Source organism: Streptomyces sp. NPDC020192, from assembly GCF_044388685.1.
GTDB lineage: Bacteria > Actinomycetota > Actinomycetes > Streptomycetales > Streptomycetaceae > Streptomyces.
This window is the reverse complement of the sequence record NZ_JBIRXG010000014.1, coordinates 1-115,343: the sequence shown is the minus strand read 5'-3', so window position 1 is coordinate 115,343 and position 115,343 is coordinate 1. Positions and strand designations below refer to the sequence as shown.

The 115,343-nt window shown below is 73.4% G+C and carries 82 protein-coding genes, 2 pseudogenes and 1 riboswitch (1 of these 85 running past the window's edge); of the genes and pseudogenes, 33 read left to right on the top strand and 51 right to left on the bottom strand.

The genetic code is table 11. The features are described from left to right. The 5 genes in view from ACH47Z_RS26275 to ACH47Z_RS26255 are tightly spaced (at most 44 nt apart) and all read left to right on the top strand, a layout consistent with a single transcriptional unit that may run on beyond the window. Positions 1-715, top strand: the 3' portion of a protein-coding gene (locus ACH47Z_RS26275) for a helix-turn-helix domain-containing protein (protein ID WP_399077706.1). It extends 578 nt beyond the left edge of the window; the window shows 715 of its 1,293 coding nt (coding positions 579-1,293); its start codon lies beyond the left edge, outside the window; its stop codon occupies positions 713-715. Between the two features lie 13 nt (positions 716-728). Further along, positions 729-1,487 (top strand): toll/interleukin-1 receptor domain-containing protein, encoded by a 759-nt coding sequence (locus ACH47Z_RS26270; protein WP_399077704.1) that lies wholly within the window; start codon positions 729-731, stop codon positions 1,485-1,487. Next, positions 1,484-3,502 carry a hypothetical protein gene (locus ACH47Z_RS26265; protein WP_399077702.1) on the top strand — a complete coding sequence of 673 codons (2,019 nt, stop codon included), beginning with the start codon at positions 1,484-1,486 and terminating at the stop codon, positions 3,500-3,502. Before ACH47Z_RS26270 ends, ACH47Z_RS26265 begins: the two co-directional genes overlap by 4 nt. Beyond that, positions 3,499-4,575: a hypothetical protein gene (locus tag ACH47Z_RS26260; RefSeq protein WP_399077700.1), complete on the top strand. Its 1,077-nt coding sequence runs from the start codon at positions 3,499-3,501 to the stop codon at positions 4,573-4,575. Before ACH47Z_RS26265 ends, ACH47Z_RS26260 begins: the two co-directional genes overlap by 4 nt. Before the next feature lie 44 nt (positions 4,576-4,619). Then, positions 4,620-5,063, top strand: coding sequence for a hypothetical protein (locus tag ACH47Z_RS26255; RefSeq protein WP_399077698.1), 444 nt, complete (start codon positions 4,620-4,622; stop codon positions 5,061-5,063). Between the two features lie 141 nt (positions 5,064-5,204). Here the strand turns inward: ACH47Z_RS26255 and ACH47Z_RS26250 are convergent, their stop codons facing one another. Continuing rightward, the gene (locus tag ACH47Z_RS26250; RefSeq protein WP_399077696.1) at positions 5,205-5,873 is read right to left on the bottom strand and encodes a tyrosine-type recombinase/integrase; all 669 of its coding nucleotides are present in this window, start codon (positions 5,871-5,873) and stop codon (positions 5,205-5,207) included. Positions 5,874-6,616: 743 nt separating this feature from the next. Between ACH47Z_RS26250 and ACH47Z_RS26245 the strand changes: the two genes are divergently transcribed. The 4 genes from ACH47Z_RS26245 (at position 6,617) to ACH47Z_RS26230 (ending at position 11,566) form a co-directional block, all read left to right on the top strand. Continuing rightward, positions 6,617-6,793 (top strand): hypothetical protein, encoded by a 177-nt coding sequence (locus ACH47Z_RS26245; protein WP_399077694.1) that lies wholly within the window; start codon positions 6,617-6,619, stop codon positions 6,791-6,793. A 12-nt stretch (positions 6,794-6,805) separates the two neighbouring features. Continuing rightward, the gene (locus tag ACH47Z_RS26240; RefSeq protein ID WP_399077955.1) at positions 6,806-7,213 is read left to right on the top strand and encodes a serine dehydratase beta chain; all 408 of its coding nucleotides are present in this window, start codon (positions 6,806-6,808) and stop codon (positions 7,211-7,213) included. A gap of 187 nt (positions 7,214-7,400) precedes the next feature. Further along, positions 7,401-10,184 carry a SpoIIE family protein phosphatase gene (locus tag ACH47Z_RS26235; protein ID WP_399077693.1) on the top strand — a complete coding sequence of 928 codons (2,784 nt, stop codon included), beginning with the start codon at positions 7,401-7,403 and terminating at the stop codon, positions 10,182-10,184. A gap of 242 nt (positions 10,185-10,426) precedes the next feature. Then, a complete protein-coding gene (locus ACH47Z_RS26230) occupies positions 10,427-11,566 on the top strand; it encodes an ABC transporter substrate-binding protein (protein ID WP_399077691.1) in 1,140 nt (379 codons plus the stop codon). Positions 11,567-11,672: 106 nt separating this feature from the next. Here ACH47Z_RS26230 and ACH47Z_RS26225 read toward each other — a convergent pair whose 3' ends face one another. From ACH47Z_RS26225 to ACH47Z_RS26195, 7 genes are all read right to left on the bottom strand, one after another. After that, a complete protein-coding gene (locus ACH47Z_RS26225) occupies positions 11,673-12,281 on the bottom strand; it encodes a 2'-5' RNA ligase family protein (RefSeq protein ID WP_399077689.1) in 609 nt (202 codons plus the stop codon). A gap of 72 nt (positions 12,282-12,353) precedes the next feature. Then, positions 12,354-14,423: a SpoIIE family protein phosphatase gene (locus ACH47Z_RS26220; protein ID WP_399077687.1), complete on the bottom strand. Its 2,070-nt coding sequence runs from the start codon at positions 14,421-14,423 to the stop codon at positions 12,354-12,356. Positions 14,424-14,483: 60 nt separating this feature from the next. Next, entirely contained in the window at positions 14,484-17,282 is a 2,799-nt protein-coding gene (locus tag ACH47Z_RS26215; protein WP_399077685.1) for a SpoIIE family protein phosphatase, read from the bottom strand. Positions 17,283-17,418: 136 nt separating this feature from the next. Beyond that, on the bottom strand, positions 17,419-18,666 hold the full coding sequence (locus ACH47Z_RS26210) for an MFS transporter (RefSeq protein WP_399077683.1): 1,248 nt from the start codon (positions 18,664-18,666) through the stop codon (positions 17,419-17,421). 11 nt (positions 18,667-18,677) lie between these two features. Continuing rightward, positions 18,678-19,571: a dihydrodipicolinate synthase family protein gene (locus ACH47Z_RS26205; protein WP_399077681.1), complete on the bottom strand. Its 894-nt coding sequence runs from the start codon at positions 19,569-19,571 to the stop codon at positions 18,678-18,680. A gap of 36 nt (positions 19,572-19,607) precedes the next feature. Beyond that, a complete protein-coding gene (locus tag ACH47Z_RS26200) occupies positions 19,608-20,927 on the bottom strand; it encodes an aminotransferase class I/II-fold pyridoxal phosphate-dependent enzyme (protein ID WP_399077679.1) in 1,320 nt (439 codons plus the stop codon). 73 nt (positions 20,928-21,000) lie between these two features. Then, positions 21,001-21,924 (bottom strand): amidase, encoded by a 924-nt coding sequence (locus ACH47Z_RS26195; protein ID WP_399077677.1) that lies wholly within the window; start codon positions 21,922-21,924, stop codon positions 21,001-21,003. Here ACH47Z_RS26195 and ACH47Z_RS26190 point away from each other — a divergent pair. Then, positions 21,924-22,007: pseudogene (locus tag ACH47Z_RS26190) on the top strand (acetoacetate decarboxylase); the annotation flags it as partial. The gene ACH47Z_RS26195 and the pseudogene ACH47Z_RS26190 sit on opposite strands and share 1 nt — an antisense overlap. Positions 22,008-22,289: 282 nt before the next feature. Further along, positions 22,290-23,372 (top strand): annotated as a pseudogene (locus tag ACH47Z_RS26185) (arabinofuranosidase catalytic domain-containing protein); the annotation flags it as partial. 152 nt (positions 23,373-23,524) lie between these two features. On the opposite strand, the gene ACH47Z_RS26180 reads toward ACH47Z_RS26185, so the two are convergent. Together ACH47Z_RS26180 and ACH47Z_RS26175 are read right to left on the bottom strand one after the other, a co-directional pair. Then, positions 23,525-24,664: an MFS transporter gene (locus tag ACH47Z_RS26180; protein WP_399077952.1), complete on the bottom strand. Its 1,140-nt coding sequence runs from the start codon at positions 24,662-24,664 to the stop codon at positions 23,525-23,527. Positions 24,665-24,702: 38 nt separating this feature from the next. Next, on the bottom strand, positions 24,703-25,305 hold the full coding sequence (locus ACH47Z_RS26175; RefSeq protein WP_399077675.1) for a Chromate resistance protein ChrB: 603 nt from the start codon (positions 25,303-25,305) through the stop codon (positions 24,703-24,705). Positions 25,306-25,447: 142 nt separating this feature from the next. Here ACH47Z_RS26175 and ACH47Z_RS26170 point away from each other — a divergent pair, with 142 nt between their 5' ends. Beyond that, entirely contained in the window at positions 25,448-26,398 is a 951-nt protein-coding gene (locus tag ACH47Z_RS26170; RefSeq protein WP_399077673.1) for a M56 family metallopeptidase, read from the top strand. Positions 26,399-26,424: 26 nt separating this feature from the next. On the opposite strand, the gene ACH47Z_RS26165 is transcribed toward ACH47Z_RS26170, so the two are convergent. From ACH47Z_RS26165 to ACH47Z_RS26145, 5 genes are all read right to left on the bottom strand, one after another. After that, positions 26,425-26,592, bottom strand: a complete 168-nt coding sequence (locus ACH47Z_RS26165; RefSeq protein ID WP_399077671.1) for a hypothetical protein — start codon at positions 26,590-26,592, stop codon at positions 26,425-26,427. 57 nt (positions 26,593-26,649) lie between these two features. Continuing rightward, the gene (locus ACH47Z_RS26160) at positions 26,650-27,840 is read right to left on the bottom strand and encodes a sensor histidine kinase (protein ID WP_399077669.1); all 1,191 of its coding nucleotides are present in this window, start codon (positions 27,838-27,840) and stop codon (positions 26,650-26,652) included. An 84-nt stretch (positions 27,841-27,924) separates the two neighbouring features. Next, positions 27,925-29,649 (bottom strand): cation acetate symporter, encoded by a 1,725-nt coding sequence (locus ACH47Z_RS26155; protein ID WP_399077666.1) that lies wholly within the window; start codon positions 29,647-29,649, stop codon positions 27,925-27,927. 1 nt (position 29,650) lies between these two features. Continuing rightward, positions 29,651-30,022 carry a hypothetical protein gene (locus ACH47Z_RS26150; RefSeq protein ID WP_399077664.1) on the bottom strand — a complete coding sequence of 124 codons (372 nt, stop codon included), beginning with the start codon at positions 30,020-30,022 and terminating at the stop codon, positions 29,651-29,653. Between the two features lie 110 nt (positions 30,023-30,132). Continuing rightward, positions 30,133-30,939, bottom strand: coding sequence for a LytR/AlgR family response regulator transcription factor (locus ACH47Z_RS26145; RefSeq protein ID WP_399077661.1), 807 nt, complete (start codon positions 30,937-30,939; stop codon positions 30,133-30,135). A gap of 43 nt (positions 30,940-30,982) precedes the next feature. Between ACH47Z_RS26145 and ACH47Z_RS26140 the strand changes: the two genes are divergently transcribed. Continuing rightward, on the top strand, positions 30,983-31,321 hold the full coding sequence (locus ACH47Z_RS26140) for a class I SAM-dependent methyltransferase (RefSeq protein ID WP_399077659.1): 339 nt from the start codon (positions 30,983-30,985) through the stop codon (positions 31,319-31,321). Positions 31,322-31,476: 155 nt separating this feature from the next. Here ACH47Z_RS26140 and ACH47Z_RS26135 read toward each other — a convergent pair whose 3' ends face one another. From ACH47Z_RS26135 to ACH47Z_RS26120, 4 genes are all read right to left on the bottom strand, one after another. Further along, on the bottom strand, positions 31,477-33,846 hold the full coding sequence (locus ACH47Z_RS26135; protein ID WP_399077657.1) for a glycoside hydrolase family 65 protein: 2,370 nt from the start codon (positions 33,844-33,846) through the stop codon (positions 31,477-31,479). Positions 33,847-34,039: 193 nt separating this feature from the next. Then, on the bottom strand, positions 34,040-36,244 hold the full coding sequence (locus ACH47Z_RS26130; RefSeq protein WP_399077654.1) for an RICIN domain-containing protein: 2,205 nt from the start codon (positions 36,242-36,244) through the stop codon (positions 34,040-34,042). A 26-nt stretch (positions 36,245-36,270) separates the two neighbouring features. Then, on the bottom strand, positions 36,271-37,629 hold the full coding sequence (locus ACH47Z_RS26125) for a lectin (RefSeq protein WP_399077651.1): 1,359 nt from the start codon (positions 37,627-37,629) through the stop codon (positions 36,271-36,273). Positions 37,630-37,810: 181 nt separating this feature from the next. Then, positions 37,811-39,682, bottom strand: coding sequence for an ABC transporter ATP-binding protein (locus ACH47Z_RS26120; RefSeq protein ID WP_399077949.1), 1,872 nt, complete (start codon positions 39,680-39,682; stop codon positions 37,811-37,813). 231 nt (positions 39,683-39,913) lie between these two features. Between ACH47Z_RS26120 and ACH47Z_RS26115 the strand changes: the two genes are divergently transcribed. Together ACH47Z_RS26115 and ACH47Z_RS26110 are read left to right on the top strand one after the other, a co-directional pair. Next, entirely contained in the window at positions 39,914-40,831 is a 918-nt protein-coding gene (locus tag ACH47Z_RS26115) for a YbhN family protein (protein WP_399077946.1), read from the top strand. A gap of 50 nt (positions 40,832-40,881) precedes the next feature. Then, positions 40,882-41,646: a crotonase/enoyl-CoA hydratase family protein gene (locus ACH47Z_RS26110; RefSeq protein WP_399077649.1), complete on the top strand. Its 765-nt coding sequence runs from the start codon at positions 40,882-40,884 to the stop codon at positions 41,644-41,646. Between the two features lie 15 nt (positions 41,647-41,661). On the opposite strand, the gene ACH47Z_RS26105 is transcribed toward ACH47Z_RS26110, so the two are convergent. From ACH47Z_RS26105 to ACH47Z_RS26095, 3 genes are read right to left on the bottom strand one after another with little or no spacing between them, the layout of a single operon-like run. Continuing rightward, positions 41,662-43,086 carry an NAD(P)/FAD-dependent oxidoreductase gene (locus ACH47Z_RS26105; RefSeq protein WP_399077943.1) on the bottom strand — a complete coding sequence of 475 codons (1,425 nt, stop codon included), beginning with the start codon at positions 43,084-43,086 and terminating at the stop codon, positions 41,662-41,664. 38 nt (positions 43,087-43,124) lie between these two features. Continuing rightward, positions 43,125-44,540: an FAD-dependent oxidoreductase gene (locus tag ACH47Z_RS26100; protein ID WP_399077646.1), complete on the bottom strand. Its 1,416-nt coding sequence runs from the start codon at positions 44,538-44,540 to the stop codon at positions 43,125-43,127. Next, positions 44,537-45,967, bottom strand: coding sequence for an FGGY family carbohydrate kinase (locus tag ACH47Z_RS26095; protein ID WP_399077644.1), 1,431 nt, complete (start codon positions 45,965-45,967; stop codon positions 44,537-44,539). The genes ACH47Z_RS26100 and ACH47Z_RS26095 overlap by 4 nt, the downstream gene beginning before the upstream one ends. Before the next feature lie 255 nt (positions 45,968-46,222). Between ACH47Z_RS26095 and ACH47Z_RS26090 the strand changes: the two genes are divergently transcribed. The 6 genes from ACH47Z_RS26090 to ACH47Z_RS26065 all read left to right on the top strand — a co-directional run bounded on the left by ACH47Z_RS26090 (position 46,223) and on the right by ACH47Z_RS26065 (position 55,109). Continuing rightward, positions 46,223-47,197: a hypothetical protein gene (locus ACH47Z_RS26090; protein ID WP_399077642.1), complete on the top strand. Its 975-nt coding sequence runs from the start codon at positions 46,223-46,225 to the stop codon at positions 47,195-47,197. A gap of 44 nt (positions 47,198-47,241) precedes the next feature. Next, complete coding sequence (locus tag ACH47Z_RS26085) at positions 47,242-48,780, top strand: amino acid permease (protein WP_399077640.1); 1,539 nt, start codon at positions 47,242-47,244, stop codon at positions 48,778-48,780. A gap of 183 nt (positions 48,781-48,963) precedes the next feature. Then, on the top strand, positions 48,964-50,049 hold the full coding sequence (locus ACH47Z_RS26080; RefSeq protein ID WP_399077638.1) for a mechanosensitive ion channel family protein: 1,086 nt from the start codon (positions 48,964-48,966) through the stop codon (positions 50,047-50,049). A gap of 149 nt (positions 50,050-50,198) precedes the next feature. Then, entirely contained in the window at positions 50,199-52,418 is a 2,220-nt protein-coding gene (locus ACH47Z_RS26075; protein WP_399077636.1) for an NADP-dependent isocitrate dehydrogenase, read from the top strand. A gap of 231 nt (positions 52,419-52,649) precedes the next feature. Further along, the gene (locus ACH47Z_RS26070) at positions 52,650-53,969 is read left to right on the top strand and encodes a bifunctional o-acetylhomoserine/o-acetylserine sulfhydrylase (RefSeq protein ID WP_399077634.1); all 1,320 of its coding nucleotides are present in this window, start codon (positions 52,650-52,652) and stop codon (positions 53,967-53,969) included. After that, positions 53,970-55,109, top strand: coding sequence for a homoserine O-acetyltransferase (locus ACH47Z_RS26065; RefSeq protein ID WP_399077632.1), 1,140 nt, complete (start codon positions 53,970-53,972; stop codon positions 55,107-55,109). Between the two features lie 7 nt (positions 55,110-55,116). On the opposite strand, the gene ACH47Z_RS26060 is transcribed toward ACH47Z_RS26065, so the two are convergent. Continuing rightward, positions 55,117-55,458 (bottom strand): DUF5713 family protein, encoded by a 342-nt coding sequence (locus ACH47Z_RS26060; RefSeq protein ID WP_399077630.1) that lies wholly within the window; start codon positions 55,456-55,458, stop codon positions 55,117-55,119. 80 nt (positions 55,459-55,538) lie between these two features. Here ACH47Z_RS26060 and ACH47Z_RS26055 point away from each other — a divergent pair, with 80 nt between their 5' ends. Together ACH47Z_RS26055 and ACH47Z_RS26050 are read left to right on the top strand one after the other, a co-directional pair. Then, positions 55,539-56,330 carry an N-formylglutamate amidohydrolase gene (locus ACH47Z_RS26055; RefSeq protein ID WP_399077628.1) on the top strand — a complete coding sequence of 264 codons (792 nt, stop codon included), beginning with the start codon at positions 55,539-55,541 and terminating at the stop codon, positions 56,328-56,330. Positions 56,331-56,389: 59 nt separating this feature from the next. Beyond that, the gene (locus ACH47Z_RS26050; protein WP_399077626.1) at positions 56,390-57,613 is read left to right on the top strand and encodes a cytochrome P450; all 1,224 of its coding nucleotides are present in this window, start codon (positions 56,390-56,392) and stop codon (positions 57,611-57,613) included. 6 nt (positions 57,614-57,619) lie between these two features. On the opposite strand, the gene ACH47Z_RS26045 is transcribed toward ACH47Z_RS26050, so the two are convergent. From ACH47Z_RS26045 to ACH47Z_RS26035, 3 genes are read right to left on the bottom strand one after another with little or no spacing between them, the layout of a single operon-like run. Next, complete coding sequence (locus tag ACH47Z_RS26045) at positions 57,620-58,132, bottom strand: hypothetical protein (RefSeq protein WP_399077624.1); 513 nt, start codon at positions 58,130-58,132, stop codon at positions 57,620-57,622. Next, positions 58,129-58,767, bottom strand: coding sequence for an RNA polymerase sigma factor (locus tag ACH47Z_RS26040; RefSeq protein WP_399077622.1), 639 nt, complete (start codon positions 58,765-58,767; stop codon positions 58,129-58,131). Before ACH47Z_RS26040 ends, ACH47Z_RS26045 begins: the two co-directional genes overlap by 4 nt. Next, positions 58,764-60,191: a S8/S53 family peptidase gene (locus tag ACH47Z_RS26035; protein ID WP_399077620.1), complete on the bottom strand. Its 1,428-nt coding sequence runs from the start codon at positions 60,189-60,191 to the stop codon at positions 58,764-58,766. The genes ACH47Z_RS26040 and ACH47Z_RS26035 overlap by 4 nt, the downstream gene beginning before the upstream one ends. A gap of 77 nt (positions 60,192-60,268) precedes the next feature. On the opposite strand from ACH47Z_RS26035, the gene ACH47Z_RS26030 reads away from it, so the two are divergent. Next, entirely contained in the window at positions 60,269-62,881 is a 2,613-nt protein-coding gene (locus tag ACH47Z_RS26030) for a CHAT domain-containing protein (RefSeq protein ID WP_399077618.1), read from the top strand. Positions 62,882-62,885: 4 nt separating this feature from the next. Here ACH47Z_RS26030 and ACH47Z_RS26025 read toward each other — a convergent pair whose 3' ends face one another. Beyond that, entirely contained in the window at positions 62,886-64,604 is a 1,719-nt protein-coding gene (locus ACH47Z_RS26025; RefSeq protein WP_399077616.1) for a LuxR C-terminal-related transcriptional regulator, read from the bottom strand. A gap of 94 nt (positions 64,605-64,698) precedes the next feature. Between ACH47Z_RS26025 and ACH47Z_RS26020 the strand changes: the two genes are divergently transcribed. Next, the gene (locus ACH47Z_RS26020) at positions 64,699-65,784 is read left to right on the top strand and encodes a M12 family metallopeptidase (protein ID WP_399077614.1); all 1,086 of its coding nucleotides are present in this window, start codon (positions 64,699-64,701) and stop codon (positions 65,782-65,784) included. Between the two features lie 220 nt (positions 65,785-66,004). Continuing rightward, positions 66,005-67,480 (top strand): MFS transporter, encoded by a 1,476-nt coding sequence (locus tag ACH47Z_RS26015; RefSeq protein WP_399077612.1) that lies wholly within the window; start codon positions 66,005-66,007, stop codon positions 67,478-67,480. Between the two features lie 73 nt (positions 67,481-67,553). On the opposite strand, the gene ACH47Z_RS26010 is transcribed toward ACH47Z_RS26015, so the two are convergent. From ACH47Z_RS26010 to ACH47Z_RS25955, 12 genes are all read right to left on the bottom strand, one after another. Continuing rightward, the gene (locus ACH47Z_RS26010) at positions 67,554-68,684 is read right to left on the bottom strand and encodes an LLM class flavin-dependent oxidoreductase (RefSeq protein WP_399077610.1); all 1,131 of its coding nucleotides are present in this window, start codon (positions 68,682-68,684) and stop codon (positions 67,554-67,556) included. 5 nt (positions 68,685-68,689) lie between these two features. Then, positions 68,690-69,760 carry an LLM class flavin-dependent oxidoreductase gene (locus tag ACH47Z_RS26005; protein WP_399077608.1) on the bottom strand — a complete coding sequence of 357 codons (1,071 nt, stop codon included), beginning with the start codon at positions 69,758-69,760 and terminating at the stop codon, positions 68,690-68,692. Beyond that, entirely contained in the window at positions 69,757-71,148 is a 1,392-nt protein-coding gene (locus tag ACH47Z_RS26000; RefSeq protein ID WP_399077606.1) for an NtaA/DmoA family FMN-dependent monooxygenase, read from the bottom strand. Before ACH47Z_RS26000 ends, ACH47Z_RS26005 begins: the two co-directional genes overlap by 4 nt. A 26-nt stretch (positions 71,149-71,174) precedes the next feature. Next, entirely contained in the window at positions 71,175-72,431 is a 1,257-nt protein-coding gene (locus tag ACH47Z_RS25995; RefSeq protein WP_399077604.1) for an LLM class flavin-dependent oxidoreductase, read from the bottom strand. 110 nt (positions 72,432-72,541) lie between these two features. Beyond that, positions 72,542-72,643 carry a putative leader peptide gene (locus tag ACH47Z_RS25990; protein ID WP_399077941.1) on the bottom strand — a complete coding sequence of 34 codons (102 nt, stop codon included), beginning with the start codon at positions 72,641-72,643 and terminating at the stop codon, positions 72,542-72,544. Positions 72,644-72,696: 53 nt separating this feature from the next. Beyond that, positions 72,697-73,446 carry a GNAT family N-acetyltransferase gene (locus ACH47Z_RS25985; RefSeq protein WP_399077602.1) on the bottom strand — a complete coding sequence of 250 codons (750 nt, stop codon included), beginning with the start codon at positions 73,444-73,446 and terminating at the stop codon, positions 72,697-72,699. A 53-nt stretch (positions 73,447-73,499) separates the two neighbouring features. After that, positions 73,500-74,519, bottom strand: coding sequence for a transporter substrate-binding domain-containing protein (locus ACH47Z_RS25980; RefSeq protein WP_399077600.1), 1,020 nt, complete (start codon positions 74,517-74,519; stop codon positions 73,500-73,502). A 45-nt stretch (positions 74,520-74,564) separates the two neighbouring features. Beyond that, positions 74,565-75,359, bottom strand: coding sequence for an amino acid ABC transporter ATP-binding protein (locus ACH47Z_RS25975; protein ID WP_399077598.1), 795 nt, complete (start codon positions 75,357-75,359; stop codon positions 74,565-74,567). Further along, a complete protein-coding gene (locus tag ACH47Z_RS25970; RefSeq protein ID WP_399077596.1) occupies positions 75,356-76,336 on the bottom strand; it encodes an amino acid ABC transporter permease in 981 nt (326 codons plus the stop codon). Before ACH47Z_RS25970 ends, ACH47Z_RS25975 begins: the two co-directional genes overlap by 4 nt. A 181-nt stretch (positions 76,337-76,517) precedes the next feature. After that, the gene (locus ACH47Z_RS25965) at positions 76,518-76,667 is read right to left on the bottom strand and encodes a hypothetical protein (protein ID WP_399077594.1); all 150 of its coding nucleotides are present in this window, start codon (positions 76,665-76,667) and stop codon (positions 76,518-76,520) included. A 33-nt stretch (positions 76,668-76,700) separates the two neighbouring features. Continuing rightward, positions 76,701-76,813: riboswitch (SAM riboswitch) on the bottom strand. A 79-nt stretch (positions 76,814-76,892) separates the two neighbouring features. After that, the gene (locus ACH47Z_RS25960; RefSeq protein ID WP_399077592.1) at positions 76,893-77,780 is read right to left on the bottom strand and encodes a glutathione S-transferase C-terminal domain-containing protein; all 888 of its coding nucleotides are present in this window, start codon (positions 77,778-77,780) and stop codon (positions 76,893-76,895) included. 78 nt (positions 77,781-77,858) lie between these two features. Continuing rightward, entirely contained in the window at positions 77,859-77,981 is a 123-nt protein-coding gene (locus ACH47Z_RS25955) for a putative leader peptide (RefSeq protein ID WP_399077589.1), read from the bottom strand. Between the two features lie 174 nt (positions 77,982-78,155). Here ACH47Z_RS25955 and ACH47Z_RS25950 point away from each other — a divergent pair, with 174 nt between their 5' ends. The 7 genes from ACH47Z_RS25950 (at position 78,156) to ACH47Z_RS25920 (ending at position 85,334) form a co-directional block, all read left to right on the top strand. Next, complete coding sequence (locus tag ACH47Z_RS25950) at positions 78,156-79,334, top strand: NAD(P)/FAD-dependent oxidoreductase (protein ID WP_399077587.1); 1,179 nt, start codon at positions 78,156-78,158, stop codon at positions 79,332-79,334. Next, on the top strand, positions 79,331-79,633 hold the full coding sequence (locus ACH47Z_RS25945) for a (2Fe-2S)-binding protein (RefSeq protein ID WP_399077585.1): 303 nt from the start codon (positions 79,331-79,333) through the stop codon (positions 79,631-79,633). Before ACH47Z_RS25950 ends, ACH47Z_RS25945 begins: the two co-directional genes overlap by 4 nt. Continuing rightward, the gene (locus tag ACH47Z_RS25940) at positions 79,626-81,041 is read left to right on the top strand and encodes an FAD-dependent oxidoreductase (RefSeq protein WP_399077583.1); all 1,416 of its coding nucleotides are present in this window, start codon (positions 79,626-79,628) and stop codon (positions 81,039-81,041) included. The genes ACH47Z_RS25945 and ACH47Z_RS25940 overlap by 8 nt, the downstream gene beginning before the upstream one ends. Before the next feature lie 31 nt (positions 81,042-81,072). Next, positions 81,073-81,981: a dihydrodipicolinate synthase family protein gene (locus ACH47Z_RS25935; protein WP_399077581.1), complete on the top strand. Its 909-nt coding sequence runs from the start codon at positions 81,073-81,075 to the stop codon at positions 81,979-81,981. Positions 81,982-82,015: 34 nt separating this feature from the next. Then, complete coding sequence (locus ACH47Z_RS25930; protein WP_399077579.1) at positions 82,016-83,017, top strand: proline racemase family protein; 1,002 nt, start codon at positions 82,016-82,018, stop codon at positions 83,015-83,017. Positions 83,018-83,065: 48 nt separating this feature from the next. Continuing rightward, positions 83,066-83,767 carry a GntR family transcriptional regulator gene (locus ACH47Z_RS25925; RefSeq protein ID WP_399077577.1) on the top strand — a complete coding sequence of 234 codons (702 nt, stop codon included), beginning with the start codon at positions 83,066-83,068 and terminating at the stop codon, positions 83,765-83,767. Between the two features lie 172 nt (positions 83,768-83,939). After that, the gene (locus ACH47Z_RS25920; protein WP_399077575.1) at positions 83,940-85,334 is read left to right on the top strand and encodes an amino acid permease; all 1,395 of its coding nucleotides are present in this window, start codon (positions 83,940-83,942) and stop codon (positions 85,332-85,334) included. 9 nt (positions 85,335-85,343) lie between these two features. Here ACH47Z_RS25920 and ACH47Z_RS25915 read toward each other — a convergent pair whose 3' ends face one another. The 12 genes from ACH47Z_RS25915 to ACH47Z_RS25860 form a co-directional block, all read right to left on the bottom strand. Further along, entirely contained in the window at positions 85,344-85,550 is a 207-nt protein-coding gene (locus ACH47Z_RS25915) for an MbtH family protein (protein ID WP_399077572.1), read from the bottom strand. After that, positions 85,547-86,905 carry a crotonyl-CoA carboxylase/reductase gene (gene ccrA, locus ACH47Z_RS25910; RefSeq protein ID WP_399077570.1) on the bottom strand — a complete coding sequence of 453 codons (1,359 nt, stop codon included), beginning with the start codon at positions 86,903-86,905 and terminating at the stop codon, positions 85,547-85,549. The genes ACH47Z_RS25915 and ccrA overlap by 4 nt, the downstream gene beginning before the upstream one ends. A 4-nt stretch (positions 86,906-86,909) precedes the next feature. Next, the gene (locus ACH47Z_RS25905) at positions 86,910-87,689 is read right to left on the bottom strand and encodes a thioesterase II family protein (protein ID WP_399077568.1); all 780 of its coding nucleotides are present in this window, start codon (positions 87,687-87,689) and stop codon (positions 86,910-86,912) included. A gap of 115 nt (positions 87,690-87,804) precedes the next feature. Further along, entirely contained in the window at positions 87,805-89,655 is a 1,851-nt protein-coding gene (gene asnB / locus ACH47Z_RS25900; RefSeq protein WP_399077566.1) for an asparagine synthase (glutamine-hydrolyzing), read from the bottom strand. Between the two features lie 20 nt (positions 89,656-89,675). Then, a complete protein-coding gene (locus tag ACH47Z_RS25895; protein WP_399077565.1) occupies positions 89,676-89,930 on the bottom strand; it encodes an acyl carrier protein in 255 nt (84 codons plus the stop codon). A gap of 80 nt (positions 89,931-90,010) precedes the next feature. Beyond that, entirely contained in the window at positions 90,011-91,033 is a 1,023-nt protein-coding gene (locus ACH47Z_RS25890; protein WP_399077563.1) for a 3-oxoacyl-ACP synthase III family protein, read from the bottom strand. A gap of 60 nt (positions 91,034-91,093) precedes the next feature. After that, on the bottom strand, positions 91,094-91,813 hold the full coding sequence (locus tag ACH47Z_RS25885) for an SDR family NAD(P)-dependent oxidoreductase (RefSeq protein ID WP_399077561.1): 720 nt from the start codon (positions 91,811-91,813) through the stop codon (positions 91,094-91,096). Continuing rightward, positions 91,810-93,039, bottom strand: a complete 1,230-nt coding sequence (locus ACH47Z_RS25880) for an ACP S-malonyltransferase (protein ID WP_399077559.1) — start codon at positions 93,037-93,039, stop codon at positions 91,810-91,812. The genes ACH47Z_RS25885 and ACH47Z_RS25880 overlap by 4 nt, the downstream gene beginning before the upstream one ends. Continuing rightward, positions 93,032-97,690, bottom strand: coding sequence for an SDR family NAD(P)-dependent oxidoreductase (locus ACH47Z_RS25875; RefSeq protein ID WP_399077557.1), 4,659 nt, complete (start codon positions 97,688-97,690; stop codon positions 93,032-93,034). Before ACH47Z_RS25875 ends, ACH47Z_RS25880 begins: the two co-directional genes overlap by 8 nt. 4 nt (positions 97,691-97,694) lie before the next feature. Further along, the gene (locus ACH47Z_RS25870; protein ID WP_399077554.1) at positions 97,695-98,861 is read right to left on the bottom strand and encodes a zinc-binding alcohol dehydrogenase family protein; all 1,167 of its coding nucleotides are present in this window, start codon (positions 98,859-98,861) and stop codon (positions 97,695-97,697) included. Between the two features lie 187 nt (positions 98,862-99,048). Continuing rightward, complete coding sequence (locus ACH47Z_RS25865) at positions 99,049-109,326, bottom strand: type I polyketide synthase (RefSeq protein WP_399077552.1); 10,278 nt, start codon at positions 109,324-109,326, stop codon at positions 99,049-99,051. Then, positions 109,326-115,343 (bottom strand): SDR family NAD(P)-dependent oxidoreductase (locus ACH47Z_RS25860; protein WP_399077550.1); only part of this gene is annotated, 6,018 nt, incomplete at its 5' end. The genes ACH47Z_RS25860 and ACH47Z_RS25865, both read right to left, overlap by 1 nt.

Sequence of the window (115,343 nt, the reverse complement as noted above, 5' to 3'; positions counted from 1 at the left end):
CGCCGAATACGTCGGCTGGCTGGTGCAGGAGACCGGGGACGAGCGGGCGGCTCTGTGGTGGACGCAGCGCGCGGTCGATCTGGCGGCCGCCGGCGGCGACCGGGCACTGGCGGGTTACGCGCTGGTCCGCCGGGCCCTGATCACGCTGTACCGGGACGACGCCGAGCAGACAGTCGCTCTGGCCCGTCGCGCGCAGAGCAGGGCCCTGCCCCCGCGGATACGCGGGCTCGCTGCACAGCGCGAAGCCCAGGGCCACGCCCTGGCGGGTGACCGCCGGTCCTGTCTGGACGCGCTGGACCGCGCGCGTGCGCTTCTTCCTCTCCAGGACGAAGGGACCGACGAGCCGGTGATCGGCACCATGCACCTTCCCGATCCGGTCGGCATGGTCACCGGCTGGTGCCTGGTCGATCTCGGGCAGCCGCGGGAGGCGAGCGAGGAACTGGACCGACAACTCGCCCTGGTCGGCGGGGACGCGGTTCGCACCCAGGTCAGGTACGGCGTCCGCCGCGCACTCGCCTACGCGTCGGCCGGCGAGATCGACCACGCCTGCGACCTGGCGGCGCCCCTGCTCGACGGAGTGGAGGCCGTGGGTTCCGCCACGGTCACGACCGACCTGAGACGGCTCGCCCGCGCCCTGGCGCGCCACGCGAACCATTCCTCCGTACGCCGGCTGGGACCGCGACTCGGCACGTTGTCGCGCCCCTCCACCATCTGAAGGAGTCACTGGCATGCCCCACGTGTTCATCAACTACCGCACCGGCGACGGCGAGCGGACCGCGGCCCTCCTCGACCAGGAGCTGTCACGTCGCTTCGGCCAGGACCGCGTTTTCCGCGCGTCCAGGTCCATCACCCCAGGGGACGCCTACCCCGAGGTTCTCCTGACCGCGTTACGCCACAGCTGCGTGCTGCTGGCCGTCGTAGGACCGGACTGGACGAACTTCCGCAGTCGGTTGCAAGATCCCGACGACTGGGTGCGCAAGGAGATCGAGGCCGCGTTCGAGTGCGGGCTCATCGTCGTTCCCGTGCTGGACGGCCGCAAGACCGACCGGCTGAACAAAGCGGCCATGCCCCCCGAGCTGGCGCGGCTCGCCGATCTGCAGTCCGTACCCTTCGACAGCACTCACGACACCGAGGCCGGCGTCCGGCGTATCGGTGATCTGGTCGCCGAGCTGGTGCCCGAGCTGCGGGACCTGATCGAGCCCGGCGAGCCGTCGCCGGCGTCGACCAGCGTGCACAACTCGATCGGGGACGTGAGTGGAACGTCCGTCCAAGCGGGCGACTTCAGCGGTGACGTCGGCGGCACGATCGTGAAGAACTCCCACGGCACGGTCCACACGGGCAGCGGCAGCATCTACAACAACTCACGCCATGTGTCGGGCGACCGCTACATCTCGGGCACCGGGACGACGTTCACCGAGGGCGACCACCACGGGGACGTCCACCAGCGGTTCGGGGAGCCGGAGCGGCCCCAGGACGACCGACGGTGAGCAGAGAACACACCACCCGGGTCGAGAGCACGCGGGGCGTCACCCACACGGGCGACGGCCACATCTACGTCAACCTCGGCTCCGCTGCCGACGAACCCCGAAAGCCGGTCTTCCGGCAGCTTCCCGATGATCAACTGCGCTGGATCCGAAGGGTGTTAGTCGCTCCGGTCAACATGGGAAGGGCACGCAACACGCTCGAGGAGACGGGCACCGTCATCCTCGACGGTGCTCCCGGCAGCGGCCGCTCGGCCACGGCTCGCGTACTGTTGCGCGAACACCACCGTCCCGGCGGTGCCTTCCGCGAGCTCCTGCCCGCCGAGCGGGACGAGCTGCCGCTGTACGACGACCCGGCTTTCGTCGACCCGGGCGACCGGCTGCTGCTCGACCTGTCCACCGCGGAGGCCGGTCTGTGGCATGCGGCCCGGGGCGGCCTTCCCGCCCTGCGCCAGACGGTGCGCGAGCGGCGGGCCCATCTCGTCGTCGTCATGCCGCACGAAGGGGCCCTCGATCCCGACCTGCAGCACTTCCGTGTCGAGATCGGACCGCCAGCTTTCCCCATGGAGGTTCTCAGACGACACCTGCGCGCCCACGGCGTGCCGTGCGAGCAGTTTCTCCGGAACGACGTCACTGTCGACGAGTTCCTGAGCGAACGCAAACCCATGCGGGAGATCGCCGACTTCGCCGACCGCATACGCCGTGCCCGCGAAACGGCCGGGCCCGGCGAGGGATTCCCCGAGTGGTGCGCGGCCGCGAAACGTGCGCGCGCCGGGCGCCGCGCCGAAGTCGCCGACCGCGTCGCCGGTTTGCCCGACGCCTCCCAACGCGCCCTGATGGTCGCCGTGTCCATGCTCCACGGCGCGCACGCCGACGTCGTCCACCGGGCGGCCGCACTTCTGCTGAGCACGGTCGGGGCCCCCGAGGAGGAGACTCCGCTCCTCCAGCGCAAGGACCTCGCCCAGCGGCTGTCGGAGATCTCGGCCCGCTCCGGGCCGGACGGTCGCGTGCGGTTCACCGAGCTGGACTACGACTCCGCCGTCCGCGCCCACTTCTGGGACCACATGCCCGACCTGCGGCCGCACCTCGGCGCGTGGGCCGCGCGGGTCGTCGAGTCGAGCGACCTGCATCTCGTGCCGGAGGTCCGCGACGGACTGGTGGCCCGGCTGGCGGGTGAGTATCTGCGAACCGGGCGGCCCGACGCGCTCGCCGCGCTCGCCGAACGGTGGAGCGCACAGGGAGCGGGCAGAGCCCGGTCGGAGGCCGCGGTCCAGGCGCTCACCTGCGGTCTCGCGGACCCCGCCCATGGCAGGGACTTCCGTGAGCGGATCTACCAGTGGTGCGCGTACCACCGGCTGACCGGTGAGTTCGCCCAGGTGCTGGTCCAGGTCTGCGCCGACGTCCTCGCGCTGGACCATCCGGACCACGCCCTGATCCGGCTGCACCATCTCGCCCGGCGTGAGCGCGGCACGGCCCATGCGCTGCAGGCCCTGTGCGACCTGGTGGCCGGCAGCCGACGGCTACGCCGAAGGCTGCTCGACCGGCTGGCACGCGGCGACCTCGCACCGACCGACCTGGCCATCTTTCTGCGCGTCAGCGATCCGGAGCCGCTCACGGACCGCTCCGTCACCACTCGCGCTCTGGTCGACGAGGACGGGGTACGACGCTCGCTGATCACGTGCTGGCGTGCCGTGCTGACCCACGCGGTGTCGCGGCCGGAAGGCCGACGCGTGGCACCACGGGCAGAGATACAGAGCTGGCTGCACTGGGCGGCCGAGGGCGCCGGTGACCGGGGGGAGGTCCTCCTCGACCTGCTGGTCGCTGCCGCCGACCGATGCGGGGAAGACCGGGGCGCGGCGTTCGCCGCGTTGTACGCGTCCGCGCGCCAGGCGGAGTTCGCTTCTCCGGGCGTCGGCGCCCACTCCACTGAGACGACCGACCTGTTGCTCCACAAGATCGGCGTGGCACAGAACCTCGGTCCTGCCGCCCCGTCGGCATCGGCCAGAAGGGGGCGATCATGACGACCGCACGCAAGACGACGACCGTGTTCCTCACTGTTATGTGCGGCCTGCTGCTGACCATCGTCGGCCTGGTGGAGCGATGGCCCGGCTGGACCTGGCCGGCGCTGGCCGCGCTTCTTCTCGTGCTGCCCGCGGTGACCTTCCGGGTGGCCTCGCAGCGCCGCGGCCCGGTGCCGGTCAGCTTCGAGGAGCAGCTCACGGCTGCCCCGGTGGAGCGAACTGAGTACCGCGTCAACCGAGTCGCGCTCCCGAGCCTCTGGGACGACTACCACTTCGTCTTCTCGGCGACCGTACGGTGGTGCTTCGCCGACGGTCCGGGGCGCGGCACGGTCGTCAACCCGGCCGGCCTCGCCGTCGACGCGGTCCTCAGCCGGGCCCGCGCGATTGCCGAGAAGCGGGAACCCGGCCACGCCTCGCTCCTTCAGCACGAACTCGGTGGCGCCCTCAGCCGCATGTGCCCGGATTCCACGGGCCACCTCCGGGCGATGGCGGAGGACATCAACCTCACGTTGCCCGACGAGGACCAGGAGCGTCTGGATCGGCTCGCCGGCGTGCGCAAGGACGAGGCGGTCTGGGAGCACCAGCGCAAGTACGAGCAGAGCAAGCGCCGGTATCTGGGCGAGGACGCCCTCAAGGACACCGGCAGCGCCGTCGTGTGGTGGCTCACCAGGAACGACGAGCACGTGGCGAAGACCGTGGCCGACCTCCCCTTGCTGGCGCAGCTGACCTCCGCTGCCAACGACACCGACATCCCCGAGCGCCTGCTCGAGATGCTGCCGAACCGGCCAGGAGGACCCTGGACGCCGGACATCGGCACGGAGTCTGCCGATCTCCCAGCCCGTGAGCCCTCGGCTGCAGACCACCTGTCGGGGTTCTTCGAAGCTATGGGCTTCACGGAGGACGACGACCGGCGGGCGATGCTGGCCCGACAGTTCTCGCAGCTCGTCGAGCAGCACAACCGCCACGAGACAGCGGAGGACCTCCTACGTCGATTCGATCCGCCGAGACCTCCCGCTCCCGAGACCGGAGCGGAACCGGCGCCCGACCCCGGGCCGCCGGCCGACACGGTCTGACCGTCGACCGGGACATTTCATCCCTGCGCATCCAGGAGGACGCGATGGACGCAGAACTGGCCGCGATGGCGGCATCGGGGGCCACCACCCTGGTCTCCCTCATGGTCACCGATTCCTGGACTCACGCCCGCGCACTGATGGGCCGGTTCCTGGCACGTGCGGGCGCGGACACCGTCGCGATCACCCGCCTGGACGACGCGCGTGCGCGGCTGCTCCTCACGGGCACCGCGGCGGACGAGCGCGCCGCGTCCGGCATAGCGGCCGAGTGGCAGACTCGTCTCTGCGGGCTGGTGGAAGCCGGGGCGCTCACCGGCGAGGAACTGAGTGCTCTCGGGGCGTCGCTGCGCCGACTGGCGGCCGCCGCAGCGGGCCGCTCAGCAACGGTGCACAACACCGTCTCCGGCGGCACCCAGCACGGCCCGATCGTCCAGGCCGGCACCGTCACCGGCCTGGCCTTCCCGCCGGATCCGTCCCCGCGCCGGGAATAGGGCTGAAGACCGGACCGGGTGTCCTGTCGACGCCGGGCTCCCGATCTCTTACGCCGCCTGCCGTATTTCACTGGTGGTCGGTCCGCGAACGGACGGGCCTGCCGCTGGACCCCTACCATCGCCGAAGGCTGCGTTCGCACATCAGGCGCACCCCCAAAGCGTCACAGGACCCCGGACCGCATGAGGCGTCGACCGCCTCACCGGGCCAGCGCAACCCATCTCTTCCATCGGCTCCGTGTAGTAGCTGCTCGGACCACGCAGTAGATAGCCCCCCTTCGTGGTGCCGTGCTTCTCCTCGTACCGCTCCATCGCCTCACGCACGGAGCGCGGCAGGGGAACCCCCCGGAACTCCCCCGCCTTGCGATGCTTCAGCTTCGCCGGCCTGTGCGTGTTGGAGTGGATCTGCTCGTGCACCCGGTAGACATCGCCCGCCACGACATTGTTGATGTTCACCGCCCGGGCTTCCCCGTTGCGCAAGCCACAGCCCACCATCATCACGATCTCTAGCGCAAGGAAATTGTCAGCGGCTTGCAGTGCCTTCTTCACGTAGGCGAGCGAGGGGATGACCGCCTTCTCCCGGACGTATTCCGGTTCCTGGACGCCCTTCACAGGGTCGTCCGCCATAGCGCCCTTGCCATATGCGTCCCGGAGGATCGCCTTGAGGACGCGGAAGATGTTCACCTGGTTTCCGCGCCCCACCCCGTCCGTCTCCAACTCGTCCAGGAAGCGCTCGACCACGATGGGCGTAACCGAGTTCAGTTTCCGCGATCCGAGACGAGGAATGATGTGCACGTTGATGGAGCTGTCCACGTGCCATCCCGTCGAGGGCTCCGTCATCTTTCGCTGACGAGGCCGACACTGCTTCGCGTATTCCGCGATCGTCTGCTGACCGAGTTCGCGGCGCACCTCGGCAACGGATGGCGCCGTTGTCTTCTTCTCCGCGTAGATCTGCGTGAGACGCTCGATAGCGTCGTCCTGCGTGTCGTAGCCGGCCTCTTCACGCTGCTTGCCGAGAGAGCCCCGGAACCGAATCGTGTACGGGTGCGGGCAGCGGGTCGGTCTGGAACAACCGCACTCCTTGAAGAACTACCCCATCCCACGGGCGAGCTGTCGAGCCACGCATCAAGCCTTCCGAGCAGGGCCATGGGCGGCGCAGCAGGCCCTGCCGTAGGTGCAGGTCAGCATGCCGGACACCGTCCGGTCTGATGCTGACCTTTTGCTGACCTGGAGGCCGCTATCAGGGCTCTGAACTGCGGAAACGCCCAAACGCTAGATCTTGGACTTGAACATGGTGCGCAGCATGGAGAAACTCCCGATTTGTCTGCTCCCTGCCTGCCTCCGCAGGTCAAGGGCGGTCTTCGGAGGCTACCTCAGACGGTTCGGCAGAGGCGGGCCGCATCCAGCATCGCCGCGTGGACATTCCTGCTCGCCACCGCGTCACCTATGCGGAACAACTGGAACGAACCATCCTGGTCCTGGCGACCCCATGGAGCCGTCGAAGGACGGTCACCGCGACACCGTTCTCCGCCAGCGCGTTGAAGTAACCGGACGCCGTGAGCGAGCCGACGTCGGGCGAGAGTGTTCGCTCGGATGTGGCGATCTCGGTCACCCTCGTGGTGCGAGGAGAGGGAGCTTCCAGCATCTGGCTGCTGGTCCGCGCATCGTTCGCGTCCTACCTGGCCACCTGGCTGCTCGACGCCTGCACGGAACACCGGGGAAGCACCGGATGAGCATCAGCTGTCCTGGGGCTGGAGGGCGAGGTGCCCGAGCTCGTCGACCCGGCCATCGCGGATCCGACGATGGACCGGGTCGAGGCGACGCAGAGTCTGCGACTGCTGGGCAAGCACACCGTTGCCTTCCATCTGGACCAGGACGTCGTCCTGCACCGCAGCAAGCGGCCGGCCTTCCACTCCAACGCCATGACCTTCGAGGCCACCTCCCATCACGGGCGCTCGCCGGCCACGCGTACGTACTACTCCGTCGGCGGCGGTTTCGTCGTGGACGACACCTCGACCGACGGCCCGCAGATCGTGCGGGACAGCACGCAGGTGCGCTACCCGTTCACCACCGGCGCCAATCAAGCCTTCCGAGCGAGGGCGCCGGGCGGCACGCCGATGTGCGCCCTTTGCGACTCCGCCTGGGCCAGCTGACACCGGCGTACCACACCGCCCCACCGCCGATCGTCACGCATCCTGCGCGCCGGCAGGGCCCATGCGTCTCGCCGCCGTCCCGGACCCGTCCGTCCTGGTCGCTTCGCGATCAGCCACCCAGAAACGATAGAAAGGGAACATGGGTGGAGTTTCAGGTCAATCCGGGCAGGATGTGCCTGATGCGTCCATGGGGACTCATCGGCCCGGTCGGCCACGTCAGGCGCCCGAGGCGTCGCGGTCGGGTTCGCTGCTGAGCGTGCACAGCCTCGCGGGCCAGGTGTTCCTGCTCCAGCTGGCGGTGGTGATGCTGCTCGTCGCCGCCGCCCTGATGGGGCTCGTCGTGCAGGCTCAACGCGACGTGATGGCGGACGCCCGCCACCGGACGCTCGCCGTGGCGCAGGCGTTCGCGAACTCCCCGGGGATCGTGGCGGCACTGAACAGCGCGAACCCGACCGCGGTGCTGCAGCCGCGCGCCGAGGCGGCCCAGAAGGCCGCAGGCGTCGACGCCGTCATCGTGTACGGACTGAACGGAATCACCCTCGCCCACAGCGACCCGCGTCAGATCGGGAAACGCGTCATCGGGCCCTACGCGGCGGCGGCGACCGGCAAGCCGTTCACGAGTACGTTCCAGGGCTCACTGGGGCTCTCCGTGATCTCGGCGGTGCCCGTCAGGGGTCCCGGCGGTTCGGTCATCGCCATCGTCTCCGTGCCCGTCACGGTCGAGAGGGTGCAGCACAGGGTGAACCGGCAGCTACCGGTCCTCCTCGGCGGCGCCGCCACGGCCCTGGTCGTCGCCGCAGGCGGGTCGGGCCTGGTGAGCCGGCGGTTGCGGCGGCAGACCCACGGCCTGGGGCCGTCCGAGATGACCCGGATGTACGAGCACCACGATGCGGTGCTGCACGCGGTGCGGGAAGGAGTGCTGATCGTCGGCGGTGACGGCCGGCTGCTGCTGGCCAACGGCGAGGCACGACGGCTTCTTGACCTGCCGGCGGACGCGGAGCGGCGGCACATCACCGATCTGGGGCTGGACGAGGACCTCGCCGGGCTGCTGGCCTCCGACCGCCCCGCCACCGACGAGGTGTACCTGGCGGCCGACCGGCTGCTCGCGGTCAGCAAGCGGCTCACCGCACCTCACGGACCGGTCGACAGCGTGGTCACGCTCCGGGACACCACCGAGCTGCGGGCCCTCTCCGGCCGGGCGGCGGTGGCACGCGAACGGTTGCGGTCGCTCTACGACGCCGGACTGCGGATCGGCACCACACTCGATGTGAAGCGCACGGCCGAGGAACTGGCCGAGGTCGCGGTGGCCCGGTTCGCCGACGTCGTCACCGTCGATCTGCTCGAGCCGGTCCTGCGCGGCGAGGAGACCTCCGGTGCGCCCGCCGGGATCACCGAGCTGCGCCGCAGCGCCGTCGCCGGTCTCGACGCGGGCCATCCCCTCCACCCCGTCCGCGAGCTGATCCGGCTCGTCCCGGCCCACCCCGTCTCCACGGCGATGGCCGAGGGCCGCCCGGTCCTGGTCCGGGACCTGAGCGCCTGCGACGCCTGGCGGGCCGAGCAGTCCGAAGGTGCCCGGCGGATCCCCGATCCCGGCGTCCACTCCAGGCTCGTGGTGCCCCTGCGCGCCCGCGGCGTGGTGCTGGGTGTGGTGGACTTCTGGCGCGCGAGGGGCTCCCCGTCGTTCGAGGACGAGGACGTGTCCTTCGCCGAGGAGCTGGCCGCCCGGGCAGCGGTGTGCATCGACAACGCCAGCCGCTACACCCGCGAACACGCCATGGCCGTCACGCTGCAGCACAGCCTGCTGCCCCGCGTGCTGCCCGAGCAGTCCGCCCTCGAGGTCGCCTACCGCTATCTGCCGGCCCAGGCCGGGGTGGGTGGGGACTGGTTCGATGTCATCCCGCTGTCCGGCACCCGGGTGGCGCTGGTCGTGGGCGATGTCGTCGGCCACGGTCTGCACGCCGCGGCGACGATGGGCCGGCTGCGCACCGCCGTGCACAACTTCGCCGGCCTGGACATGCCCGTGGAGGAGGTGCTGGGCCGGCTGGACGAGCTGGTGGCGCAGATCGACGCCGAGGAGGTCACCGCAACGGAGCACGAGCAGGAGGGGATCACCGGAGCGACCTGCCAGTACGCCGTCTACGACCCCACTTCCGGGCGACTGGCCATGGCCACCGCCGGCCACCCGGGACCGGCGGTGGTCGGACCCGACGGGACCGTCGACTTCCCTGAGCTGCCCGTCTCCCCGCCGCTGGGGCTCGGAGCCGGCCTGCCGGTCGAGGCCGCCGAGCTCACCGTGCCCGAGCATTCCCGACTGGTGCTGTACACCGACGGGCTGATCGAGGACCGCACCCGGGACCTGGACGCCGGCCTGGACGCCCTGCGCGACGCTCTGACCGGGCCCGGTCGCACGCCGGAGGCCACCTGCGCGGCGGTGATGGAGGCCATGCTGTCCGACCGGCCCCGGGATGACATCGCGCTGCTGGTGGCCCGCACGCGCCGGCTCGGACCGGACCAGGTCGCCGAGTGGGAGGTGCCCCGTGACCCGGCGGCGGTGGCCCCCGTGCGCACCGCCTGCGCCCGCCGGCTGGCGGAGTGGGGGCTGGAGCAGGTCGGTTTCTCCGCCGAACTCATCCTCAGCGAGCTGATCACCAACGCTGTCCGCTACGGAGCCGAGCCCATCGCCGTGCGGCTGCTCCGCACGGAGCCGATCGGCAGCCCCGATGCGGGCACCCTGATCTTCGAGGTCGCCGACGGCAGCAGCACCTCGCCGCGGCTGCGCCGGGCGAAGGTCACCGACGAAGGCGGCCGTGGACTCTTCCTGGTCGCCCGCTTCGCCGAGCGCTGGGGGACCCGCCACACAGCCACCGGCAAGGTCATCTGGGCCGAACAGTCCCTGCACCACGACGCCACGCCGGAGGGGGAAGGACTCGGCGAGCTGCTGCTCGACCAATGGGACGACAGCGCGCTGTGAGGTGAGCCGGTACGTCCCGTCCGCAGAGGCCGAGTGCCGGGGACATGACGGTGATCTCGGACTTCCCGGGCGGCATTCCGCCGTCGAGGCGGCCGGGTACGCTGGCCTCGATGACTCCTTCGTCGGCGCCGTGGAGCCGAAAAAGCCGGGAGGCACAACGGCAGGCCCGCCACCGCGAACCCGGTGGCGCCGCCGGCAGCCGGTCGAGGTGACCACCTCGTCCCCCACGTCCGGGAGCAGCCGTGACCACACCGTGTGCCCGAGCAGCGGCGGCCTTCGGCTGCTTCGCTCTCGTGGCACTGGGCCTGGGCGCTTGCGAGAACACACCGACCGCCGGCCCCGCGAAGCCGTCGGTGGCCACGTCCGCCGAGAGCATGGGCGGCATGCGCGCACTGATCGCCGCAGCGAAACGGGAGGGCACGCTCAGAGCGATCGCGCTGCCGCGTGACTGGGCCGACTACGGCAGCCTGATCAACGGCTTCGAGAAGAAGTACGGGATCAAGGTCACGGTCGAGAATCCACTGGGCCACAGCGAGGACGAGATCGACGCCCTGCGGAAGAGGGGGAACCGGCCGACCGCGCCCGACGTGATCGACGTGGGCGACACGTTCGCACGGAATGCGGCGGCGCAGAATCTTCTCGCACCGTACAAGGTGGCCGCCTTCGATGTGATCCCCGGTACGCAGAAGGACTCGAAGGCCCGCTGGTCCAACAACTACGGGGGCTATATCTCCATCGGCTGCGACGCCAACCGGGTCAAATCCTGTCCGGAGACCTTCGCCGATCTGCTGAAGCCCGGTTACCAGGGCAAGGTCGCCCTCGAAGGCGATCCGCCCCGGTCGGCCACCGCCTTCGCCAGTGTCTACGCGGCCGCGCTGGCGAACAAGGGGTCGTTCGACGACGTCCAGCCGGGTCTCGACTTCTTCGCCGAACTCAAGCATCGCGGCAACTTCAACCCTGTCCATTCCGACTCGGCGACGGTCGCGAGCGGCCGGACCCCGATCAGCATCAACTGGGACTACATCAACCTCGACTACGCCGACCGGCTCCGCGACAAGGGCGTGAACTGGCAGGTCGCGATCCCCTTCGACGGCAGCTTCGCCCAGTACTTCGCGCTGGCGATCAACAAGAACGCCCCGCACCCGGCGGCTGCCCGCCTGTGGCAGGAGTACCTCTTCAGCCCAGAGGGCCAGAACCTCCGGCTGCGCGCGTATGCCCGGCCGGTGCTCATGGACGCCATGAGGCAGGACGGCACCCTCGACAAGGCCGCCGCTGCACGACTGCCGACGGTTGAGGGAACGCCGCAGTTCCCGACGGACGCGCAACTGGAGAAGGCGGGGGAGACGGTCATCCAGGGCTGGGCGAAGGCCGTCTCCGGCTAGCTGGGACGGTCCCCGTCGCCGATGCACCGATCTGCACGGCGGCCGGAAGGTCCCGGCGCCGCGTGGTCGTGCCCGTGGTGTCTCGCCCCGCTCGGGTTCAAGCCGCTCAGGGCCCGGGCGACGGACGTGGAGGGCGAACCTCGCCCGTGCCCAGAGCGATCACGGCCCGGGGCCGCATCGGTTCGTCGCCGTGCCGGGACAGCAGGACCACCTCCTCGACCATGGCCGACAGCGCGCCGAGCCGGGCGGTACACTCGGCGGCAAGCCGTTGCGGGTCCTGCGTCCGGCCGAGGGACAGATGCGGGATGAAGCGGCCGCCACGTCCACGGCAGAACGGGAACCGCAGCTCCAGCGCCCTGTGCAGTCGGGCCCAGGGCGCCACGCCCGCCGAAGCCGGATCGAGCCATACCGTCGCGTAGTGCCGGTGCCGGAAGTACCGCGCCCCGGCCAGTCGCACCGGGAACGGCGCCGTCTCCGCCGCCCCGGCGCAGAGCAACGGCACCGCCCGTACGAACTCCTCCTCCGGTACGAAGCCGAACAGCAGATTCACATGGGGCGGCCATCGCCGCACCTGCGGATCGTGCTCCAAGCGGATCTCCTGGATCGCCGGCCAGAGCTCCGACGGCGGCAACCACGCCACCGCCGTCCGGGCCGTCGGCGCCGCCTCGAGCACGTCCACCGGCTCGGCCCCGCCGGTTTCCGCGTACTCGTCCACCCTGCCATCCTCCAGAGCGCGCCCCGATCGCACGAGTCGGCGAACCGCGTTGACGGAAGGCCGATGCCGACCTCAGGTCCGGGCTCGGGCGATGAGCAGCGCTACGTCGTCCTCACCACCGGGCGAGCGCAGAATCTCCAGGATGCGGTCGCAGGTGCCTTCCAGATCGTCGCCACGTGTCGCGGTAAGGACGCCGAGGAGGGTGTCCAGGCGAGCGTCGATGGGTTCGCTTCGGGTCTCGACCAGGCCATCGGTGTAGAGGACCAGTTCGTCGCCGGGGCGGAAGGTGATCGTGGCGGCCTCGAAGGGCACCCCGCCGACGCCCAGCGGCGCGCCGGTGGGAAGGTCCAGAAGCTGTGCCGCGTGGCCGGCACGCACCAGGGCCGGGGGCAGGTGGCCGGCGAGGCAGATCTCGCACTGGCCCCGGTGAGGGTCGTAGACGCAGTAGATGCAGGTGGTGATGGTCTGCTCGACACCTTCGGTCAGGTGATCCAGGTGATGAAGGGCGTCGGCGGGGGCGAGGGCGAGTTCGGCGAAGGCACGGGCAGCGCTGCGGAGTTGACCCATGGTGGCGGCGGCATTGATGCCGCTGCCCATGACGTCCCCGACGACCAGGGCGGTTCTGTCACCCCGGAGAGGTATGGCGTCGTACCAGTCACCGCCGATCTCGCACGCGGCGCCGGCGGGTTGGTAGCGGCAGGCGACCTCCAGGCCGGGCAGGTGCGACGGGCGCTCCGGAAGCAGACTGCGCTGGAGGGTGAGGGCCGCATGGCGCTGGGCCTGGTATCCGCGGGCATTGTCGATGCAGACCGCGGCTCGGGCGGCCAACTCCCGGGCCAGGAGCGCGTCGTCGTCGTCGAAAGGCGCGGGGTTCCGGGTGCGGATGAGGTCGAGGGCGCCAAGGACTTCGCCCCGGGCGAGGAGCGGTACGGCCAGGTAGGAGTGAACGCCGGCCGCCGCGAGGAGGGAGGCGGCCTCGCCGTGTCGGGCGATGCGCTCCAGATCCTGACGGGTGGTGTGGGGCACCAGTACCGGTTGGCGGGTGCGCACGCACTGGGTGATCAGGCGGTCGCTGTCGTAGGGGGCGAGTTCCCCCGGCGGGTCGGCCGCGCGGACCGCCTCGGTGGAGTGGGCCGCGCTGACCGCGAGGGCGCGGAAGAGGGCGGGTCCCTCGTGTGGCGCGGTCCGGCCGTCGAGGGCGCTGTCGAGTACGTCCACGGCTGCCACATCGGCCAGGACCGGTACGACGACGTCGGCGAGCTCGCGCGCTGTCGTTTCCAGATCGAGGGTGGTACCCACGCAGGCGGAAGCTCTGGCGATCAGTGCCAGCCGTTGCCGGGCCTGTGCCGCCTCGGCAGCGGCTCGATGACGCTCGGTGACGTCGATGACGGAGTAGGCCAGGCCCAGCACCCGCCCGCCGGAATCCTCCAGCCGGTAGTACGAGACGGACCAGGCATGCTCGTGGTCCGGGTCGCCGGGGGGACGACAGACGATGTCCCGGTCCACGACCGACTCGCCCGTCTCCAGGACATGGCGCAGACGTCCCTCGGGGTCCGTGTCCAGGAAGGTCAGGATCTCGCCGACCGGCCGGCCCAGACGCTCGGCGGCGGACTGACCGGTGATGCGTTCGAGAGCGGGATTCACGGCCAGGTACCGCAGGTCCGGGTCCAGAATGGCCAGCCCGACCGGGGACTGGGACACCAGACGCATGGCCAGGGCGGCATCTCGCTCGACCCGCTCCACGGCGGCCTGGTCCGCGGCGAGGCCCAGGGCGTAGACGTCACCGAGGTCGTCCAGCAGCCGCATGTTGCGGAACTCCACCAGGCGGGTGCTGCCGTCCTTGTGCCGGATCGGGAACACCCCTGCCCAGTCGATGCCGGACTCCATGACCTCGGCGAACAGCTTGATCACCGTGTCCCGGTGCTCCTCGTGGACCGTCAGCGGAGCCGCGTACCGGCCCAGCGCTTCCGCCGCGGTGTAGCCGAACAGCTCCTCGGCCTTCGGGCTCCAGAAGACCACCCGGCCCTGCGCGTTCAGCACCACCGCGGCGACGCTGAGCAGATCGAGCAGGCCACTGGGCGGCGGGGCAGGACCCGCCACCGGCCGGCCGTGGCCTGCCCGGGAGGAGTCCGTCGTGCCCATACCTCATCTTCCTTCCCGCTCGGCGCCTCGGCTCTTGCCGTACCGGCGGGTGTGCTGCCTTCATCCATGGTCGGCCCAGACCCACGTAAGTCGCCTTTCGTGCGGTTCGGCGGTGTCCGCCATCGGTACCGGGATCGCCTGCTCAGCCCAGATGATCTTGCCGGTGGACAGGTACCGGGTACCCCACCGGGCCGCGAGCTGGGCGACGAGGAAGAGCCCCCGGCCGCCCTCGTCGGTGGTGGCCGCGTAGCGCAGGTGAGGCGAGGTGCTGCTGGTGTCCGAGACCTCACAGGTCAGGCTGCGGTCGTACAGCAGGCGCACCCGGATCGGCCCCGTTGCGTAGCGGATGGCGTTGGTGACCAGTTCGCTGAGGATGAGTTCGGTGGTGAACACCAGTTCGTCCAACGTCCACGCCGACAGCACGTGGTCGACCCTGGTCCGCACCTCGGCCACCGCGGCGGGATCGGAGGGCACCTCCCAGGCGGCGATCCGGTCGTCCGCCAGGGCGCGGGTCCGGGCGACGAGCAGGACGACGTCGTCGCTGGGACGTGCGGGCAGCAGCGCGTCCGGCACCGCGGTACAGGTCTGCTCCGGAGTGCGGCTCGCGTTGCCGAGGACGGCGCTCAGCCGCGCCAGGCTCTCGTCGACGTCGCGGTCGCGGGCCTTGATCAGCCCGTCGGTGTACAGCACGAGCCGGCTGCCCTCGAACAGCCGCAGCTGCGTGGTCTCGAAGGTCGGCGCCGCCAGTCCCAGGGGCGGCCCGGCCGGCACGTCCGGGAACTCCACGGTGCCGTCGGGGGCCACTACCGCGGGCGGCGGGTGCGCGGCGCGTGCCATCGCGCAGGTGCGTGTGGTCGGGTCGTAGATCACGTACACGCAGGATGCGCCGGTGATACCCGTCATGCCGTCGTCGGTCGCGTCCTCCTCGTCGATCCGTGCGACGAGCTCGTCCAGATGCCACAGCAGCTCATCAGGGGGGATGTCGAGTGCGGAGAAGTTGCGCACGGCCGTGCGCAGCCGCCCCATGGTGGCCGCCGCGTGCAGGCCGTGACCGACGACGTCGCCCACCGCCAGTGCGACCCGCCCGCCGGGGAGCGGTATGACGTCGAACCAGTCACCGCCCACGGACCGGGCCGGCAGATACCGGTGGGCGAGGTCGACGGCGTTCTGGTCGGGCATGCCACGCGGCAGCAGGCTGCGTTGCAGAGCAACGGCCATCGTGTGCTCGTGGGTGTACCGGCGGGCGTTGTCGACGGACACCGCCGCGCGAGCCACCAGCTCCTCGGCCAGCGTCAGATCGTCCTCGTCGAACGGCTCACGCTCCCGCATGCGCCAGAAGTAGGCCACGCCGAGCAGTACGCCCCGGGCACGCAGCGGGGCCACGATGCGCGAGCGGAGGCCGGCTGCGACGGTGGCCTGCGCTCGCGCCGAGTCCTGGGCAGGCCACGCCTGCGTGGTACTGAGATCACGCTCGAGCACCGCCTGCTGGTGGCCGAACGCCCACGCCTGCGGTGTGGCGGGATCCAGCTCGAAGACCTCGTCGAGCTGGATGAAGGGATGCTCGTCACGAATGCCGTGAACAGCCACCCGGTGCATCCGCACGCCCTCGTCCGACGCCGGTTCCTCGCCGTGCAGGACGCCCTCCACAAGATCGACCACGGCGAAGTCGGCGAAGTGCGGTATCCCGACCCTGGCCAGTGCTCCGGCGGTACGTTTCACGTCGAGTGAGGTCCCCATGGAACCGCTGGCGTCATACAGCAGTTGCAGGCGCCTGCGAGCCGCCTCGGCCTTCTGCGAGAGCAGCCGGAGTTCAGTGGAGTCCCGCAGCGTGGCCACGCTCCCCGGAGGGCCGCCATCGCGCCCCGTCGGCCAGCAGTTGACCACCAGCAGCCGCTCCCCGACGGTGAGCACCTCGTCGCTGACAACGCGTCCCGGAGCCAGCAGCTCGGCGGCCGCTCGCTCGAGCCCGAGTTCGTCCGGGGAGCGTCCCTCGACATCCCCCGTGAGACCGAGCAGCCGCCGCGCCTCGTCGTTGATCACGGTGATCCGGCCTCGCGGGTCGAGGCCGACCACGCCCTCCCGGATACCGTGCAACGTGGCCTCCCGGTCCTGGAGCAGACCCGCGATCTCCTCCAGTTCCAGTCCGAACGTGCTCCGCTTGAGTCGGGCGGCCAGCAGGAAGGCGGCGGCGGCTCCGACCGCCAGGGCAGTCCCGGCATAGATGCCGAAGGCGGGCAGCTCACGCACCAGCTCGCCGGCCGCCTGCGTCTCCGGAATGCCGGCCGAGACCTCTCCCACCAGACGGCGGCCGGTACCCGGTGCGTACAGCGGCACTATGCCGTTGGCCGAGCGGCCTGTCGCGCCCACGTTGATCCTCGTGTGCGACCTGCCGTCCCGGGCCACGATCGGATCGGTGACGCTCTGGCCGATCAGAGCGGGAAGGGGATGCGAATGACGGACACGGTGCAGGTCGATCACCACGACGTAGGAGGCACCGGAGTCAGCGGCGATGCGCTGGGCCACCCTTTGTACGACGCCATCACGCGTCGGCGGCGCTCCGGCGGCCATCGCGCTGCGAATCTGCGGATTGCCGGCCGCGATCCGCGCGATCGACACCGCCTGCTGCTCGTACAGAGCGTCCAGCCGGGCACGCTGGGTGAAGGCGAACAATGCGAAACCGATGGTGCTCGTCACCGCGAGGATCAGCAGCAGAGCGAGGAGAATCCGCTGCGAGAGCTTGCGTCTGCGGCCACCCGGCCGCAGTCCCCGCCCGCGCCACCAGACCACCAACGCCCACATCCCTCCGGCCACGGAGAAGACATATAGGCAATTGTCGCGCTTCCCATGGGCACGTGTCATCGGCGGCGACGGCCTGGGCCGTGTCTGTCCAGTGGAGGCAGGTACGGACCGGCTTCCTCAGCCGGCAGGCTCCCGACGTGGCACACCACATCGCCCCCGGAGTCCGGAGCCCGCTGATCTACACCTTCCGTCACTGTCACGGGGTGCCGGTGAGCCTCCTGGTGGTCCGTTGCTCAACTGTCGCTGCCAGAACGGCCGCTGTGATCCCGGTGATGCCGAGGACGAGAGGCAGACGTACGTCCAGACCCGTGAACGAACCGGCGAGGGCGGTGCCCGCGGATCCCGACGTGATCTTCAACGCCGCGACCCAGATGAAGACCTGGCCGCGTGCACCCGCTGGCGCGTACTCCGTGCGGGCGGCGAGGGTGGAGGCGAAGAAGAGGGCGTTGAGCATGCCCGTGCACGCGTACGCCGCCACGGACACGGTGAAGCCGGGACTCACGGTGACCGTGACGAGGCCCACGACAACGCCCAGAGCGAGGCGGCGCATCAGCCGATCCGGGCTGCCCGTGAGCGGAAAGACCGTGACGACCATGGAGCCGGTGAGGTTGCCGAGCCCGTAGGCCGCGGTCAGCACGGCTGCCGCCGCCGTCTCCACGCCGAGGATCCTCGTCAGGTGCACCGCCGTGACCGGCAGTGCGGCGACACTGAGCGCGACGATCATCGTCAAGTAGGCGGTACGCCGGAGATGGCCGGTCCGGGCCATCAGCGCCAGGGTCGGGCCCGGTTTGAGGATCGCGGCCCTGTCACCGCCGTGTGCCGGCGGCGCGAAGGGCAGAAGCAGGACGCAGCCTGCCGCCACTCCCGCCCCGGCGGCGAGCGCGAGAGCGGCCGCGGTGGGCGAGACCCAGCCGGACAGGGCGGCCACGAGGGACGGGCCGACCGTGCCGCCGATGCCGTAGGTGGCCACGTCCCAGCCCTGCGCGCGCCGTTGGGTGCGCAATCGCGTTCCGACGATGGCGGGCAGTCGGCTGCTGATGCCGCCGGTCAGCAGGGGGCCGCAGGTGCCGGCCGCGGCCAGCAGCAGCGCGGTCACCGGCGAAGGCACACGGGCGTACGTCAGTACACCCGCGGACAGTGCGCCGGCGTACAGCAGGCATGCGGTCGCGATGACCTTGCGCCCGTCGTGCGCGAGGTCCAGTGGGCGGGCGACGAAGGGTCCGAGCAGGTGCGGTGCGGTGATACACGCACCGAGCGCACCCGCGAGCGTCCCCGAACCGCCCGACGAGGTGACGAGCAGGACGACGGCGACGACCGCTCCCCCGTCGGCGGTGCGGGCCAGGGCCGCGGCGGCGACGTAGCGCGCCAGGCCGCCCTTGCCTCCACTCGGCGCGGACGGCACGCTCCCGGCGTTCGCTCTGGTCGCGCTGTGCTGACGGTTCATGGCACGCGTGCTCAGGCCGTGAGCCCGAGGACGCTGAGCGCGGCGGCGACGTCCCCGCGCGCGGCCTCGTCCAGCCCGCGCAGGGGACGCGGCAGGTTCGGCTCCCTGGTCAGCCCCAGGTGGGAGGCGGCAGCCGACATCACGCGCAGACTGCCGTGACGGCGGAACAAGGCCCACAGCGGCTCGAGTTCGTCGGACAGGTCCGTGGCCGGGCCTGCGTGACCGGCCTGGGCGGCGCGGGTGAGGGCGAGGGCGGTCTGCGGGAACGTGCCGCCGATGACCGAGTACCAGGCGTCGCACCCGGCGTTCAGCCCGCGGACCGCCGTCCAGTCACCGCTCACACCGATGGTCACCGTGTCCGGGATCAGTGCCCGCAGCGCGTCGACGCGGGCCTTGGCCTGAGCCGGGTCATCGGGCACACCGGGGATCTTGATCGAGCCGACGTTCGGCAACCGGGCGATCCGCCCGTGCAGTTCGTCACTGAAGTGCACATGCGTGGTACCGGGGTTGTCGTACACGCACAGCGGCACGGACAGCTCGCGCGTGACGTCCTCGTACAGGCCGAAGACCTCCTCCTCGGTGAGCGGCTGATACCTCATCGGGGCGAGCAGCACTCCGGAGGCTCCGGCCTGCTGCGCGTCCTCGGCCAGCGCCAGGACGTGCGACGTGCGCAGGGCGCCGATGCCGACCATGACGGGGACGCCGTCGGCCGCCTCGACCGCGATCTTCGCTGCGTGGGCGCGCTGTTCCCGGGTGAGGTAGGCGTAGCCGCCGGTGGAGCCGAGCGCGCCGATGGAGTCCACGCCGGCGGCCGCCAGCCGGGCGACGAGCGCGGCGTACGCCACCTCGTCGATGCCGGACTCGTCAGTGGGCGTGAGAGGGAAGGCACTGAGGCCACGGAACATGATGGCTCCTTCAAAAGAGGGGAGAACAGGTCGTGGTCATCCGTTCGCGGGGCGCAAGTCCCCCAGCACTGCGGCGAATTCGGCGGCGAATGCCTCGGCCTGCGACGCGGAGAGGGTGGAGCTGGTGACGCGGATGGCGCCCTGGTGCGTGGCCGGATCACGGACGAAGAGGTGGCCGGGCCGCACCGCCCACCCTCGCTGCGCCAGAGCGTCGACCACCGATCGGCCGTCGACGTCGAGCTCCACCCATACGTTCAGCCCGTCGGGACGGGAAGGGACCTCGATGCCCTGGGCGTGCAGCCGCTCGACGAGCCGGCCGCTGCGGCGTGCATAGGCTTCGCGGGCCCGTTCGTGCAGTTCATGGACGGCGGTGTCGAGGAGCAGTTCATGGGCGATGTGCTGCAGCAGGTGGCTGACCCATGTGGTGCCGGCACTCAACCGTGCCTCCAGGCGCACCGTGGTCTCCGTGTCGGCGGCGACGAGGGCGAGGCGCAGGTCCGGGCCGAGGAACTTGGACACCGACCGCACCAGTGCCCAACGGGCGGTGGTCGAAGGGGTGATGCGGTGGTACGGCCGCGCGGAGACCGCCGAGAAGTGGTCGTCCTCGATCACCAGGACCTGAGGATGCCCGGCCAGGATCGCCCGCAGGTCGGCCGCCCGTTCCTCGGTGAGACTCGCACCGGTCGGGTTGTGGGCGCGGGGCGTGCAGACGACAGCGCGGGCACCCTCCTCGAGAGCGGCCCGCAGGGCGTCGGGGCGCATGCCGGCGCCGTCGACCCCGACCGGGGCCGACCGGTAGCCGTTCAGCCGCAGCGTGCCGATGCTCGCCAGGAAGCAGGGGTCCTCGACCGCCACCACATCGCCGCGGGCGAGGTGGGCGTTCAGAAGACGTTCGGTGGCGTCGACCGCTCCGTGCGCCACCAGCGTCCGGAACGGCTGCTCGATGTCCTCGGCGAAGTCGGCGCAGGCCCACTCGGCCAGCCCCGCGTCGACGGCGGGCATGCCGTACAGGGGCTGGCTGTAGCGCCCGCGCCGCGCGGCGGCCAGGATGTCGGGGAGCAGTTCCGGATCGGGGTTGCCGCTGGCCAGATCGATCAAGGCGCCGCCGACACCGACACCTTCACGGGCGAGCTGCGGAACGGCCGCGATCACCGTGCCACCGCGGCCCCGGGTCTCGGCCACCCCGGCCTCGACGAGCCGCCGATACGCCAGGGCGACCGTGTTCCGGTTGACCCCCAGCTCGGCGGCGAGCGCCCGCACCGGCGGCAGCACGGCCCGCGGTGCCAGCTCACCCGACGCGACCAGGTCCCGCACACTGCCCGCGATCTCACCCGCTGTCGTACCGCTGATGCGCACGTGATCACCTCCGCCACCGACTTTAGCACTTTGTCCTATGCCAAAATCAATCGGCAACACGCCGCACGCCAGGTCAGCTGACAGGCGGGCGGCGACCGGTCCAGGGGTGTGCGAGTTCGAGGGTGCGAGACACCTGGAGCAGGAGGTCCTCCCGCCATGGTGCGGCGACGATCTGGACGCCGACGGGCAGGCCGGTGGCCTCGTCGTGGTGGACGGGGAGGGAGATCGCAGGCTGGCCGGTCACGTTGAACACCGACGTGAACACCCCCATCGGGTAGCTGTTCAGCAGTGCCCTCAGGGGATCGCCGTCGGTGCCCGCCCGCCAGGCACCGACGAGTGGCGGGAGGCAGGCCATCGTCGGCGTGACAAGGAGGTCGAAGCCGGCGAGGAAGCCTTCGACGATCCGCCGCGACAACTGCTGGGTCTTCCGCACCCCTTCCGCGTACGCCCACGAGTCGATCGCCCGTGCCGCGTCGCGCAGGGCGCGGTTGTGCGGCTCGACGCGGTCCGGCTCCGCGAGCGTGATGCCGGCACCGCCGACGTTCCACAGGGTCGTGAACACCGCGACCAGCTCGTCGGTCAGCGGCAGCGGAAGGAGGGTGTCGACGAGGTGCTGGCCGGTCGATTCGAGGGTCCGAAGAGCGACGTCGACGGCTGCGATGCACGCCGGGTGCACGTGTATCCCGTCGATCGGTGAGTCGATGAGCGCGCCGATCCGCAGCCCGGTCGGCATGTCCGTCTCCATCGCGGCGACGAAGGACGTGCGCGGCGTCGGGGGCGACCACCACGCGGCCGGATCGTGACGCGCCAACACATCGAGGGCCGCCGCGGTGTCCGTCACCGAGCGGGTCAGCACGCCACTGGTGCCGAGACCCTCCACCTCCACGATGGCATTGGTGACCAGGCCACGGGTGGGTTTGAGGCCGACGAGGCCGTTGCACGACGCGGGGATCCGTATCGACCCGCCGCCGTCCTCGGCGTGGGCGATGGGCGCCACCCACCCGGTACCGCTTCACCGACCGCGAGTACCTCAACATCGTCTACCGCACCGACCCCGAGGTCCTGCGCCGGCTCGTCCCGGGCGAGTTCAGCCTCGCGATGTACGTCGACTCCGACACCCTGGTCGGCACCCTCGACCACGGCACCCTGCTCGCCGACTGAGACGATCACGTCGCAGGCATTGACGATGGCGATGGGATTCCTATCATCCTGAGAGTCCGAAGTTCCGAGCATCGTTCGATATACCGGACATCTCACACCATCACCATCTACGGGTGAGGTCTGGAAGTTCTTCACGCAGTTCTGAAGCCATCGCACCAGTACCACGTGAGACACCCCCCACTCCGTCGAAGGAGCTCACTCGTGTTCATCCGACCACGGCTACGGTCCTTGCAGCGCGCCCTGCTCGCCACGGGAGCGGCCGCCGCGCTCAGCGTCGGCGTGCTCACCGGCACCGCACCCGCCGCCCCGTCGACCTCCGCCGCCCCGGCCGCCGCCTCGCTGCCGTGCGACCTCTACGCCGCCGGCGGCACGCCCTGTGTGGCGGCGCACAGCACGACCCGCGCACTGTACGGCTCGTACAACGGCCCGCTGTACCAGGTCCGCCGCGCCTCCGACAAGGCCACCCGGGACATCGGCGTCCTGAGCCCCGGCGGATACGCCAACGCCGCGGCCCAGGACTCCTTCTGCGCCGGTACGACCTGCCTGATCACCGTCATCTACGACCAGTCCGGCCACGGCAACCGCCTCACCCAGGCACCTCCCGGCGGGTTCTCCGGCCCGGCCGCGGGCGGGTACGACAACCTCGCCAACGCGACCGCGGCACCGATCACCATCGGCGGCCACAAGGCGTACGGCGTCTACGTGGCCCCGGGCACCGGGTACCGGAACAACAACACCAACGGTGTCGCGAAGGGCGACCAGCCGGAGGGCATGTACGCCGTTCTCGACGGCACGCACTACAACGGCGGCTGCTGCTTCGACTACGGCAACGCCGAGACCAACAGCCGGGACAACGGCAACGGCACCATGGAGGCCATCTACTTCGGGAACATCAAGGTCTGGGGGTACGGTTCGGGCAGCGGACCCTGGATCATGGCCGACCTCGAGAACGGCCTCTTCTCCGGTGTGAACCAGCGCTACAACGCCAACGACCCGTCGATCAGCCACCGTTACCTGACCGCCGTCATCAAGGGCGGACCCAACCACTGGGCCATCCGCGGCGGCAACGCCCAGTCCGGCGGCCTGTCGACGTTCTACAGCGGAACCCGCCCCAACGTCGCGGGCTACAACCCGATGAAGAAGGAAGGCGCCATCATCCTCGGCATCGGCGGCGACAACAGCCACGGCTCCGCCGGCACCTTCTACGAAGGCGTCATGACATCCGGCTACCCGTCGGACGCCACCGAGGGCGCGGTACAGGCCGGCATCACGGCCGCCGGCTACGGAAAGTAGCAGCGAACTCGGTCGTCGCGGCCCCGCGGTGCTGGTGTGCAGGGTGCCGTCGGGGCCGCCGGTCCGCAGGTGCCAGGGGCGCGGGTGGAGGCCGACGGGTTACGAAGACCAGGCCGAAGCCGTACGACGGCCCCACGCCCCCTTCAGTTGTCGGGCTCCGAACCGCGGTGGACGAACGCCACCACCGCGCCCGCCCCGATGAGCAGCCCCAGCGCACCGAAGCCGTACGTCAGCGTCGCGCCGGTGGCGACGGCGGCGACCAGCAACGGTCCGCCCGCGTCGCCCAGTTCGCGCCCCAGTTCGGCGGCGCCCATGGTCTGGCCCAGGCGCTCCTGAGGGGTGGAGGAGGCCAGCGCGGCGAAGCCCAGCGGCGTGATCAGGCCCGTGCCGACACCGATCAGGGCGGCGCCCAGCAGGATGCCGGTGACTCCGGACAGCATGGCGCAGGCCAGGCCGGCCGCGGTGACCGCGAGTCCCACGGCGAGGCCGGAACGGGCGGTGAGCCGGCCCTCGTCCAGGGCGCGTCCGGCGCGTGGCTGGACGACGGCCGCGCAGCCGGCGAGCACCGACACCGCCGCGCCCGTCGCGACCGTGCCGAGCCCGGCGGCGCGGCCGGAGACCGGCAGGAAGCCGACCCCGACCGACAGCGCCGCGGTCGCCGCCGCGAGGGCCGAGGTCGGGGCGAGGAAGACCGGGTCGGCCAGCCGCCGGGCCAGGTCGAGCACCGTCTGCCGGGCCTTGGGCAGCGGGGGTACGACGGGGACGGCGAGCGCGGCCCAGGCGGCGACCGCCGCGCCGAGCACGGCGAGCACGGCGAACAGCAGCCGCAGTCCCCCGGCCCACACGAGGACACCGCCGAGCAGCGGGCCGAGGGTGTAGCCGATGGACTTGTAGAAGCCGTAACTGCCGAAGGCGCGGCCGTGTTTGGCGGCCGGGTTGAGCCGGGCGACCAGCGCGGAGGCGGACGGCGAGAAGGCGGAGGCCGCGGCGCCCTGCCCGAGCCGGGCGGCCCAGAGCCAGCCGGGCCTGTCCGCGACGACGTACAGCGCGGACGCGGCGGCGAAGGCGACGAGCCCGCCGAGCAGGACCGGGCGGGCGCCGACGCGGTCGGCGAGGGTGCCGAACAGCGGCTTGAGGAGCACCTCGGCGCCGTCGTAGAGGGCGAGCAGCCCGCCCAGCACCAGCAGGGAGGTGACCGCGCCCTGGGTGCGACCGCCGAGGCTGGCGGCGACGCCGTGCGCGCCGAAGGCCGTGGTGAACCCGGCCGCGTAGAGCGGCCACATGTGCCGGGCCGGGGCGGCCGTGCCGGTCGGCCGCGTACTCACCGCTCCCCCTCGGGGGTCCGGTGGAGCACGGCGAAGGCCCGCTCGGCGTAGTCCTCGCAGGCCGCGACGCATTCCTTGAGCCGCCGGCCCGCCTCGGCGGCCTCGGGGGCGCCGTACACGTCCCGCGCGGTCAGGTCGCGGTGCCGGCGCCGCAGCCGCTCCAGTGACTGCTCCTCTTCCTCCAGCTCGGCCAGCGTGAACCTGCCGATGCGGATCTCCTTGGCCAGTTCCTCCTCGAACGTGCCGCAGTCGGCGAGGAACTCCGCCCAGTCCACGGACCGCGCGGCCGTGAACAGCGCCTGGAAGCGAGCCGCGTCCTCGCTGCCGCGCCCGGTGGCGTTCAGGGTCACGGTCTGTCCGCCGGCCTGCTCGGTGAGCGCGAGGGCCCTGGCGACCCCGTCCGCGAAGACCGGCACGTCGGGTACGGCCCAGATCCCCTGGCCGAGCGAGAGCGCGCCCGCCTTGCGCAACTCCCGCCAGACCGCGACGCGGTGCCTGCTCGGCTCGGCCGGCAGTTTGATCACGAGGACGAGCCAGCGGCTCTCCGGTTCCTTCTTCGGCACAGACTTCGACACGGACTTCGACACAGGCTTCGACACAGGGGGGAATGTAGCAAGCGTTACATGACATCCTGTGCCGAGTGATTCTTCGGGCAGACGGTCCAGGGGGCCGATGGCGCTCGGGGGCGGTCCGATGGCACACTCGGCCCCTAGCCGGACACCGACCGAGAAGAAGGGCCGGATGCGTCTCGCCGTCTATGTGCCGCTGTTGCTGTCGCTGCTCGCGCCGCTCGGCGCGCGGCCGCTGTCGGAGCGGTGCGAACCCCGCCTGGCCACCTGGCTGCTCACCCTGACCTCCCTGGTCCTGGGCGTGGCGAGCACCGTCGCGCTGGGCCTGCTGGCCGTCACCGGCCTGATCCGGATCCCGCAACTGGCCGCCCACGGCCACTGGTCGGCCGGCAGCGCCCGGCACCAGGATCCCACCGCGCTCTCCGTCGCCGTCGTCGCGGGAGTGCTGCTCGGCGGGGCGCTGTTCGCGGCCGCCCGCATGCTCTGGCGCCGTACCCGCACGCTGGCCGCGGCGACGCTGGACGCGGCCTGCATGCCCGCGCGCGACGGCCTGGTCGTCCTGGAGGACGACGCCGCCGACGCCTATGCCATCCCCGGACTGCCGGGCCGTGTCGTCGTCTCCACCGGCATGCTGCACACCCTGGACGAGACCGAGCACGACATCCTGCTCGCCCACGAGCGCGCCCATCTGGCAGCCCACCACTACGCCTTCGTCGCGTTCGCCCAGCTCGGCGCCGCCGCCAACCCCCTGCTGCGCCCCCTCGCGACAGCCGTCACCTACACCATCGAGCGCTGGGCCGACGAGAGCGCGGCCGCCTCGACCGGTGACCGCCGGCGGGTCGCCCGCGCCGTCGGCAAGGCCGCGCTCGCCGCCCACCGCGCCCCGGCGCTCGCCCGCGCCGCCGGTGCCGTCCTCGGCATCCTCGGCCGTCACGGCCGCCGCGGTCCGCTCGCCTCGGCCGGTCCGGTCCCCCGCCGGGTCGCCGCGCTCCTCGCCCCGCCGCTGAGGCGCCACCCGGCCCTCACCGCGGCCACCGCGGCCGTCGTCATCGCGGCCACGCTGGCCACCGCCGAGGCCGCCCACGACCTCCACCGGCTGCTCGAGGCCGTCGGCGCCCGGTGACACCCCGGCCCGGCCCGGCCCCCGGGTCAGGCCGAGGCGATGACCTCCCGCAGCCGCTCCACCGACGGCAGGCCGCCGACTCGGCAGGACAGGCTCGGTTCCTGCCCCGGGCGGGCGAACGGATCGGTCCCGCCGACCAGCAGCGTCGGCGAGCCGTGCATGCCCAGCCGCTCGGCCTCCTCCGGGTCGGCCACCTCACTGTCAGTTCCATGTTCGGAGCGTAACTCCGCGCGGTGGGCCGACGGCGGGGGTCAGCGTGGTGGCGGGGCCTGGACACCGGGGCGGAACTTCGGGACCCGGAGCGTGATCTTCGTACCCGCTCCGACGCCGGTCTCGATGACGAGGCCGTGGTCGTCGCCGTAGACCTGGCGCAGCCGGCGGTCCACGTTGCTCAGGCCGATGCCGGTGGACGGTCCGGCCGTGCCACGCAGGATCGCGCGCAGGCGTTCGGGTTCCATGCCGATGCCGTTGTCCTCGATGACGACGCGGGCCTGGGTGCCCTCGTCCTCGGCGGTGATCGTGACGACGCTGCGCTCCACGGACTCCTCCAGGCCGTGTTTGAGGGCGTTCTCGACGAGGGGTTGCAGACAGAGGAACGGCAGGGTCACCGGGAGCACCTCCGGGGCGATGCGCAGGGTGACCTTCAGACGGCGGCCGAAGCGGGCGCGGGCGAGTTCCAGGTACTGCTCGATGGAGCGCAACTCCTCGGCGAGGGTGGTGAAGTCGCCGTCGCGGCGGAAGGAGTAGCGGGTGAAGTCGGCGAACTCCTGGAGGAGTTCACGGGCGCGCTCGGGGTCGGTGCGGACGAAGGAGGCGATGCTCGCGAGGGAGTTGTAGATGAAGTGCGGGGAGATCTGGGCGCGCAGGGCACGCATCTCGGCCTCGTGGGCGCCGGCCCGGGCCCGGTCCAGGCCGGCGAGTTCGAGCTCGAGCGAGAACCTGCCGGCCGCGGCCTCGGCGGCCCGGACGTAGGCGCTGGACTCGGTGCCGGCGAACACGACGAGGGCACCGACGGGCCGGCCGTCGGCCGTGAGCGGCGCCAGGGCACCCCATCCGACAGGGCAGCCGTCGTCCTCACAGGACAGCGAGAAGGTCCGGCCGCGGGGCGGATCGGCGAGCAGGGCCACGAGTTGCTCGCGATGGTGGTCGCCGGCACCGTCCCAGGCGAGGACGGAGGTGCCGTCGCCGAGGGCGACGGCGGGCGTGCCGAGCAGGGCCCGCAGCCGCCGCGCCGCCCTGCGCGCCGTGTCCGCACTGAGCCCGCCCCGCAGCGGTGCAGCGGCGAGCCCGGCGGAGTGCAGGGCCTGCACAAGGATCCGTGCCTCATCGGTTCCGTCCACATGCTCCTGCTGTCGCCGCGCCGCACCATGTCCGAGAGCGGCCCCGAACACGAACACGGCCAGCCCGACGAGAACGAGGGCCGCGGTACCGAGGACAGTCATGGGCGGGCCTGGGAGGCTCGATGACCGGCCCCCGCCCCCACGGTTCGGTCGGCTTCGGCGATTGCGTGCACGGCTGCTCCTCGGTCAGGTGGTGGCCGGGCCCGGGTGGGGCGGTTCTGGGAGGTGGAGGCGGGCCATGGTGGCGGCCGTGGTGGGTGGGATGCGGTGGCGGGTGGCCAGTGAGGTGAGGATCATCGCGGTGAAGCCGACCGGGACGGACCACACCGCGGGCCAGGCCAGGAGGGTGTGCGGCCAGCCGGAGTCGGCGCCGCCGGCGATGGTGGCGGTCACCGCGGTCAGTGCCGAGCCGCCGCCGAGGAGGAGCCCGGCGATCGCGCCCGGCGGGGTCAGGCCGCGCCACCAGATGCCCAGGACCAGCAGCGGACAGAAGGAAGACGCCGAGACGGCGAAGGCCAGTCCCACCGCGTCGGCCACGGGCAGCTCGCCGACCAGCGCCGCCGCGGCCGTCGGCACCGCGATCGCCGGCAGCGTGGCGAGCCGGAAGTGGCGTACCCCGAGGGTGGGCAGGACGTCCTGGGCCAGTACGCCCGCTACGGACATGGTCAGTCCGGACGCGGTGGACAGGAAGGCCGCGCAGGCGCCGCCGGCGACGAGCGCGCCCAGCAGGTCCCCGGCGACCCCGCCGATCAGCCGCTGCGGCAGGACGAGGACCGCCGCGTCGGTGTCGCCGGTCAGCAGCAGGTCGGGGGCGTAGAGGCGGCCCAGCATGCCGTACAGCGGCATCAGCAAGTAGAACGCGCCGAGCAGGCCCAGCACGCTCACCGTGGTGCGGCGGGCGGCGCGGCCGTCGGGGTTGGTGTAGAAGCGGACGACGACGTGCGGCAGGCCCATGGTGCCGAGGAAAGTGGCGAGGATCAGCCCGTAGGTGGCGTACAGGCCGTGCTGTTCGCGGGCGGCCGACAGGGGTGTGCCCCAGCTGGAGGAGGCGCGGTCGGGGGTCCGGTCCGGCAGGGGGACGACCGCGCCCGCCGGAAAGCGCACCGTCGTGTCCGCGCCCAGTTCGTGCCGGCCCTCGTCCAGCCGCAGCGGAACGCCGTGCACCGCACGCCCGTCGACGTGGCCGGACGCCGTCACCCGGACCGGCTCGCGCACGGTGAGGGTGAGCGGCCGGTCGACGCGCACCTCGGTGGTGCGGTGGAAGACGGGCCGGTCGTCCCAGACGGGCGCCGGGGACCGGTCGGCGTGCCAGGCGAGCAGCAGGAACACCACGGGCACCAGCAGGGCGGTGAGTTTCAGCCAGTACTGGAAGGCCTGGACGAAGGTGATGCTGCGCATCCCGCCGGCGGCCACGGCCACGGTCACCACCACGGAGACGACCAGCGCGCCGAGCCACCCGGGCGCGCCGGTGAGCAGCCGCAGGGTGAGGCCGGCGCCGCGCAGCTGGGGCAGCAGATAGAGCCAGCCGATGCCGACGACCAGCGCCCCGGCGACCCGGCGCACCGCCCGGGACTCCAGCCGGGCCTCGGCGAAGTCGGGCAGGGTGTAGGCGCCGGAGCGGCGCAGCGGGGCGGCGACGAAGGCCAGCAGCACCAGGAAGCCGGCGGTGTAGCCGATGGGGAACCACAGCATGTCGACGCCCTGGGCGAGGACGAGTCCGGCGACGCCGAGGAAGGAGGCGGCGGACAGGTACTCGCCGCTGACCGCGGTGGCGTTGAGCCGGGGCGCGACGGTGCGCGAGGCGACGTAGAAGTCGGAGGTGGTGCGGGAGATGCGCAGTCCGAGCGCGCCGACGAGGACCGTGGCGAGGACCACGGCCGTCACGCCCGCCATGCCGTACGTCTGGTTCACGTCAGGGGCGTTCCACGGGAGCGCGGGCGGCGAGTCCGGTCTCGTTGCGCTCGGCCCGGCGGACGTACCAGGCGCCGATGGCCAGCAGCGCGGGGTACGGTGCCACGCCCAGCACGAACCAGACCGCCAGGGGGACGCGGGGTGCCATGCCGGTGAGCGGCGCCAGCCGCAGGAGGAGGGGGAGCAGGCCGAGCGGGAGCACCAGGAGGCCGGTCACGGTAAGGGCGGCGCGTAGCTGACGGTGCATCAATCTGCTTACGGCGACGTCGCTTTCCGGCGGGACCGGGCGGGACTCGAGGCGCAGGGTCGTACCGTTCCCGGGGCGCGGCCGTCCGGTGACCACCTCTCTGCGCGGGACGGATTCCGCACCCATGACGCACTCCCCGACGTCGCGGTGATCACCTGGTGTGCGGCGAGTGTACGCAGCGGGCGACCCGGTCGACAGCCGCCGGACGAGACCGGGCGAGAATCGCCACACGTCCGTCACCTCCGGACCGCTCCGGCCGCGTGCCGGGCCAGAAGGTCACGCAGTTCGCGCGCGTTACGACGGCTCACGGCGAGGATCCGGTCGCCGATCCGTACGGTCACGTTGCCGCCGTCCAGCCGGAGTTCCTCGACGCGGCCGAGGGCGACGAGCCGGCTGCGGTGGATGCGGACGAAGCCGCGTTCGCGCCACTGTTCCTCCAGCGTGGACAGCGGGATGCGCACCAGGTGGCTGCCGTGCCGGGTGTGCAGCCGCGCGTAGTCGCCCTGCGCCTCGACATAGGTGATGTCGGCGATGGGCACGAACCGGGTCACCCCGCCCAGTTCCACGGGGACCTGGTCGGCGAGGCTGGATTCCGGGCCGGTGGGGATGGTGGCCGGGCGGGGGCCCTGCCCGGCGCGGACCAGTTCGGCGACGCGTCGTACGGCCTCGGCGAAGCGCTCCTTGCGCAGCGGCTTGAGCAGGTAGTCGGCGGCCTTGAGGTCGAAGGCGCGCACCGCGAAGTCGTCGTGGGCGGTGACGAAGACGATCAGCGGCGGTGCGGCGAACCCGCCCAGCAGACGGGCCAGTTCGAGGCCGTCGAGTCCCGGCATGTTGATGTCGAGGAAGACGACGTCGACGGCCTCGCCGCCGTCCGGTCCGTCCGCCCCGGCCCGGCCGAGCCGGCGCAGCGCCTCGGTGGCCGTCGCCGCGGCCAGCACAGTGCCGACCCGCGGGTCCTGCCCCAGGAGATACAGCAGCTCCCCGAGCGCCGGTTCCTCGTCGTCCACCGCCAGCACCCGCAAGGGGGCGTCGGTCGCGCTCATCTCCGCCGACTCCTTTCTTCGTTCAACCACCTACCGATGCATCGTGGTCCCCCCCGGCCGCCCGAGTCGAGATCGCGGGCAGGGGTGTACGGCGGCCGTCGCCCGGCGAGGATCCTTCCGGTCCGCACCGGCCGACGGACTCGCCCTGGACCTCGGCTGCGGACTCGGCGAACTCGCCCGCCATCTGGCCGACTCCGGGTACCGGGTGGACGCCGTCGACTGGTCCGAGGCCGCGCTCACCGAGGCCGGGCGCGCCGGCGGCACCGGGGTGACGTACCACCGCCTGGACATCGAGCGCGACGACCTCACCCAACTCCCCCACCGGTTTTACGACTTGATCACCATCAGACTTGGTCCGGTATGGCGTCCGCCAGCGGTGTGATCACGCACAGCGCCCCGCCGGGACGCAGCCGTTCGCGCAGCCGGCACAGGACGCGGGTGCGGTCCCGGACGAAGGCCCAGCCGACTGGACGAGGAGGAACTCGCCCTGCTGTGCACCGGCTGGGAATCCGCCGAACTGTAGGGTGTCGTCGCGCATCATTCCGGAACCACCAGGCGGGCCGTCTCGCCGGGGATCACCGGGATCACCTGGTCGTGCAGGCGGATGCCGATGGGTGGGCTGTCGGAGGACGGGACGGCGATCTCCAGCAGGCCGCTGCGCAGGCGCAGATGGACGCCCCAGTGGCCGTGGTAGCGCAGCGGGAAGCCGTAGGAGGAGAGTTCGGGGAGCGGGACCGGGTCCAGGCTGAGGACGCCGCCCCGGGTCTCCAGGCCGGTCAGTCCGCGCTGGACGAGGTCGAGGGTGCCGGCCATCGCGCCGAGGTGGATGCCCTCGCCGGTGGTGCCGCCCTGCAGGTCGGCGATGTCGCCGCGCAGCGCCTCCTGGACGAAGGCCCAGGCGTCCGCGCGGCGGGCGCGGGCCAGGATCCAGCCGTGCACCAGGCCGCTGAGCGTGGAGCCGTGGCTGGTGCGGTGCAGGTAGTGGTCGACGGTGGCGGTCCAGATGTGGTCGTCCAGGTGGTAGCCCAACCGGTCGAAGAGCGCGCGGAGTTCGGGGCCCGAGAAGAGGTAGCCGAGCATGAGGACGTCGGCCTGTTTGGAGGCCTTGTAGCGGTTGACGGTGTCGCCCTCCGCCTCCAGGATCCGGTCCAGGCGCCGGATGTCGTCGTACCGTCTGCGATAGTCCTCCCAGTCCAGCTCGGCGAGCTCGCCGTAGCCCTCGAACTGGCTGATCACACCGTCGTGGAAGGGGATGTGCAAGGTGCGGGAGACCTCCTCCCAGCGGGCGGGCTCGTCCTCCTCCAGGCCGATGCTGTCGGCGAGTTCGCGGCGGCGCGGCTCGGGCAGGGCGTCCAGCAGGTCCAGGGCGCGGCTGAGCACCCAGGCGGCGGTGACATTGGTGTAGGCGTTGTCGTCCAGACCGGGTGCGGCCGCGCCGGGGTAGGCGTCGTGGTACTCGTCGGGGCCGACCACACCCCGGATGCGGTGCCGGCGCAGGCCGGCGTCGTAGCCGGCCGACTCCGCCCAGAAGCGGGCGATGTGCAGCAGCATCTCGGCGCCCTCGCCGTGCAGGAAGTCGGTGTCGCCGGTGGCCTCGCAGTACTGCCAGACGTTGTAGGCAACCGCCGAGCCGACGTGGTGCTGGAGATGGGAGTGGTCGGGCAGCCAGCGGCCGGAGCGGGGGTTGAGGTGGAGCTGCTGGGTCTCCTCGCGGCCGTCGCTGCCGCTCTGCCAGGGGTAGAGCGCGCCGCGCCGGCCGAGTTCGTGCGCCGCGTGCCGGGCGGCGTCCAGGCGGCGGTGCCGGTAGTGGAGCAGGGCGCGGGAGACCTCGGGCAGGTGGAGGTTGAGGTAGGGCAGGACGAAGAGTTCGTCCCAGAAGACATGGCCGCGGTAGGCCTCGCCGTGCAGTCCGCGCGCGGGGACGCCGGCGTCGAGGTCGGCGGTGTGCGGGGAGAGGGTCTGCAGCACGTGGAACAGATGCAGGCGCAGGATGCTGCCCGCCTCGCCGGGGACCTCCAGCGCCGTACGCCGCCACAGCTGCTCCCAGGCCGCGGCGTGCGTCTCGTGCAGTTCGTCGAAGCCGGGGGCGTCGTCGACGCGGTCGACGGCCGCGTCCAGCGGGTCGCTGATGGCGGGGTCTCGGGAGGTGTGCAGGGCGACGGTCTTGTCGACGGTGACGGTACGGCCGGGTGTCAGCCGCAGGCGCACGCGCTGTACGGCGCGGTGGGCTTCGTTGGCATGGGTGACCTGGGCGTCGGCGGTCAGCCGGTGGGCCAGCCCGAAGCGGATGTCGGAGGTGCGGGTACGGCACCGCAGCCACACCGTGCCGGGTGCGGCGCTGCCGGTGTGGAAGCGCGTGAGGTGCTGGCCCTCCAGGTCCCGGTAGCGGACGACCCCGGAGTTGGTGACGCTGCCGTCGAGCGCGGCCTCGGCCTCCAGGTCGACGGCGTGGCCCTCGACGGTGAACTCGGTGCGCAGGGCGGCGAGATGGGGGTCGGCCATGTGGACCAGCCGCAGCTGGCGCACATGGAGCGTGCCGCCGCCGGGGAGGCCGTAATCGGTACGGCGCTCCAGCAGTCCGGGGTCGAGATGGAGGATCTGGTGGTGCTCGGCGACGGGGGCGGTGTCCGGGGTGAGCCAGTCCCCGTCGGTGAGGCGGAAGCGCAGCGGCAGCCAGTTGGGCAGGTTGACCATGTCCTCGTTCTCGACCCGCCGTCCGCCGATCTCGGAGGTGAGCCGGTTGTAGCAGCCGGCGGCGTAGGTGCCCGGGTAGTGGACGTCGTCCGCGGCGCACTCCGGCAGGGCGCCACGGGTGGCGAAGTAGCCGTTGCCCAGTGTGCACAGGGACTCCCGCAGCCGCTCCTCCTCGGGCCGGTAGCCGCTGTACTCCCAGGCCGGTCCCGTCACCGCCACCCCTCGGACAGCCGACCGCGTTCGAACAGACGTACGGGCCGGGTCGCCGTACCGCCCTGCCCGGGCGGGTGCACGGCGGCCCGGCCCCGGCCCCGTGGGGCCCTGCCGGTATGCGGCTCCATGGGGTGATTGTGCAGTGACGGGGCCCGGTGGGGTGTTCTCTGGTTAGGCCGTACGGGGGACTCTGTCAGGGGTAGGCGACCAGGTCCGCCACGTTCGACGACCCGTTCGAGGGTCCTCCCGTGCTGTTGATGACATGGCTGATGGTGCCGGTGCCGCCGAGGGAGACGGTGACCATGCTGGTGAAGCGGACGTTCGGATTGTTCGGCACCTCGAAGGCGCGGTCGGCCGTCACGCCCGGGTTGACATTGAAGTAGCAGTAGCTGCCGAGGCCGTACGCCTGATGGCTGGTGACGGAGTCGGCGACCTTGTAGGCCGCGTAGCCGCGGGTGGAGCCGTTCATCCAGGAGGCCTGGTCCGGCGGGTCGTACGGCATCTCGTTCTGGAAGAAGTACGTGCGGCCGCCGTTGCCGTTCCAGATCACCTGGTACTTCTGGAAGTGCTCGACGAACAGCCCGTACATCGTCACGTCGGCGCCGTTGACCACGAGTCCGGTGTCGGCGGTGTTGCTGGTCCAGCCGACACCGCTGCCGTGGTCGGCGCGCCAGAGCCACATGTGGTCGCCGATGACGTTGTCGCTGTTGACGACGAGGCTCGTGGCCGCCTTGCCGACGCCCGCGCCGCCGATGCGGACGTAGACGTCGTGCAGGGAGGTCGGGTCGGCCGCGTGGGAGGCGGAGGAGCCGGCCGGCCCGACCTCGAGCAGGGTCTTCGAGCTGGTGGTGCCGGCGTCGAAGAGCAGACCCGCGAGCTGGACGCCGTCGACGTCGGCGACGGTCATCGCGGTGATGCCGTTGTCGGGGACGAAGGTGGCGAGCCCGAGGCCGAGGACGACCGTGTCGGGCCGGGTCACCTTCAGCGTCTGGTCGAGGTGGTAGACGCCGGGCGTGACCAGCAGGTTCTGTCCGGCGGCGAGGGCCGCGTTGATCTGCGCGGCACTCGCGCCGGGCTTGACGACGTAGAACTGGCTCAGCGGCAGTGAGCTGCCGGCCGGGCTGCCGCTCCCCCAGCTGGTGCCCGTGCTGTTGGACCGGGTGGACGGCACGAACACCTGGTAGTTCCCGGCGCCGTCGACGTACAGGAACGGCTTCTCGCGGACGACCGGGCTCTGCGCGACGGTGGTGTACGGCGGGTTCGGGAAGCCGGTGGAGGGCACGCCCTGGCTGCCGGTGAACACCATGTTCCAGTTGGACCCGGTCCAGCTGCCGAGCTGGGAGTTGCGGGTCATCCACTGCTGCTGCGTACCGGAGTTGACCTGCCCGTCGATCTTGCTGTCGGCGAGATAGCCGCCGGACGACCAGCCGCCGTCGTCCAGGGCGAGGTTGCCGCGCAGATGCATCCGGCGGTACGGCGCGGCCTGCGAGACGGCCCAACGGTCGTTGCCACCAGCCGGGTTGACGGACAGGTTCTCGGCGCCGCGCCAGAAGTTCTGCGTGGCGTTGCCCTGGAACCAGTCGGCCTCCGCGTGCACCGCGCCGTTGATGGACACGTCGTCGGGGGTCAGGCCGAGGCCCAGCACCTGCGTGTAGAAGCCGACGTTGACGTCCGCGCTGTAGGCGCCGGGCTTGAACAGCACGGCGTAGCGCTGCGAGCCGAACTGGTTGGTCTCCTGCTGCTTGAAGAGGGCGTCCAGCTTGCTCTGGATGGTGGCGGACGGCATCGACGGGTCGAAGACGACGACGTTCGGACCGAGGTCGGGGTCGCTCGTGGACTGGGTCACGGGGACCACCTGGAAGCGCTGGGCGGCGGTGCCGTTGCACGCGTACTGCTGGAACTGCGTGCTGTCGGCGAGCGACGCGCCCGGATCGTCCAGGCACTTGCCGCTGTTCCTGTTGACGAAGTGGAAGGCGCCGCCGCCGTCGTCCACGGCCTGCCACTGCTGGTTGGCGCCGCCGCCGTAACTCCACAGCTGGATCGGCGCGTTGTCGGCCGTGGAGACGTCGGTGACGTCCACGACCCGGCTGGTGTCGTTCGCGTTGCCGATGCGGACGTAGCCGCTGCCGGTGTCGGTGAAGCTCCACTGCTGGGCCGTGGTGCCGTTGCACGCGTACTGCTGTACGACGGTGCCGTTGGCGGTGGCCGCGGCCTTGGCGTCCAGGCACTTGCCGCTCGCGGCGTTGATGACGGTCGCGAAACCGGTGGGCAGGACGGTGGCCGCGTGTGCGGGTGCCGCCGGGAGCAGGGGCGTCGGCGCGGCGGTGAGCACACCGGCGGCTGCCGCACCGATGAGGGCGACCACCGCGGATCTGCGGCGGCGGGAAAGGGGAGGCACGGGGGGTCTCCTTCGGGGGCCGGGGGTCAGCCGGTGTAGCCGGCGAAGACGCGGGTGTAGTCCCAGTCGGACTGGCTCACACCGGAGCAGCTGTCGGCGGGGCCGCCGGTGCACGGACGGTCGCGGTTGGCGGACCAGAAGGTGAGCCGGGCCAGGTGGTGCTGCTGGGCATAGGCGAGGATGGTCCTGAAGTCGTTGACCGTGACCGTCTCGTTGTTGTCGGTGACGCCGTTCATGGACGAGATGCCCATGTCCCGGTAGGCCTGGTCGTCGCTGTAGCCGTACGCGTTCTTCAGCGCGCTCTTGAGGCCCTCGGCGGCCTGCGTGGTCAGGTTGCCCATGTTCTGCCCGGCGCCGCCGAAGTCGAACGGCATGATGGCCCAGGCGTCCACCGTCAGCCCGGAGGAGGCGGCCCGGTTGATGAGACTGGTGTCGGGGCCGGACTGCCCGGTGCCGATGGTGATGTACACCTTCAGGCCGGGGTTGTTCGCCTTCACCGTCTTCAGCGCGTCCACGGTCCGCTGCTGCACGGTCGCGTTGCTGTAGGCGTCGGCCTCGATGTCGATGTCGATCGCCTTCAAGCCGTAGGCGTTGATCACCTTCTGGTACGCCGCCGCCAGCTCGCCCGCGCTGGAGCAGGAACTCTCCAGCTTGTTGCCGCTGTACCCGCCGAAGGACGGGATCACGTCACCGCCGTATCCCCGCACCGTGTTGACCGTCTGCTGGTCCACCCCGCCGGTCAGCGGGCGGCTGCCGTCCCACTGCGGGTTGCAGTAGCCGTTGCTGAGCACGAAGGCGAGCGTGAACCACTTCACGCCGGTGGCCTGGGTGATGGTGGTGGGGCTGGGCGGGCTGCCCCAGCCGTTGTAGAGGTACGGCGCGACGGCCATCGGCGCGGACGGGGTGGTGCCGCCGTCGGCCGCGGGCGCGGTCCACTTCTGGTTGGCGCCGCCGCCGCAGCTCCAGATCTGGATCCGGGTGCCGTTGGCGGAGTTGTTGTCGGTGACGTCCAGGCACTTGTTCGCCTGCGGGTTGACGATGTCGTGGGCGGCGGTGACGGTCCACCTCTGGTTCGCGCCGCCGGTACAGGACCACAGCTGCACCTTGGCGCCGTCCGCGGTCGAATTGCCGGTCACGTCGAGGCACTTGCCGAGCGCGCGTATCGTGCCGTCGCTGCCGACGGTCCACTGCTGGGCGTTCGTGCCGTTGCAGTCGTAGAGCTGGACGGGCGTGCCGTCGGCGGAGTTGGCCCCGGCGACGTCGAGACACTTGCCGGCGAGTCCGGTGACGGCGCCGGTGGCGGCCTGGGCGGGCGACGCGGTGAGCAGGCCGGCCGAGAGCGCGACGACACCGAGGGCGACCGCTGCGGGGAGGGGTCTGGCCATGTGCGGGGGTGGCCTTTCGTGTGGGGGGCGCGGGCCAACACCTATGAGGGGAGCGAGCGTTGGGATGGTCCGCAGGCTTTGTTTAAGGCGTGAAACTAAAGGTACGGACCAGTGGAGTCAAGAGGTGCCGCAATAACTTCACTCCCGCTGGGCGCGCCCCGAAGGAGCGCGCCCGCGACCGCTACGCCGCGGCGGAGTCCCGCTGGGCGAACTGCGTACGGTGCAGCTCCGCGTACCGCCCCTCCGCCGCCAACAGCTCCCCGTGCGTGCCCCGTTCCACGATCCGGCCGGACTCCACGACCAGGATCTGGTCGGCCGCCCGGACCGTGGACAGCCGGTGGGCGATGACCACGGCGGTACGGCCCGCCAGGGCCTCGGTGAGCGCCTCCTGGACGGCCGCCTCGGAGGTGTTGTCCAGGTGGGCGGTGGCCTCGTCCAGGATCACCACGCGCTGGCGGGCCAGCAGCAGCCGGGCGATGGTCATGCGCTGCCGCTCGCCCCCGGAGAGCCGGTAGCCGCGCTCGCCGACGACCGTGTCCAGACCGTCGGGCAGGGACCGTACGACCCCGTCCAGGCGGGCCCGGCCCAGCGCGTCCCACAGCTCCTCGTCCGTGGCGTCGGGGCGGGCCAGCAGCAGATTGGCGCGGACGGTGTCGTGGAAGAGGTGGCCGTCCTGGGTGACCATGCCGAGCGTGGCCCGCAGGGAGGCGGCGGTCAGGTCACGGACGTCGGTCCCGCCGATGCGGACCGCGCCCGCGTCGACGTCGTACAGCCTCGGCAGCAGCTGGGCGATGGTGGACTTCCCGGCGCCGGAGGAGCCGACGAGGGCGACCGTCTGTCCGGGTTCGGCGCGGAAGGAGATGCCGTGCAGGACCTCGGCGCCGCCACGGGTGTCGAGAGTGGCGACCTCCTCCAGGGAGGCGAGGGAGACCTGGTCGGCGGCCGGGTAGGCGAAGCGGACGTCCTCGAACTCGACGGCGACCGGGCCCTCGGGGACCTCGACCGCGTCCGGCTTCTCCTCGATGAGCGGCTTGAGGTCCAGCACCTCGAAGACCCGCTCGAAGCTGACGAGCGCGCTCATCACCTCCACCCGGGCACCGGCGAGCGCGGTGAGCGGGGCGTACAGCCGGGTCAGCAGCAGGGAGAGGGAGACGACCGCGCCGGCCTGGAGTGTGCCGTGCAGCGCGAACCAGCCGCCGAGGCCGTAGACGAGGGCCAGCGCGAGGGCGGAGACCAGGGTGAGGGAGGTGATGAACACCGACTGGGCGGTGGCCGTCCGCACCCCGATGTCCCGGACCCGGGCGGCGCGGGCCGCGAACTCCGCCGACTCCTCCTCGGGGCGGCCGAACAGCTTGACCAGGGTCGCGCCGGGCGCGGAGAAGCGCTCGGTCATCCGGGTGCCCATGGCCGCGTTCAGCGCCGCCGCCTCCCGCTGCATCCGGGCCATCCGGCTGCCCATGCGGCGGGCCGGGAGCACGAACACCGGCAGCAGCACCAGCGCGAGCAGGGTGATCTGCCAGGACAGGGTCAGCATCACCGCGAGCGTGAGCACCAGGGTGACCAGGTTGCTCACCACACCGGAGAGGGTGTTGGCGAAGGCGCGCTGGGCGCCGATGACGTCGTTGTTGAGACGGCTGACCAGCGCGCCCGTACGAGTCCGTGTGAAGAACGCGACGGGCATGCGCTGCACATGATCGAACACAGCCGTTCTGAGGTCGAGGATGAGTCCCTCCCCGAGCGACGACGACAGCCGCCGCCCGAGGATGCCGAGCCCCGCCTCCACGAGCGCCACGAGCGCGATGAGCAGGGAGAGCCGGACGACCCGGCCGGAGTCGTGCCCCGCCACGATCGCGTCGACGACGCGGCCGGCGAGCACGGGGGTCGCGACGGCGAGCAGGGCGGTCACCACCCCGAACAGTACGAACCGGACGATGCCCGCGCGGTGCGGGCGGGCGAAGGCGGCGATACGGCGCAGCGTGGCGCGCGCGAAGGGACGGCGGTCGGCCTGCGCGTTCATCACGCTGTGCAACTGCGTCCAGGCGGTGGTTTCCATGCTCATGCACAAGAACGTAGAACCTCAAGCTTCGTTGAGGTCAATGTCCGCCACTTTTCACCCCCGAAGGCCCCGATGACCACAGTCGTGAAGCCGCCAGTCCGTAAGCCGCCGTCCCCACTCCCGCCACCCGCCGTTGGGACGGTGCGGAAAACCTCTCCGGGTGTGACCGCGCCCCATCTCTCCGACCCGCGCACGGGCCGCCTGCCGAGGCTCGCCCGACGGCTGCCCGTGCGGCAGATCCTGTGCCTGCTCCCGCTGCTGCTCGTCGCGGTCGTCGCCGTGCGGAACCGCTCGGTGCTCGCCGAGGGCATCGGCCAGCTGCGGACCGCGTCCTGGCCCTGGCTGCTGGCGGCGGGCGGCGCCACCTGTCTGACCTGGGTGGCCGCCGCCGTCACCCGGCAGGGCGCCGTGATCCAGCCACTGCCCCGGTGGCGGCTGCTGGCGACGCAGTTCGCGGCCGGCTCGGCGAACCACCTGCTGCCCACCGGGCTCGGCTCGGGCGCGGTCAATCTGCGGTTCATGACCGTGTGCGGGGTGCCGCTCGCCCGTTCCTCCGCCGCGCTCGCGCTGTATCTGCTCGCCGAGTCGGTCGGCCGGCTGACCCTGCTGACCGCGCTGCTGCTCGCCTTCCCCGACGCGCTGCGGCTCGGCACCCTGGTCCCCGCCGGGGCCGTCGTCCCGCTACTGGCGGTCGCGGCCGCCGTACTGGTGGTGGCGGTGGCCGCGCTGGCCTTCGTACGACGGCTGCGCGCGGCCGTGTCCGGCTTCGTGCGCACCGCCCTGGGCGAGGCCCGCTCGGTGCACACGCGTCCGGCCCGGGCGCTCGCGCTGTGGGGCGGCTCGCTGGCCTTCCCGGCGCTGCAGGCCGCCGGTCTGGTCGCGGTGGGGCAGGCGCTGGGGCTGCCGGTGTCGCCGGCGCACATGGCACTGGCGTACCTGGCCGCGACGGTGGCGGTGGCGCTGGTGCCCACACCGGGCGGGCTCGGCTCGGTCGAGGCCGCGCTGATCGTGGCGCTGGTCGCGGCGGGCGGGCCGGTGGCGGTGGCCACAGCGGTGGTGCTCGCCTACCGCATCATCACCGTGTGGGTGCCGCTGGTGCCGGGGGCGCTGACGCTGGGGGCGCTGGTGCGGCTGAAGGTCATCTGAGGCAGAGTGGCCCTCCCAGCCGAGACAAGGCCGAGACAAGGGAGTTCGCCGTGCCGGTCCGCGTGGAGCGCAAGGAGTACGTCACCACGGTCGTCCTGTCCCGGCCCGCGGCCCGTAACGCGGTCGACGGTCCCACGGCGGCCGGACTCGCCTCCGCTTTCCGGGCTTTCGAGGCCGACGACAGCGCCCGGGTGGCGGTGCTGTGGGGCGAGGGCGGCACGTTCTGCGCGGGCGCGGATCTGAAGGCGATCGGTACGGAACGCGGCAACCGCGTGGCCGAGGACGGCGACGGGCCCATGGGACCGACCCGGATGCGGCTGTCCAAGCCGGTGATCGCGGCGGTGGCCGGGCACGCGGTCGCGGGCGGCCTGGAACTCGCCCTGTGGTGCGATCTGCGGGTCGCCGAGGAGGACGCCGTGTTCGGCGTGTTCTGCCGCCGCTGGGGCGTGCCCCTGATCGACGGCGGCACACTCCGGCTGCCCCGGCTGATCGGCACCAGCCGGGCGATGGACATGATCCTGACCGGCCGTCCGGTCCCGGCCCGGGAGGCGTACGAGATGGGCCTCGCCAACCGCGTCGTACCCTCCGGGCAGTCCCGCGCCGAGGCCGAGGCACTGGCGGCCGAGATCGCCCGTTTCCCCCAGCCCTGTCTGCGCAGCGACCGTGCGTCGGTCCTCGACCAGGAGGGCCTGGACGAGGAGTCGGCACTGCGCACCGAACTCCGCCACGGCATGGGCGTGCTGGCGCAGAGCACGGAGGGCGCCGCCCGGTTCGCCTCGGGGGCGGGGCGGCACGGGTCGTTCGGCGGGATCTGAGGTTCGTCCCGGTGCTCAGCGGGCGCTCACCCGCACCTCGCCGCCCTCGGGGTCGACGCGGTCGTGCCAGCGGGCGGTGAGGGTCAGGGTGCGGTTGGGCAGGGCGGTGCCGGGGACGGGCCGCTCGCGGTGCAGGAGGCGGCCGTCCTGGCGGACGTACAGGACGGGTCGGCGCAGCGGGACTGCGGTGCGCAGGACGTAGCGTTCGGGCCGTGCGGCAGGGCTGACGCGGTTCGGGGCGATCCAGCGCAGCGGGGCCTCGACGGTGAGCGGGAGTCCGGGGCCGGGCCATGCTGCGGTGCCCGACAGGAGGTCGAGGACGGCGCCGGCCGCGCGGGCGCCCTCGCGGGCCGCGGTGCCGGCGGGTTCGACGGCGTGCAGGACGTTCCCGGCGGCGAAGACCCCGGGGCGCGAGGTTGCCAGGGAGCCGTCGACGGCGGGGCCGCGGGTGCCCGGGTCCAGGGTGAGGGCGCCACGGCGGGCGAGTTCGTGGTCGGGGACGAAGTCGCCGGTGAACACGACGGTGTCGCAGTCCAGGACGGCGGTACGGCCGTCACGGTGGCGGATCCGGACCCCGGACAGCCGTCCGTGGCCGAGGAGTTCGGCGACGGTGGTGTCCGTGAGCAGCGGGATGCCGTGTCGCAGGCGGGCCGACTGGGCCTGGCGCAGGGGAACTTGAGCACGAGGATGTTCCGTGACCAGGGCCACGACCTCCGCCCCTGCCGCGCGCACGGTGCCGGCGGCCGCGTAGGAGACGTTCTCCGCGCCGACGACGACCGCGCGGGTGCCGATGTGCTGCCCGAACAGGTGGACGGCCTGCTGGAGTTCACCGGTGGTGTAGATCCCGGCGGGGCGCGTACCGGGCACCAGCCGGGCCGTACGCGGGCGTTCGCGGGCACCGGTGGCCAGGACCACGGCCCGCGCCGCGATGACCTCGGGACCACGGGAGCCGACGACGTGGAGCACCGGGCCGGTACCTGCCAGGCTGAGCACCGGCGCCGACCCCGGACCGACGTCGGCCACTCTCGTCGGCACACCCCGGCCGCCTCCGGACGGCGCCGCCGGAGCGGACGCCCCGCCCGCCCCCCGGTCCAGTACGCCCGGCTCCGCCTCGGACCCCCCTGCCACCGCCGGGTCCGGGTCGGCCACGCCTGCCGCCGCCCCCGTCGCCCCCCAGTCCAGGACGGTCACCCCGGTGCGGATCACGGCGCCCGCCCGGTCGGCGGCCTCCGTCAGCAGGCGGGCGTACTCGGGGCCGGTCCTCGGGTGAGCGCGGGTACCGAAGCCGCCGTGGGCACAGTGCCGGGGCGCTCCCCCGGCCTGTTGCTCACGCTCCAGCACCTCGACCCGACCGGCTCCGGAGGCGGCCAGTCGGGCGGCGGCGGCCAGACCCGCGGGCCCCGCACCGACGACCACGACGTCGACGCGGCGGGCGGGCACGCCTGCCCCGTCGGCACCCGCCACACTCCGCTCGCCCGTCACGTCCGCGCCCCCTCACCGCGCGCCGCCTCGAACAGCTCCCGCACCACCGCCCCGCAGTAGAACCCCTGGCAGCGGCCGGCACGGGCCCGGGTACGGCGGCGCAGCCCCTCCAGACTGCGTGGCGGGATCGGGCCGGCCAGGGCGTCGCGGATCTCGCCCCGGGAGACGCGCTCGCAGTGGCAGACCAGGGTGCCGTACTCGGGGTCGGCGGCGATGAGTTCGGGGCACTGGTAGGGGCGCGGGAAGGCCTCGCCGAGGTTGGGCATGGTCACCGGGGCCGGCTCGCGCTCGGGGCCCAGGTCGAGCCCGGTGTCGGCCAGCAGGCCCGTTACGTGGGCTGCGATCGCCAGGGACGCCGTCAGGCCCGTGGAGCGGATGCCGCCGACCGTGACGTACCCCTGTTCGGGGTGGGCGGCGATGCGGTAGTCCTCCTGGCCGGTGGCCGCGCGCAGTCCGGCGTAGACGGCGGTGACCTCCTCCTCCAGCAGGTCGGGCAGGATGCGGCGGCCCTTGTCCCGGAGGCCGGCGAGGCCCTCGGCGGTGGAGCCGGTGGCCCGCTTGTCGTCGAGGTCCTCGGCGGTGGGGCCGAGCAGGACGTTGCCGTAGACGGTGGGCGCGACCAGGACGCCCTTGCCGAGTGCCGTCGGCACGGGCAGGAGGATGTGCCGGACGAGCGGGCGGGCGAGCTTGTCGTACACCAGGAGCTGGCCGCGGCGCGGGGTGACGGTGAAGTCCTCGTGCCCGAGGAGGCGGTCGACGGCGTCGGCGTGCAGCCCGGCCGCGTTGACCAGACGGCGGGCCCGCACAAGCCCTCGGGAGGTGAGCAGTTGGTGGCCGTCCCGCCAACTCACCCGCCCCACCCCGGTGTTCAGATGCAGGTCGACTCCGGCGCCGACCGCCTGCGTGGCGTACGCCAGTGTCGTCGTCCAGGGACAGATGATGCTCTCGCCGGGGACGTGCAGGGCGCCGAGGGCTCCCGGGCCGAGGTGGGGTTCGCGGGCGTACAGTTCGTCGGCCGGTACCGGGCACGTCTCGTGGTAGCCGTTGGCCTCTGCCTTCTCGGCCAGCCGGGGCAGGGCGGCGAGTTGCTCCTCGTCCCAGGCGACCAGCAGGGCGCCGACGCGTTCGACGGGGATGCCGGTCTCGGCCGCGTAGGCGCCCAACCGCTCGTACCCCTCGCGGACCAGACGGGCCTCCAGGGTCCCCGGGGCCGCGTCGAAACCGGTGTGCAGGATCGCGGTGTTGGCCTTGGAGGTGCCCTGGCCCACGTCGTCCTGCGCCTCGACCAGGGCGACGCGCAGCCGGGGCCGGCGGGCGAGTTCGCGGGCGATGGCACAGCCGACGATGCCGGCACCCACGATCGCCACGTCGTACGTCTCCGTGGGCAGCGGTCCGTCCGCCGTGACCGTCATGAGTCCAGCAGGGCCGCGACGGCGGTGCGGAAGCGGGCGCGGCGTTCGGCGGCCTGGTCGGCGCCGATGCGGGGTTCGTACAAGGCTGCGGGCTCTCCGTCGGGCAGGGCCTGGTCGACGCCCAGGGTACGGTCCGCGCCGAGGCGGGCGAGGGTGGCGGCGCCGAGGGCGGTGGCGTCGGGCAGCGCGGACACCTCGACGGGGCGTTGCAGCAGGTCGGCCTGGGTCTGCATGAGGAGCGCGGAGCGGGTCAGGCCGCCGTCGACGCGGAGCAGGTCCAGGCCGGTGCCCAGGTCGGTGGCGGCGGCGTCGGCGAGTTCGGCGACCTGGGCCGCGATGCCCTCGCACAGGGCGCGGACGAGATGGCCGGGGGTGGTGTCGAGGCCGAGGCCGGTGAGCGAGCCGCGCAGGTCGCCGCGCCACCAGGGGGCGGCGAGTCCGGCGAGAGCGGGGACGAAGGTGACGCCGCCGCTGTCGGGGACCGCGCCGCCGACGGGGTCGAGATCGGCGGCGGAGGAGATGACGCCGAGGTCGGTGAGCCAGCGGACGGCGGAGGCGGCGGTGTAGACCTGCCCGTCGAGGCAGTAGCCGGTGGTGCCGGCGAGCCGCCAGGCGACACAGCCGACCAGGCCGGAGGTGCTCCGCCGGGGCTGCTCGCCGGTGTGCGCGAGGAGGAACGCACCGGTGCCGTAGGTGCACTTGGCGGCGCCGGGGCGGGTGACACGCTGGGCGAGCAGGGCGGCCTGCTGGTCGACGGCCAGGCCGGTGAGCGGGATGTCGTAGCCGAACGCCGTTGTCCTGCCGATGAGTTGGGCGTTGTCGGTGACCTGCGGGAGCCGTTCGTCCGCCAGGCCGTACAGCTCCAGCGCCCTCGGCGACCACCCGGCGCTGTCCAGGTCGAGGAGCTGGGTGCGGCCGGCGGTGGCGGCGTCGGTGGCGTAGGCGCCGGTGAGGCGGTGGACCAGCCAGGCGTCGGAGGTGGTGACGACGCCCTCGCGGGTGAGATGGCGGCGGATCCAGGCCATCTTGGGGGCGGCGAAGTACGGGTCGAGGGGCAGGCCGGTCAGCTGCCGCAACTCCTCGGCGTGGTCGGCGAGTTCGGCGCAGACCGTCTCCGCGCGCCGGTCCTGCCAGACCAGGGCGTCGGTGAGCGGGCGGCCGGTGGCCGGCTCCCAGGCGAGGACGGTCTCGCCCTGGTTGGCGAGGCCGAGCGCCACGACCGGCTCGCCCGCCCCGGCGAGCGCCTGACGGCCGGCGGCGAGCACCGAGTCGTACAGCTCGGCGGGGTCCACCTCGACCAGGCCGCCGGGCAGATACCGGGGGCGGACCTCGGCGAACCCGGTGCCGAGGACACCGCGCTCCGGACAGACCACGAGCGCCTTGGTGCCGGACGTGCCCTGGTCGACGGCGAGCACCGGCCCCGTCATCGCACCTTCTCCCATAGCGCCTCGAAGATCACACCGCGTCAGCCTGCCGTCGCGCCGCGTCCGGAGTCAAGCACCGACGGGATGGGCAACTCGCCTGAATAAATAGTTGAGTTGACAACAATGGTGAGGCGGAACCCGCACCTCTATAGTGACCGCCGACCACCGCACCACATCTCAATCGCCGCCCACAGGAGGGCTGTTGCTACGCCACCCCGCCACCTCGCCCGTGCGCCAGTGGCCCGGGACCGACGGCTGATGGCCAGGGAAGGAGCACGCCCCTCCTACGACCCCGCCGGTCCGGACCGCGCCCTGCGCGCCGTGCTGCAGGATCTGCGCACGGGCCGCTGGATGGCCATGCGCACGCTGCTCGCGGACACCGCGAACTGGTGGCAGTGGACCCAGCGCACCCAGGTTCTCGCGACGGCCGCCGCGGGCACCGACGTGGTGCGCGCCTGGCTCACCGAGGAGCCGGGCAACGCGCACGCCGTGGTGATGCACGCCCGGGTCGCGGTGGAGCGGGCCCTGCGCGCCCAGCGCGAACGGCACCGCCGTACCCACGAGTTGTGGATCGAGGCCTGGGACGCCGCCCAGTCCGCAACCCGCGGCGCACCGCACGACCCGGTGCCCTGGGTATGTCTGCTGGCGCTCGCCCAGCTGGACCCGGAGCAGCGCTGGGAGGAGCACCGGGTGGCGGCGCCCGAGCCGATGCTGCCGCCGGGTCCCTGGGGGCTGCTGGCCGAGGCGGGCAAGCGGGACCCGTACAACCGCGAGGCGTACCACCGGATGCTGCAGTTCCTGTACGCGCGCGGCGGCACGGGCCGGCTCGCGGAGGCCGCCGGCTACGCGCACTGGGCCGCCGGGCAGGCTCCGGCCGGCTCCTCGCTGCATGTGCTGCCGCTGTACGTGCGGGTCGAGCGCTACCGGCGCGACAGCGGCCACGACGCGGCGCTCGACCTGCACTGGGTGGCGGAGGACGCGGCCCGCGAGGCCCGGCGCGCCCTGCACTCCTGGTTCGAGCACACCCACCGCGACGAGCGCTCGCTGCTGGACCTCAACCACCTGGCCCACGCCCTGTGGGGGTCCCTCCAATTCCCCGACGCGGACCGGGTGTTCGACGCGATCGGCCCGTACTTCACGCCCCCGCCCTGGATGTACCGCACCCCCGAGCGCGACCGCGGTGTGGAGATCTTCCTCCAGGCCCGCGACCGCTGCCGGGCGGCCCGCCCCTGAACTCCCCGTATTCAGCCACCCCTTGACCCGGAGGATTCCCCCGCATGTCCGCCACCCCCGCTCCCTCGCCGTCGCGCCCGCCGGGCCTGCCCCAGCAGGACGAGGAGCAACGTCTGCGCGAACTCGGCTACCGCCCGGTGCTGGCCCGCCGTATGGGCGGCTTCGGCAACTTCGCGATCAGCTTCTCGGTGATCTCGATCCTGTCCGGCTGCATGACCCTGTACGGCTTCGGCCTGAACACCGGCGGACCCGCCGTGATGCTGTGGGGCTGGGCGGGCGTCGGCCTGTTCGTGCTGTGCGTCGGTCTCGCGCTCGCCGAGGTCACCAGCGCCTATCCGACCTCCGGCGCCCTGTACTACATGGCCGACCGGCTCGGCGGGCCGCGCTGGGGCTGGTACACGGGCTGGCTGAATCTGCTCGGTCTGCTCGGCGCGATCGCCGGTATCGACTACGGCGCCGCCCTGTTCGCCGGCGCGTTCGCGAACCTCCAGTGGGGCTTCACGCCGACCCCCGGCAAGACCATGCTGATCTTCTGCGCCATCCTGCTGCTGCACGCGGTGCTGAACCTGTTCGGCGTCCGCCTGGTCAGCCTGCTCAACTCCATCAGCGTGTGGTGGCATCTGGCGGGCGTCGCGCTGATCGTCGGCGTGCTCGCGATCGTCCCCGACCACCACCAGTCGGCGTCCTTCGTGTTCACGAAGTTCGTCAACGAGACCGGCTGGCACAACCCCGTCTACGTGGCGGCGATCGGGCTGCTGCTCGCGCAGTACACCTTCTCCGGCTACGACGCCTCCGCCCATCTGTCGGAGGAGACCTCGCAGGCCTCGGTGTCCGCGGCCAAGGGCATCGTGCGGTCCATCTGGGCGTCCTGGATCGCCGGCTTCGTCCTGCTCGCCGGACTGACCTTCGCCATCCAGAACTACGACGCCACGCGCAACACCGCCACCGGCGTGCCGCCCGCGCAGATCCTGCTCGACGGCCTCGGCACCGACGGCGCCAGCGCACTGCTGCTGGTCGTGATCATCGCCCAGCTGTTCTGCGGCAACGCCGAGGTCGCCGCGGCCAGCCGGATGGTGTTCGCGTTCAGCCGGGACGGGGCGCTGCCCGGCTCGCACCTGTGGCGCAAGGTCAGCGGCCGCACCCAGACCCCGGTCGCCGCCGTCTGGCTGTCCGTGATCGTCGCCGGCGTCCTCGCCCTGCCGTCGCTGTACTCCGCGACCGCGTACAACGCGGTGACCGCCATCAACGTCATCGGCATCACACCCGCCTACGCCATCCCGGTGCTGCTGCGGCTGCGCGCGGGCGACCGTTTCCAGCCGGGGCCGTGGCAACTGGGCCGCTGGAGCAAGCCGATCGGCTGGATCGCGGTCATCTGGGTGGCCTGTGTGACCGTGCTGTTCTGCCTGCCGCAGGCCTCACCCGTCACCGTCGACACGATGAACTACGCCTCGGTGGCGCTCGCCGTCGTCCTGGTCCTCGCGAGCGTCTGGTGGTACGTCGCCCGCCGTTCGTACGGCACGCCGACCGCCGCCGCGTACGGCGACGACCGCGACCAGGCCGAACTCGCGGAGGGCATCATCTGAGCCACCTGTCCGAAGGGCGCCGGTCCGGGTACGAACTGGTGTTCCGGATACGGCAGGATGAACGATCGCGCCGGTCAACGGAGTTCCCCCGGCCGGCGCGTTCGCACATCCCGCACAGCAAGCAGGTGACACCGTGACGAGACTTCCCCACTCCGCAGCCGCCGCGAGGCCCGGAGGTGACCGGTGAACCGCGCGCTGACCCTGGACGACCTCGTCCTCGCCGGTATTTCGATCGCGGCGGGCCTGCTGCTCGCCTTCCTGTCGCGCACGGTGCTGCGCTGGCTCGCCAAGCACGCCAAGCGGACCAAGTGGAGCGGCGACGACGTCATCGTGGACGCGCTGCGCTCGGTCGTACCGTGGGCAGCGATCGCGGCAGGCGCGGCGGCGGCAGCGGCCGTACTGCCGCTCACGCACCCCGTCCAGCACCACACCGACCAGATCCTGGAGGTGTGGCTGATCTTCGTGGTGACGCTGTCGGCAGCCCGGGTCATCGCCGGTCTGGTCCGCACGGTCACCCAGTCCCGCTCGGGCGTGGCGGGCTCGGCGACGATCTTCGTCAACATCACCCGCGTCCTGGTCCTGGCCATCGGCTTCCTGGTCGTCCTGCAGACGCTGGGCATCTCCATCGCGCCCCTGCTGACCGCCCTGGGCGTCGGCGGTCTGGCCGTCGCCCTCGCCCTCCAGGACACCCTCGCGAACCTCTTCGCGGGCATCCACATCCTGGCCTCCAAGACCGTCCAGCCGGGCGACTACATCCGGCTCAGCAGCGGCGAGGAGGGCTACGTCGTCGACATCAACTGGCGCCAGACGACGGTCCGCCAGCTCTCCAACAACCTGGTGGTCATCCCCAACGGCCAGCTCGCCAAGGCCAACATGACCAACTACACCCGCCCGGAGCAGCGGCTGACGGTCCTGGTCCAGGTCGGCGTGTCGTACGACTCCGACCTGGAACACGTCGAGCGGGTCACGGCGGAGGTCGTCGCGCAGACCATGCGTGAGACCGACGGCGCCCTCCCCGACCACGAGCCCGCCATCCGCTTCCACACCTTCGGCGACTCCCGCATCGGCTTCACGGTGATCCTCGGCGTCGGCGAGTTCAGCGACCAGTACCGCATCAAGCACGAGTTCATCAAGCGCCTGCACCGCCGCTACCGCGAGGAGGGCATCCGCATCCCGGCCCCGACCCGCACGGTGGCGCTCCAGCAGGGGGCGGTGGTGATTCCGCAGCAGCGGAGCGGGGAGGACGCGGTCCCGGGGACCGTGCAGTAGTACGTACGTTCGAAGCGGCGGGAACGGGCCGGCCGACGGGACCGGATGATCGGAAAACGCCGACCCGGTCCCGGGCCGCTGTCGAGCCGACCCCGATCACGAGATATCTTGATGTCGAGCAATGTTGCAGACGTGGAGCGGAGCACCCGGTGACTGACTCGACCATCATCTACACGTACACAGACGAGGCCCCGGCCCTGGCGACGCATTCGTTCCTGCCGGTGATCCAGGCGTACGCCTCGCAGGCCGGTGTGCCGGTCACGACGCGCGACATCTCGCTGGCCGGGCGCATCATCGCCCACTTCCCGGAGTACCTGAACGAGGACCAGCGCATCCCGGACGCGCTGGCCGAGCTGGGCGAGCTGGCCAAGACGCCCGAGGCCAACATCGTCAAGCTGCCGAACATCTCGGCGTCCATCCCGCAGCTGCGCGCCGCCGTCGCCGAGCTCCAGGGCAAGGGCTACGCGCTCCCGGACTACCCGGACGACCCCAAGACCGACGAGGAGCGCGAGATCCGCGCCCGCTACGACAAGGTCAAGGGCTCCGCCGTCAACCCGGTGCTGCGTGAGGGCAACTCCGACCGCCGCGCCCCGGCCTCGGTGAAGAACTACGCCAAGACCCACCCGCACCGCATGGGCGCCTGGAGCTCCGACTCCAAGACCAACGTGACCACCATGGGCGTGGACGACTTCCGCTCCACCGAGAAGTCCGTGGTGATCTCCGAGGCCGGTGCGCTGCGCATCGAGCTCAAGGGCGACGACGGCTCGACCACCGTCCTGCGCGAGTCCGTCCCGGTCCTCGAGGGCGAGGTCGTCGACGCCTCCGTGCTGCGCGTCGCGGCGCTGCGCGAGTTCCTGACCGCGCAGGTCGCCCGCGCCAAGGAGGAGGGCGTCCTGTTCTCGGTGCACCTGAAGGCCACGATGATGAAGGTCTCCGACCCGATCATCTTCGGTCACGTGGTGCGCGCCTTCTTCCCGAAGACCTTCGCGAAGTACGGCGAGACCTTCGCCGCCGCCGGTCTGACCCCGAACGACGGTCTGGGCGGCATCCTCAAGGGCATCGAGTCCCTGCCCGAGGGCGCCGAGATCAAGGCCTCCTTCGACGCCGAACTGGCCGAGGGCCCCGCGCTGGCCATGGTCGACTCCGACAAGGGCATCACCAACCTGCACGTCCCCTCCGACGTGATCGTGGACGCCTCGATGCCGGCCATGATCCGCACCTCGGGCCACATGTGGGGCCCGGACGGCCAGGAGGCGGACACCCTCGCGGTCCTGCCGGACTCCTCCTACGCCGGTGTCTACCAGGCCGTGATCGAGGACTGCCGTGCCCACGGCGCCTACGACCCCTCCACCATGGGCTCCGTCCCGAACGTCGGCCTCATGGCGCAGAAGGCCGAGGAGTACGGCAGCCACGACAAGACCTTCGAGATCCCGGTCACCGGCACCGTCCGCCTGGTCGACCAGGCCGGCAACGCCGTCCTGGAGCAGACGGTCTCGGCCGGCGACATCTTCCGCGCCTGCCAGACCAAGGACGCCCCGATCCGCGACTGGGTCAAGCTGGCCGTCACCCGCGCCCGCGCCACCGGCGACCCGGCCGTGTTCTGGCTGGACGAGGGCCGCGCCCACGACGCGCAGCTGATCGCCAAGGTCAAGCAGTACCTGCCGGAGCACGACACCGAGGGCCTGGACATCAGGATCCTCTCCCCCGTCGAGGCCACCAAGCTGTCGGTGGAGCGCATCCGCCGCGGCGAGAACACCATCTCGGTCACCGGCAACGTGCTGCGTGACTACCTGACCGACCTCTTCCCGATCCTGGAGCTGGGCACCAGCGCCAAGATGCTGTCGGTCGTCCCGCTGATGGCGGGTGGCGGCCTGTTCGAGACGGGCGCCGGCGGCTCCGCGCCGAAGCACGTCCAGCAGCTGGTCAAGGAGAACTACCTGCGCTGGGACTCCCTCGGCGAGTTCTTCGCCCTGGTGCCGTCCTTCGAGCAGTACGCCGAGGCCACCGGCAACGCCCGCGCCAAGGTCCTCGCCGACACCCTCGACCGCGCCACGGCGACCTTCCTCAACGAGGACAAGTCCCCGACCCGTCGCGTCGGCGGCATCGACAACCGCGGCAGCCACTTCTACCTGTCCCTGTACTGGGCGCAGGAGCTGGCCCGGCAGACCGACGACGCCGACCTGGCCAAGGCGTTCGCGCCGCTCGCCGAGTCCCTCGCGGCCGACGAGCAGAAGATCGTTGAGGAGCTGAACGCCGTCCAGGGCGCTCCGGCCGACCTCGGCGGCTACTACCAGGTCGACAAGGCCAAGGCGGACGCGGTCATGCGCCCGTCGGCCACCTGGAACGCGACGCTCGCGTCCCTGGGCTAGTCGCTGCGGCGACTCGAGCCGACCCCCTGACTCCGCCCCGGCCGGGCACATCCGGCCGGGGCGGAGCCGTTCACGGGTTCACGGGATCCGGTCGCCCGTGTTGCCGGACATTGCGCCGGCATGTCGGCCCGTGACGTCCTCATGTCACGTTCCGTACAAGCCTGTTGGGGTCCGTCCCGCCGTGTTTCCCTCGTGCCACGTCCCGCCGCTCTCCCCCGCACGAGGAGCACCATGAGCACGCAGCCCGCCCCCGCCGACAGCTCCGCCTGGTCCTTCGAGACGAAGCAGATCCACGCGGGGGCCGCCCCCGACCCGGCGACCGGCGCCCGGGCCACGCCGGTGTACCAGACCACGTCCTTCGTCTTCCGCGACACCCGGCACGCGGCCGACCTGTTCTCGCTGGCCGAGCCCGGCAACATCTACACCCGGATCCACAACCCCACCACGGACGTGTTCGAGCAGCGGATCGCCGCGCTGGAGGGCGGGGTCGGCGCGGTCGCGCTCGCCTCGGGGCAGGCGGCGGAGACCCTGGCGATCCTGACGCTGGCCGGGGCCGGGGACCACATCGTCTCCAGCACCTCGCTGTACGGCGGCACGTACAACCTCTTCCGGCACACCCTGCCCAAGTTCGGCATCGAGGTGTCCTTCGTGGACGACCCGGACGACGCCGAGGCCTGGCGGGCGGCGATCCGGCCGAACACGAGGGCGCTGTTCGCCGAGTCGCTCGGCAACCCGCGCGGCAACGTGCTCGACGTGCGGGCGGTCGCCGACGTGGCCCACACGGCCGGGGTCCCGCTGATCGTGGACAACACCGTGCCGACGCCGTATCTGCTGCGGCCGATCGAGCACGGCGCGGACATCGTGGTGCACTCGGCGACCAAGTTCCTCGGGGGGCACGGCACCGCGATCGCCGGTGTCGTGGTGGACGGCGGCACCTTCGACTTCGGCGCGCACGCCGACCGCTTCCCGGACTTCACCGAGCCCGACCCGAGCTACCACGGCCTGCGGTACTGGCCGGCGCTCGGTCCGGGCGCGTTCGCGGTCAAGCTGCGGGTGCAGCTGCTGCGCGACCTCGGCCCGGCGCTCTCCCCGCACTCGGCGTTCCTGCTGCTCCAGGGCGTGGAGACGCTGAGCCTGCGCCTGGAGCGGCACACCGCCAACGCGCAGGCCCTCGCGGAGTGGCTGGAGCAGCGCGACGAGGTGTCAGTCGTCCACTATCCGGGCCTGGAGTCCAGCAAGTGGTACGACGCCGGGCAGAAGTACCTGCCGCGCGGGGCCGGTGCCGTGGTCTCCTTCGAGCTGCGCGGCGGGGTCGAGGCGGGCAAGCGGTTCGTGGACGCCGTCGAGCTGTTCAGCCATCTCGCCAACATCGGCGACGTCCGCAGCCTGATCATCCACCCGGCGTCCACCACGCACAGCCAGCTCACCGAGGACCAGCTCACGGCGACCGGCACCGCTCCGGGCCTGGTACGGCTGTCGGTCGGCATCGAGAACCTGGCCGACCTCAAGGCGGACCTGGAGGCCGGCTTCCGCGCGGCCAAGGGTGCGTAGGTGAACGCCGTCCCGGCCACGGAGCGTCTGCCGGTCACCGGTGCCTGGCGGGAAGGGGACCCGCCGGGCCGCCGCAGGTGGTGGCCGGCCGAGAGGCCGCTGCCGCTGGAGGCGGGCGGTGAACTTCCGTGCGCACGGCTGGCGTTCGAGACGTGGGGGCGGCTCGCGCCGGACGCGTCCAACGCGGTGCTGGTGCTGCACGCGCTGACCGGCGACAGCCATGTCGCCGGTCCCGCCGGGCCGGGGCATCCCTCGCCCGGCTGGTGGGACGCGCTGGTGGGGCCGGGGCGCGCGCTGGACACCGACCGCTGGTTCGTGGTGGCGCCCAATGTGCTGGGCGGCTGCCAGGGCAGCACGGGCCCCGCCTCCCCGCGCCCGGACGGCCGCCGGGCCTGGGGCGGCGCCTTCCCGTTCCTCACCCCGCGCGACCAGGTCGCGGCGGAGGCCGCGCTCGCCGACACGCTGGGCATCGGGCGCTGGGCGCTGGTCGTCGGCGGTTCGATGGGCGGGATGCGGGCCGTGGAGTGGGCGGTGTCGTACCCGGAGCGGACCGGTGCGCTGCTGCTGCTCGCCACCGCGGCGGCGGCGAGCGCGGAGCAGATCGCCTGGGCCGGCATCCAGCTGCACGCCATCCGCTCCGACCCGCACTGGCAGGGCGGCGACTACCACGACACCGACCGCTCCCCGCACACCGGCCTTGGCCTGGCCCGCCGCCTCGCCCAGGTCACCTACCGCAGCGAACCGGAACTGGCGGCCCGCTTCGGCCGGGCCCCGCAGGACACCGAGCACCCCTGGCACGGCGGCCGCTACCAGGTGGAGTCCTACCTGGACCATCACGCGGCGAAGCTGGTGCGCCGCTTCGACGCGGGCAGCTACGTCGTCCTCACCGAGGCGATGAACGCCCACGACGCCGGCCGGGGCCGGGGCGGGCTCCGGTCCGCCCTCGCCCGGGTGACCGCGCCGACCCTCGTGGCCGGCGTCGACTCCGACCGCCTCTATCCGCTCGCCCAGCAGCGGGAGCTGGCCGCACTGATCCCCGGCGCGGACCGGCCGCGCGTGATCGAGTCGCCGTACGGGCACGACGGGTTCCTGATCGAGACGGAGCAAGTGGGGCCGCTCGTACGGGAGTTGCTGGGCTGAGCTGCGTTCACCACTCCCGGGGCGCGATCAGCTCCTCCACGTCCGCGTCCTGAAAGCCGTAGGCCCGCGCCACGAACCGGAAGTCGCCGCCGATCTCCTCGCGGGCCACCGTCTCGATCTCACTGCCCGCCGCGTCGAACTCGGCCTCCAGGGCGTTGAACTCCTCGGTGGCCGCGTGCGTGAGCCGGTACAGGCCGGCGAGGTCGGCGGGCCGCTCGGCCTCGATCCGCTCGCACAGGGCGAGCAGGATCGCCCTGCCCTTGTCCACGAGGTGATCGGGGAAGTAGCCGTCCTCGTACAGCACGTCCAGAAACCGGTGTCCGGCCACTTCGGGATTGCCGATCGGCATGCTCCCGCCCTCCCTCGCTCCCCGCGGATGTGACACCTTGATCCTGCACCACGCCACTGACAACGCCCCTGGAGCAGCCCGTGACCTGGTCCGGCCCCTCGTACGACCTCCTCCCCGGCGCCCCCGACTCGCCGGTGCTGCTGCACGTGCCGCACTCGGCGCGGGCCGTGCCCGGGGACGTGCGGGCCGGGATCGTACTGGACGACACGGAGCTGGAGCGGGAGCTCGACCACATCACGGACGCGCACACCGCCGAACTCGCCGAACAAGCCGCCGAATTGGCCGGGGTGACGCCCTGGCGGTTCGTGAACCTGCTGTCCCGGCTGGTCGTGGACCCGGAGCGGTTTCCGGACGAGCGGGAGGAGATGGCGGCCGCCGGAATGGGAGCGGTGTACACCCGGACCACGCACAAGGACGAGCTGCGCCGGCCGGACACCGATCCGGAGCCGCTGCTGGAGCGGTACTTCCGGCCGTACGCGCGCGCCATGACCGAGGCAGTCGCGGAGCGGCTGGCGGCGACCGGGCGGGCGGTGATCATCGACGTGCATTCGTATCCGACCGAGCCGCTGCCCTACGAGCTGCACGGCACCGGACCGCGCCCACCCGTGTGCCTGGGTACGGACGCCTTCCACACCCCGCCGGAACTGCTTCGGGCGGCCCGGAAGGCGTTCGCGGGCTTCGGGGGGACCGGGCTGGACAGCCCGTTCGCGGGGACGTACGTACCGCTGGAGTTCTACGGCACCGACGCCCGGGTCGGTGCCCTGATGGTGGAGATCCGGCGGGACACCTATATGGCGGAGCCGAGAGGGGCCGCCGGGCCGGGGCTGGAGCGGCTGGCCACAGCGCTGGCCGCGCTCGTCGACACGGTGTAGGACTCCGGCTGGAGCATTCCCGCAGGACACCGGCCCACCCCCGTACCAGGGTGGAATGCATGACCGAGGAGACCACGCTCACCGGCCAGGCCCCGCCGCCCGTGCGGGACTGGTCCACGCCCGACCTGGACGGGACGGACTTCGACCCGTTCCTCGCCGGCCTCATGCGCGAGGGCCCGCTGACCCGGATCCGGCTGCCGTTCGGCGAGGGCTGGGCGTGGCTGGCGACCCGCTACGACGACGTCAAGCTGATCACCAACGACCCGCGGTTCAGCCGCACCGAGGTGACTCACCGTCAAGTGACCAGGATGGCACCGAACTTCGCGCCCCGGCCCGGCTCGCTCGCCTGGGCCGACCAGCCCGACCACAACCGGCTGCGCAAACCCGTCGCCGGCGCCTTCACGGTGAGCGCCATGAAGCGGCTGCGGCCCCGCGCCCGGGCGATCCTGGACGAGCTGGTGGACGGCGTCGTACGGGACGGGCCGCCCGCCGATCTGATCGAGCGGGTGCTGGAGCCGTTCCCGCTCACCGTGGTCAGCGAGGTGATGGGCGTGCCCGCGGCCGACCGGGCGCGGGTGCACGCCTGGACCCGGGAGATCATCTCCACCAACGGGGCCGAAGTGGCCGGCCGGGCCAAGGAGGGCATGTACGGGTGGATCACCGCGACCATCCGGGCCCGGGCCGACAGTCCGGGCGAGGACGTCTACTCGATGCTCGGCGGGGCCGTCGCGCGTGGGGACATCAGCGAGGAGGAGGCCGTCGGGCTGGCCGGCCCGCTGCAGATCGGCGGTGAGGCCGTCACGCACAACTGCGGCCAGATGCTGTACCTGATGCTGACCCGGCCGGAGCTGATGGAGCGGATGCGGGCGCGGCCCGAGGCGCGCGGCCCGGTGCTGGACGAGCTGTTCCGCTGGATCCCGCACCGCAGCTCGGTCGGGCTGTCCCGGATCGCGCTGGAGGACGTGGAGATCGCGGGCCACCGCATCGCGGCGGGCGAGCCGGTGTACGTCTCCTACCTCGCCGCCAACCGCGACCCGGCCGTCTTCCCGGACCCGGACCGCATCGACCCCGACCGTGATCCGAACCCGCATGTGGCGTTCGGCAACGGCCCGCACTTCTGCACCGGTACAGTGCTGGCCCGGCTGCAGACCGAGCTGCTGGTCGACACGCTGCTGGACCGGCTGCCCGGACTGCGGCTCGCCGTGCCGCCGGAGCAGGTGCAATGGCGGCACAGGACGATGATCCGGGGACCGCGGACGCTGCCCGTCACCTGGTCCGCCTGACCGGGTTCAGGCCCGCAGCCACTCGGTGACGATGACCTCCGCGCCGGTCCGCAGCCTGAGGGCGAACGGGCCGGCCGGGGGTGTGGCGCTGGTGAAGCGGCCGAGGGTGTCGACCGTGACCGGGCGGACGGTCTGCGGGCCGCCGAGCACCTCGATCCGCGCCGAACTCGGCGGCAGCACCTGCCCGATCAGGCCGTCCTCGGTGACCTCGACGTCGACGGTCACCTCGCCCGCGCGGAACGTCAGCATCCGCGGCGGGTCCGTGACGCCCCTGACCGGCAGCGCGTCGACGAGCGAGTCGAAGGTCAGCTCGGCGATCCTCGCGTCCAGGTCGTGCAACGCGTAGGCGTCCAGGGCCAGTTGACGCAACACGTCCGGAACCGGGTCCAGGACGGCGGCCGCCTGCCGCAGCTCCTCCTCCAACAGCGCGTCCACGAACTCACCGTCCCCCGCGCCGCCGCCCTCGTCCGCGCCCTCCGGGGGCACGCCGTCGCCGCCGTTGCCGTCCTTGCCGCTCATACCGCACCCCGTGCGTCCATCCGGGCCCGCAGCCGGCGCAGACAGCGCTGGCGCAACGGTCCGATACTGCCGACCGCGATGCCGAGCGCGGCCGAGATCTCCACATAGCTGGGCGGCGGGGAGGCGACCAGCACGCGCAGCAGCTGCCGGCAGCGCTCCCCCATCCCGTCCAGCTCCTGCCACAGGCGGCGGGCCCGCTCGGCACGGTCCGCCTCCTCCTCGGAGTCGATCAGCGACTCCTCCGGTGTCCGGTCGTCGCTGGCCCGGTCCAGCACCTGCGGATCGTCCGTCAGGGTCAGCCGCGCCAGGCTCCTGAGCACCTTCAGCGACTCGTGGCGCGCCGTGCTGGCCAGCCAGGACCCGGCCTTGTCGGGTTCGCGGATCCGGCCGAGGTGCTGGGCGAAGCGGAACCACACGGTCTGGTAGACCTCGTGTGCGTCGGCCTCGGAGAGCCGGTGCGCGCGCACCACCGACCACACCAGCGGACTCATCCCTTCCACCAGCGACTTCCAGGCCGCGGCGTCCCCGTCGACGGCGGACTGGACCAACGCCCCGACCTCTGTACGGTCCACGCTTCCACCCCTCGTGTACGGCACGTCATCGTACGCCGTGGAGTGGAGCGTTCCGGCCCTCATACCGGCACGGCCGGGTCGACGACCGGTACCGGGCGCCAGGTGGGCGGCCTGAGCACCGTGACCCGCGCCCCGCGCACCTCCGCGCTGTCGGTGGCCGCCGCCAGCAGCGCGTCGCGGGCGGCGCGCGGGTCGCGCTCCCCGTGCGCCGTCATGTGCGCGGCGACGAGGCCCGCGACGACCGGCGTGGCGAAGGAGGTGCCGCTCCACTGGGCGAGCCCGTCGAACATCACCTGGTGCGGCTTGGCGCCGGTGTTCTCCCGGCCCTCGCTCAACACGCCGGTGTGGCGCGGGAACTGGCAGGTGCAGGAGTAGTCGTAGTCGAACCGGCAGGCGTCGTAGGTGGAGTGCTGGTAGACGTACGGCACGGGCGTGTCGAAGCCGGTGAGGGCGCTGGTGAGGCGCTCGCCGGGGGCGAAGGCCCGTACCCAGGGGCCGTGGTTGCTGAAGCAGGCCTCGCTCTCGCCGTCCGCGCCCAGCGCGCCGACCGACAGGACGCTGTCGGCGTACTCGGGCAGGCCGGCGTAGGCGGCGGGCCAGAACGGCGCGTGGCTGGAGTTGTTGCCGGCGGCGGCCACCAGCAGGGTGTGCTGCTCGCGCAGTTCCCGCATGAACGCGTCCAGGCCGAGGAGGCCGTCGGTGACGCCCTCGGTGGTGGTGCCGGCGGAGAGGCTGATGATGTCGGGCCAGCCGCCCTCGTCGACCGCCTCGAAGAGCCGGGCGGCGAACTCGGACTCCAGGATCGCGCCCGCGTCGCTCAGGGTGTTGCGGACGGTCACCTGGGTGTTGGGCGCGACGGCCGCGAGGATCCCGGCGATGAACGTGCCGTGGCCGACGTACTGGCGCAGCACTCCGTCGGCGTCGGTCTCGGCGGGCTGGACGTCGCCCGTGGTGTGGGCGAGCGGCGGGTAGGCGCCGTGGTCGTGCACGAGACCGGTGTCGATCACGAGGACGCGAGCGGCGCTGTCGGCGTCGTAACGGCCCTCGGCGACGGCCGGGTTGGCCGGCTGGGTGCACGCGACGGGCACGGGCTCGTCGCCCGGGCAGGCGTTGACCGCGATGTGCACCACATGGTTGCGGCTCACCAGCCGGCGGCCCTGGCGGTCCTCGGCCGCGCGCAGGGCGCGCAGGGCGTGCGGGACGGTGTCGGTGCCCTCGGCGGGGTCGCCGATGCGGATGCGGGTCACTCCGGTGCGGTTGCTCCGCGGGCCGTCCCGGCGCACATGGTCGGGCACCAGCCCTTCGGTCTCGGTGAAGTGGGCGCGCACGGTGTCCTCGACGATCCGGGCCTCCTCGCCGTCCCGGGCGAGGACGACACCCTTCTCGTACAGGAAGTGGGCCTCGTCGTCCGGGCCCATCGCCAGGGCGATGTCGGGCATCGCGCGCTGGATGTGATCGAACTGCTCGTGGAAACGCTGTGGTGCCATGGTGTCTCCTCCCCCGACAAGACGGTGTTCGACAGTGAGAGTCGCGAGGACACCGTCTGATACAGCAGGCCACTACCATGCGAGACGTGATGGCGGGAAGCGAGTCAGTTTCCGAACTGCTGCCCTTGGTCTTCGCCGACCCGGGCGAGGCCCGGGCACGCGCGGAACAGGTGCTGCGGGCCGGGCCGGCGCCGCTGCACGCCAGCGTCGCCCACCAGGTTCTCGGCATCTGGCAGCGGGACTTCGGCGACCTCAGGATCGCGCTCGGGCATCTGCGCCGGGCCCGGGACCTGGCCGCGCGCGCCGAGTCGGCCGACCGGGAGGCCGATGTGCTCGCGACACTGGGGGTCGCACTGGTGCACGCGGGGCGCACGCGACAGGGGCTCACCTCCTTCGAGCAGGGTGTCGCCCGGGGCACCGGACACACCCGGGCCCGGGTGCTGTTCCGGCGGGCGTACGTGTGGTGGGTGCTCGGGCATCACCGGGAGGCGCTGGAGGACGTACGGCGGGCGCTGCCGGTGCTGCGGCAGGCCGGCGACGACATCTGGACCGCGCGGGCGCTGACCCTGCGGGCGACCGTGCATCTGGCGCTCGGCGCGGTGGACCGGGCGGTCGCGGACTTCACGGCGGCCGAGCGGCTGTGGGAGACGACCGGCCAGGAGCACGACAAGGCCGACGTGGTGGAGAGCCGGGGGCTCGCCGCGTTCCGGTCCGGGGACATCCCCGCGGCGCTGCGGCTGCTGGACGAGGCCGAGGAGCGCTACGCCAAGCTCGGCACACCGACGTACATGCTGTCCATCCGGCGCTGCGAGGTGCTGATGGCGGCCGGGCTGGCCCCGGAGGCGCTGGCCGAGGCGGACGCGACGATCGCGCTGCTGGACCGGCTCGGCGGGCAGTCCACCCGCAAGGCCGAGCTGCTGCTGGCCGCCGCACGGGCCGCCCGCTCGGCCGGGGACGCGCACACCGCCGTCGCCCGCGCCGCCGTCGCCGTACGGCTGTTCGCGGCCCAGCGCCGGATGTGGTGGGAGACCCATGCCCGGCTGGTGCTGATCGAGGCCCGGGTGGCGGCCGGGCGCCGGTCGGGGCGGATGGTCGCGGACGCGGCGGCGGTCGCCGAGAAGCTGTCCTCCTTCGGTTCGCCCGCCGCGCCGGAGGCCTCGCTGCTCGCGGGCCGGATCGCGCTCGCGCTGGGCTGGACGGCGGACGCGGAACGGCACCTGGCGGTGGCCGCGCGCAGCCGGTACGGCGGCCCGCCGCCGGCCCGGGTGACGGGCTGGGCGGCGCAGGCGCTCAGGGCCCGCGCCGCCGGGTCCCGGCGCGGGGTGCTGGAGGCCTGCCGGCGCGGTCTGGACGTGCTGGACGACCACCGGATGACCCTCGGCGCCTCGGAGCTGCGCGCCCGCACGACCGCGCAGGGCGCCGAACTGGCCGCGCTGGCCCAGGAGGTGAGCCTCGCCCAGGGCAGCCCTAGGCGCCTGCTGGAGTGGAGCGAGCGCTGGCGGGCCACGGTCCTGTCCGCACCCCCCACCCGGCCGCCCGCCGACCCGGCCCTGCTGAGCGGGCTGACCGCCTACCGGGAGATAGCGGCCCGCGCGGAGGAGGCCCGGATGGAGGGCCGCCCGGTGCCCGCGCTGGAGCGCGAACAGCGGCGCCTGGAGCGGGAGATCCGCTCCCGCACCCACCACATCCGCGGCGCCGCGCCCGACGAGGGCGACCGCTTCGACGCGGCCCGGCTGCTGGACGGTCTCGGCGACACCCACCTGGTCGAACTCGCCGTCGTGGACGGGCGGGTGCACGTCCTGCTGTGCGGGCAGGGCCGGGTACGGCGGTTCGCCGGCGGCCCGCTGACGGAGGCGATGGCCGAGGCCGAGCACGTCCAGGCCGGGCTACGACGGCTCGCCCACCCCGGCGCCGAGGCCCGGCTGCCCTTGGTGGAGGCGGGCGGCCGACGCCTCCAGGACCTCCTGCTGGGCGGGGCGGCGCAGCATCTCGACGCCGGTCCCGTGGTGATCGTGCCGCCGGGCGCGCTGCACCGGGTGCCGTGGGCACTGCTGCCCGCGCTGCGCGAGAGGGTGCTCAGCGTGTCGCCGTCGGCGGGCAGCTGGCTGCGCGCCCGCGAGACCGAACCGCCGCCGGGCGGCCGGCACGTGCTGGTACGCGGCCCCGGCCTCGCCACGGGCGGCGCTGAAGTGCCCGAACTGGCCGACCGGTACGGCGCGGCGACGATCCTGGAGGGCGACGACGCCCAGGTCCCGCGCATCCTGGACCATCTCGACGGCGCGGCCCTCGCCCACCTCGCGGCGCACGGCACGTTCCGCGCGGACAGCCCGCTGTTCAGCAGCCTCCGCATGGCCGACGGCCCGCTGATCGTGCACGACTTCGAGCGCCTGGCCCGCAGCCCGTACCGGATCATTCTCTCCAGCTGCGACACCGCCCGCCTCGCCTCGGTCGGTGCCGACGAACTCCTGGGCCTGGTCACCGCGTTGCTCCCGCTGGGCACGGCCGGTGTGGTGGCGAGCAGCGCCCCGGTCAACGACGCGGCGGTGGTCCCCCTGATGCTCGCGCTCCACAAGGGCCTCGACACGGGCCTCTCCCTGGCCGAGTCCCTCCGCGACGCCCGCGCGTCCCTCCCGGGCGACGCGGTCCACCAGGCGACCGGGTGGGCTTTTGCGGCGTTCGGGGCCGCCTGAGGGGTCACGCCGACTCGTACTCCGGCAGCTCGACGAGCCACGGCAGCGCTCCCCGGTCCCCGGTGCCGAGCCGGGTGTAGGCGCTGTACAGGTGATTCCCCACCGTCCGTACCGACAACGTCAGCTTCTCGGCGATCTCCCGGTTGCTGAGCCCCGCCGCCGCGAGCGTGACGATCTGCCGCTGCCGGGCGGTCAGTTCACCGAGGACGAGTCCGGCCAGCGCGGGCGTCCGCGCGCCCTGGCAGCGGCGCGCGAGGGCGACGGCCCGGGTACGCGACAGCCGAGCCGCGCGCGGGTCCCGGTGGGCCCGCACGGCCTGCGCACACGCCTCCGCCGCGAACAGCAGGAACCCTCGCCCCTCCAACTCCCGGGCGGCCCGGTCCAGTCCGGGCCCGTCCCCCCGCGTCAGCGCCGCTGCGTGCCGCGCGAAGACACTGCCCGCCGGCAGTCGCTCCACGGCCCGCTCCGGCGCACCCAGGCGTACCGAGTCGTAGCGGGCATACACGCCGTCCCCCTCGCTCAACTCCCCGTCGATGAGCCGAAGTTCCGCAATGCAGCCCTCGTCCCCCGGTGCCTGCCGAGCCCAGGCGGCAGCGTCCCGCAGTTCGCCCCGCAGCCGGCCGAACCGGGCGCGGACGGCGGCGTAACCGGCCGGGACCGGCATGCCCTCCGCCACCAGCCACTCGCCCACCGGGGTGGGCACCGGCCGGACGTCCAGTTGCTCGATCCCCCGTACCAGCACCTGCCGTTCGGCCTCCAGGGCCGGGCCGAGGGCGCGAGGCGCACTCGCCAGGCGGCGGGCGCGCAGACGTCCGGTCGTGGCGCGCAGGGCCGGGCCGTGCAGGGGGTGGGCGAGGGTGACGGCCGCCGCCTGGTCGTCGACGTGGATCAGGCCGTCCGTCTCCAGGCGCTCCAGGACGTCGAGGTCGAGGTCGTCCAGCGGCAGCGCGAGCGGCTCGGCGAACGCCAGCCTCTCCAGCGTGTCCCGTTCACCGGCACCGGAACGATCGAGCACCGGGGCGAGCCGTTCGCGCACGGCCGGGGTGACCGGCAGCGGACCGCGCCAGGCCCGCTCGCCGGTACCGGGGACGGACGTCAGCCGGCCGGCCGCGGCCAGCGCGGCCACCAGGTCGCGCAGCAGCCGTAGATCACCCCGGCACACCGCGTGCAGGCGGCGTACGGTGAGCGGCTCCAGGCCGGACGCGGCGAGCAGGTGCGCGGTGTCCTCGTACGGCAGCGGCGGGAGGGCCAGCCGGGGCAGCAGTTCGCCGGTCCACAGCCGGGACACCGCGCCGGGCGTGGACGCGCCGTCCACCGCGGCGACGACGAGCCGGGTGCGGCCGTGCACGGCGAGCTGGTGGACGAGGGCGGCGGAGGCCTCGTCCAGCAGATGGGCGTCGTCCACGACCAGGATCCTTACACCCGACAGGATCCGCACCGCACGCTGCGGTGAGACGTCGTCGGGCAGCAGGTGCGCGAAGGCGGCGAAGGGCAGGTCGCGGGCCTCGGGTGTGCCGGTGACGCGGGCGTGGTCGGTGCCCCGGAGCGCCTCCGTGATCAGCCGGGTCTTGCCGTGGCCGGCCGGTCCGGTGACCACGATGCCGTGCCGGCCGGCCGCCCAAGAGCCGCGCAGCCGCTCCAGTTCGTCCTCCCGGCCGGTGAACGGCCAGGGCGGCACCGGTGTCGTCGCCGTCGTCGTCGCGTCCTGTTCGTAAGTCCTCACACCATCGAGAGCGCGGGTACTCAGGTTTGATACAGGGCGACTTGAGTAGCCCTCGACTCAGGCGCCCGGCACCGGCGCACGGCAGGCTGGCCCCATGACCCGACGCCTCTGCTCGCTGCCGCGGCAGCCGGCCCCGTGCTTCGCACCGGGGCTGACGGCCGAGCGGCTGGGCGCCCTGCTCGCGGGGCGGCGGATCTGGGTCAACGGCACGGTCCTGCACTACTACTTCTACGACCACGGATCCGACGCCTCCGTGATCCCGGCCCCCGGGACCGGGGAGCTGCGCCGGGTGCCGTGGGCCGGTGGGGAAGCACCACGGGAGGCGGTCCGCGACTGTCTGCGCGAGTGGCAGGGGCTCGGCATCGGCGTCACGTTCGCCGAGGTCGGCGACCGGCACGAGGCGGAGCTGCGGATCGGCTTCCAGACCGGCGGCGGCTCCTGGTCGGCGGTGGGCCGGGAGGCGCTGGCGGTCGGCCGGGGCGAGCGCACCATGAACCTGGGCTGGGACGTCACCGGGCCCGGGGAGCGCGGAACGGTCCTGCATGTGATCGGGCACGCGCTCGGCATGGTGCACGAGCACCAGAGCCCGTACGCCGGGCTCCACTGGGACGACGAGGCCGTGTACGCCGAACTGGCGGGCCCGCCGAACTTCTGGAGCCGGGAGACCACGGACACGAACGTCCTGCGCCCGCTGGAGGCCGGCGAGGCGAGCGGCTCGGTGTGGGATCCGCAGTCGGTCATGACGTTCCCGTTCGGGCCGGGGCTCGTACTGGAGCCGGAGCAGTACCGCGGGGGGCTGCGTCCGTCCGGTGCTCCGTCCCCGGCCGACAAGGAGTTCGTGCTGCGCTGGTATCCGCCGGCCGACCCGGCGGGGCCCACCGCGCTGGTGCCGTTCCGGTCGGCCGCGCTCGGTCTCGGGCCGGGCGAGCAGGCCGACTTCCGCCTGGAGCCGCCGGAGACCCGCGACTACACCGTGGGCACCTTCGGCGACGCCGACACCGTGCTCGTGGTCTTCGAGGAGCGTGACGGGGTGCCGCGCTTCCTCGCGGGGCACGACGACGGCGGCGGCCCGGACAACGCCGCCGTCCGGGTCCGGCTCGTCAAGGGCCGCCGCTACTTCGTCCGGGTCCGGTTGTACTCGACCTGGGGTTCGGGAGAGACAGCCGTCATGTGCTGGTGACGGCACACGGACGACGACAGCCACTGTCCGGCACCGGGGGAGCGGCCGCGGACGTCACCTACGGGGGAGGTGACGTCCGCGGCCACACCGGTGTTCGTCCGCGAACGCCGTGTTTCCGTGTGTGGACGCCGTGTCTCGGTACGCGAACGCGGTGTTTCCGTCGTGCGAACGGATCACCGGGTCCGGCGACGGGGGCGCCGGAGCGTGTGAGCATGACCGCATGCTCCCGGGAGAGGATCGTGCCGCGCGGCGGGTGCTGACGGTCTGTCTGGCCGCCGGGGTGACCACCCTGCTCGACCAGTCCGTCCTCAACATCGCCGTCCCGGCCCTGACGCGTTCGCTGTCGGCGGGCGCCACCGACGTGCAGTGGATCGTGGCCGGGTACTCGCTCTCCTTCGGCCTGGTCCTGGTGCCCGGCGGGAGCCTCGGCGACGTGCGCGGCCGCAAACCGCTGTTCCTGCTGGGCCTCTCGGTGTTCGTGCTGTGCGGCCTGGTGGCGGCGACGGGCACCGCGCCGGCCACGGTCGTGGTGGCGCGACTGGTGCAGGGGGCGGGCGCCGGGCTGGTCAACTCGCAGGTGATCGGCACCCTTCAGGACGTCTTCCAGGGGGTGGACCGGGCCCGTGCGCTGGGTCTGTACGCCGTCACGGGCGGGGTCGCCGCCGCGCTCGGACCGGCGCTCGGCGGTGCTCTGGTGGCGTGGTGCGGGCCGGACACCGGCTGGCGGGTGTGTCTGCTGCTGAGCACGCCCTGCGGTCTGGTCACCCTGTGGCTGGCGGTCCGCCGGCTGCCACCGGCCCGGCGTGCGGCACCGGCCGGCGGGCTCGATCTGTGGGGCATCGGGTGTGTGGCCGCGCTGACCCTGTCGCTGATGCTGCCGTTCATCCGCCCGCCCGGCTCGGGCCGCGCGGCCCTGCTGTGGGCGCTGGCGGCGGCCGGGGCGGCGGGCGCGCTCGCACTGGGCCAGTGGTGGCGGGTGCGCCGGGGCCGTACCCCGCTGGTCCATCCGTCCCTGGTGCGGTCGGCACCGTACGCGCTGGGCACGGCGGTGGCGATGGCCCAGTTCGGCTCCTCGCTGGCGGCGGGCCTCGTGCTCACGCTGTTCCTCCAGTCGGGCCTCGGCCTGTCCGCGCCCGCCACGGCGGCGGTGACCCTGCCGTCGGCCGTCGCGATGGTCGTGGCGTCCGCGGTGGCGTGGCGGGTCGTACGACGGCTGGGCGAGCGGACGGTGACGGCCGGACTGGTCCTCGGTGTCCTCGCGCTGCTGGCCGCCGCGCTGGCCACGGCCGTGCTTCCGGCCGCCGCGCTGCCGTACGCGCTGGCCCTGGCCCAGCTGGGCTCCGGGGCCGCGTCCGGTCTGACCGTCTCCCCCAACCAGGCCCGGGTGCTGCAGCGCGCGCCCGCCGAGGCGGCCGGGGTGGCGGGCGGCATCCTGCAGATGGCCCAGCGGGTGGCCGCCGCGGTGTGCCTGAGCGCCGTCTCCGGGATCTACCTGCGGGGCGCGCCCGGTACGGCCGGCCCACCACGCACCGCGTACACCGAGGCCGTCCTGGTCTGCGCGGGCCTGCTCACGGCGGCCCTGCCCCTGTCCCTGCTGCACCGGAGCGTGCGGCCCGGCCACCAGGCCGCGCCGCACGCTCCGGGTACGAGCGCCGCCACCGGGGTCCTGGAGCCGTCACCGCAGGACAAGGCGTGAACTCCGGTATAGGGGAGGGGACTTCTGTCACGGGTGCCCTGGAGCGGCCGCCGGGCGACCTGGGGCACCCGTGTCATCGGCGTTGCCACTCCTGGGCCAGCAGTTCATAGGAGCGGACCCGGTCCGCGTGGTCGTGGGTGATGGTCGTGATGAGGAGTTCGTCGGCGGCCGTGGCCTCCTGGAGCTGTTCGAGGTGGTCGGCGACCCGGCCCGGGGAGCCGACGAACCGGGTGTCGAGGCGGTCCTGGACCAGCGCCCGGTCCGCGTCGGTCCAGGGGTGCGCCCGGGCCTGCTCGGGCGTCGGGTACGCGATGGCACCCTCGGCGGTGCGGATGCTGCGCACCCAGTGGCCGTACCCGGCGGCCAGTTCCCGTGCCCGGTCGTCGTCCTCGGCGACCACCACGTCGGCGGAGACGCTGACGTAGGGCTTGTCGAGGACGTCGGACGGACGGAAGTACGACCGGTAGCCGTCCACGGCCTCCAGGACGGTGCCGGGGCTGACGTGGTAGTTGGCGGCGAACCGCAGCCCCCGCGTGCCGGCCGTCTCGGCGCTCACCCCGCCGCTGCTGCCGAGGATCCACACCTCGACGTCGGCGCCCTCGCCCGGCACGGCGTGTGCCTCGATGCCCTCCGGGGACCGGTAGGTGCCGGCGAGCAGGGCGAGGATGTCGCCGATCTGCGCGCCGTACTCCTGCGGCTCGGCGTTCGGCAGCGTCAGCAGCCTGCGCTGGAGGGCGATGCGGGGTGAGCCGAGGAGCTGTGCGAAGGAGAAGCGGGGCGGGACGAGCAGGCCGTTCGGCGCGCGGCCGTCGACGACCGGGGGGACCGTCTGCGGAGCCTGCGCCCGCGGTTCCGGCGGGCCGCCGCCGGAGCGGCCGAGGCCCAGGTCGAGCCGGCTCGGATACAGGGCGTCGACCAGGCCGAACTCCTCGACCGTGGACAGTGCGGTGCGGTGGCCGAGCTGGACGGCGCCGGAGCCGAGCCGGATCGTGCTGGTCGCGCCGGCGGTGAGGGCCAGCAGGACCGCGGGCGACGTACCGGCCACGCCCGGGTTGAGATGGTGCTCGGCGAACCAGTAGCGGGCGTAACCGAACTCCTCGGCACGGCGGGCGAGATCAATGGAGTTGCGCAGCGCCTCGGGCGCGCTCGAACCGGATGCGATCGGCACCAGGTCGAGGACGCCGAGCGGTGTGCCGGACGACATGGTCATCACTCCTGGGATTCGGGCAGGACCGGTGCCCAGGGGAACGGCGGGTCCGGTATGTCCTTGCGCAGCACCGGGGCGACCGCCGACTGGAACAGCTCCAGGGAGTCCTTGTGCTGGCTGTCGGTCAGTCCGCTCGCGTCGGCCTGCACATGCTGCACGGTGTGCCCCAACTGCTGGTGGTAGCGGTGCACCTTGTCGATGACCTGCTGCGGGCTGCCGATCAGGGCCGAGCTGCGCTCGACGAAGTCCTCCAGTGTCCCGAAGACCACGGGCAGGCCCGTCCTCTTCTGGAACGCCAGGTTGCTCTCGAAGATCGGCCGGTAGACCGCCAGCGCCTGCTGCGAGGTGCGGGCCACGTACAGGCCCGCCGAGCCCGCGCCGATCGCGATGCGGGCCGGATCGTGGCCGTAGTGCTCCCAGCGCTCGCGGTAGTGACGGATCAGCTCGGCGTAGGGCTCGACCGGGTTGGTGACGTTCGCCGAGAACAGCGGGTCGCCGTAGCGGGCGGCCAGGTCCACGGACTCCTTGCTGGTGGCGCTGCCGTGCCAGACCCGGACCGGCCGCTGGTACGGCCGCGGCCACACCTCGGCGTCCTTCAGCGGCGGCCGGAAGCGGGTGTCGGCGGTGACCCTGTCCTGCCGCCACAGCTTCCGGAACACCTCGTAGCTCTCGGCGTTGCGGTCCCACTGGTCCTCGGGCGTGACCTGGAACAGCTCCCGCTGGGCGGCGCCGTTGCCCTTGCCGGTGATCAGGTCCAGCCGGCCGTCGGCGAGGTGGTCCAGCGTCGCGTAGTCCTCGTACGCCCGGACCGGGTCCAGCAGGCTGAGCGTCGTCACGGCGGTGAAGAGCCGGATCCGCCGGGTCAGCGCGGCGACATGGCTCAGGACCACGGTCGGCGCGGAGGAGATGAACGGCCGCTCGTGCCGCTCCCCCACGCCGAACCCGTCGAAGCCCAGCTCCTCGGCCAGCACCGCGTTGTCCAGGACCTCGCGGAAGCGGTCGTGCGTGGACTTCTGGACGCCCGTGACGGGGTCCGGCCGGTGCACGATGAGGGTGATCGCGAGGAACTTCACGACACGGCCCGCTCGGACGCGGCGGCCCCGGCTCGAACTTCCGCGTCGGGGTGGGCGAGGCCCAGGTGGTCGCGGAGGGTGGTGCCCTCGTAGTCGGCGCGGAAGACGCCCTGTTCCTGGAGGAGGGGTACGACCTGGTCGGCGAAGGCGTCGAGGCCGCCGGGGGTGATGTGCGGGACGAGGATGAAGCCGTCGGAGGCGTCGGCCTGCACGAAGTCGTTGATCGTCTGCGCGACGGTGGCCGGGGAGCCGACGAAGGTCTGCCGGTTGCCCGTGTTGATGACCAGGTCGCGGATGGACCACTTGTTGGCCTCGGCGAGCTGCCGCCACTCGCGGGCGATGGCGATCGGGTCCCGGTACATCCGCACCTGGGCGCGGCCCTTGGAGATGTGCTCCTCGTCGACCACCGGGTCGACGTCGGGCAGCGGGCCCTCCGGGTCGTACGCCGACAGGTCCCGGTTCCAGACGAACTCCAGGTGCTTGATGGCGGTCGCGCCGCTGACCTGCTGCCGGCGCACCTCGCGGGCGAGTTCGGCGGCCTCCTGGTCGGTGTCGCCGAGGACGAAGGTCGCGGCGGGCAGGATGAGCAGCTGGTCGGGGCGGCGGCCGTACTTCGGGAGGCGGGACTTGACGTCGGTGTAGAAGGCCTGGCCCTCCTTCAGCGTGGAGTAGCGGCTGAAGATGGCGTCCGCGCTGGACGCGGCGAACTCGCGGCCCTCGTCGGATTCGCCCGCCTGGAAGATCACCGGGCGGCCCTGCGGGGAGCGGGGCACGTTGAACCGGCCGTGGATGTCGAAGTGCTGCCCCTGGTGCACGAAGGCGCCGGCCTTGGCGTCCCTCAGGAAGGTTCCCGTCGCCTGGTCGGCGAGGATCTCGTCGCCGCGCCAGGAGTCGAAGAGCTCGTGCGCGGTGGTGAGGAACTCCTTGGCGCGGGAGTAGCGCTCCTCCTGCGGCAGGAAGCCGCCGCGGCGGAAGTTCTCGCCGGTGAAGGCGTCCCAGGAGGTGACCACGTTCCAGGCGGAGCGGCCGCCGGAGAGGTGGTCGAGGCTCGCGAACTGGCGGGCCACCTCGTACGGCTCGTTGAACGTGGAGTTGATGGTCCCGGTCAGCCCGAGCCGCTCGGTGACGGCGGCGAGCGCGGCCAGCACCGTGAAGGTGTCCGGGCGGCCGACGACGTCCAAGTCGTAGATCTTTCCGCCCTGTTCGCGCAGCCTGAGGCCCTCGGCGAGGAACAGGAAGTCGAACTTGGCGCGCTCGGCGGTACGCGCGAAGTGGGCGAAGGAACTGAACTCGATGTGGCTGCCGGCGGCCGGGTCGCTCCACACGGTGGTGTTGTTGACGCCAGGAAAGTGCGCGGCCAGGTGGATCTGCTTCAGGGGCTTGCTCATGGGGTGCGGTCGTCCTCTCCGGCTGCTCAGGCTGATACGGCGGCGGCGGTGGGGGTCCCCCCGGGCTCGAGCGAAGCCGAGAGTTTGGGGGAGTAGCGGTTGGCGGGGCGGGCGAGGCCCAGCAGGCCGCGCAGTGTGTCGGCCTCGTAGGCGTTCCGGAAGCGGCCCCGGCGCTGGAGTTCGGGCACCAGGTCACGGCTGATGCGAGGCAGGTCGTGGTCGGCGACGGCGGGCCGCAGCCGGAAGCCGGTCAGCCCGGCCGACGCCAACTCCTCAAGCAGATCGGCAAGTTGGGTCGCCGTACCGGTGAAGATCCGGGCGTCGCTGGTGTACGGCTCACCGGCGAGCGCGTCCAGGCGGTCGCGGCGGGCCTCCGCCTGCGCCTGGCTGTCGTCGAGGAGGACGACGAGGTCGCCGAAGATGTGGAGGGTGTCCCCGGCCCGGCCCGCCGTCTGCTGCTCGGCGCGGATCTCGGCGACGATCGCACGGGCCTGCGCCGCGTCGTGCGGGGTGACGTAGCCGACGTCGGCCTGCCGGGCCACGAGCCGGTACGGCACGGTCTGGTGGGCGAGGGCCGTGACCAGCGGCTGGCCCTGCGGCGGTCGGGGGGTGATGGACGGACCCTTGACGCTGAAGAAGCGGCCCTCGAACTCGATGTAGTGCAGCTTGTCCCGGTCGACGAAGCGGCCGGTCGACGCGTCCCGGATCTCGGCGTCGTCCTCCCAGCTGTCCCAGAGCCGGCGCACCACCTCCACGTGGTCGGCGGCCTCGTCGAACAGTTCGGTGACGACGTCCTGCGCGGCCGTGCTGTCGTAGGCCTCGATCCGGCCGATGGTACGGCGGCCGAAGTGGGCGGCCTCGTTCGGCCGGCCGCTGATCTGCACGCGCAGACCCGCGCGACCGGTGCTGACGTAGTCGAGGGTGGCGATCGCCTTGGAGATGTGGAACGGCTCGGTGTGTGTGGCCACCACGGTCGGGACCAGGCCTATGTTCCGGGTGAGCGGGGCGACCCGGGAGGCGATGAGCACCGCGTCGAGCCGGCCGCGGACCTGGTCGGTGCGCTCGTCGGGGTCGAGGAAGTGCGAGGACTGCGGGCCGAGGCCGTCCTCGACGGTCACGAAGTCGATCAGGCCGCGCTCGGCCTCGGCGACCAGGTCGGCCCAGTAGCCGGCGGTGAACAGCTCCCGGGGGCGGGCGACGGGTTCGCGCCAGGAAGCGGGGTGCCAGCCGGTGCCGTCCAGGGCGACGGCGAGATGCAGGCGGGAAGGGGGAGTTGAGGACACGACGGTGCCTTCCTTGGGGTCCGTACGAGTGTGGGCACGGCGAACACCGGCTCGCGGGGCGGGAGAAGAACCAGGCCAGGGGCCGTGAAGGGGCGGGGCCCGGGGAAAGGTCAGCGGCGACAGAGCGCGGCGGACACGCGCTGGAGGTCTATGTGCGGCCGGGAGTACAGACGGACGGAGCGGTAGGGGTGCGGCAGGCACGGCGAGAGCACGCGGGTCACGTCCAGCACCTCCGTCCGTTCCAGCCTTCGGGCGTCGTCAACACTCACAACGCGCCGCCCGCTTCGGTTGTTCCCGCGCTGCGGACCTGGACGATCCGTGAGCGGCGGCGCAGGGTGAACCCGATCGACTCGTAAAGCCGGATCGCCGGGGCGTTGTCCACGGCGGCGTGCAGGAACGGGGTGTCCCCGCGCTCCCGGATGCCCCACGCGACCGCGCGCACCAGCCGGGTGGCCAGCCCCCGGCCGCGGTGGCCGGGGTCGGTGCACACGGCGCTGATCTCGGTCCAGCCGGGCAGCCGCAGCCTCTCCCCCGCGATGGCAACGAGCCGTCCCTCGTGCCGGATACCGAGGTAGGTGCCCATCTCGACGGTCCGCTTGAGGAACGGGCCGGGCCGGGTGCGGGCGACGAGGTCGAGGATCTCGGGGACGTCGGCGGGCCCGAGCCGCTCCGCCTCCGGCGCGGGCTCGGCGCGCAGCGCGGTGTCGACCAGCTGCACACCTTCCCCCTCGCCTTCGATCCGCCAGCCGTCCGGCACCCGGTCGACGGGCTTGATCCGTACGGTGGTTCCCGGGCCGAGGAGCGTGCACAGGTCGTCCCAGGCGGCCGGGTCCGCCGGGTCGGCGAGCGCGGCGAAGGCGTAGATGCCGTCCTGGTAGCGGGCGGCGCGGCCGACGCGTTCGGCGAGGTGGGCGTGCGGGCCGTCGAGGGCGGCCCAGACGGCGTTGTCGAGGAGGGGATCGCCGGGCAGGGTGGGGACGGATCCGCCTCCGCGGAGTTCGGTCTGCTGGGGCACGGAGGCGGGGTCCTCTCTCAACTTGACTGACTGAACAAACGGGTGACGGTTGGTCAGGAATTGGTCAGCGGCAGTCCCGGCGGGTTGATCTCGGACTTGGCGACGGCCTCGTTGGAGAGGTTGTAGGCGGCCAGCCACTTGGCGTACTGCCCGTTCTGGATCAGGTAGTTGATGGCGTCCGCGAGCGGCTTGGCGAGGCCGCTGTTTTTCTTGGCGGTGGCCGCGATCAGGCCCTGGAGCGATGCGCCGGCACCGGAGAAAGCGCCCGCGTTGCGGGTCGCCTGGGGGGTGTTCGCGGTCTTCTGGACCCGGTAGGCGACGCCGGGGTTGGGGCCGAAGTAGGCGTCGAGCTTGCCGCTGCTCAGCGCCAGGCTGTAGGCGTTCTGGTCCGGGTAGTACTTGACGGTGAGCTTCTTGCCCTCCTTGGCCAGCTTGGCCTGCCACTCCAGCAGGATCTTCTCCTGGTTGGTGCCGGAGCCCACGCCCACCGTCTTGCCGGCGAGGTTCTCGTAGTCGCCGTCGAAGTTCCAGGTGCTCTTCTTCTGCGTCTCGAAGGCGAGGTTGTCCTTGCGGTAGGTGGCGAACTCGTACTTCTTCTTGCGTTCCTCGGTGTCGGTGACGTTCGAGAAGGCCACGTCGACCTTGCCGCTGTCGACGCCGACGAAGAGGTTCTCCCAGGTGAAGTTCTTGACCTCGGGCTTCAGGCCGAGCACCGCGGCGACCAGGCGGCCCAGGTCGGGTTCGGAGCCGGTGAGGGTCTTCTGGTCGCTGCCCACGTAGGCGAGCGGCGCGGACCCGGCGGGCAGGGCGCCGACGCCTATGAGGAGGGTGCCGCTCTTGCGGACGGAGGCGGGCAGTTCGGCGCTGATCGACTTCACCTCGGAGACCTTCAGCGTGGTCTCCTTCGCGGCGCCGTTGGACACCCGGCCCACGGTGACCGTGCCCGCCGTGTCGGTCGTGGTGGCGGCCTCGCTGTCGCCCCCGCAGGCGGCGAGCCCGGTGGCGAGGGTGGCGACGGCGGTCGCCGCGGTGATGCCTCGGATCAGGCTGCGTCGGGAAAGGTGGCTGGGCATGGCTGTCCTTGTCGTTCGGTGGGTCGGTGCGGTGGGGCAGTGGGGTCAGAGGACCTTGGCGAGGAAGTCGCGGGTGCGTTCGTGCCGGGGCTTGTCCAGCACTTCGTTCGGCGGGCCCTGTTCGACGATCCGGCCGCCGTCGAGGAAGACGATCCGGTCGGCGACCTCGCGGGCGAAGCCGATCTCGTGGGTGACGATGACGAGGGTGGTGCCGCTGGTGGCGAGGTCCTTGATGACGGCGAGGACCTCGCCGACGAGTTCGGGGTCGAGGGCCGAGGTCGGCTCGTCGAAGAGGATGACGCCGGGCCGCAGGGCGAGGGCCCGGGCGATGGCGACGCGCTGCTGCTGGCCGCCGGAGAGCTGCCGCGGGTAGGCGCCGGTCCGGTCGCCGAGGCCGACCCGGTCGAGCAGTTCGCGGGCCAGTTCCTGGGCCCTTGGCCTGGTCAGCCGGCCGGTGGCGACGGGAGCGGCGGCGACGTTGTCGAGGACCGTCAGATGCGGGAAGAGGTTGAAGTTCTGGAAGACGAAGCCGATCCGGCCGCGCTGGGCGAGGATGGCGCGCTCGCTCAGCTCCTTCAGCCGGCCCCCGCTGCCGCGCCGGACGCCGATCGGCTCGCCGCCGACGCTGACGTAGCCGATCTCGGGCTTCTCGAGGTGGTTGACGACCCGGAGCAGCGTCGACTTGCCGGAGCCGGACGGCCCGATGATCACCGTGACCTCGCCGGGGCGGATGGTCAGGTCGATGCCGTCGAGGACGCGGTGGGCGCCGTACCACTTGTGGACGTCGTGCAGTTCCAGGGAGACGGGGGTGGTGTTCGGGAGGGCCGGTGCGGTGGTCATACGGCGGCCTCCCTGCGCAGCCGGGCGCGGAGCTCGGTGAGGGCCGACCGGGCCCTCTGCAGCGGGGTCGGCGGGAGGGTGCGTGTGGCACCCCGGGCGAAGTACCGCTCGACGTAGAACTGGACGACGGACACGGCGCTGGTCAGGATCAGGTACCAGACGGTGGCCACGAGCAGGAGTGGCACGACGTCGCCGGGATAGGTGGCACCCATCGTCTGCACCGAGCCGAACAGGTCGAGCAGGGACACGTAGAACACCAGGGACGTGCTCTTGACGAGACCGATCAGCTGGTTGACGTAGTTCGGGACGATGGACCGCAGCGCCTGCGGGAGGACGATCCTGCGGAACTGGTAGCCCTTGGGCAGGCCGAGCGCGGCCGCCGCCTCGTGCTGCCCCTGGTCGACGGAGAGGAGGCCGCCGCGGACCACCTCGGCCGCGTAGGCCGCCTCGTTGAGGCTGAGGCCGACGACGGCGATCGCCAGGTCGGTGGCCAGCCTCGACTCGTCGAAGGTGACGAAGGCCGGGCCGAACGGCACGCCCAGGCTCAACGTCCTGTACAGGGCACTGAAGTTGTAGAGGAAGATCAGCACCACGATGAGCGGTACGGAGCGGAACAGCCAGGTGTAGGTCCAGCTCACGGCACGCAGCACCGGGCTGCCGGACTGCCGGCCCAAGGCCAGCAGGATGCCGCCGATGAGTCCCAACACCGCGCTGAGCGCGGCGACTTCGAGGGTGATGCCGAGCCCGTCGAGGATGGTGGGCCGCAGGAACCAGTATCGGAAGCGGTCCCACTGGTAGAAGGGGTTCGTGGCCAGTCCGTGCGCGATCTGGGCGACGAGCACCAGGACGACGGCGGTGGCGATCCACCGGCCGGGTCGACGCAGCGGCTGAACGCGCTGCGCTCTGAGGGTTTTTGACGGGGCATCGGCGGGTGGCGCCTCGGCCAGGGAGACGGCGGCGCCTGGGGGTTCACTCATGGCGGGGCTCCGGCTTGGGTCGGCACCCCGGTCCGCGGCGGACGGGCGTCGCGGGCCGCGACGGCACTACGGCACGAGGCGGCGCGCGACGGCGCACGGGGAACCGGGGGCTGGGCGGACTACGGCACACCACGGGGACGGTGTGCGTCGGGAACGCGGAACGCGGGGCTGGGGAGAGAGGTCAGCCCTGACAGCGGGCGATGCCCGGTGCGGTACACAGTGCGCTGTTGACCCGGAGCAGATCGACGGCGCGGTCGGCGACGAGGAGCCCGGCGTACGACGGTACGCGGCCCTGGGGGCGGCTCGCGGCCGTCCGGGGAGCTGCGTCCATGGCGTCACCTGTCACTGTTCCGGCCCCGCGGGGCCCTCGCGCTTACCGAAATACGTCGTTCCGGTCCGGTCGTCACCTGGGGCACCCCACCGCGATGCGAGGGTTGCCGGTCAGCGAGCCAGGGCTTGGTGCTGACGCTCATGACCGTTCTGGGCCGTAAGTTAAGGCGGTCGTCCGTTCGGATGTCAACGACCGTCCGCCTGGTGGACATTCATGGGCCGTCGTTCACCTGCGGGAAACGTCCTCGGCGTCGGCTGCGTGGCCCGCCCAGTCCAGGATCTGGACGGCGGCCCCGGCGGCCTCCAGTCCCTGGCAACGGCCGTGGTGGCGGCGGGAGATGCCGTCGAGGTCGAGGTGGCGGCCGAAGGCGGGGTGGGCGGCCAGCCGGCGGGCGTAGGCCCACAGGGCGCGGTGGCCGGCGATCCGGTGCACGGCGGAGGCGTCGAGGTGGCAGCGGTGGACGGTGTCGAGCTGCACCAGGGTCACCCACAGTTCGACGTCGGCGGCGGTGAGCCTGCCGTCGACCAGGTACTCCTCCCCCGCGAGGCGGTTCTCCAGCCGGCCCAGGGTGTCGAGCAGCACGTCGAGTGCGGCGGCCCGCTCGGCCGGGTCGGCGCCCGCCCGTCCGGCGCGCTGCGCGGCCTCCTCGATGCCTTCGTCGCACATCCGCTCGACGGCCTCGAGCACGGACTCCTGCCCGCAGGGGTACAGGCCGGCCGGGCTCTCGTGCGGGAAGTGGTCGAGGTCGCGCAGGATGTCGCGGGCCCGGGTGCTGACGATGCGTCCGGACCAGTCGTCGCTGAGCACGGGGGCGAGGGCCGGGCCGGTGTAGTGGTGGGCGCTCGCCTCGTACAGCGGGCGCAGCGCGGCATGGCCGCCGCCGGGACCGTCCGGGACGGCGGGCAGGACGGTGACCGGACAGCTGTCGCCCAGGCCGAGGAGGCTGTGCCCGACGGCGAGGCGCAGTCCGTCGGGACAGGCGGTGGACAGATGGAGCCGGTAGCGGTGGGGCACGGCGTAGTGGCCACTGCGGGCGTCCCGGCCGATCCGGCCCCGGAAGACGGGCGTGGCCCGGTGGACGGACGGAACGGCGGCGAGCGGAGTGATGGACATGCGTCTCCCCTGATGGTGGGCGTGGTTCAGGGCGCGCCGACGGACGTCGTCGGCCGGTGGGCGCGCGGGGGGCCCGGCTCAGCGGCGCGGGCTGATGGCGCTGCAGACGCGCAGCAGATCGATGTGCCGGCGGGAGGTCAGGAGGGGTGCGCTGAGCGGCGTACGGCCGGCGAGGCCGGTGACCGTTTCGAGGCGCCGCATGATTCCCTACCCATTCACTAGGATTCCCTCCCTGGAGTGTCGATCCGGCGTCGTACGACGTCAAGAGGGCGTCCACGCCTGGGACTGTGCGCGGGTGAGGGCGCGGCGGCACGGAGAGCGGCCGCGAGTGTCGGGGGTCTCCTCAGATACTGCGCCATGTGACATAGTACTGCCGTGGCAAAGCGACTGACCTGCGATGTCGTGGTCGTCGGAGCCGGCATGGTGGGCGCGGCCTGTGCGCTGTACGCCGCGCGGGCCGGTCTCGACGTACGAGTGGTGGACCGGGGCCCGGTGGCCGGCGGTACCACCGGAGCGGGCGAGGGCAATCTGCTCGTCTCCGACAAGGAACCGGGCCCGGAGCTCGAACTCGCCCTGCTGTCGGCCCGGTTGTGGGAGGGCCTGGCGGGCGAGCTGGGCGCGGCGATCGAGTACGAGTCCAAGGGCGGCCTGGTGGTCGCCTCCACGCCCCGCACCCTGACCGCGCTGACCGGCTTCGCCGCCGGGCAGCGGGCCGCCGGGGTCACCGCCGAGCCGGTGAGCGCGGCCGAACTCCCGGAGCTGGAGCCGAACTTGGCCTCGGGCATGGCGGGCGGGGTGCACTATCCGCAGGACGCCCAGGTCATGCCCGCCCTGGCCGCCGCCCACCTGCTCCGCGCCTCCGGTGCCCGGCTGCACACGGGCTGGACCGTGACCGGGGTGGCCCGCACCGCGGACGGCACGGTGGCCGGCGTCCGCACCGACCGGGGTGACCTGTACGCACCGGCGGTGGTGAACGCGGCCGGCACCTGGGGCGGCGACCTCGCGGCACTCGCGGGCGTCCGGCTGCCGGTGCTCCCCCGGCGCGGCTTCGTCCTGGTCACCGAGCCGCTGCCGCTCATGGTCCGGCACAAGGTGTACGCGGCGGACTATGTGGCCGACGTGGCGAGCGACTCGGCCGCCCTGCGCACCTCACCGGTCGTGGAGGGCACGGCCGCCGGGCCGGTGCTGATCGGCGCGAGCCGGGAGCGGGTGGGCTTCGACCGCTCACTGTCGCTGGCGGCGGTACGGGCGCTGGCGGCGGGGGCGATCGGCCTGTTCCCCTTCCTGGAGCGGGTGCGCGCGCTGCGGACGTACGCGGGTTTCCGGCCGTATCTGCCCGACCATCTCCCGGCGATCGGCCCCGACCCCAGGGTGCCCGGCCTGTTCCACGCCTGCGGCCACGAGGGCGCCGGCATCGGACTCGCCACCGGCACCGGGCAGTTGATCGCACAGACGCTCACCGGAAAGACACCGGAACTGGATCTCACACCGTTCCGGCCGGAGCGGTTCGACACCGACACCGACACCGACACCGACGGAGGCAAAGCCCGGTGAATCCCCTGGAGTTGGCACGGGCCCGGCCGGGCGAGGCCTTCGTCGTCACCCTGGACGGACGGCCCGTCGAGGCGCTGCCCGGGCAGACGGTCGCGGCGGCGCTGTGGGCGGCGGGCGTGACGGCCTGGCGCAGCACGCGCGGTACGGGCCGGCCGCGTGGGGTGTTCTGCGGGATCGGGGTGTGCTTCGACTGTCTGGTGGCCGTCAACGGCCGGGCGAATCAACGGGCTTGCCTGGTCCCGGTGCACCCGGGCGACGAGATCCGCACCCAGGATGGGACGGGACACGACGATGACTGAGCGCGCGCATCTCGCCGTCGTCGGGGCGGGCCCGGCCGGCCTCGCCGGAGCACTGGCGGCAGCCGCCCGGGGCGTCCGCGTCACCCTGATCGACGCGGCCGGACAGGCGGGCGGCCAGTTCTACCGGCAGCCCGCCCCCGCCCTGAACGCCCGCCGCCCCGAGACCCTGCACCACCAGTGGCGCACCTGGCAGCGCCTGTCGGACGGCCTCGCCCGGCACATCGCAGCCGGGCGGATCACGCACCTGACGGACCACCATGTCTGGTGCGTACGGCGGGAGTCGGACTCCTTCACGGTGCACGCCCTGCTCGGCCCCGCACAGGAGGAGGGGGGCACCGTCCGCGCCGACGCCGTACTGCTCGCCACCGGCGGCTACGAGCGCGTACTGCCCTTCCCGGGCTGGACGCTTCCCGGTGTCGTCACGGCGGGCGGCGCGCAGGCCATGCTCAAGGGCGGGCTGGTGCTGCCCGGCCGGAGGGTGGTGGTCGCGGGCACCGGACCACTGCTGCTGCCGGTGGCGACCGGGCTCGCCGCGGCGGGCGCCGAGGTGGCCGCGCTGGTGGAGTCGGCCTCCCCCACGGCCCTGCTGCGCCGGACGCCGGACCTCGCCCCGCAGCCCGGCAAGCTCGCCGAAGGCGCCTGGTACGCGGGGCAGTTGCTGCGGCACCGGGTGCGCACGCTGACCCGGCACACCGTGGTGGAGGCGCACGGCACCGACCGGCTGACGGCGGTCACCGTCGCCGCGCTGGACCGGACCGGCCGGATCCGGCCCGGCAGCTCCCGCCGCATCCCCTGCGACACCCTCGCCGTCGGCCACGGCATGCTGCCGCACACCGACCTCGCCGAGACCCTCGGCTGCACGCTGAACGGCACGGACGTCCAGGTGGACGAGGAACAGCGCACCGATGTGCCCGGGGTGTGGGCCGCCGGGGAGAGCACGGGTATCGGCGGCGCCGCCCTCGCGCTCGCCGAGGGCCACATCGCCGGCCGCTCGGCCGCCGCCCGCCTGCACGGCATCGCGCCCGATCCGCGCGCCTGGGCCACCGCCGACCGGGCCAGGACCCGGCTGCGAGCGTTCTTCGCGGCGCTCGACACCGTGTACGCGCCGCCCGCGGGCTGGGCGGAGCGGATCCCGGACGACACGGTGGTGTGCCGGTGCGAGGAGGTCACCGCAGGCGAGGTCCGTACGGCCGCCCGGACGCTCGGCGCCGCCGACCTGCGCACCGCGAAGCTGCTCACCCGGGCCGGCATGGGCTGGTGCCAGGGCCGCATGTGCGCGCCCGCGGTGGCCGACCTGACCGGCTGCCCGCTCACTCCGGGCCGTCGGCCCTTCGCACGCCCGGTACCGCTCGGCGTGCTGGCGAGCCTGCCGGACGACGAGACACCCTCACAGCCCACGCAGCAGTGATATGTCACACGCTACTTGGAGGAGAACCCGCATGACCCGTCCCACGCCCCACCCGGAGAACCGCCCCTGGCGCGGCGTCCTCGTCGCCACCGCGCTCCCCCTCCGCGCCGACCTGTCCATCGACCACGACCGCTACGCCGAACACTGCGCCTGGCTGGTCGCGAACGGCTGCGACGGCGTCGTACCCAACGGCTCGCTCGGCGAGTACCAGGTGCTCACCCCCGAGGAGCGGGCCCGGGTGGTGGAGACGGCCGTGGCGGCGATCGGCGGTGAGCGGGTGATGCCGGGGGTCGCCGCGTACGGTTCCGCCGAGGCCCGGCGCTGGGCCGAGCAGGCGGGCGAGGCCGGCTGCGCCTCGGTGATGCTGCTGCCGCCCAACGCCTATCGCGCCGACGAGCGTTCCGTCGTCGCCCACTACGCGGAGGTGGCCAGGTCCGGCCTGCCGGTGGTGGCGTACAACAACCCGATCGACACCAAGGTCGACCTGGTGCCCGAACTCCTCGCCCGGCTGCACGGCGAGGGGCACATCCAGGGCGTCAAGGAGTTCTCCGGCGATGTCCGCCGCGCCTACCGCATCGCCGAACTCGCCCCGGAACTCGACCTGTTGATCGGCGCCGACGACGTCCTGCTGGAGCTTGCCGTGGCGGGCGCCAAGGGTTGGGTGGCCGGCTATCCCAACGCGCTGCCGCGCGCCTCGGCGGAGCTGTACCGGGCCGCGACGGCCGGTGACCTCACCACCGCGCTCCCCCTGTACCGGCAGCTGCACCCGCTGCTGCGCTGGGACTCGCGGACGGAGTTCGTGCAGGCGATCAAGCTGTCCATGGACGTCGTCGGCCGGTACGGCGGCCCGGTGCGCCCGCCGCGCCTCCCGCTGACGCCGGAACAGCAGGCCCAGGTCCGGGCAGCCACCGAGAAGGCCGCCGCCGCGGGACTCGCATAAGCAGCAGGACTCGTACAGGCAAGGGAGTCGGATCATGCGCAGCAAGCTCGTCCTGCACGCCGTCGACTCGCACACCGAGGGCATGCCGACCCGGGTGATCACCGGCGGGATCGGCACGGTACCGGGTGCGACGATGAACGAACGGCGGCTGTACTTCCGTGAACACCTCGACCCCATCAAGCAGTTGCTGATGAACGAGCCGCGCGGCCACTCCGCGATGAGCGGCGCGGTCCTCCAGCCGCCGAGCCGCCCGGACTGCGACTGGGGCGTGATCTACATCGAGGTCTCCGGCTATCTGCCGATGTGCGGGCACGGCACGATCGGGGTGGCGACCGTGCTGGTCGAGACCGGCATGGTCCCGGTCGTGGAGCCGGTGACCACGATCCGGCTGGACACCCCGGCGGGGCCGGTGGTGGCCGAGGTGGCGGTGGAGAACGGCGCCGCGCGGCACGTGACCCTGCGGAACGTGCCGTCGTTCGCCGTCGCGCTGGACCGCAAGATCACCCTCCCGGACGGCCGCACGGTCACCTACGACCTCGCCTACGGCGGCAACTTCTACGCGATCCTCCCCCTCGACGCCTTCGGTCTGCCCTTCGACCGCGCCCACAAGGACGACATCCTCGCGGCCGGCCTCACGCTGATGGAGGCGATCAACTCCGAGGCGGAGCCGGTGCATCCCGAGGACCCGTCCATCCACGGCTGCCATCACGTGCACCTCTACGCGCCCGGCGCCACCGCACGGCACTCGCGGCACGCGATGGCCATCCATCCGGGCTGGTTCGACCGCTCCCCGTGCGGTACGGGCACGAGCGCGCGCATGGCGCAGTTGCACGCGCGCGGCGTACTTCCGCTGCACACCGAGTTCGTGAACGAGTCCTTCATCGGCACCCGGTTCACCGGACGGCTGCTCGGCGAGACGGAGGTCGCCGGGGTCCCGGCCGTGCTGCCGAGCTTCACCGGGCGTGCGTGGATCACCGGCACCGCGCAGTATCTGCTCGACCCCACCGACCCCTTCCCGGAGGGCTTCGTCCTCTAGACGTCCCTCCCCCGGACGTCCTCTAGAATCCGGCCGGTGATGCGTGACATGGCACAGCATGAGAACAAGCCGGAATCGGACCTGCCGGCGCTGCCCCGGCTCGGCGGCCGGCGCAGCAGCTACCGCGAGCGGGTCGCCGACGCACTGCGCGCCGCGCTGATAGCGGGCGAGCTGCGGCCCGGCGAGGTCTACTCCGCGCCCTCGCTCGCCGCCCGCTTCGGTGTCTCGGCGACGCCGGTGCGGGAGGCGATGCTGGACCTGGCCAAGGAGGGCCTGGTCGACACCGTGCCCAACAAGGGCTTCCGGGTGACCGCCGTCTCCGACCAGCAGCTGGACGAGTACACGCACATCCGGGCGCTGATCGAGATCCCCACCGTGACCGCCCTGGCCCGCACGGCCGACCGGGTCTCGCTGGAGGCGCTGCGCCCGGCGGCCCGGGAGATCGTCACGGCGGCGGTGGCCGGTGACCTGATCGCCTACGTCGAGGCCGACACCCGCTTCCACCTCGGTCTGCTGGCCCTGGCCGGCAACGCCCACCTGGTCGAGGTCGTCGCCGACCTGCGCGGCCGCTCACGGCTCTACGGCCTGACCGCGCTGGTCCGGGCGGGCCGGCTGCTCGCCTCCGCCCAGGAGCACCTCGAACTCCTCGACGCCCTGCTGGAGCGGGACGAGGCGGCCGTACACGAGATCATGACCCGGCATCTGGGGCATGTGCGCGGTATGTGGGCGGCGAGCGGGGAGCGCGACTAGCCTGCCACAGAATATTTCGCGGCACAGGTGCCCTTCCTGTGCATTTTTTACGCGCCCGACCCGGCCGGACGAGACAAGAACCGGCAATTTTGCGGTGCATGGGAGCTTCCCGGACCATACACATGTTCCGGCGATCCCGGGACATGTGTTTGATGAGAGGCAGAACCCCCACATGGCCACGGCCGTCGACACCACCCACGCCGACACCACGGACACCGCAGACACCACGGACGCCACGGACCCCTCCGGAACCAGCAAGCATGCCCGGCGCTTCGGCCTGCCCGTGGCCACCGCACTGGTCATGGGCAACATCATCGGCGGCGGCATCTTCATGCTGCCCGCCTCCATCGCCCCCTACGGCACGATCAGCCTGGTCGCGTTCGTCGTACTGACCGTCGCCGCGATCGCCCTGGCCCTGGTCTTCGGCCGGCTCGCCGCGCGGGATCCGCGCACCGGCGGACCGTACGTCTACGCCCGTGAGGCCTTCGGCGACTTCGCCGGCTTCCTGGCCGCCTGGACGTACTGGATCACCGGCTGGGTGTCGAACGCCGCGCTCGCCGTGGCCGCCGTCGGCTACCTCGACGTACTGATACCCGTGGGCGGCCACCCGTGGTCCGCGTGTCTGACGGCCCTGGTCCTGCTGTGGCTCCCCGCGGTCGCCAACTTCGCCGGCACCCGGTACGTGGGCGCCGTACAGCTCGTCTCCACGGTGCTGAAGTTCGTGCCGCTGCTGCTCGTCGCGGTCGGCGGGCTGTTCTTCTTCGACCCGGCGCGGCTCGGGCCGTTCAACTCGAGCGGTCAGAGCCCGGTCGGCGCGGTGTCCGCCTCCGCGGCCCTGCTGCTCTTCTCCTACCTGGGGGTGGAGTCCGCCGCGGTCAGCGCGGGCGAGGTCGAGAACCCCCGCCGCAATGTGGGCCGGGCCACCGTGATCGGTACCGCGGGCGCCGCGCTGGTGTATCTGCTGGGCACCCTCTCCGTCTTCGGCACGGTCCCGCACGAGCGGCTGGTGCACTCCACCGCACCGTTCTCGGACGCCGTGAACGCGATGTTCGGCGGCAACTGGGGCGGTACGGCCGTGGCGGCGGCGGCGGTGATCTCGATGACCGGCTGCCTCAACGGCTGGACGCTGCTGAGCGCCCAGACCCCGTACGCCGCCGCCAAGGACGGTCTGTTCCCGGCGACCTTCGCCCGCCGCCGCCGGGGTGTGCCGACCTTCGGCGTCGGCGTCACGGTCGTGCTCGCCTCCCTGCTCACCGCGTACAACTACCTGTCGGGCTCGACGAAGATCTTCGAGGTCCTGGTCCTGGTCACCACGTTCACCGCGACCGTGCCGTATCTGCTGGCGACGGCCGCGCAGCTCTACCACCTGGTCTCCGGCAACGCCGGGTCGGTGGACCGCGCCCGGCTGGTGCGGGACGGGGTGATCACCGCGGTCGCGGCCGCCTTCTCCCTCTGGCTGATGGCGGGCGCCGGCTACGCGGCGGTCTACCAGGGCGTGCTGTTCCTGTTCGCCGGAGTGCTGGTGTACGCGGTGATGGCGGCCCGCCGGCAGCGCAGGACGGTGTAGGACACGTGGTCAACGGTCCGTTTCGACCAGCGAACGCGGCCTCATGTCGGTCCAGTGAGCGGCGACGTACTCCAGACAGGCCGTCTTGTCGGCCTCGCCGTGGACGACCGACCAGCCCGCCGGGATCTCGGCGAAGGCCGGCCAGAGGGAGTGCTGTCCCTCCGCGTTGACCACCACGAAGAAGCTGCCGTCTTCCTTGTCGAACGGGTTGCTCATGACGTCCCTTCCTTCCTTTCCTTCGAACGAAAACGGTTGATCGCGTCGATGTGCCGGGTGCGCGTCTGCTCGTCCCGCACACCCAGGCCTTCCGTGGGCGCCAGGCACAGCACTCCGACCTTGCCCTGGTGCAGGTTGCCGAGCACGTCGTGGGCGGCCTGTCCGGTCTCCTCCAGGGGATAGACCTCGGAGAGCGTGGGGTGGATCCTCCCCTTCGCGATCAGCCGGTTGGCCTCCCAGGCCTCACGGTAGTTCGCGAAGTGGGAGCCGACGATCCGCTTCAGTGACATCCACAGATACCGGTTGTCGTACTGGTGTTCATAACCGGAGGTGGATGCGCACGTGACGATCGTGCCGCCCTTCCGGGCCACGTACACGGACGCGCCGAAGGTCTCACGGCCCGGATGCTCGAAGACGATGTCCACGTCCTCGCCGCCGGTGAGCTCCCGGATGCGCTTGCCGAAGCGCTTCCACTCCCTGGGGTCCTGGGTGTGCTCGTCCCGCCAGAACCGGTAGTCCTCGGCAGCACGGTCGATGATCGCCTCGGCGCCCATGGAACGGCAGATCGCCGCCTTCTGCGGCGAGGAGACCACACAGACCGGGAAGGCGCCTCCTGCCAGCGCCAACTGTGTGGCGTACGAGCCCAGACCGCCGCTCGCGCCCCAGATGAGGACGTTGTCGCCCTGCTTCATCTGCGCGCCGTTGCGCGAGACCAACTGCCGGTAGGCGGTGGAGTTGACCAGTCCCGACGCGGCGGCCTCCTCCCAGGTCAGGTGCCGCGGCTTCGGCATCAGCTGGTTGGACTTCACCAGGGCGAGCTCCGCCAGACCGCCGAAGTTGGTCTCGAAGCCCCAGATGCGCTGCTCGGGATCCAGCAGGGTGTCGTCGTGTCCGTCGCTGGACTCCAGCTCCACGCTCAGGCAGTGGGCCACGACCTCGTCGCCGGGCTTCCAGGCCTGCACCCCGGGACCGGTCCGCAGCACCACGCCGGCCAGGTCGGAGCCGATCACGTGGTACGGCAGATCGTGCCGCTTCGCCAGGTCACCGCGCCGGCCGTAGCGCTCCAGGAAGGCGAAGGTCGGCAACGGCTCGAAGATGGAGGACCACACGGAGTTGTAGTTGACCGAGGAGGCCATGACCGCCACCAGGGCCTCGCCCGGACCGAGTTCGGGCACCGGCACCTCGTCCAGATGCAGTGACTTGCGCGGGTCCTTGTCGGCCCGGTCGACGCCGGTGAACATCTCCGTCTCGTCCTTGTGCACGGTGACGGCGCGGTAGGACTCGGGCAGCGGCAGGGCCGCGAGGTCGGCGGCGGTCGCCTCCGCCGACAGAATGGCGCTGAGGATCTCGTTCACGTGCTCAGGCCACCGCTCCGGAGGCGGGAGCGAGCGCCCGCAGCGTGGCCCGGATCCGGTCCAGCACGGCCTGCTGCTGCGCCACCAGGTAGAAGTGGGCACCGGGGTACACCTGGAGTTCGAAGGCGCCGTCGGTCTCCTCGGCCCAGGTCCGGGCCTCGTCGGGGGTGACCCGGGGGTCGGCGTCTCCCGTCATCGCGACGAGGGGGCAGCTCAGCCGCGGTCCGGGGCCGCGCCGGTACGTCTCCACCACGCGGTAGTCGGCCCGCAGCGCCGGCAGGATCATGCGCAGCATCTCCTCGTCCTGGAGCAGGGCCGCGTCGGTGCCGTCGAGCTTGGTGACCTCCGCGATCAGCCGCGCGTCGTCGCCCTGGTGGACGTTCTCGGTCCGCAGGACGGACGGGCCCCGGCGGCCGGAGACGAAGAACACCGCGGGCGGCCGCCCGGCGGCCTCCAGGAGCTTGGCCAGCTCGAAGCCGACCATGGCGCCCATGCTGTGGCCGAACAGGGCCAGGGGCGTGTCCTCCCGGTCGTCCAGCGCGCGGAACACCCCCTCCGCCAGTTCCTGGACGGAGTCCGCCTGGGGCTCCTGGCGGCGGTCCTGGCGGCCGGGGTACTGCACCGCGAGCACGTCCACCGCGGGCGACAGCGCCTTGGAGACGGGGAAGTAGAAGCTCGCCGAGCCGCCCGCGTGCGGCAGGCAGAGCAGCCGCGGCGCACCCGGGGTCGGCTGGTGGAAAGTGCGCAGCCACAACTGGTGCTCTGCGCTGGACCGGTCGGCCATGTGTCCCCCTTGGTGGAACATGCTGTGTGCGAAACGTACGTGTACGAAAGGCGGTTGAGGTCGGGAGTGCTGGGCCGGAGCGCCGCCCGGCCCGTGCGGGCGGCGCTCCGGAGGGTCAGACGGTCACGGTCACGTCGTAGGAGACCAGCCACCGGTTGAGCCACAGCGCCATCTCGATGCCGCCGCGGTCGTGCGGCAGGCTGAAGTCGTCCAGCTCGCGGCCGAGGACGCGGTCGACCCGGGTGGTGTTGAGCAGCGGCCGCACCGGCGCGTCCGGGTCGGCCAGCACCTCGCGCAGCTCGGCGCGCAGCGCCTGCTCGTACCGGATGTCCTGGGTGGCGGGGAAGGGCGTCTTGGTGCGCTCCAGGACCGAGTCCGGCAGCACATCGCGGACCGCGGCGCGCAGCAGGCTCTTCTCCCGGCCGTCGAACGACTTCATCGCCCAGGGCACGTTGAACACGTAGTCCATCAGGCGGTGGTCGCAGAACGGCACCCGGACCTCCAGGCCGACGGCCATGCTCATCCGGTCCTTGCGGTCCAGCACGGCCTGCATGAACCGGGTGATGTTCAGGTAGGTGACCTCGCGCATGCGCCGGTCGACCGCGGACTCACCGGGCAGCACGGGCACTTCGGCGAGGGCCTCGGCATAGCGCTCCCGGCGGTAGCCCTCCAGGTCCAGCTTCTCCAGCAGACCCTGGTCGATCAGCGAGCTGCCGCCGAAGATGCGGGCCGAGCCCGGGGTGAGCCAGGGGAAGGTCGGGGCGTCGACCGCCTCCGGGCGCTGGTACCAGCGGTAGCCGCCGAACAGCTCGTCGGCGGACTCGCCGGACAGCACCACGGTGGCCCGCTTGCGGATCTCCCGGCACAGCAGGTAGAGCGACGGCCACAGGTCGCCCCAGTACGCGGGCGGCAGGTCGGTGGCGCCCAGGATCGCCGCCCGGACCGCCGGGTCGGCCAGCTCGGTGCTGTCGAGCAGGACCTCGCGGTGGTCGGAGCCCACATGGGCGGCACAGTCCCGGACATAGGGCGCGTCGGCCGTACCGCGGACCGCGTCCGGTTCGAAGCCGTCGGCCGCGCCCTGGAAGTCCACCGAGTACGAGCGCACGGGGCCGCGTCCCTCGGCGGTGAGCGCACGCTGGGCCAGGGCGGTGATGGCCGAGGAGTCGAGGCCGCCGGAGAGCAGGGTGGCGACCGGGACGTCCGCGATGAGCTGGCGGGAGACGATGTCGTCCAGCAGCTCCCGCACGGTGGCGATGGTGGTGTCCAGGTCGTCGGTGTGCTCGCGGGCCGTGAGCTGCCAGTACCGGGTACGGGTCAGCCCGCCCTCGGTCACCCGCACCACCTGTCCGGGCCGGACCTCCGACACGTCGGCGAACGGCGTGATCTCCGGGGTGCGGACCATGTCCAGGATCTCGGCGAGTCCCTGGGCGTCGGCGCGACGCGGCACGCCGCCGTGGGCCAGGACGGCCTTCGGTTCCGAGCCGAACACCACGCCGTCGGAGGTGCGGGCGTAGTAGAGCGGCTTGACCCCGATCGGGTCGCGGACCAGCAGCAGTTCGCGGGTGGTCGCGTCCCACAGGCCGATGGCGAACATGCCGTTCAGCCGGGCGGCGAAGCCGGCGCCCCACTGCAGATAGGCGTGGAGCACCACCTCGGTGTCGCTGCTGGTGCGGAACGAGTGCCCGTGGGCGGCCAGTTCGGCGCGCAGCTCGCGGAAGTTGTAGATCTCGCCGCAGAAGGTCAGGGCCGCCAGGGTCCGCCCGTCGCGTTCGGCGACCATGGGTTGGGCGCCCCCCGCCGGGTCGATGATGGACAGCCGGCGGTGGCCGAACGCGACGGGTCCCTCGATCCAGACGCCCTCGGCGTCCGGGCCACGGCAGCCCATGGTGTCGGTCATCGCCTGGACGACGGACCGGTGCCGGGCGAGGTCCTCGCCGTGGGCCACCCATCCGGTGATTCCGCACATGTCGTGTCGCTCCTGGGGCTTCAGGCCGCGGAGAGCGCGGCGTTGACTCGGTCGAGCAGCTGGCGTGGCGTACGGGCCTCGCTGATCACGTTCTCGCCGAGTTCGACGCCGTGCTTGCGCTCGATCCGGCGCACGGCGTTCAGCGTGGTGAGCGAGTCGAAGCCGAGCGCGGCGAACGTCACGTCCGACGGGTCGCCCTCGGGCTCCACCGGGTCCTGGTCGCCGATGCTGCGGTTGAAGATGTCGATCAGGTCCTGGATGGTCAGCTCTGCCATGGTCGTTCTTCTCTCTTGTTCTCTCGGTTGTTCTCTCGGTGTTGCCCGGTGTGCGTGATGGCGTGGCAGGGGGTGCCGGGTCAGACGGCGAGCAGCGTGCAGTACCAGTGCATGCCGATGGACAGGCCCGCGAGCGCGATCACGTCGCCCTCGGCCAGCTCGCCGCGTTCGAGCAGGGTGTCCAGGCAGATCAGCTGGTCGGCGCCGCCGCAGTGGCCGAGGTCCCGGGCCAGTTCGGCGTTGGTGCGGTCCAGGGGCACGCCGACGGCCTTGGCGATGTCGGCGAGGGAGTCCTGGTTGTCGTTGAGGTACAGGAACCGCTTCACCCGGCCCGGGTCGACCTCGGCCCGGTCGCACGCGTCCTCGAACACGGTGCGGACGCGGCTGTTGAGGGTGCGGACGAACCGCGCCAGGTGCTCGGGCTCCCGGCGGAAGTGCCGGTACACCAGGGACAGCGGGTCGATGTCCAGGTTGCCGGTGCCCTCGGGGGCGTGCGGGGCGGCGGCGGCGCCGTACTCGACCCGGTAGAAGTCGGCGTAGGTGGGGTCGGTGACCTGCTCGGTGGCCAGCCAGCGCAGCCGGTCGTGGCCGCGGCGCAGCACGGCCGCCGCGGCGCCGTCGCTGCCGAGCAGGGTGTTGAAGCGCATGCGGTTGGTGTGCGCCTCGCTCACCTGGTTGACGGCGACCAGCAGGATCGTCTCGGCGTCGGCGCGGGTCGCGAAGGTGCCGGCGATCTGCTGGAAGGCGGTGACGCCGGACGCGCAGCCCTGGGTGAGCAGCAGCGTCGGTGTCGTGCCGGCGCCGATCGCGCGGGCGACCGCGGCGGAGGTGTCCCACAGCAGGTACTCGGGGACGCTGCTGTCGGCGACCACGACGAGGTCGAGGTCCCGCGGGTCGACGCCCGCCTTGGCGAGGGCCTTCTCGGCGGCGCGCGTGGCGAGCGCGGTGGGGGTGGTGCCCTCCGGGGCGCGGTGGTAGCCGCGGTAGCCCCAGAGCAGGACGCGGTCGGGGTCGTCGACGTGGTCGGCCGCGGTGGCGGCGACGTCGCGGGGGTCGCCGAGGGCGTGGGCGACCGCGAGGACGCCGAAGTCCGTGACGGGCATCGGGCTGGTTCTCCTTGTCCGGTCAGCTTGTCCGGGTGGTCCGGGTGGTCCGGGGCGGGTTCAGCGGGGGAACACGCCGTCGGCGGTCCAGCCGCCGTCGAAGCGCAGGGTGGTGGCGGTGAGGTAGGCGAACGGGGCGCCGGTGAGGGTCAGGACGAGGTCGGCGATCTCCTCGGGCTCGGCGAGCCGCCCCAGCGGGGTGCGGGCGGCGATGGCGGCCTCGTCCAGGTTGCCGTTGGCGAAGCCCTCCGCCACGAGGGGGGTGCGGACGTAGCCGGGGCTGACGGCCACCACACGTACGCCGTGCTCCGCCCATTCGACGCCGAGCGCCTCCGTGAGCATGACCACGCCCGCCTTGGACGCGCAGTAGGCGGCGCGGCCGGGAACGGCACGGTGGGCCATGACCGAGGCGAGGTTCACCACGAGTCCGCCGCGCGCGGACAGGGCGGGGAACAACGCCTGGGCGCAGTAGAAGGTGCCGCTGAGGTTGACGCCGACGACCCGCTCCCAGGTGCGGGGCTTCAGCTCGGCCGACGGGGCGATCGCGCCGACGCCCGCGCTGTTGACGAGGAGGTCGGTCGCGGTCACCTCGCGGGCGGCGGCCTGGACGGACTCGGCGTCGGAGACGTCCACCTCGCGCCAGTCGGCGAGGCCGGTGTCGTCGCCCGGTTTGCGGTCCCAGCCGGTCACCGCCCAGCCCGCCCGGGCCAGCCGGGCGGCGACGGCCGCGCCGATCCCGCTGGACGATCCGGTCACGACCGCGTGTCGTTGTCGGTTCACGTCCGCTCCCTCCAGGTCCGGTAGACGGTCTCCACGGACGCGCTCACCGCGGCGACGGCGGCCTCGTAGGCGCCGGCCACCGGGTGGGCGCTCGGCGCCGGGTGCACGGCCGGCCGTCCCAGGCCGAGCGCGGCCAGGTCCGGGGCGTGGCCCTCGGCCCACAGCGCGGCGGCGGCCCAGCGCAGCTGGTCGAGCTGGGGCCGGGTCGCCGAGCCCGCGCTGACCGTGAGGTGCGGGCGGCCGGCGAGGGTGGCCGCGACGAACCGGGTGAGGCTGCCGCAGCCGGCCTGGACGAACACCCGGGCGCCGTCCCGGTACAGCCGCTCGACCACGGCACGGAACCGGACGGGCTCCACCAGGTGCCGGTTCAGCAGGGCGCGCAGCTCCGTCTCGTCGTCCGGGTAGGGCGCGACGGTGGTCGCGGACCAGACCGGGACGGCGGGGCGGTTGAGCGGTACCCGGTCGAACACGGCGGAGAAGCCCGGCAGATACGGGGCGAGCATCGGCGAGTGGAAGCCGGACCGGAACGGCAGCACCCTGCGGGGCACCTCGGGGTCGGCGATCCGGGCGAGGCAGCGGGCGACGGCGTCCTCGTCGCCGCACAGCACGCTCTGGTCGGGCGCGTTGTCGTGGGACAGCACGACCCGTGGCTCCCCCTCGGCGAGCCGGGCCGCCGCCTCGGCGGGCAGACCGACGGCGGCGAAGACCACGTCCGGGACCGGGGCGGCGCCCATGGTGCGGGCGAAGTCGTCGAACGCCGGCTCGGCGAAGAGGCCCGCCGCGAACAGGGCGCTCCACTCCCCCGCGCTGTGCCCCGCCATCGCGTCCGGGACGATGCCGGCCCGCAGCAGTGCCGTGTGGAGCACCCGGTTGAGGTGCAGTGTGGCCCGGGTGCGGTCGGCGAGGCCGGTGGAGCGGGGCGCCGGTCCGGCCGGGCGGCCCAGCCAGCGCAGGACGTCGTCGGGGGGCGGGCCGGTACGGGCGTCCAGTCCGGGGAAGAGGAACACGGTGCCGCCGGGCGGTGCGGGCCGGGGCGCGAACCAGAGGTCGTTGCCGCCGTGCCAGGGTTCGCCACGGTCGATCAGGGCGAGGGCCTGCTCGATCCGCTCGGGCATCGGGTCGTACACCGCGACGCGGCAGGGGCCGGTGCCGCCGCGGCGGCCCGAGCGCAGGGCGGCGCGCAGGGCGCCGGGGCCGGCCGCGGCGGCGAGAAGGATGTCAGTCAAGGGTGCTCCCGAACCCGGCGGGGTCCCCGGCGGCGAGCAGCACCTGTGGGTCACGGCCGAAGGCCAGCTCCCGCAGGAAGGCCCGGACGCCGTCGTCCGGGTCGATCAGGCCGATGCCGTTGCGGAGGTACGCCCGTTCCAGTTCGGCGGTGACCATGCCGCCCGCGTCCGCCGCCCAGGGGCCCCAGTCCAGGGCGAGGACCCGGTCGGCGAGCCGGCCGGACCACTGGCGGGCGAAGGTGTCCAGGGCGTCGTTGGCGGCGGTGTAGTCGGTCTGGCCGCGGTTGCCGGTCACGCCGGCGATGCTGCCGAAGAGCACCAGGTGGCGCAGGCCCGGCCGGAGCCGGGCGGCCAGCGCCCGGGCGCCCGTGACCTTCGTGTCGTACACCTCGGCGAACTCGCCGGGGGTCTTGTCCCGCAGCAGCCGGTCGCGGACCAGGCCGGCCGCGTGGACGACGGTGTCCAGCCGGCCGTGCCGGTCGTACACGTCGTCCAGGACGGCGCCCAGCCGCTCGGGGTCGCGTACGTCGGCGCGGTGGTAGCGCACGGACGCGGCCGACCCGGCGAGGTCGTCCAGGCACTGCCGGACCTGGCGGCCGGCGGCGTGGGCGCGGACCGCGCGCTCGATGCCGGCCGGGTCGCGCCCGCCCTCGGCGATCAGGCGGGCGCGCAGGTCCACGTCGGTCAGGACGGGTCCGTCGACGGGTGCGCTGCGGCCGACGAGTTCGACATGGCAGCCGGTGAGCGTGGCCAGGGCGCGGGCGATGCGCGCCGTGATGCCGCGCGCGCCGCCGGTGAGGAGCACCACGGAGTCGCGGTCGAGGCCGAGGTCGCCGGGCGTGACCTCGCGGTCGGGCAACGGGGCCGGCCGGCTGTGCCAGACGGCCCGCCGGCCCGCGCTGTGGGTCACGGAGGGCCGGCCTGCGCCGAGTTCGGCGAGCAGGGTGCGCGCCGCCTCCTCGGCCGGCTGTCCGGCGGGCAGGTCGACGGCGACCACGGCGAGGCCGGGGTGTTCACGGGAGACGGCGCGGGCGAGCCCGTGCAGGCCGCCACCGGCATGTCCGGCCTCGTGGCAGGTGGCCAGCAGCAGGGTGCGTACGCCGCCCAGAACGGCCGCCCGTATCCCGGCGAACCGGCCGGGCAGCACCCCGTCGCCGCCGTCGAGGGCGTCGAGCAGCACCAGCGCGTCACAGCCGACGGGGTCACTGACGACCTCGGCACCGCGCTCCTTGAGCAGGGCGGCCACCGCGTCCCCGACCTCGCCACCGCCGCTGACGGCCGCCCGGGTGACGGTCACTGACGGGCCGACGGGGCGTTCTTCGGGCACGGTCTCGACGACGTGGCGGACGGTGGCCGCCGGTGCGGCGGGCAGGCTCTCGGAGTCTCGTTCAGCCGCGCGGCCGGCGGGCGGGGTCGACGGGCCGGTGGGCAGGGCTTCGGGACCCGACTCGGCCGCCTGGAACACGGCGTTCGGCGGGCCGAGGGGCAGGCCCTCGGAGTCCCGTTCAGCCTCGTGGGTGGTGGTGCCGGAAACGGTGTGAGCGGTGAGCCAGTCGGTCATCGAGCGGATGGTGCGCAGGTCGGCGAGTCGGCCGACGGCGTCCGCGTGCGGGGTGCCGCGCAGCAACGCGGAGGCGATCTCGGTGCGTTTGAGCGAGTCGACGCCGAGGGCGGCTTCCAGGTCCAGGTCCGGGTCGAGCATGGCGGGCGGGTAGCCGGTGCGTGCGGCGACCAGTTCCAGGACCGTGGGTGCGGCGGTCTCGGCGGGCCGCGGAGAGGCTGTGTCCTCGGCGGGGGGCTCGGGGGCGGGGGCGTCCGTGCCGAGGTAGCGGAGCATGACCTCCTGCTGCGCGGCCACGATCCGCTCGGTGGCGCGCAGGAACTCGATGACGGTTCCGTCGCGGCCGTCCGCGCTGCCGCCGCCGGTGAGGGTGACGGGCGGTCCGGCCGGCTGGAGTCCGCCGGGTACCGGCGTGCCGTCCGCGGTCCGCACCAGGTGACCGTCGACGGTCCATCCGGCGGGCGCGGGGCCCGGCTCGGACGACGCGGTGTGGTCGCCGGTCAGTTCGTCCAGCCGTACGGGTGTGCCGCGTACGGCGAGCGCGGCGAGGGTGCCGAGCAGGTGGGCGAGGCCGGGGCGGCCCGGGGCCTCCACAGACAGGGCGGTGTGCGGGCGGTCGGCGAGCACCTCGCCGACCAGGCGGGTCAGGACCGTGCCCGGGCCCGCCTCCACGAAGACGCGGACACCGGCGGCGTACATGTCCTCGATCTGCTCGGCGAACCGCACCGGGCGGGCGAGGGCACCGGCGAGCAGGGTGCGTATCGCCTCGGGGTCCGCCGGGTACGGCCGGGCGGTGGCGCCCGACCAGACGGGCAGCCGGGGCGTGCGCAGGCCCTGGCCGGCCAGGGCGGTGGCGAACGCGTCGACGGCCGGGGCCATCCGCGGGCTGTGGAAGGCGGCCGCGACCGGGAGCCGCTTGGCGGTGTGCCCGGCCTCCCGCAGCACGGCGACGGCCGCGTCGATGCCGGCCGCGGAGCCGGCGAGCACCAGCTGTCCGGGGGCGTTGTGGTTGGCCGGAGCGACGTCGTCCGCCAGGCCGTGGCGGGCGAGCAGGTCGGCGACCGGGCCGGCGGGCGCGGCGACGGCGGCCATCGCGCCGGGGTCCCGGCCCGCCGCGGTGTGCATGGCCTCGGCCCGGGCGCCGCTGAGCGGCAGTACGGCGTCCTCGGGGAGGGCGCCGGCGGCGGCGAGCGCGGGCAGTTCGCCGTAGCTGTGCCCGGCGGCCATGTCGGGTTCGACGCCGCAGGCCCGCAGCAGGTCCAGGGCGGCCAGGCCGCCGAGCCCGAGGGCGGGCTGGGCGAGCCGGGTGTCGACCAGGCGCGGGGGGTCGCCGCCGAACGTGGCGGGCGGGAAGACGGCACCGGCCAGCGCCGGTTCGGCGCGCAGGAACCGGTGCAGCCGCGGGAACGCGACGAACAGGTCGGCCAGCATGCCGGGCCGCTGACTGCCCTGTCCCGGGAACAGCAGCGCGACAGGCTGCCGGCTGCCGTCGCCCGCGTGGACGCCGCGCTCGGGGCGGTCCTCCAGCCGCAGCGCGAGGTCGAGTTGCTCGCGCAGCGCGTCGGTGTCCTCGGTGACGATCGCGACCCGGGTCGGGCCGGTTCCGGTGACACCGGTCAGGGCGGACGCCGGTACGGTCCCGTCGGCCAGCCGGCCGGCCAGGTCCCGCAGCGCGTCGCGGACCTCGTCCTCGGTGCCGCGGAACAGCAGCAGTCCGGCGGGCCGGGGCGCGGTCGCGGTCGCGGGGTCCGGGGCGGGGGCGGCCACGACGGCGTGGTAGTTCACCCCGCCGAAGCCGAACGCGCTGACGCCGGCGACGCGGTGCGGCTCGGCCCAGGGGCGGGCCGCGGTGTCGAAGGCGAACGGGCTGGTGGCCGGGTCCCAGGCCGCGTTGGGCTCGGTGAGCCGGGTGGGCGGCCGGACGCCGGTGTGCACGGCGAGCACCGCCTTGATCAGTCCCGCCATGCCGGCCGCGCACTTGGCGTGGCCGATGAGGGACTTCACCGAGCCGAGCGAGCAGGCGCCGGGCCGGGCGCCCGCGGTGCGGAACACCTCGGTGAGCGTCTCGAGTTCGGTGCGGTCCCCCAGTACGGTGCCGGTGCCGTGGGCCTCGACCAGGCCGACCTCGCGGGGGGACACTCCCGCGAGGGCGTAGGCGCGTTCCAGGGCGCGCCGCTGGCCTTCGGGCCGGGGCGCGGTCAGGCCGAGGCCGCGCCCGTCGCTGCCCGCGCCGACGGCCTTGATCACGGCGTAGACCCGGTCGCCGTCCCGTTCGGCGTCCGTGAGCCGCTTCAGCACGAGGCAGGCGACGCCCTCGGCGAGGACGATGCCGTCGGCCGAGGCGTCGAAGGCGCGGCAGCGGCCGGTGGGCGACAGTGCCCGCACGGAGCCGAACAGCAGGTGGTCGTGGAGTCCGTTGTGGGTGTCGACCGCGCCGCACAGCACCATGTCACTGGTTTTGGCGAGGAGTTCCTTGCAGGCCTGGTCGAGCGCGGCCAGCGAGGAGGCGCAGGCCGCGTCCACCGTGTAGGTGGGGCCGCCGAGGTCCAGGCGGTTGGCGATCCGGCCGGCGATGACGTTGGCGAGGGTGCCGGGGAAGGAGTCCTCGGTCAGCCGGGGCAGCCGTGCGTCCAGCTCCTCCGGGACGGTGCCGAGGTGCTGCCCGAGCAGCGACCGCGCCGCGTACGCGGAGGCGAGGTCGGCCCCCGCCTCCGCGGCGAAGATCACCGAGGTGCTCTCCCGGTCGAACGGCCGCTCGTCGTACCCGGCGTCGGCCAGGGCCCGGCCGGCGGTGTCCAGGGCGAGCAGCTGCGCGGGCTCGATGCCGCCGAGGGAGGTGGGCGGCACTCCGTGGGCGAGCGCGTCGAAGGGCAGCGGCGGCAGGAAACCGCCCCGCTTGGACGGCGACTGCTCGCCGGGTGCCGCCTCGGCCCCGGCCCAGTGGCGGTCGGCGGACCAGCGGTCCGGGGGCACGTCGGTGACCGCGTCGGCACCGGCCACGACGTTGGCCCAGTACCGGCCGAGGTCCGGGGCACCGGGGAACGCGCAGGCCATGCCGACGACCGCCACGTCATAGGAACGCGGGCTCATCGGCTCAGCCCCTCCCGGCGCCGGAGAACAGCGGGAAGTAGGTGTCGAGGTCGTCCCGGCCGTAGGCGTCGGCCAGTTCGGGGACGCGCGCGAACGGGGTCACCGGGTCGTCGGCGATGTCGGGCAGCCAGCCGGTCTCCTGCTGGACGTCGCGGATGCGGGCGGCGTCCTGCAGGCGCCAGGCGTGGGTGTGCACGTGGATGTGCCGGCTGATGCACTCGGTGGCGCGCAGGTTCCACAGCCGCATGCCGGTCTTCCAGCCGACGGTGGACACCACGCCCTCGCGGGCCAGGCTCTTCATGGTGGCCCGGTGCAGGCCGCCGCCGAGGTTGTCCAGGAAGATGGAGACACCGTGGCCGCCGGAGAGTTCGCCGACGATCTCCAGGAACCGTGCCTCGGAGGCGCGGTAGCGGTCCATGGCGTCGGGGTCGGTGGACTCCTTGGCGCGCAGATGGTCGAGGTCCGGGAACTCGCGGCGGTCGACGGCGATCGCGCCCGAGGCGGCGATCTCCTTCAGCCGGCTCTCCCGGCCGGAGACCATCGCCGTGCGGAACCCCTCGCGGCGGGCCAGTTCGAGTTCGGCGAAGACGACCCCGCCGCCCCAGCCGAGGACGAGCGGCTGCTCGTCCCAGGCGTCGTCGACCTGGCTGCGCCAGCACCGGCTGGTGACGCGCCAGTTGTCCCACGCGGTGAAGTACCGGGCGAACGGCGCCCAGCGCTCCACCGGGTACCGTCCGCCGGACGGCAGCGGCACGAGCCGGTCGGCGGGTACGACCATGCGCTCGGCCAGCAGGCCGGGAGAGCCCGGCGCGTCGTAGGCGCAGATGGTCTCCGCGTAGCCGTTGCGGTCGGCCTGGCCGAACGGGATCCACAGGCACTCCTGGCCCTCCCGTAGTCCGCGCACGGCCGAGCCGGTGCGCAGCACGCGGACGACGCCGCAGGTGCCGAGGACGATCCGCTCCTCGCCGCGCTGCCGGACGATGTCGACGGGGCTGCGCGCGAGGGCGTGCTCCATGTTCGCCTCCCAGCAGCCGACGAGGGGCTCGACCAGTACCTCGTGTTCGCCGGGGGAGGCGATCGGGATGCGGGTGAGGGTCAGCTCACCGCGCACCGGGCCGCCGGATGTGTTCTGCGGACCTTCGGGCAGCACCCAGGCCTGCACGTTCTCCATCAGTTCCCCCTTGTGTGCGTGTGTGCGGCGCCGGTCGTGCCCGCCCGCTCACGCGTTGCGATCGCCGTCGGCCGTACCTGCCCCCGTGGCGCGATTCGGTTGGGGCAGCGGTCGGGCCGCCCTGCCGTAGCGATCATGGCGATGCTATCGGACGGCCCCTGGCCTGTCGCCAGTGCTGTGTGCAACGTCATCGCCCCCACCTGGCCAGCAGGTCGGCCAACAGGCCCGCGATCCGGGCGCGTTCCGGCCCGTCGGCGGGCAGCCGGGTGATCGCCTCGTCCAACTGGCCGAGTTCCTCCAGGACCAGGACGGCCGTGGCGGCGTCCTCGTCGTCGAACGCGGGCGGTTCCGCGTCCGCGGACGGGGCGAGTTCGGCCAGCAGACGACGGGCCAGCTCGGTCGGGGTGGGGTGGTCGAAGACCAGCGTCGGCGGCAGCCGCAGCCCGGTGACGGCGGCGAGCCGGTTGCGCAGTTTCAGTGCCGCCAGCGAGTCGAATCCCTGGTCGAGGAACCGGTGGTGGGCCGGTACGTCGTCCGGGCCCGCGTGGCCGAGGACGAGCGCGGCCTCGGCGCGCACCAGGTCCACCAGGAACGCCTCCCGCTGGGCGGGCGTACGGCCGGCCAGCTCCCCGGCCACCGTCGGCGCGCTCGTCCCGGCCTGGGCGGCGGCCCGGCGGGCGGGTGCCCGGACGAGGCCGCGCAGCGGAGCCGGCAGTTCGTCGGCCGCCGCGCGCAGCGAGCGCAGGTGCAGGGCGCCGGCCACCACGAACGGCTCGTCCCCGCGGCAGGCCGCGTCGAACAGGGCCAGGCCCTGCTCCTCGGACAGCGGTGTCATGCCGTTGACGGCGACCGGCGTGTCGGCGACCGTGCCGTGGCCGCTCTTGGCGGCGCGTTCGGCCCACCAGCCCCAGGCCACGGAGGTCGCCGGGAGGCCCTGGGCGCGGCGGTGGCGGGCCAGCGCGTCCAGGAAGGCGTTGCCCGCCGCGTAGTTGCCCTGGCCGAGGCCGCCGAAGGTGCCGGCCACGGACGAGAACAGCACGAAGGCGGACAGGTTCAGATGCCGGGTCAGTTCGTGCAGGTGCCAGGCCGCGTCGGCCTTCGGGCGCAGCGCGGTGTCCAGTCGGTGCGGGTCGAGGGCGGCGAACACGCCGTCGTCGAGGACGGAGGCGCTGTGCACGACGGCGGTGAGCGGGTGCTCGTCCGGGACGGCGGCGAGCAGCTCCGCGAGCGCCTTGCGGTCGGCGGCGTCGCAGGCCGCGAGCGTGACCGTGACGGCGCCCGACTCGCGCAGCTCGGCGCGGAGTTCGGCCGCGCCGGGGGCGGCCGGGCCGCGCCGGGAGGCGAGGACGAGGTGCCGTACCCCGTGGGCGGCCACCAGGTGCCTGGCCACCAGCGCGCCGAGGTCTCCGGAGGCGCCGGTGACCAGGACGGTGCCGTCCGGGTCCCACGGCACCGGGCCGTCCGGCGGCGCGAGCCGGGCCAGCCGCGGCACGGTGGCCTCGCCGGCCCGGAGCGCCAACTGCGGTTCCCCGCCGGCCGGTACGGCGCCCAGCGCCCGCCAGGAGCGGGGGTCGTCGTCGATGTCGGCCAGCACGAAGCGGCCGGGGTGCTCCGACTGTGCGGAGCGGACCAGGCCCCAGGCCGCGGCGCCGGCGAGGTCGTCCGCCGCGTCGGCCGCGCCCCGGGTGAGCACCACGAGCGGTACGGCGGCGAACCGGTCGTCGGCGAGCAGTGCCTGGAGGGTGGCGAGCGTGCCGTGCAGCACGGTGCGTGCCTCGGCGGGCGGTTCGCCCGGAGCGCCTACGGCGGTGAGCAGCACCGCGTCGGGCACCTCGGCCAGGCCGGCCGGGCCGTCGGCGACGTGCACGGTGTGGCCGAGGGCGCGCAGGGTGTCCGCGGCGCCGAGCGGGTCGGCCCCGAGCACCGCCCAGCGGCCGGGCGCGGCCGGCGCGAGCGGCACCGGCGCCCAGTCCATCCGGAACAGCGCGTCCCTGCCGATCCGCCGGCCGGCTCCCGCGCCGGGCGCGGGGCCGAGCCGGACGGTGTCGGCGGTCAGCACCGGGCCGCCCTCGGGATCCGCCAGGGTGAGCGCCACGGTGTCCGGTCCGGTCCGCTCCGCACGCACCCGCAGGGTCCGCGCCCCGGTCGCGTGCAGGCGGACACCCAACCACGCGACGGGCACCAACTCGCCGTCGAGCACCGGTTCCAGGGCCGCGTCCAGCAACAGCGGGTGCAACGCGAACGCGTCGGCCCGCTGGGCGGCGTCCTCCTCGAGCGCCACCTCGGCGAACAGGTCGGCCCCCCGCTGCCATACGGCGACCACGGCCGCCCCGGCACGCCCGGCACCCCCCGGAGCGGCCGCCCCCACAACAGGCACCCGCACGACCGGCGATTCGGGATCCCACGGTCCGGGCACGGTCGGCTCCGCGAGGGGCACCTGAGAGCCCGTCCGCTCCGGATCCCGCGGTCCCGGCGCGGTCGGTTCCGGCGCTCTCGTATGCCCGGCCCACGCGTCCAGCGGCAGCGGTTCCGCGTCGGACGGTGGCCAGTCCGTCAGGGGCTCGCCGGGGGTCGGCCCGGTGGTCAACGTGGCCTCGGCGTGGCGGGTCCACGGACCGTCGGCGGTGCGGGTGTGGACGGCGGCCGTGCGGGTGCCCGCCGCGTCCGGGGCGCTGACGGACACCCGGGTGTCGGCGCCGCCGGCCGGGACGAGCAGCGGCTCGTACGCGGTCAGTTCGCCGATGCCCGCGCAGTCCGCCCGGTCGGCGGCGGTCAGGAGGAGGTCGACCAGCGCGGCGGCGGGTGCCTCGGGCCCCGGCCAGGGCTGTGCGGTGCCGGAGAGCCGGCCGGTGAGCACCAGCGCTCCGTCGGCGAGTTCGACCGCGGCGCCGAGCAGCGGATGCCCGGCCGGTGCCAGCCCGGCGGCCGTCACGTCGCCGCTGCCGCCGCCCGGCTCCAGCCAGTGCCGGGTGCGCTGGAAGGCGTACGTCGGCAGTTCGGTCGTACGGGCGCCGGTGCCGGCGAAGGCCGGGCGCCAGTCGACGGTGAGGCCGGCCGCGTGGGCCTCGGCGGCGGCGCGCAGGAACCGGTCGCGCCCGCCCTCGTCGCGGCGCAGCGTGGCGAGGACGGTGGCCGGGCCGCCGGTCTCCTCCAGGGTCTGCTGCACGGCGACGGCGAACATCGGGTGCGCGCTGATCTCGAGGAAGGGGCCGTAACCCTGCTCCCCCAGCGTGCGGACAGCCTGTTCGAACAGGACGGTCCGGCGGGCGTTGCGGTACCAGTAGTGGTGGTCGAGCCCGGCGGTGTCGAGCAGTCCCCCGGTGACCGTGGAGCAGAACGCGATCGGCGCGGAACGCGGCGCGGTCGGCGCGAGGGCCTCGATCAGCTGGTCGCGCAGCGCGTCGACGTGCGCGGTGTGGCCCGCGCCGACGATCTGGCGCACCCGCCGGACCCGTATGCCCTCCGCCTCCAGGCCGGTCAGGAACTCCTCCAGTGCGTCGAGGTCGCCCGCGACGGTGACGGAGCGCGGGTCGTTGACGGCCGCGATGTCCAGGCGGTCGCCCCACGGCCGCAGCCGCTCGGCCGCCTCGGCGCGGGGCATCGCCACGGAGGCCATGCCGCCGGTGCCCGCCAGGGTCAGCCACGCCTTGCCGCGGGTGGCGACGATCCGGGCGGCGTCCCGCAGGTCCAGGGCGCCCGCCACGTAGGCGGCGGCGATCTCGCCCTGGCTGTGGCCGACCACCGCCGACGGCTCCACGCCGTACGAGCGCCACAGCGCGGCCAGCGACACCATCATGGTGAACAGGGCCGGCTGGACCACGTCGACCCGGTGCAGCGGCGGCGCCCCCTCCTCGTCGCGGAGCACGTCGAGCAGGGACCAGTCGACGAACTCGGCGAAGGCGTCCGCGCACTGGAGCACGCTGTCCCGGAACACCGGGAAGTCGTCGAGGAGTTGCCTGGCCATGCCGGGCCACTGGGCGCCGTGCCCGGGGAAGACGAACACGACCCGGTCGGCACCGTCGGCCGCGCCGTCGGCGACCGCGGGGTCGGGGGTGCCGGCGGCGACGGCGTCGAGTCCGCGCAGCAGGTCGGCGCGGTCGGTGCCGAGCACCACGGCCCGGTGGTCGAACACGGACCGGCCCGCCGCCAGGGTCCAGCCGACGTCGGCGGGGCGGACGTCGGGGCGGGTCTGAAGATGCGTGCGCAGCCGTGCCGCCTGGGCGCGCAGGGCGTCGCGGGTACGGCCGTGCACCGGCCACACCACCGGCCGCACCGGTGCGGGGGCGGACGGGGTGGAGTCCTCGGCGGGGGCCTGTTCGAGGATGACGTGGGCGTTGGTGCCGGACAGGCCGAACGCCGACACGGCCGCCCGTCGCGGCCGGTCCACGGCCGGCCAGTCCCGTGGCTCGGTCAGCAGCGCGACCGCCCCGGTACTCCAGTCGACCTGGCCGGTGGGCCGGTCGACGTGCAGCGTGGCGGGCAGCAGGCCGTGCCGCAGCGCCTGCACCGTCTTGATGACGCCGGCCGCGCCGGAGGCGGCCTGGGAGTGGCCGATGTTGGACTTCACCGAGCCGAGCCAGAGCGGTTCGGTGCGGTCCTGGCCGTAGGTGGCGAGCAGGGCCTGGGCCTCGATGGGGTCGCCGAGGCGGGTGCCGGTGCCGTGGGCCTCCACGGCGTCCACGGCGGCGGGCCGCAGTCCGGCGTCGGCGAGCGCGGCGGTGATGACGCGCCGCTGGGCGGGGCCGCTGGGAGCGGTGAGGCCGTTGGAGGCGCCGTCCTGGTTGATCGCCGAGCCGCGGACGAGGGCGAGGACGCGGTGGCCCTGGGCGCGGGCCCGGGAGAGGCGTTCCACCAGCAGCAGCCCGACGCCCTCGGCGAGGCCGGTGCCGTCGGCGGCGTCCGCGAAGGCCTTGCAGCGGCCGTCGCCGGACAGGCCGCGCTGCGCGGAGAAGCCGATCAGCGCGGCGGGGCTGGACATCAGCGCGACACCGCCGGCCAGGGCGAGGTCGCTCTCCCCGCTGCGCACCGACTGGCAGGCCAGGTGGAGTGCGACCAGGGAGGACGAGCAGGCGGTGTCCACGGTGACGGCCGGGCCCTCGAAGCCGAAGGTGTAGGCGATCCGGCCGGAGATCACGCTCGGCACGTTGCCGGTGAGCAGCTGCCCGTCGGAGCCGCCGGCGCCGGGGCCGCGGCTGGAGGCGTAGTCGCCGACGTTGGCGCCGGCGAAGACGCCGACGCGTCCGCCGCGCAGGGCGGTGGGGTCGATGCCGGCGTGTTCGAACGCCTCCCAGGCGGTCTCCAGCAGCAGCCGCTGCTGCGGGTCGGTGGCCCGGGCCTCGGCCGGGGCGATGCCGAAGAACGCGGCGTCGAAGCCGGCCGGGTCGGTGAGGAAGGCCCCTTGGCGGACGTAGCTGCGGCCCCGGGCGTCGGGGTCGGCGTCGTAGAGCGCGTCGAGGTCCCAGCCGCGGTCGGTGGGCAGCCCGCCGACCGCGTCCTGGCCGGTCACGACGAGCTGCCACAGCTCGTCGGGGGACGTGACGCCGCCGGCGTAGCGGCAGCCCAGGCCGACGATGGCGATCGGGTCGTCGTCATCGGCGGCGCCGCGGGCGCCCGGGGCCGCGATGTCGGCCGAAGCGGTGTCGAAGGCCAGCGCGAGGAGGTGGTCCGCCAGCGCGGCGGGCGACGGGTGGTCGAAGACGAGGGTGGCGGGCAGGGACAGGCCGGTGGCCGAGCGGAGCCGGTTGCGCAGCTCGACCGCGGTGATGGAGTCGAAGCCGACGTCCCGGAAGGCGCGGTCGGCGGGCAGCGCGGTGGGCGAGCCGTGGCCGAGGACGGCGGCGGCGTGCTCGCGGACCAGCTCCGTGACGGCCCGTCGGCGCCCGGCCTCGGGCAGGGCGCCGAGCCGCTCGCGCAGCGCGGAGACGGTGCCGGTGTCGACGGTGGCGGTGCGCAGCACGGCGGCGGCCTCGGGCACGGACTCCAGCAGCGGCCGGCGGCGCGCGGAGCAGAACACGGGGACGAACCGGGTCCAGTCGACGTCGGCGATCACCACGGTGGTCTCGTCGTGGTCGAGGCTCTGCCGCAGCCCGGCGACGGCCAGGCCGGGGTCGAGGAACGGCAGGCCCTGGCGGCCGACGCGCTCGGGGTCGACGTCCTCGTTCACGCCGTCCCACTCGTTGACGGCGGCCCAGATGCCCCAGGCGATCGAGGTCGCGGCCAGGCCGCGGGCGCGGCGGTCCTCGGCGAGGGCGTCGAGGTAGGCGTTGGCGGCGGCGTAGGGGGCGTGCAGTCCGCTGCCCCAGACGCCGGCGACCGAGGAGAACAGCACGAAGGCGTCCAGGTCCCGGTCGGCGAAGAGTGCGTCGAGGTGCTGGGCGCCGAGCACCTTGGCGGCGGTCTGGCCGGCGAACGCGTCGACGGGGGTGTCGGCCAGCGGGCGCAGTTCGAGGGCGGTGGCGGCGTGCAGGACGCTGCGCACCGGGGTGCCGGCCGCGTCGAGTCCGTCGACCAGGGCGGCCAGTTCGGCGCGGTCGGTGACGTCACACACCGGGAAGTGCAGCTCGGTGCCGGTGCCGGCCAGTTCGGCGGTCAGCTCGGCCGCGACGGGGGCGGCGGCGCCGCGGCGGCCGGGCAGCACGATGCGCTCGGCGCCCTGCTCGGCCAGCCAGCGCACCAGGTGCGGTCCGAGGGCCCCGGTGCCGCCGGTGAGCAGGACGGTGCCGGCCGGCCGCCACGGCCGGGGGGCGGGCTCGGTGCCGAGCGGCGCCCGGGTCAGGCGGCGGGCGGACACGCCGGTGGCGCGCAGGGCCGTCTGGTCCTCGTCGCCGGGGCCGGCGAGCAGCGCGGCCAGCCGGCCGGCGGCGCGTTCGTCCCACTCGGCGGGCAGGTCGATCAGGCCGCCCCAGCGCTCGGGGTGTTCCAGCGCGACGACGCGGCCGAGGCCCCAGGTCTGCGCCTGGGCCGGTGCGGTGACGCGGTCGGCGGGGCCGGTGGCGACGGCACCCCGGGTGGCGCACCACAGCGGCGCGGTGACGCCCGCGTCGCCGAGGGCCTGCACGAGGGCCACGGTCAGGGCCAGCCCGGTGGGCAGGGCGGGGTGCCCGGGGTGCGGGGCGTCGTCCAGGGCGAGCAGGGACAGCACCCCTGCCGGGCTGAGGCCGGCGAGCCGGGCCGCGAGCGCGTCGCGGTCGGTGTCGTCCGCGTCCAGGGTGAGCGTGGTGACCTCGGCGCCGTGCGCGGTGAGCGCGGCGGCGCACCGCGCGGCGAGCGGGTCGCCGGCCCGTGCCGCGGGTACGACGAGCAGCCACGGCCCGGTCAGCCGGGCGTCGTCGGGGACGGCGAGCCGTTCCCAGGTGACGGTGTAGCGCCAGCTGTCCACGGCGGACTGGTCACGCAGCAGGCGGCGCCAGCGGGACAGGGCCGGTACGACGGCGGTGAGCGGGTCGTCGCCGTCCACGCCAAGCGCGCGGGAGAGTTCCTCGACGTCGGCGCGGTCCACGAGGTCCCAGAACCGGCCGTCCCAGGGGTCGGTGCCGGTGCCGGCGGCCAGGGCGGCGCGCCGCTGCGGGGTGAGCCAGTAGCGCTCGCGCTGGAAGGCGTAGGTGGGCAGATCGACCCGGCGGGGCGCGTACGGCGCGAGTTCGGCGGCCCAGTCCACGGGCGCCCCGAGGACGGCGGCCTCGGCCAGCGCGGTGCGGAAGCGGAGCAGGTCGCCCTGGTCCCGGCGGAGGGTGGCGATCGCGGTGGCGGGGACGTCCATCGCCTCGGCGGTCTGCTGGACGCCGAGCGTGAGCACGGGGTGCGGGCCGACCTCGATGAACAGGCGGTGGCCCTGTTCGAGGGCGCGCCGGGTGGCCGCCTCGAAGCGGACCGGCTCGCGCAGGTTGCGGTACCAGTAGCCGGCGTCGAGTTCCGTGGTGTCGAGCGGCTCTCCGGTGAGGGTGGACAGGAAGGTCACGTCCGCCGGGCGCGGGGTGATGCCGGCGAGGTCGGCGGCGAGACGGTCGCGGACCTCGGCGACGTGCGGGGAGTGGGAGGCGTAGTCGACGGGGATGCGGCGTACCCGGATGCCGTCGGCCTCCCAGGCGGCCTGGGCGGCGTCGAGGGCCGCCGTCTCGCCGGAGACCACCACCGTGGACGGCCCGTTGACGGCGGCGATGCCGAGGCCGGGGCGGCTGTCGAGGCGGGCGCGGACCTCCGCCTCGGGCAGCGGGACGGACAGCATGCCGCCGCGGCCCGCGAGGGCGAGCAGGGCCTTGGCACGCAGCGCGACGACCTTCGCGCCGTCCTCGAGGGACAGGGCGCCGGCGACGCAGGCGGCGGCGATCTCGCCCTGCGAGTGGCCGAGTACGGCGTCGGGCCGGACGCCCGCGGCCCGCCACAGGCCGGCGAGGCTGACCATGACGGCCCACAGCACGGGCTGGACGACGTCGACGCGTTCGAGGGCCTGCGGGGAACGGATCGCCTCGTCCGGCGACCAGTCCACCCAGGGGGCGAGGGCGCGGGCACATGCGGCCCATGTCGCCGCGAACGCCGGCGAGGTCTCCAGCAGGGGTACGGCCATGCCGGCCCACTGGGCGCCCTGGCCGGGGAAGACGAAGGTGATCCGGCGTGTGCCGGCCGCGGCGGTGCCGGTGACGACGGCGGGGCTGGGCCGGTCCTCGGCCAGTGCGGTGAGGGCGGCCAGCAGCCCGGCCCGGTCGTCGGCGAGTACGACGGCCCTGGACGACAGCGCGGCGCGGGTGGTGGCGGCGCTGAACGCGACGTCCTGCGGCGCGAGTTCGGGGTGCTCGGCGAGGTGGGCGGCGAGCCGGAGCGCCTGGGCGCGGACACCGGCCCCGGTGGCGGCCGACAGGGGGACGGGGAGGGCGGCCGGTGCCGGCCGGAGACCGGCGGATGCCGGTGCGGTGGGCGTATGGGCCGCGGGGGATTTCTGGTCCCCGGCAGGCTGACGCGCGGCGGGAACCTGCGGCGCGGCGGGAGCCTGGTCTCCTGCGGCCTCCACCGCTGCGGAATCGGTGGCGGGGGCCTGTTCCAGGACGATGTGGGCGTTGGTGCCGCTGATCCCGAAGGAGGACACCGCGGCGCGGCGCGGCCGGCCGGTCTCGGGCCAGGCGCGGGGCTCGCGCAGAGGTGCCACCGCGCCGGCGGTCCAGTCGACCTGCGGGGTCGGTTCGGTGAGGTGGGCGGTGCCGGGCAGCACGCCGTGCCGGAGCGCCATGACGGCCTTGATGACGCCGGCGACGCCGGCGGCGGCCTGGGTGTGGCCGATGTTGGACTTCACCGAGCCGAGCCAGAGCGGTTCGGCGCGGTCCTGGCCGTAGGTGGCGAGCAGGGCCTGCACCTCGATCGGGTCGCCGAGCGGGGTGCCGGTGCCGTGGCCCTCCACGAGGTCCAGGTCGGCGGTGGTGAGCCGGGCGTCGGCCAGCGCCTGCCGGATGACCCTTTGCTGGGCCGGCCCGTTGGGGGTGGTGAGGCCGCTGCTGGCGCCGTCCTGGTTGACCGCGGAGCCGCGCAGCACGGCCAGGACGGGGTGGCCGAGGCGTTCGGCGTCGCTGAGCCGTTCGACGAGGAGCATGCCGACGCCCTCGGACCAGCCGGTGCCGTCGGCCTCGGCGGAGTAGGACTTGCAGCGCCCGTCGGCGGCGAGGCCGCCCTGCCGGGAGAAGTCCACGAACACGGCCGGGGTGGACAGGACGGTCGCACCGCCCGCCAGGGCCATCGTGCACTCCCCGGCGCGCAGCGCGCGGACCGCGGAGTGCAGGGCGACGAGCGAGGAGGAGCAGGCGGTGTCGACGGTGACGGCGGGGCCTTCGAGGCCCAGGGTGTAGGCGATCCGGCCGCTGGCCACGCTGCCCGCGGTGCCGAGGCCGAGGTAGCCCTCGACGCCCTCGGGCAGCGGGTCGGCCCCGGTGCCGTAGTCGTGGTACATCACGCCGGCGTACACGCCGGTGCGGCTGCCGCGCAGGGAGGTGGGGTCGATGCCGGCGCGTTCGACGGCCTCCCAGGCGGTCTCCAGGAGCAGCCGCTGCTGCGGGTCCGTGGCGAGTGCCTCGCGGGGGCTGATGCCGAACAGGCCGGCGTCGAACTCGCCCGCGTCGTGCAGGAATCCGCCCTCGCGGGTGTGGCTGGTGCCAAAGCGCTCGGGGTCGTCGGCGAAGAGGGCCGCCAGGTCCCAGCCGCGGTCGGTGGGGAAGGGGCCCATGGCGTCCCGGCCGTCGAGCACGAGCCGCCACAGGTCCTCCGGTGAGGTGACGTCCCCGGGGTACCGGCAGGCCATGCCGACGATCGCGATCGGCTCGTGCGCCCGGTCCTCGGCCTCGCGCAGCCGCTGCTTGGCGCGGCGCAGGTCGGTGGTCAGGCGCTTGAGCGTCTCCACGACCTTGCGGTCGTCGGTCTGTTCCTGGGACAACGCGGTGGCTCCTCGTGCGGTGGTGCGGTCGTTCGTGCGGTCGGTGTCGGTCATCAGAAGTCCCCCAGCTCCCGGTCGGCGAGGTCGAGCAGATCGGCGAGGCTCTCCTCGCCGGTCTCGGCGAGCGGCTCTGCCGGGGCCGGGTCGTCGAGGGTGCGCAGCAGTGCGCGCAGCCGGGTGCGCAGGCCCTCGCGCAGCTCCGGGTCGGCGGCGAACTCGGCCGCCGCGGACTCCAGTTCCGCGAGGGTACTGGTGCGCAGGGAGGCCGCGGTGGTCCGGCCGGGGGCCAGTTCGGCCACCAGGTGGGCCGCGAGCGCGGCGGGCGTCGGGTGGTCGAAGATCACCGTGGCGGGAAGTCGCAGACCCGCGGCGGCGCCCAGCCGGTTGCGCAGTTCGACGGACATCAGGGAGTCGAAGCCGAGCTGCTGGAAGCCGCGTTCCCGGTCGACGCCGTCGGCCGTGGCGTGGCCGAGCACCTCGGCGGTGTGCTGCAGGACGACGTCGAGTGCCCGGCGCTCCCGTTCCGCCGGGGGCAGCGCGGCCAGGATGTCCGCCAGCGGCTCGGCCGGCTCGGATGCCGTCCGGGCCGGGGCCGGCACCAAAGCCCGCAGGACCGGCGGGAGTTCCGCCGCCCGGGCGCGCAGCCCGGGCAGGTCGAGCCGGGCGGCGAGCGGGGCGGCCGGTGCCCCGGCGCGGGCGGTGTCGAACAGCGCCAGGCCGAGTGCCGCGTCGATCGGCAGCAGTCCGGCCCGGGAGGCGCGGCGGGTGTCGAGCTGTGCCGCCATGCCGTCGGCCCAGGGGCCCCAGGCGAGGGACACGGCGGGCAGGCCGGCGGCCCGGCGGTGGGCGGCGAGGGCGTCCAGGAACGCGTTGGCGGCCGCGTAGTTGGCCTGTCCGGGCGCGCCCAGGAGGCCCGCGGCGGACGAGAACAGCACGAACGCGTCGAGGTCGGCGGTGAGTTCGTGCAGGTGCCAGGCGGCGTCCGCCTTGGGCCGCAGGACGGTGTCGAGCCGGTCCGGGGTGAGCGCGGCGACGACGCCGTCGTCGAGCACGCCCGCGGCGTGCACGACGGCCGTCACCGGGTGCTCGGGATCGACGCTCGCGAGGAGCGCGGCGAGGGCGGCCCGGTCGCCGACGTCGCAGGCCGCGAAGCGGGCCTCGGCGCCGGCCGCGGCGAGTTCCGCGGCCAGCTCCGGCTGCCGTCCCTGCCGGCTGACCAGCAGCAGCCGCCGGACGCCGTGTTCGGCGACCAGGTGCCGGGCCACCAGGGTGCCGAGGCTGCCGGTCGCCCCGGTGACCAGCACCGTGCCGCGCGTGCCCAGCGGGACGGCAGGTTCGGCGGGGGTGGCCGGGGTGGCGCGGACCAGACGGGCGGCGCGCACCGCACCGGCGCGGATCACCAGCTGCGGTTCGTCGGTAGCGAGCGCGGCGGGCAGCGCGGCCAGGGACGCCGGGTCGTCGTCGACGTCGACCAGGACGAGCCGGCCGGGGTGTTCGGACTGCGCCGCGCGCACCAGACCCCAGGCGGCGGCGCCGGCCAGATCGGGCCGCTCCCCGGCGAGCGCCACCGCACCACGGGTGAGCAGGACCAGCCGCCCGGCGGACCGCTCCCCCGCCACCCACGTCCGGACCAGCTCGAGAACGTCACCCAGGACACCCCGGACCACCTCGGGCACACCGGCACCGGTCCCGGCGGACACAGCCGCCGCCTCGCCGGCCGGGGTCATGGTCCCGGTGGACAGGACCGCGAGGACGACGTCCGTGTCGTCCGGCACCGTGTCGAGGTCCTTGACCGTCTCGGTCCCGGCTCCCAGTACGGCGGTCAGGGCGGCGTCGGCGGGCGCGAGCACCGCCCGGCGTTCGCTCGATCGGCGGCCCGGGGCGACGGGGACGGGGACCCAGTCCAGGTCGAACAGCGCCTCGGTGGCGGCCGACGCGGTGCGCAGGTCCTCCGGCGCGATCGCGCGCAGGCGCAGCGCCTCGACGTCGATCACGGGACGGCCCTCGTCGTCCGTGGCGCGCAGGGACAGCCCGCCGCTCGCGTCCGGGGCGATCCGCACCCGCAGGGAGCGGGCACCGGTGGTGTGTACGTGGACGTCGCTCCAGGTGAACGGCACGCCCGCCACGCCGAGTCCGCCGACGCCGGCCGCGTGCAGCGCGGTGTCGAGCAGCGCCGGGTGCACGCCGAAGCCCGTCGGGTCGGTGCCCGGCGCGGGGCCGACCTCGGCGAACACCTCGGCCGTCGGCCCGTCACCGCGCCGCCAGACCGCGCGCAGGGCACGGAAGGCGGGGCCGTAGCCGAGACCGGCGGCGGCCAGCTCGTCGTAGTGACCGGCGGTCGGCACCGGTTCGGCGTCCTGCGGCGGCCAGGGCAGCGGCTCGGTGCCGGGTGCCGGTGCCGCCGGGGCGAGCATGCCGGTGGCGTGCCGCGTCCACTCCGCGCCGTCGTCGGCGCGGGCGGACACGGTGACGGGCCGCTCGCCGTCGACGGCCGCACCCACGTGCACCTGGACCACGACCGAGCCTTCGGCGGGCAGCACGAGCGGCGCGGCCAGGGTGAGTTCCCGTACCCGCGGCAGGCCGACGCGTGTGCCGGCCGCGCGGACGAGTTCGACGAAGGCCGTGCCGGGCAGCAGAACGGTGCCGAGGACGGTGTGGTCGGCCAGCCAGGGATGGCCGGCCGTGTCCAGCCGGCCGGTGAGCAGGATCCCGTCGGGCGAGTCGACGGCGGCCCCGAGCAGCGGGTGGCCGGCCGTGGCCAGCCCGGCGGCGGAGAGGTCGCCGGTCCGGGGCGCGGACTCCAGCCAGTAGCGGGTGCGCTGGAACGCGGTCGTCGGCAGTTCGACGGTCCGGGCTCCGGTGCCCGCGTAGAAGGCCGGCCAGTCCACCGCCGCGCCCCGGTCGTGCAGGGCGCCGAGCGCGGCGGCCACGGCGGACGCCTCCGGCCGTCCGGCGCGCAGCGTGGGTACAGCCACGGCGGCGTCCGGCAGCAGCGGTGCGGCCATCGCGGTGAGGACGCCGTCCGGGCCGAGTTCCAGCACGGTGTCCACGCCGGCCTCGCCGAGGGCGCGGACGCCGTCGGCGAACCGCACGGTGTCCCGTACGTGCCGGACCCAGTAGGCGGGGGTGCACAGCTCGTCGCCGGCGAGGGTGCCGGTCACCGTGGACACCAGCGGGATGCGCGGCGCATGGAACTCCACGCCGGCCAGGGCCGCCGTGAAGTCCGCGAGCATGGGCTCCATCAGCGGGGAGTGGAAGGCGTGCGACACCTTCAGCTCCCGGGTACGGCTGCCGCGTGCGGCCCACAGCCCGGCGGTGGCCAGCACCGCGTCCCGGGTGCCGGAGACGACCACCGACCGGGGGCCGTTGACCGCGGCGAGCACCGCGCCGTCGGCCAGTTCGGCGGCCACCTCCGCCTCGGGCGCCTCGACGGCGGCCATCGCGCCGCCCGCCGGCAGGGCGGCCATGAGCCGGCTGCGGGCGGCGACGACGCGCACCGCGTCGGCCAGCGACCACACTCCCGCCAGGTGCGCGGCGGCCAGTTCGCCGACGGAGTGCCCCAGCATGAAGTCCGGTACGACGCCCCAGGACTCGAAGAGCCGCCCGAGCGCGACCTCCAGCGCGAACAGCGCCGGCTGCGCGTACCCGGTGTCGTCGAGAGCGTCGCCGGTGGCGACGACCTCGCGCAGCGGCCGGTCGAGGACGGTGTCGAACGCGGCGGCGACCTCGGCGTACGCGGCGGCGAACACCGGGTGGGCGGCGGCCAGTTCCTCGCCGGTGCCGGGGCGCTGGGCGCCCTGCCCGGTGAACAGGAACGCGGTGTGCCCGGTACCGGCCGTCGTGGCCGGGCCCAACTCGCCCAGCCCGGCCAGCAGTTCGTCGCGGGTCGCCGCCACGACGGTGACCCGGCGCTCCAGCCGGGCCCGGCCGGTGGCCGCGGAGTGGGCGATGTCGAGCGGGACCAGGTCCGGGTCGGCGGTCACCGCCTCGGCGAGCCGGTCGGCCTGGGCCCGCAGCGCCGCGTCGGTACGCGCGGACAGCGGCACCGGAACGGGTACGGCGGGCCGTACGGCGGCCTCGGCCGGCTGCTCAACGCGGTCCGGGTGTTCCAGTACCACGTGGGCGTTGGTGCCGGACAGACCGAAGGAGGACACAGCGGCCCGGCGCGGCCGCTCCGTCCGCGGCCACTCCCGCTCCCCGGTCAGCAGTTCCACCGCGCCCGAGGCCCAGTCGATGTGCGGGGACGGCTCGTCGGCGTGCAGCGTGCGGGGCAGCACCCCGTGCCGCATGGCCTGCACCATCTTGATCACACCGGCGACACCCGCGGCGGCCTGGGTGTGCCCGATGTTGGACTTGATCGACCCCAGCCACAGCGGCTCGTCCCGCTCCTGACCGTAGGCGGCGAGCAGCGCCTCCACCTCGATCGGGTCGCCGAGCGAGGTGCCGGTGCCGTGGCCCTCCACGGCGTCCACGTCGGCGGGGGTGAGCCGGGCGTCGGCCAGCGCCTGCCGGATCACCCGCTGCTGGGACGGCCCGTTGGGCGCGGTGAGCCCGTTGGACGCGCCGTCCTGGTTGACGGCGGTGCCGCGGACGACCGCGAGCACCGGGTGACCGTTGCGGCGGGCGTCGGAGAGCCGCTCGACCAGGAGCATGCCGACGCCCTCGGACCAGCCGGTGCCGTCGGCGCCGGCCCCGTACGACTTGCAGCGCCCGTCGGTGGCGAGGCCGCGCTGCCGGGAGAAGTCGACGAACACGCCCGGGGTGGCCATCACGGTGACGCCGCCGGCGAGCGCGAGGTCGCTCTCGCCGGAGCGCAGCGACTTCACGGCCCAGTGCAGGGCGACGAGCGACGAGGAGCACGCGGTGTCGACCGTGACGGCCTGGCCCTCCAGACCGAGGGCGTACGCGATCCGGCCGGAGGCGATGCTGCCCGAGTTGCCGGTGCCGAGGTAGCCCTCGACGCCGTCGGGCAGCACGTCCACGCGGGCCGCGTAGTCGTGGTACATCACGCCGGCGTACACACCGGTCCGGCTGCCGCGCAGCGACGCCGGGTCGATCCCGGCACGCTCGATCGCCTCCCAGGACGCCTCCAGCAGCAGCCGCTGCTGCGGGTCCATGGCGAGGGCCTCCCGGGGTGAGATCCCGAAGAAGTCGGCGTCGAACTCACCGGCGTCGTGCAGGAATCCGCCCTCGCGGGTGTGGCTGGTGCCGGGCCGCTCGGGGTCGTCGGCGAACAGCGCCCGCAGGTCCCAGCCGCGGTCGGCCGGGAACCCGGAGATGGTGTCACGGCCTTCGGCGACCGCCTGCCACAGCTCGTCCGGTGAGGTGATGCCGCCGGGGTAGCGGCAGGCCATGCCGACGATCGCGATCGGCTCGTCGGCGGGTGCGGTGACGCGCGGCGCCGCGGGCACGGCGGCCGTGGCGCCGAGCACGCGCTCCAGCAGGTGCGCGGCGAGCGCGGCCGGCGTGGGGTAGTCGAACACCGCGGTCGTGCCGAGCCGCAGTCCGGTCGCCGTGGCGAGCCGGTTGCGCAGTTCCACGGCGGTGAGCGAGTCGAAGCCCAGGTCGAGGAAGGCCCGGTCCACGGCGACGGCGCCGGGGGACGCGTGCCCCAGCACGGCCGCCGCCTGCTCGCGGACCCACTCGACGGCGGCGCGTTCCCGTTCGGCCGGCGCCAGGCCGGTGAAGCGGTCGGCCCATTCCTCGGCCCGGCCGGCGCCGTCGGCCACCGACCGGCGGGCCGGGCGTCCGACGAGCTTGTGGAACAGCGGCGGCAGCGTCGGTGCCGCGCGCAGCGCGGACAGGTCCCACAGCGCGGCGACGGCGAGGGCGTCGGTGCCGCGCACGGCCTGGTCGAAGAGGGCGAGCCCGTCCTCGGTACCGAGCGCACGGGTGCCCGACCGGCCGATACGCGCACGGTCGGCCCGGCCGAGCCCCGTGGTCATGCCGTCGGTCCAGGGTCCCCAGGCGATGGACGTGGCGGGCAGCCCCTGCGCCCGCCGGAGCCCGGCCAGCGCGTCCAACGCCGCATTCGCCGCCGCGTAACCGCCCTGCCCCGCACTGCCCACCAC

Excerpts from the sequence above, each read along its gene's own strand:
- ACH47Z_RS26120 (WP_399077949.1), bottom strand. The coding sequence starts at position 39,682 with ATGGAAACCACCGCCTGGACGCAGTTGCACAGCGTGATGAACGCGCAG.
- ACH47Z_RS26215 (WP_399077685.1), bottom strand. The coding sequence starts at position 17,282 with ATGACACGTGCCCATGGGAAGCGCGACAATTGCCTATATGTCTTCTCC.
- ACH47Z_RS26125 (WP_399077651.1), bottom strand. The coding sequence starts at position 37,629 with ATGGCCAGACCCCTCCCCGCAGCGGTCGCCCTCGGTGTCGTCGCGCTC.
- ACH47Z_RS26220 (WP_399077687.1), bottom strand. The coding sequence starts at position 14,423 with ATGGGCACGACGGACTCCTCCCGGGCAGGCCACGGCCGGCCGGTGGCG.
- ACH47Z_RS26180 (WP_399077952.1), bottom strand. The coding sequence starts at position 24,664 with ATGTGGCCGCTCTACGCGGCCGGGTTCACCACGGCCTTCGGCGCGCAC.
- ACH47Z_RS26085 (WP_399077640.1), top strand. The coding sequence starts at position 47,242 with ATGTCCGCCACCCCCGCTCCCTCGCCGTCGCGCCCGCCGGGCCTGCCC.
- ACH47Z_RS25890 (WP_399077563.1), bottom strand. The coding sequence starts at position 91,033 with ATGCCCGTCACGGACTTCGGCGTCCTCGCGGTCGCCCACGCCCTCGGC.
- ACH47Z_RS25960 (WP_399077592.1), bottom strand. The coding sequence starts at position 77,780 with ATGTCCATCACTCCGCTCGCCGCCGTTCCGTCCGTCCACCGGGCCACG.
- ACH47Z_RS25920 (WP_399077575.1), top strand. The coding sequence starts at position 83,940 with ATGGCCACGGCCGTCGACACCACCCACGCCGACACCACGGACACCGCA.
- ACH47Z_RS26150 (WP_399077664.1), bottom strand. The coding sequence starts at position 30,022 with ATGGGTGCGGAATCCGTCCCGCGCAGAGAGGTGGTCACCGGACGGCCG.
- ACH47Z_RS26030 (WP_399077618.1), top strand. The coding sequence starts at position 60,269 with ATGCGAGACGTGATGGCGGGAAGCGAGTCAGTTTCCGAACTGCTGCCC.
- ACH47Z_RS25965 (WP_399077594.1), bottom strand. The coding sequence starts at position 76,667 with ATGGACGCAGCTCCCCGGACGGCCGCGAGCCGCCCCCAGGGCCGCGTA.
- ACH47Z_RS26010 (WP_399077610.1), bottom strand. The coding sequence starts at position 68,684 with ATGTCGTCCGGCACACCGCTCGGCGTCCTCGACCTGGTGCCGATCGCA.
- ACH47Z_RS26145 (WP_399077661.1), bottom strand. The coding sequence starts at position 30,939 with ATGAGCGCGACCGACGCCCCCTTGCGGGTGCTGGCGGTGGACGACGAG.
- ACH47Z_RS25970 (WP_399077596.1), bottom strand. The coding sequence starts at position 76,336 with ATGAGTGAACCCCCAGGCGCCGCCGTCTCCCTGGCCGAGGCGCCACCC.
- ACH47Z_RS26035 (WP_399077620.1), bottom strand. The coding sequence starts at position 60,191 with ATGGCACCACAGCGTTTCCACGAGCAGTTCGATCACATCCAGCGCGCG.
- ACH47Z_RS26090 (WP_399077642.1), top strand. The coding sequence starts at position 46,223 with ATGGCCAGGGAAGGAGCACGCCCCTCCTACGACCCCGCCGGTCCGGAC.
- ACH47Z_RS25870 (WP_399077554.1), bottom strand. The coding sequence starts at position 98,861 with ATGGAGAACGTGCAGGCCTGGGTGCTGCCCGAAGGTCCGCAGAACACA.
- ACH47Z_RS25915 (WP_399077572.1), bottom strand. The coding sequence starts at position 85,550 with ATGAGCAACCCGTTCGACAAGGAAGACGGCAGCTTCTTCGTGGTGGTC.
- ACH47Z_RS25865 (WP_399077552.1), bottom strand. The coding sequence starts at position 109,326 with ATGACCGACACCGACCGCACGAACGACCGCACCACCGCACGAGGAGCC.
- ACH47Z_RS25905 (WP_399077568.1), bottom strand. The coding sequence starts at position 87,689 with ATGGCCGACCGGTCCAGCGCAGAGCACCAGTTGTGGCTGCGCACTTTC.
- ACH47Z_RS26000 (WP_399077606.1), bottom strand. The coding sequence starts at position 71,148 with ATGAGCAAGCCCCTGAAGCAGATCCACCTGGCCGCGCACTTTCCTGGC.
- ACH47Z_RS25875 (WP_399077557.1), bottom strand. The coding sequence starts at position 97,690 with ATGAGCCCGCGTTCCTATGACGTGGCGGTCGTCGGCATGGCCTGCGCG.
- ACH47Z_RS25935 (WP_399077581.1), top strand. The coding sequence starts at position 81,073 with ATGACCCGTCCCACGCCCCACCCGGAGAACCGCCCCTGGCGCGGCGTC.
- ACH47Z_RS26205 (WP_399077681.1), bottom strand. The coding sequence starts at position 19,571 with ATGTTCCGTGGCCTCAGTGCCTTCCCTCTCACGCCCACTGACGAGTCC.
- ACH47Z_RS26270 (WP_399077704.1), top strand. The coding sequence starts at position 729 with ATGCCCCACGTGTTCATCAACTACCGCACCGGCGACGGCGAGCGGACC.
- ACH47Z_RS26050 (WP_399077626.1), top strand. The coding sequence starts at position 56,390 with ATGACCGAGGAGACCACGCTCACCGGCCAGGCCCCGCCGCCCGTGCGG.
- ACH47Z_RS26070 (WP_399077634.1), top strand. The coding sequence starts at position 52,650 with ATGAGCACGCAGCCCGCCCCCGCCGACAGCTCCGCCTGGTCCTTCGAG.
- ACH47Z_RS26095 (WP_399077644.1), bottom strand. The coding sequence starts at position 45,967 with ATGACGGGGCCGGTGCTCGCCGTCGACCAGGGCACGTCCGGCACCAAG.
- ACH47Z_RS25930 (WP_399077579.1), top strand. The coding sequence starts at position 82,016 with ATGCGCAGCAAGCTCGTCCTGCACGCCGTCGACTCGCACACCGAGGGC.
- ACH47Z_RS25940 (WP_399077583.1), top strand. The coding sequence starts at position 79,626 with ATGACTGAGCGCGCGCATCTCGCCGTCGTCGGGGCGGGCCCGGCCGGC.
- ACH47Z_RS25895 (WP_399077565.1), bottom strand. The coding sequence starts at position 89,930 with ATGGCAGAGCTGACCATCCAGGACCTGATCGACATCTTCAACCGCAGC.
- ACH47Z_RS25955 (WP_399077589.1), bottom strand. The coding sequence starts at position 77,981 with ATGCGGCGCCTCGAAACGGTCACCGGCCTCGCCGGCCGTACGCCGCTC.
- ACH47Z_RS26210 (WP_399077683.1), bottom strand. The coding sequence starts at position 18,666 with ATGAACCGTCAGCACAGCGCGACCAGAGCGAACGCCGGGAGCGTGCCG.
- ACH47Z_RS26100 (WP_399077646.1), bottom strand. The coding sequence starts at position 44,540 with ATGACGGTCACGGCGGACGGACCGCTGCCCACGGAGACGTACGACGTG.
- ACH47Z_RS25925 (WP_399077577.1), top strand. The coding sequence starts at position 83,066 with ATGGCACAGCATGAGAACAAGCCGGAATCGGACCTGCCGGCGCTGCCC.
- ACH47Z_RS26255 (WP_399077698.1), top strand. The coding sequence starts at position 4,620 with ATGGACGCAGAACTGGCCGCGATGGCGGCATCGGGGGCCACCACCCTG.
- ACH47Z_RS26170 (WP_399077673.1), top strand. The coding sequence starts at position 25,448 with ATGCGTCTCGCCGTCTATGTGCCGCTGTTGCTGTCGCTGCTCGCGCCG.
- ACH47Z_RS26020 (WP_399077614.1), top strand. The coding sequence starts at position 64,699 with ATGACCCGACGCCTCTGCTCGCTGCCGCGGCAGCCGGCCCCGTGCTTC.
- ACH47Z_RS26260 (WP_399077700.1), top strand. The coding sequence starts at position 3,499 with ATGACGACCGCACGCAAGACGACGACCGTGTTCCTCACTGTTATGTGC.
- ACH47Z_RS26040 (WP_399077622.1), bottom strand. The coding sequence starts at position 58,767 with ATGAGGGCCGGAACGCTCCACTCCACGGCGTACGATGACGTGCCGTAC.
- ACH47Z_RS26045 (WP_399077624.1), bottom strand. The coding sequence starts at position 58,132 with ATGAGCGGCAAGGACGGCAACGGCGGCGACGGCGTGCCCCCGGAGGGC.
- ACH47Z_RS26015 (WP_399077612.1), top strand. The coding sequence starts at position 66,005 with ATGCTCCCGGGAGAGGATCGTGCCGCGCGGCGGGTGCTGACGGTCTGT.
- ACH47Z_RS25980 (WP_399077600.1), bottom strand. The coding sequence starts at position 74,519 with ATGCCCAGCCACCTTTCCCGACGCAGCCTGATCCGAGGCATCACCGCG.
- ACH47Z_RS25975 (WP_399077598.1), bottom strand. The coding sequence starts at position 75,359 with ATGACCACCGCACCGGCCCTCCCGAACACCACCCCCGTCTCCCTGGAA.
- ACH47Z_RS26060 (WP_399077630.1), bottom strand. The coding sequence starts at position 55,458 with ATGCCGATCGGCAATCCCGAAGTGGCCGGACACCGGTTTCTGGACGTG.
- asnB (WP_399077566.1), bottom strand. The coding sequence starts at position 89,655 with ATGTGCGGAATCACCGGATGGGTGGCCCACGGCGAGGACCTCGCCCGG.
- ACH47Z_RS26235 (WP_399077693.1), top strand. The coding sequence starts at position 7,401 with ATGGGGACTCATCGGCCCGGTCGGCCACGTCAGGCGCCCGAGGCGTCG.
- ACH47Z_RS26160 (WP_399077669.1), bottom strand. The coding sequence starts at position 27,840 with ATGACTGTCCTCGGTACCGCGGCCCTCGTTCTCGTCGGGCTGGCCGTG.